Source organism: Caballeronia sp. AZ1_KS37, from assembly GCF_023631165.1.
In the GTDB taxonomy this organism is placed as follows: Bacteria; Pseudomonadota; Gammaproteobacteria; order Burkholderiales; family Burkholderiaceae; genus Caballeronia; species Caballeronia zhejiangensis.
On the sequence record NZ_JALQDP010000030.1, the window covers coordinates 398225 to 509930 of the forward strand.

At 63.4% G+C, this 111706-nt stretch carries 115 protein-coding genes, 1 pseudogene and 3 riboswitches (2 of these 119 cut by a window edge); of the genes and pseudogenes, 55 read left to right on the forward strand and 61 right to left on the reverse strand.

Features of this window, described 5'->3' with window-relative positions; translation table 11 throughout:
• The 3 genes from NCS00_RS18095 to ypfJ all read right to left on the reverse strand — a co-directional run.
• Window positions 1-580, reverse strand: partial view of a flagellar brake protein gene (locus NCS00_RS18095; protein WP_008353144.1) — the 5' portion only. Its footprint begins 323 nt before the window's first position; the window shows 580 of its 903 coding nt (coding positions 1-580); its start codon is at window positions 578-580; the stop codon falls past the left edge of the window.
• A 176-nt stretch (window positions 581-756) separates the two neighbouring features.
• Complete coding sequence (waaC, locus tag NCS00_RS18100) at window positions 757-1770, reverse strand: lipopolysaccharide heptosyltransferase I (protein ID WP_008353143.1); 1014 nt, start codon at window positions 1768-1770, stop codon at window positions 757-759.
• A gap of 195 nt (window positions 1771-1965) precedes the next feature.
• A complete protein-coding gene (gene ypfJ / locus NCS00_RS18105; RefSeq protein ID WP_175979423.1) occupies window positions 1966-2838 on the reverse strand; it encodes a KPN_02809 family neutral zinc metallopeptidase in 873 nt (290 codons plus the stop codon).
• Between the two features lie 403 nt (window positions 2839-3241).
• On the opposite strand from ypfJ, the gene NCS00_RS18110 reads away from it, so the two are divergent.
• From NCS00_RS18110 to NCS00_RS18120, 3 genes are read left to right on the forward strand one after another with little or no spacing between them, the layout of a single operon-like run.
• Window positions 3242-4639, forward strand: coding sequence for a cytochrome ubiquinol oxidase subunit I (locus NCS00_RS18110; protein WP_175979424.1), 1398 nt, complete (start codon window positions 3242-3244; stop codon window positions 4637-4639).
• Between the two features lie 4 nt (window positions 4640-4643).
• The gene (gene cydB / locus NCS00_RS18115) at window positions 4644-5645 is read left to right on the forward strand and encodes a cytochrome d ubiquinol oxidase subunit II (RefSeq protein ID WP_008353140.1); all 1002 of its coding nucleotides are present in this window, start codon (window positions 4644-4646) and stop codon (window positions 5643-5645) included.
• Window positions 5623-5760: a hypothetical protein gene (locus NCS00_RS18120; protein ID WP_167357759.1), complete on the forward strand. Its 138-nt coding sequence runs from the start codon at window positions 5623-5625 to the stop codon at window positions 5758-5760. Before cydB ends, NCS00_RS18120 begins: the two co-directional genes overlap by 23 nt.
• Before the next feature lie 14 nt (window positions 5761-5774).
• Here the strand turns inward: NCS00_RS18120 and NCS00_RS18125 are convergent, their stop codons facing one another.
• Both NCS00_RS18125 and mnmH read right to left on the reverse strand, forming a co-directional pair.
• Entirely contained in the window at window positions 5775-6824 is a 1050-nt protein-coding gene (locus NCS00_RS18125; RefSeq protein WP_008353139.1) for a permease, read from the reverse strand.
• A 29-nt stretch (window positions 6825-6853) separates the two neighbouring features.
• Entirely contained in the window at window positions 6854-7918 is a 1065-nt protein-coding gene (gene mnmH / locus NCS00_RS18130; protein WP_008353138.1) for a tRNA 2-selenouridine(34) synthase MnmH, read from the reverse strand.
• Window positions 7919-8063: 145 nt separating this feature from the next.
• Here mnmH and NCS00_RS18135 point away from each other — a divergent pair, with 145 nt between their 5' ends.
• Both NCS00_RS18135 and eutC read left to right on the forward strand, forming a co-directional pair.
• Window positions 8064-9440: an ethanolamine ammonia-lyase subunit EutB gene (locus tag NCS00_RS18135; protein ID WP_250440660.1), complete on the forward strand. Its 1377-nt coding sequence runs from the start codon at window positions 8064-8066 to the stop codon at window positions 9438-9440.
• Window positions 9437-10195, forward strand: a complete 759-nt coding sequence (eutC, locus tag NCS00_RS18140; protein WP_250440661.1) for an ethanolamine ammonia-lyase subunit EutC — start codon at window positions 9437-9439, stop codon at window positions 10193-10195. Before NCS00_RS18135 ends, eutC begins: the two co-directional genes overlap by 4 nt.
• Here eutC and NCS00_RS18145 read toward each other — a convergent pair.
• From NCS00_RS18145 to NCS00_RS18155, 3 genes are all read right to left on the reverse strand, one after another.
• Window positions 10192-12054: a sigma-54-dependent Fis family transcriptional regulator gene (locus NCS00_RS18145; protein ID WP_250440662.1), complete on the reverse strand. Its 1863-nt coding sequence runs from the start codon at window positions 12052-12054 to the stop codon at window positions 10192-10194. The genes eutC and NCS00_RS18145 overlap by 4 nt on opposite strands.
• Before the next feature lie 116 nt (window positions 12055-12170).
• Complete coding sequence (locus NCS00_RS18150) at window positions 12171-12344, reverse strand: DUF1328 domain-containing protein (RefSeq protein WP_008353131.1); 174 nt, start codon at window positions 12342-12344, stop codon at window positions 12171-12173.
• 161 nt (window positions 12345-12505) lie between these two features.
• On the reverse strand, window positions 12506-13663 hold the full coding sequence (locus NCS00_RS18155; protein WP_175979428.1) for an OpgC domain-containing protein: 1158 nt from the start codon (window positions 13661-13663) through the stop codon (window positions 12506-12508).
• Window positions 13664-13931: 268 nt separating this feature from the next.
• Here NCS00_RS18155 and NCS00_RS18160 point away from each other — a divergent pair, with 268 nt between their 5' ends.
• Together NCS00_RS18160 and NCS00_RS18165 are read left to right on the forward strand one after the other, a co-directional pair.
• Window positions 13932-14672: a TerC family protein gene (locus NCS00_RS18160; protein ID WP_008353127.1), complete on the forward strand. Its 741-nt coding sequence runs from the start codon at window positions 13932-13934 to the stop codon at window positions 14670-14672.
• A 56-nt stretch (window positions 14673-14728) separates the two neighbouring features.
• Complete coding sequence (locus NCS00_RS18165; protein ID WP_008353125.1) at window positions 14729-15937, forward strand: glycosyltransferase family 87 protein; 1209 nt, start codon at window positions 14729-14731, stop codon at window positions 15935-15937.
• 6 nt (window positions 15938-15943) lie between these two features.
• On the opposite strand, the gene NCS00_RS18170 is transcribed toward NCS00_RS18165, so the two are convergent.
• From NCS00_RS18170 to cbiE, 5 genes are read right to left on the reverse strand one after another with little or no spacing between them, the layout of a single operon-like run.
• Complete coding sequence (locus NCS00_RS18170) at window positions 15944-16351, reverse strand: DUF4186 domain-containing protein (protein ID WP_008353123.1); 408 nt, start codon at window positions 16349-16351, stop codon at window positions 15944-15946.
• A 4-nt stretch (window positions 16352-16355) separates the two neighbouring features.
• Complete coding sequence (cobM, locus tag NCS00_RS18175; RefSeq protein WP_175979431.1) at window positions 16356-17084, reverse strand: precorrin-4 C(11)-methyltransferase; 729 nt, start codon at window positions 17082-17084, stop codon at window positions 16356-16358.
• A complete protein-coding gene (locus tag NCS00_RS18180) occupies window positions 17081-17812 on the reverse strand; it encodes a cobalt-precorrin-6A reductase (RefSeq protein WP_250440663.1) in 732 nt (243 codons plus the stop codon). Before NCS00_RS18180 ends, cobM begins: the two co-directional genes overlap by 4 nt.
• Window positions 17809-18906: a cobalt-precorrin-5B (C(1))-methyltransferase gene (locus tag NCS00_RS18185; RefSeq protein ID WP_175979433.1), complete on the reverse strand. Its 1098-nt coding sequence runs from the start codon at window positions 18904-18906 to the stop codon at window positions 17809-17811. The genes NCS00_RS18180 and NCS00_RS18185 overlap by 4 nt, the downstream gene beginning before the upstream one ends.
• Before the next feature lie 6 nt (window positions 18907-18912).
• Window positions 18913-20124, reverse strand: coding sequence for a precorrin-6y C5,15-methyltransferase (decarboxylating) subunit CbiE (cbiE, locus tag NCS00_RS18190; RefSeq protein ID WP_175979434.1), 1212 nt, complete (start codon window positions 20122-20124; stop codon window positions 18913-18915).
• A gap of 76 nt (window positions 20125-20200) precedes the next feature.
• Window positions 20201-20389, forward strand: a riboswitch (cobalamin riboswitch).
• A gap of 64 nt (window positions 20390-20453) precedes the next feature.
• Here cbiE and cobG point away from each other — a divergent pair.
• Genes cobG through cobJ form a run of 4 tightly spaced genes read left to right on the forward strand, consistent with a single transcriptional unit; the run spans window position 20454 to window position 24706 of the window.
• Window positions 20454-21722, forward strand: a complete 1269-nt coding sequence (gene cobG, locus NCS00_RS18195) for a precorrin-3B synthase (protein ID WP_250440664.1) — start codon at window positions 20454-20456, stop codon at window positions 21720-21722.
• Entirely contained in the window at window positions 21715-22341 is a 627-nt protein-coding gene (locus tag NCS00_RS18200) for a precorrin-8X methylmutase (RefSeq protein WP_008353117.1), read from the forward strand. The genes cobG and NCS00_RS18200 overlap by 8 nt, the downstream gene beginning before the upstream one ends.
• A complete protein-coding gene (locus NCS00_RS18205) occupies window positions 22338-23066 on the forward strand; it encodes a precorrin-2 C(20)-methyltransferase (RefSeq protein ID WP_033537056.1) in 729 nt (242 codons plus the stop codon). Before NCS00_RS18200 ends, NCS00_RS18205 begins: the two co-directional genes overlap by 4 nt.
• Entirely contained in the window at window positions 23054-24706 is a 1653-nt protein-coding gene (cobJ, locus tag NCS00_RS18210) for a precorrin-3B C(17)-methyltransferase (RefSeq protein WP_250440665.1), read from the forward strand. Before NCS00_RS18205 ends, cobJ begins: the two co-directional genes overlap by 13 nt.
• A 14-nt stretch (window positions 24707-24720) precedes the next feature.
• On the opposite strand, the gene NCS00_RS18215 is transcribed toward cobJ, so the two are convergent.
• From NCS00_RS18215 to cobW, 6 genes are all read right to left on the reverse strand, one after another.
• A complete protein-coding gene (locus tag NCS00_RS18215) occupies window positions 24721-25176 on the reverse strand; it encodes a type VI secretion system amidase immunity protein Tai4 (RefSeq protein WP_250440666.1) in 456 nt (151 codons plus the stop codon).
• Window positions 25173-25673, reverse strand: a complete 501-nt coding sequence (locus NCS00_RS18220; protein WP_250440667.1) for a type VI secretion system amidase effector protein Tae4 — start codon at window positions 25671-25673, stop codon at window positions 25173-25175. Before NCS00_RS18220 ends, NCS00_RS18215 begins: the two co-directional genes overlap by 4 nt.
• Window positions 25674-25818: 145 nt before the next feature.
• Complete coding sequence (locus tag NCS00_RS18225; protein ID WP_250435925.1) at window positions 25819-26388, reverse strand: vWA domain-containing protein; 570 nt, start codon at window positions 26386-26388, stop codon at window positions 25819-25821.
• 119 nt (window positions 26389-26507) lie between these two features.
• Window positions 26508-27515: a magnesium chelatase ATPase subunit I gene (locus NCS00_RS18230; protein WP_250440668.1), complete on the reverse strand. Its 1008-nt coding sequence runs from the start codon at window positions 27513-27515 to the stop codon at window positions 26508-26510.
• Window positions 27512-31288: a cobaltochelatase subunit CobN gene (cobN, locus tag NCS00_RS18235; protein WP_250440669.1), complete on the reverse strand. Its 3777-nt coding sequence runs from the start codon at window positions 31286-31288 to the stop codon at window positions 27512-27514. The genes NCS00_RS18230 and cobN overlap by 4 nt, the downstream gene beginning before the upstream one ends.
• A 5-nt stretch (window positions 31289-31293) precedes the next feature.
• Entirely contained in the window at window positions 31294-32379 is a 1086-nt protein-coding gene (cobW, locus tag NCS00_RS18240; RefSeq protein WP_250440670.1) for a cobalamin biosynthesis protein CobW, read from the reverse strand.
• Window positions 32380-32500: 121 nt separating this feature from the next.
• A riboswitch (cobalamin riboswitch) is annotated at window positions 32501-32758 on the reverse strand.
• Window positions 32759-32804: 46 nt separating this feature from the next.
• On the opposite strand from cobW, the gene NCS00_RS18245 reads away from it, so the two are divergent.
• The 4 genes from NCS00_RS18245 to NCS00_RS18260 all read left to right on the forward strand — a co-directional run bounded on the left by NCS00_RS18245 (window position 32805) and on the right by NCS00_RS18260 (window position 35626).
• Window positions 32805-33230: a cobalamin biosynthesis protein gene (locus tag NCS00_RS18245; protein WP_250435932.1), complete on the forward strand. Its 426-nt coding sequence runs from the start codon at window positions 32805-32807 to the stop codon at window positions 33228-33230.
• 249 nt (window positions 33231-33479) lie between these two features.
• Complete coding sequence (cobO, locus tag NCS00_RS18250; RefSeq protein ID WP_175979443.1) at window positions 33480-34082, forward strand: cob(I)yrinic acid a,c-diamide adenosyltransferase; 603 nt, start codon at window positions 33480-33482, stop codon at window positions 34080-34082.
• A 3-nt stretch (window positions 34083-34085) separates the two neighbouring features.
• The gene (locus NCS00_RS18255; protein WP_250440671.1) at window positions 34086-35384 is read left to right on the forward strand and encodes a cobyrinic acid a,c-diamide synthase CobB; all 1299 of its coding nucleotides are present in this window, start codon (window positions 34086-34088) and stop codon (window positions 35382-35384) included.
• Complete coding sequence (locus tag NCS00_RS18260; RefSeq protein WP_008353096.1) at window positions 35381-35626, forward strand: DUF1289 domain-containing protein; 246 nt, start codon at window positions 35381-35383, stop codon at window positions 35624-35626. The genes NCS00_RS18255 and NCS00_RS18260 overlap by 4 nt, the downstream gene beginning before the upstream one ends.
• 34 nt (window positions 35627-35660) lie before the next feature.
• Here the strand turns inward: NCS00_RS18260 and NCS00_RS18265 are convergent, their stop codons facing one another.
• Complete coding sequence (locus NCS00_RS18265; protein WP_250440672.1) at window positions 35661-36443, reverse strand: CbtA family protein; 783 nt, start codon at window positions 36441-36443, stop codon at window positions 35661-35663.
• 9 nt (window positions 36444-36452) lie between these two features.
• Window positions 36453-36686, reverse strand: a complete 234-nt coding sequence (locus NCS00_RS18270; protein ID WP_034471940.1) for a CbtB domain-containing protein — start codon at window positions 36684-36686, stop codon at window positions 36453-36455.
• Window positions 36687-36715: 29 nt separating this feature from the next.
• A riboswitch (cobalamin riboswitch) is annotated at window positions 36716-36842 on the reverse strand.
• A gap of 48 nt (window positions 36843-36890) precedes the next feature.
• On the opposite strand from NCS00_RS18270, the gene NCS00_RS18275 reads away from it, so the two are divergent.
• The 3 genes from NCS00_RS18275 to hmuQ are packed head-to-tail and all read left to right on the forward strand — an operon-like array spanning window position 36891 to window position 38253.
• The gene (locus NCS00_RS18275; protein WP_250440673.1) at window positions 36891-37457 is read left to right on the forward strand and encodes a histidine phosphatase family protein; all 567 of its coding nucleotides are present in this window, start codon (window positions 36891-36893) and stop codon (window positions 37455-37457) included.
• A gap of 59 nt (window positions 37458-37516) precedes the next feature.
• Window positions 37517-37888 carry a DUF1428 domain-containing protein gene (locus tag NCS00_RS18280; protein WP_250440674.1) on the forward strand — a complete coding sequence of 124 codons (372 nt, stop codon included), beginning with the start codon at window positions 37517-37519 and terminating at the stop codon, window positions 37886-37888.
• 50 nt (window positions 37889-37938) lie between these two features.
• Complete coding sequence (hmuQ, locus tag NCS00_RS18285; RefSeq protein WP_008353090.1) at window positions 37939-38253, forward strand: heme-degrading protein HmuQ; 315 nt, start codon at window positions 37939-37941, stop codon at window positions 38251-38253.
• Between the two features lie 106 nt (window positions 38254-38359).
• Here hmuQ and NCS00_RS18290 read toward each other — a convergent pair whose 3' ends face one another.
• On the reverse strand, window positions 38360-38683 hold the full coding sequence (locus tag NCS00_RS18290; protein ID WP_008353089.1) for a hypothetical protein: 324 nt from the start codon (window positions 38681-38683) through the stop codon (window positions 38360-38362).
• A 129-nt stretch (window positions 38684-38812) separates the two neighbouring features.
• Complete coding sequence (lhpI, locus tag NCS00_RS18295) at window positions 38813-39754, reverse strand: bifunctional Delta(1)-pyrroline-2-carboxylate/Delta(1)-piperideine-2-carboxylate reductase (RefSeq protein WP_250440675.1); 942 nt, start codon at window positions 39752-39754, stop codon at window positions 38813-38815.
• A 231-nt stretch (window positions 39755-39985) separates the two neighbouring features.
• On the opposite strand from lhpI, the gene ppk2 reads away from it, so the two are divergent.
• A complete protein-coding gene (gene ppk2, locus NCS00_RS18300; RefSeq protein ID WP_008353084.1) occupies window positions 39986-40882 on the forward strand; it encodes a polyphosphate kinase 2 in 897 nt (298 codons plus the stop codon).
• 20 nt (window positions 40883-40902) lie between these two features.
• Here ppk2 and NCS00_RS18305 read toward each other — a convergent pair whose 3' ends face one another.
• The 5 genes from NCS00_RS18305 to NCS00_RS18325 form a co-directional block, all read right to left on the reverse strand.
• The gene (locus tag NCS00_RS18305; RefSeq protein WP_063828790.1) at window positions 40903-41127 is read right to left on the reverse strand and encodes a hypothetical protein; all 225 of its coding nucleotides are present in this window, start codon (window positions 41125-41127) and stop codon (window positions 40903-40905) included.
• A 161-nt stretch (window positions 41128-41288) separates the two neighbouring features.
• Window positions 41289-42788, reverse strand: coding sequence for an efflux transporter outer membrane subunit (locus NCS00_RS18310; protein ID WP_033537058.1), 1500 nt, complete (start codon window positions 42786-42788; stop codon window positions 41289-41291).
• A 5-nt stretch (window positions 42789-42793) separates the two neighbouring features.
• Window positions 42794-45994 (reverse strand): efflux RND transporter permease subunit, encoded by a 3201-nt coding sequence (locus NCS00_RS18315; RefSeq protein ID WP_008353078.1) that lies wholly within the window; start codon window positions 45992-45994, stop codon window positions 42794-42796.
• Between the two features lie 31 nt (window positions 45995-46025).
• Window positions 46026-47222: an efflux RND transporter periplasmic adaptor subunit gene (locus NCS00_RS18320; RefSeq protein ID WP_175979449.1), complete on the reverse strand. Its 1197-nt coding sequence runs from the start codon at window positions 47220-47222 to the stop codon at window positions 46026-46028.
• Between the two features lie 81 nt (window positions 47223-47303).
• Window positions 47304-48122, reverse strand: a complete 819-nt coding sequence (locus NCS00_RS18325; protein ID WP_008353075.1) for an alpha/beta hydrolase — start codon at window positions 48120-48122, stop codon at window positions 47304-47306.
• 217 nt (window positions 48123-48339) lie between these two features.
• On the opposite strand from NCS00_RS18325, the gene NCS00_RS18330 reads away from it, so the two are divergent.
• The 4 genes and pseudogenes from NCS00_RS18330 to NCS00_RS18345 all read left to right on the forward strand — a co-directional run bounded on the left by NCS00_RS18330 (window position 48340) and on the right by NCS00_RS18345 (window position 50662).
• Complete coding sequence (locus NCS00_RS18330; protein WP_250440676.1) at window positions 48340-49350, forward strand: LysR family transcriptional regulator; 1011 nt, start codon at window positions 48340-48342, stop codon at window positions 49348-49350.
• Window positions 49351-49388: 38 nt separating this feature from the next.
• Window positions 49389-49918, forward strand: a pseudogene (locus tag NCS00_RS18335) (GNAT family N-acetyltransferase).
• Between the two features lie 189 nt (window positions 49919-50107).
• Window positions 50108-50479 carry a DUF4148 domain-containing protein gene (locus NCS00_RS18340; RefSeq protein ID WP_008353071.1) on the forward strand — a complete coding sequence of 124 codons (372 nt, stop codon included), beginning with the start codon at window positions 50108-50110 and terminating at the stop codon, window positions 50477-50479.
• Between the two features lie 33 nt (window positions 50480-50512).
• Complete coding sequence (locus NCS00_RS18345) at window positions 50513-50662, forward strand: hypothetical protein (protein WP_239294398.1); 150 nt, start codon at window positions 50513-50515, stop codon at window positions 50660-50662.
• Window positions 50663-50707: 45 nt separating this feature from the next.
• Here NCS00_RS18345 and NCS00_RS18350 read toward each other — a convergent pair whose 3' ends face one another.
• Window positions 50708-53230 carry an adenosylcobalamin-dependent ribonucleoside-diphosphate reductase gene (locus NCS00_RS18350; RefSeq protein ID WP_250440677.1) on the reverse strand — a complete coding sequence of 841 codons (2523 nt, stop codon included), beginning with the start codon at window positions 53228-53230 and terminating at the stop codon, window positions 50708-50710.
• Window positions 53231-53411: 181 nt separating this feature from the next.
• On the opposite strand from NCS00_RS18350, the gene mobB reads away from it, so the two are divergent.
• The gene (mobB, locus tag NCS00_RS18355) at window positions 53412-53936 is read left to right on the forward strand and encodes a molybdopterin-guanine dinucleotide biosynthesis protein B (RefSeq protein ID WP_008353068.1); all 525 of its coding nucleotides are present in this window, start codon (window positions 53412-53414) and stop codon (window positions 53934-53936) included.
• Here mobB and NCS00_RS18360 read toward each other — a convergent pair.
• The 4 genes from NCS00_RS18360 to NCS00_RS18375 form a co-directional block, all read right to left on the reverse strand.
• Window positions 53933-54133 (reverse strand): DUF2783 domain-containing protein, encoded by a 201-nt coding sequence (locus tag NCS00_RS18360; RefSeq protein WP_033537076.1) that lies wholly within the window; start codon window positions 54131-54133, stop codon window positions 53933-53935. The two genes, mobB and NCS00_RS18360, sit on opposite strands and share 4 nt — an antisense overlap.
• An 8-nt stretch (window positions 54134-54141) precedes the next feature.
• Window positions 54142-55821 carry an FAD-dependent oxidoreductase gene (locus NCS00_RS18365; RefSeq protein ID WP_250440678.1) on the reverse strand — a complete coding sequence of 560 codons (1680 nt, stop codon included), beginning with the start codon at window positions 55819-55821 and terminating at the stop codon, window positions 54142-54144.
• 288 nt (window positions 55822-56109) lie between these two features.
• Window positions 56110-56892 carry an IclR family transcriptional regulator gene (locus NCS00_RS18370; protein WP_250435944.1) on the reverse strand — a complete coding sequence of 261 codons (783 nt, stop codon included), beginning with the start codon at window positions 56890-56892 and terminating at the stop codon, window positions 56110-56112.
• Window positions 56893-56953: 61 nt separating this feature from the next.
• Window positions 56954-57463 carry a cupin domain-containing protein gene (locus NCS00_RS18375; protein WP_250440679.1) on the reverse strand — a complete coding sequence of 170 codons (510 nt, stop codon included), beginning with the start codon at window positions 57461-57463 and terminating at the stop codon, window positions 56954-56956.
• Between the two features lie 88 nt (window positions 57464-57551).
• Here NCS00_RS18375 and NCS00_RS18380 point away from each other — a divergent pair, with 88 nt between their 5' ends.
• Together NCS00_RS18380 and NCS00_RS18385 are read left to right on the forward strand one after the other, a co-directional pair.
• Window positions 57552-58283, forward strand: a complete 732-nt coding sequence (locus NCS00_RS18380; RefSeq protein WP_250440680.1) for an ABC transporter substrate-binding protein — start codon at window positions 57552-57554, stop codon at window positions 58281-58283.
• Window positions 58284-58297: 14 nt separating this feature from the next.
• On the forward strand, window positions 58298-58720 hold the full coding sequence (locus NCS00_RS18385; RefSeq protein WP_008353060.1) for a GNAT family N-acetyltransferase: 423 nt from the start codon (window positions 58298-58300) through the stop codon (window positions 58718-58720).
• Window positions 58721-58770: 50 nt separating this feature from the next.
• On the opposite strand, the gene NCS00_RS18390 is transcribed toward NCS00_RS18385, so the two are convergent.
• On the reverse strand, window positions 58771-59460 hold the full coding sequence (locus tag NCS00_RS18390) for a DJ-1/PfpI family protein (protein WP_250440681.1): 690 nt from the start codon (window positions 59458-59460) through the stop codon (window positions 58771-58773).
• A 120-nt stretch (window positions 59461-59580) separates the two neighbouring features.
• Between NCS00_RS18390 and NCS00_RS18395 the strand changes: the two genes are divergently transcribed.
• The gene (locus NCS00_RS18395) at window positions 59581-60567 is read left to right on the forward strand and encodes a GlxA family transcriptional regulator (RefSeq protein ID WP_008353055.1); all 987 of its coding nucleotides are present in this window, start codon (window positions 59581-59583) and stop codon (window positions 60565-60567) included.
• Between the two features lie 176 nt (window positions 60568-60743).
• Window positions 60744-63665 carry a bifunctional diguanylate cyclase/phosphodiesterase gene (locus tag NCS00_RS18400; RefSeq protein WP_175979458.1) on the forward strand — a complete coding sequence of 974 codons (2922 nt, stop codon included), beginning with the start codon at window positions 60744-60746 and terminating at the stop codon, window positions 63663-63665.
• A gap of 9 nt (window positions 63666-63674) precedes the next feature.
• Here the strand turns inward: NCS00_RS18400 and NCS00_RS18405 are convergent, their stop codons facing one another.
• On the reverse strand, window positions 63675-63911 hold the full coding sequence (locus tag NCS00_RS18405) for a hypothetical protein (protein ID WP_250435947.1): 237 nt from the start codon (window positions 63909-63911) through the stop codon (window positions 63675-63677).
• Window positions 63912-64032: 121 nt separating this feature from the next.
• Here NCS00_RS18405 and NCS00_RS18410 point away from each other — a divergent pair, with 121 nt between their 5' ends.
• Window positions 64033-64266, forward strand: a complete 234-nt coding sequence (locus NCS00_RS18410) for a DUF2795 domain-containing protein (protein WP_008353051.1) — start codon at window positions 64033-64035, stop codon at window positions 64264-64266.
• Between the two features lie 468 nt (window positions 64267-64734).
• Window positions 64735-64809 carry a pyrroloquinoline quinone precursor peptide PqqA gene (gene pqqA / locus NCS00_RS18415; protein ID WP_008353049.1) on the forward strand — a complete coding sequence of 25 codons (75 nt, stop codon included), beginning with the start codon at window positions 64735-64737 and terminating at the stop codon, window positions 64807-64809.
• 64 nt (window positions 64810-64873) lie between these two features.
• On the opposite strand, the gene NCS00_RS18420 is transcribed toward pqqA, so the two are convergent.
• The 9 genes from NCS00_RS18420 to ehuR form a co-directional block, all read right to left on the reverse strand.
• On the reverse strand, window positions 64874-65107 hold the full coding sequence (locus NCS00_RS18420; protein ID WP_008353048.1) for a hypothetical protein: 234 nt from the start codon (window positions 65105-65107) through the stop codon (window positions 64874-64876).
• A 129-nt stretch (window positions 65108-65236) separates the two neighbouring features.
• Window positions 65237-66655, reverse strand: a complete 1419-nt coding sequence (locus tag NCS00_RS18425; RefSeq protein WP_008353047.1) for an aspartate aminotransferase family protein — start codon at window positions 66653-66655, stop codon at window positions 65237-65239.
• A 47-nt stretch (window positions 66656-66702) separates the two neighbouring features.
• On the reverse strand, window positions 66703-68181 hold the full coding sequence (locus NCS00_RS18430) for an NAD-dependent succinate-semialdehyde dehydrogenase (protein ID WP_250440682.1): 1479 nt from the start codon (window positions 68179-68181) through the stop codon (window positions 66703-66705).
• Between the two features lie 194 nt (window positions 68182-68375).
• Window positions 68376-68855, reverse strand: coding sequence for an Lrp/AsnC family transcriptional regulator (locus NCS00_RS18435; RefSeq protein WP_250440708.1), 480 nt, complete (start codon window positions 68853-68855; stop codon window positions 68376-68378).
• A gap of 4 nt (window positions 68856-68859) precedes the next feature.
• Window positions 68860-69882, reverse strand: a complete 1023-nt coding sequence (doeB, locus tag NCS00_RS18440; RefSeq protein WP_008353039.1) for a N(2)-acetyl-L-2,4-diaminobutanoate deacetylase DoeB — start codon at window positions 69880-69882, stop codon at window positions 68860-68862.
• Between the two features lie 4 nt (window positions 69883-69886).
• Window positions 69887-71113: an ectoine hydrolase DoeA gene (gene doeA, locus NCS00_RS18445; protein ID WP_250440683.1), complete on the reverse strand. Its 1227-nt coding sequence runs from the start codon at window positions 71111-71113 to the stop codon at window positions 69887-69889.
• Window positions 71114-71124: 11 nt separating this feature from the next.
• Entirely contained in the window at window positions 71125-72129 is a 1005-nt protein-coding gene (locus NCS00_RS18450) for a cyclodeaminase (protein WP_175979463.1), read from the reverse strand.
• Window positions 72130-72133: 4 nt separating this feature from the next.
• Window positions 72134-73099 (reverse strand): hydroxyectoine utilization dehydratase EutB, encoded by a 966-nt coding sequence (eutB, locus tag NCS00_RS18455; RefSeq protein WP_250440684.1) that lies wholly within the window; start codon window positions 73097-73099, stop codon window positions 72134-72136.
• 80 nt (window positions 73100-73179) lie between these two features.
• Entirely contained in the window at window positions 73180-74577 is a 1398-nt protein-coding gene (gene ehuR / locus NCS00_RS18460) for a MocR-like ectoine utilization transcription factor EhuR (RefSeq protein WP_008353032.1), read from the reverse strand.
• 226 nt (window positions 74578-74803) lie between these two features.
• On the opposite strand from ehuR, the gene ehuB reads away from it, so the two are divergent.
• From ehuB to ehuA, 4 genes are read left to right on the forward strand one after another with little or no spacing between them, the layout of a single operon-like run.
• Window positions 74804-75658 (forward strand): ectoine/hydroxyectoine ABC transporter substrate-binding protein EhuB, encoded by an 855-nt coding sequence (gene ehuB / locus NCS00_RS18465; RefSeq protein ID WP_175979466.1) that lies wholly within the window; start codon window positions 74804-74806, stop codon window positions 75656-75658.
• Between the two features lie 49 nt (window positions 75659-75707).
• Window positions 75708-76400: an ectoine/hydroxyectoine ABC transporter permease subunit EhuC gene (gene ehuC / locus NCS00_RS18470; protein WP_250440685.1), complete on the forward strand. Its 693-nt coding sequence runs from the start codon at window positions 75708-75710 to the stop codon at window positions 76398-76400.
• A gap of 5 nt (window positions 76401-76405) precedes the next feature.
• Window positions 76406-77065, forward strand: a complete 660-nt coding sequence (ehuD, locus tag NCS00_RS18475; RefSeq protein WP_208456975.1) for an ectoine/hydroxyectoine ABC transporter permease subunit EhuD — start codon at window positions 76406-76408, stop codon at window positions 77063-77065.
• Window positions 77062-77916: an ectoine/hydroxyectoine ABC transporter ATP-binding protein EhuA gene (gene ehuA / locus NCS00_RS18480; protein WP_425129919.1), complete on the forward strand. Its 855-nt coding sequence runs from the start codon at window positions 77062-77064 to the stop codon at window positions 77914-77916. Before ehuD ends, ehuA begins: the two co-directional genes overlap by 4 nt.
• Before the next feature lie 29 nt (window positions 77917-77945).
• Here ehuA and NCS00_RS18485 read toward each other — a convergent pair whose 3' ends face one another.
• Complete coding sequence (locus NCS00_RS18485; RefSeq protein WP_175979468.1) at window positions 77946-79352, reverse strand: cytochrome c peroxidase; 1407 nt, start codon at window positions 79350-79352, stop codon at window positions 77946-77948.
• A 201-nt stretch (window positions 79353-79553) separates the two neighbouring features.
• Between NCS00_RS18485 and NCS00_RS18490 the strand changes: the two genes are divergently transcribed.
• The 3 genes from NCS00_RS18490 to NCS00_RS18500 are packed head-to-tail and all read left to right on the forward strand — an operon-like array spanning window position 79554 to window position 82141.
• Complete coding sequence (locus NCS00_RS18490; protein ID WP_250440686.1) at window positions 79554-81116, forward strand: FAD-dependent oxidoreductase; 1563 nt, start codon at window positions 79554-79556, stop codon at window positions 81114-81116.
• A 10-nt stretch (window positions 81117-81126) separates the two neighbouring features.
• Window positions 81127-81744: a UdgX family uracil-DNA binding protein gene (locus NCS00_RS18495; RefSeq protein ID WP_250440687.1), complete on the forward strand. Its 618-nt coding sequence runs from the start codon at window positions 81127-81129 to the stop codon at window positions 81742-81744.
• A 16-nt stretch (window positions 81745-81760) separates the two neighbouring features.
• The gene (locus NCS00_RS18500) at window positions 81761-82141 is read left to right on the forward strand and encodes a DUF3175 domain-containing protein (protein ID WP_008353024.1); all 381 of its coding nucleotides are present in this window, start codon (window positions 81761-81763) and stop codon (window positions 82139-82141) included.
• Between the two features lie 66 nt (window positions 82142-82207).
• On the opposite strand, the gene NCS00_RS18505 is transcribed toward NCS00_RS18500, so the two are convergent.
• On the reverse strand, window positions 82208-82369 hold the full coding sequence (locus tag NCS00_RS18505) for a hypothetical protein (protein WP_167561849.1): 162 nt from the start codon (window positions 82367-82369) through the stop codon (window positions 82208-82210).
• 177 nt (window positions 82370-82546) lie between these two features.
• Here NCS00_RS18505 and NCS00_RS18510 point away from each other — a divergent pair, with 177 nt between their 5' ends.
• Genes NCS00_RS18510 through NCS00_RS18520 form a run of 3 tightly spaced genes read left to right on the forward strand, consistent with a single transcriptional unit; the run spans window position 82547 to window position 84524 of the window.
• Complete coding sequence (locus tag NCS00_RS18510; protein WP_175979471.1) at window positions 82547-82714, forward strand: hypothetical protein; 168 nt, start codon at window positions 82547-82549, stop codon at window positions 82712-82714.
• A gap of 22 nt (window positions 82715-82736) precedes the next feature.
• Window positions 82737-84056 (forward strand): PQQ-dependent sugar dehydrogenase, encoded by a 1320-nt coding sequence (locus NCS00_RS18515; protein WP_502801587.1) that lies wholly within the window; start codon window positions 82737-82739, stop codon window positions 84054-84056.
• Entirely contained in the window at window positions 84057-84524 is a 468-nt protein-coding gene (locus NCS00_RS18520; protein WP_175979473.1) for a hypothetical protein, read from the forward strand.
• Window positions 84525-84551: 27 nt separating this feature from the next.
• On the opposite strand, the gene NCS00_RS18525 is transcribed toward NCS00_RS18520, so the two are convergent.
• Window positions 84552-86747 (reverse strand): hybrid sensor histidine kinase/response regulator family protein, encoded by a 2196-nt coding sequence (locus NCS00_RS18525; protein ID WP_250435963.1) that lies wholly within the window; start codon window positions 86745-86747, stop codon window positions 84552-84554.
• Window positions 86748-86944: 197 nt separating this feature from the next.
• Window positions 86945-88147: an ammonium transporter gene (locus NCS00_RS18530; RefSeq protein WP_175979474.1), complete on the reverse strand. Its 1203-nt coding sequence runs from the start codon at window positions 88145-88147 to the stop codon at window positions 86945-86947.
• 314 nt (window positions 88148-88461) lie between these two features.
• On the opposite strand from NCS00_RS18530, the gene NCS00_RS18535 reads away from it, so the two are divergent.
• Window positions 88462-89256, forward strand: coding sequence for a crotonase/enoyl-CoA hydratase family protein (locus NCS00_RS18535; RefSeq protein ID WP_250440688.1), 795 nt, complete (start codon window positions 88462-88464; stop codon window positions 89254-89256).
• 13 nt (window positions 89257-89269) lie between these two features.
• Window positions 89270-89920: a phosphoribosyltransferase gene (locus NCS00_RS18540; RefSeq protein WP_034471932.1), complete on the forward strand. Its 651-nt coding sequence runs from the start codon at window positions 89270-89272 to the stop codon at window positions 89918-89920.
• On the opposite strand, the gene mdeB is transcribed toward NCS00_RS18540, so the two are convergent.
• Window positions 89917-92625, reverse strand: a complete 2709-nt coding sequence (mdeB, locus tag NCS00_RS18545) for an alpha-ketoglutarate dehydrogenase (RefSeq protein ID WP_250440689.1) — start codon at window positions 92623-92625, stop codon at window positions 89917-89919. The two genes, NCS00_RS18540 and mdeB, sit on opposite strands and share 4 nt — an antisense overlap.
• A gap of 139 nt (window positions 92626-92764) precedes the next feature.
• On the opposite strand from mdeB, the gene NCS00_RS18550 reads away from it, so the two are divergent.
• The 3 genes from NCS00_RS18550 to NCS00_RS18560 all read left to right on the forward strand — a co-directional run bounded on the left by NCS00_RS18550 (window position 92765) and on the right by NCS00_RS18560 (window position 94513).
• The gene (locus tag NCS00_RS18550) at window positions 92765-93295 is read left to right on the forward strand and encodes an Lrp/AsnC family transcriptional regulator (protein ID WP_008353006.1); all 531 of its coding nucleotides are present in this window, start codon (window positions 92765-92767) and stop codon (window positions 93293-93295) included.
• A gap of 158 nt (window positions 93296-93453) precedes the next feature.
• Complete coding sequence (locus NCS00_RS18555) at window positions 93454-94266, forward strand: mechanosensitive ion channel family protein (protein ID WP_250440690.1); 813 nt, start codon at window positions 93454-93456, stop codon at window positions 94264-94266.
• Between the two features lie 82 nt (window positions 94267-94348).
• Window positions 94349-94513, forward strand: coding sequence for an FmdB family zinc ribbon protein (locus NCS00_RS18560; RefSeq protein ID WP_008353004.1), 165 nt, complete (start codon window positions 94349-94351; stop codon window positions 94511-94513).
• A gap of 3 nt (window positions 94514-94516) precedes the next feature.
• Here the strand turns inward: NCS00_RS18560 and NCS00_RS18565 are convergent, their stop codons facing one another.
• The 3 genes from NCS00_RS18565 to NCS00_RS18575 form a co-directional block, all read right to left on the reverse strand.
• Entirely contained in the window at window positions 94517-95419 is a 903-nt protein-coding gene (locus tag NCS00_RS18565; RefSeq protein WP_350029725.1) for a LysR family transcriptional regulator, read from the reverse strand.
• Window positions 95420-95617: 198 nt separating this feature from the next.
• Window positions 95618-96382: a ParA family protein gene (locus tag NCS00_RS18570; protein ID WP_250435974.1), complete on the reverse strand. Its 765-nt coding sequence runs from the start codon at window positions 96380-96382 to the stop codon at window positions 95618-95620.
• Window positions 96383-96614: 232 nt separating this feature from the next.
• Window positions 96615-97124: a DUF1269 domain-containing protein gene (locus tag NCS00_RS18575; RefSeq protein ID WP_175979480.1), complete on the reverse strand. Its 510-nt coding sequence runs from the start codon at window positions 97122-97124 to the stop codon at window positions 96615-96617.
• A 173-nt stretch (window positions 97125-97297) separates the two neighbouring features.
• Between NCS00_RS18575 and NCS00_RS18580 the strand changes: the two genes are divergently transcribed.
• Together NCS00_RS18580 and NCS00_RS18585 are read left to right on the forward strand one after the other, a co-directional pair.
• Entirely contained in the window at window positions 97298-98173 is an 876-nt protein-coding gene (locus NCS00_RS18580) for an ATP adenylyltransferase family protein (protein WP_250440692.1), read from the forward strand.
• Between the two features lie 54 nt (window positions 98174-98227).
• The gene (locus NCS00_RS18585) at window positions 98228-99274 is read left to right on the forward strand and encodes a S1C family serine protease (protein ID WP_250440693.1); all 1047 of its coding nucleotides are present in this window, start codon (window positions 98228-98230) and stop codon (window positions 99272-99274) included.
• 53 nt (window positions 99275-99327) lie between these two features.
• Here the strand turns inward: NCS00_RS18585 and NCS00_RS18590 are convergent, their stop codons facing one another.
• On the reverse strand, window positions 99328-99618 hold the full coding sequence (locus tag NCS00_RS18590; protein WP_008352995.1) for a hypothetical protein: 291 nt from the start codon (window positions 99616-99618) through the stop codon (window positions 99328-99330).
• 282 nt (window positions 99619-99900) lie between these two features.
• On the opposite strand from NCS00_RS18590, the gene NCS00_RS18595 reads away from it, so the two are divergent.
• On the forward strand, window positions 99901-100074 hold the full coding sequence (locus NCS00_RS18595; RefSeq protein ID WP_160172894.1) for a hypothetical protein: 174 nt from the start codon (window positions 99901-99903) through the stop codon (window positions 100072-100074).
• 63 nt (window positions 100075-100137) lie between these two features.
• Here the strand turns inward: NCS00_RS18595 and NCS00_RS18600 are convergent, their stop codons facing one another.
• Window positions 100138-100512 carry a hypothetical protein gene (locus NCS00_RS18600; RefSeq protein ID WP_175979482.1) on the reverse strand — a complete coding sequence of 125 codons (375 nt, stop codon included), beginning with the start codon at window positions 100510-100512 and terminating at the stop codon, window positions 100138-100140.
• A gap of 255 nt (window positions 100513-100767) precedes the next feature.
• On the opposite strand from NCS00_RS18600, the gene NCS00_RS18605 reads away from it, so the two are divergent.
• On the forward strand, window positions 100768-101202 hold the full coding sequence (locus NCS00_RS18605; RefSeq protein ID WP_008352992.1) for a hypothetical protein: 435 nt from the start codon (window positions 100768-100770) through the stop codon (window positions 101200-101202).
• An 11-nt stretch (window positions 101203-101213) separates the two neighbouring features.
• On the opposite strand, the gene NCS00_RS18610 is transcribed toward NCS00_RS18605, so the two are convergent.
• Together NCS00_RS18610 and NCS00_RS18615 are read right to left on the reverse strand one after the other, a co-directional pair.
• Window positions 101214-101420, reverse strand: a complete 207-nt coding sequence (locus tag NCS00_RS18610) for a hypothetical protein (RefSeq protein ID WP_008352990.1) — start codon at window positions 101418-101420, stop codon at window positions 101214-101216.
• Between the two features lie 232 nt (window positions 101421-101652).
• On the reverse strand, window positions 101653-101799 hold the full coding sequence (locus tag NCS00_RS18615) for a hypothetical protein (RefSeq protein ID WP_160172893.1): 147 nt from the start codon (window positions 101797-101799) through the stop codon (window positions 101653-101655).
• Window positions 101800-102095: 296 nt separating this feature from the next.
• On the opposite strand from NCS00_RS18615, the gene NCS00_RS18620 reads away from it, so the two are divergent.
• Complete coding sequence (locus tag NCS00_RS18620; RefSeq protein ID WP_008352989.1) at window positions 102096-103034, forward strand: DMT family transporter; 939 nt, start codon at window positions 102096-102098, stop codon at window positions 103032-103034.
• A gap of 14 nt (window positions 103035-103048) precedes the next feature.
• On the opposite strand, the gene NCS00_RS18625 is transcribed toward NCS00_RS18620, so the two are convergent.
• Window positions 103049-103333, reverse strand: coding sequence for a helix-turn-helix domain-containing protein (locus NCS00_RS18625; protein ID WP_033537060.1), 285 nt, complete (start codon window positions 103331-103333; stop codon window positions 103049-103051).
• 520 nt (window positions 103334-103853) lie between these two features.
• On the opposite strand from NCS00_RS18625, the gene phaP reads away from it, so the two are divergent.
• On the forward strand, window positions 103854-104420 hold the full coding sequence (gene phaP / locus NCS00_RS18630) for a TIGR01841 family phasin (RefSeq protein WP_250435994.1): 567 nt from the start codon (window positions 103854-103856) through the stop codon (window positions 104418-104420).
• 49 nt (window positions 104421-104469) lie between these two features.
• On the opposite strand, the gene NCS00_RS18635 is transcribed toward phaP, so the two are convergent.
• From NCS00_RS18635 to NCS00_RS33365, 4 genes are read right to left on the reverse strand one after another with little or no spacing between them, the layout of a single operon-like run.
• Window positions 104470-104838, reverse strand: a complete 369-nt coding sequence (locus NCS00_RS18635) for a DOPA 4,5-dioxygenase family protein (RefSeq protein WP_033537083.1) — start codon at window positions 104836-104838, stop codon at window positions 104470-104472.
• Window positions 104839-104892: 54 nt separating this feature from the next.
• Window positions 104893-105240 (reverse strand): hypothetical protein, encoded by a 348-nt coding sequence (locus NCS00_RS18640; protein WP_175979484.1) that lies wholly within the window; start codon window positions 105238-105240, stop codon window positions 104893-104895.
• Window positions 105237-106748, reverse strand: a complete 1512-nt coding sequence (locus NCS00_RS18645; protein ID WP_250440694.1) for an FAD-binding oxidoreductase — start codon at window positions 106746-106748, stop codon at window positions 105237-105239. Before NCS00_RS18645 ends, NCS00_RS18640 begins: the two co-directional genes overlap by 4 nt.
• Window positions 106748-106876, reverse strand: a complete 129-nt coding sequence (locus tag NCS00_RS33365) for a hypothetical protein (protein ID WP_268811676.1) — start codon at window positions 106874-106876, stop codon at window positions 106748-106750. Before NCS00_RS33365 ends, NCS00_RS18645 begins: the two co-directional genes overlap by 1 nt.
• Window positions 106877-107006: 130 nt before the next feature.
• Here NCS00_RS33365 and NCS00_RS18650 point away from each other — a divergent pair, with 130 nt between their 5' ends.
• The 4 genes from NCS00_RS18650 to NCS00_RS18665 form a co-directional block, all read left to right on the forward strand.
• Window positions 107007-108410 (forward strand): aminotransferase-like domain-containing protein, encoded by a 1404-nt coding sequence (locus tag NCS00_RS18650; RefSeq protein ID WP_175979486.1) that lies wholly within the window; start codon window positions 107007-107009, stop codon window positions 108408-108410.
• A gap of 24 nt (window positions 108411-108434) precedes the next feature.
• The gene (locus NCS00_RS18655; protein ID WP_250440695.1) at window positions 108435-110768 is read left to right on the forward strand and encodes an ATP-dependent DNA helicase; all 2334 of its coding nucleotides are present in this window, start codon (window positions 108435-108437) and stop codon (window positions 110766-110768) included.
• Window positions 110769-110887: 119 nt separating this feature from the next.
• Entirely contained in the window at window positions 110888-111382 is a 495-nt protein-coding gene (locus NCS00_RS18660; RefSeq protein WP_250440696.1) for a hemerythrin domain-containing protein, read from the forward strand.
• A gap of 82 nt (window positions 111383-111464) precedes the next feature.
• Window positions 111465-111706: the 5' portion of a 2OG-Fe(II) oxygenase gene (locus NCS00_RS18665; RefSeq protein WP_033537062.1), read on the forward strand. 493 nt of this gene lie beyond the right edge of the window; only the first 242 of its 735 coding nucleotides appear in the window; it begins with the start codon at window positions 111465-111467; its stop codon lies off the right edge, out of view.

Below are 111706 nucleotides of genomic sequence, written 5' to 3' on the forward strand. Positions count from 1 at the left end.
GCGCGAACTTGCGCGTGCGCAATCGGCGGATCGCGCCCGGCGCCGATAGCACCGCGTAATTGAACGGCTCGCGGCAGGTGGCATCGACGGTGCAGGCGAAGCGGAACACGCCCCGCCCCGTCAGCGCGACCAGATCGACCTGCTCGCCCAGCGTCAGAACGAGCGGATCGAATCCCGCCATCAAAGGCTGCGTCACGAAGAGCGAACGCTCGCCATTGCGGCGCGGCGTCGAAAAGCCGATCACGCGGCTCGCGTACATGGCAGAACCCGTGCCGCCCGTGCCGCGCAAGCCGACCCGCGCGCCGATCGTGAGACCGATGTCCTCCAGCGTCAGCGGCCCGTCCTTCGCGAACTCTTCCTCGGGCGCGCTCGGCGCTGCCGCCTGAATCGCACGATTCGGCTCGAAGTGCCGGAACATGAATTCGAGCGCCGCGCCGTCCGGCACGACGGCGCCGGCGTCGAACAACATCGCGCCATCTGCGGCGACGATCGGCCATTCGAGCGGCGTGCCAAGCGGAATCTCGGACGGTTCGAGACGCGCCAGCGACTGGCGCGCATCTGCGACGGTTTCTTCGGTCATCTTATCGGACGATTCTTAGGTGTTTTCCGCAATCGTCGTGCTTGCCGGGGTTGCCGTCAAGTGCTGTATGGCAAGTTTTACGTTAGCGTACTGATATTTTTACCGCGCGATGGATTTTCTACCGGGCCAAGCGTCGGCATGAGTTTATGCGCACAAAGTTTCGCTGCGACTCATGTTCAGCGAACCGTAGCGCCCGATTCGGCCGAATGAGGAACGGGTTTTTGCGGCGAATTCGTCACGCTTTCGATGGCAGCCAGCACTTGCGGCACGTCGGGAGGTGCGCCCTCTTCGCCGATCGACACCGACCGTCCGGGATCATTCACGCCGAAATGCTCTCGCGAGGTCGCGGCAAACAACATCACGGTGCGGCGCTGCAAGGCGTGCGCGAGATGCACGAGCCCGGTATCCGCGCCGACAACGAGTTCAGACGCCTGAATCCAGTGGGCGCATTCCACGACCGACAGCTTCGGCAGCACGGTCGCACCCGGCACGAGCGCGGCGATGGCTCGCGCCTCGTCCTGCTCGCGCTCCGTTCCCCACGGCAGCGCGATCGAATAACCGCGCGCGGTCAGCCAGCGGCCGACTTCGCCCCAATGCGACTGCGGCCACTTCTTCACGTCCGCCGACGTCGCATGAAACAGCATCGCGATGCGCGCGTCGCGCGGAATGTTCAGCTCGCGGGTGGGCGCGGGCAGGCGGATGTTGAAGTCGGGCGGGTCTTCCAGACGATAGCCGAGCGCATCCGCGACGCTCACGCGCATGCCGCGCCAGGCATCGGTGAGCGGACGCGGACCGAAGCGCGCGTTGTACGCGAAAGCCGCGCCGCGCTCGCCGAGATCCTGATTCAGATACCCGTAACGCCGCCGTCCGCGCGCGATGAACGCGATGATCGCGCTCTTGTAGACACCGTGAATATCGACGATCACGTCGTATTTTTCGGCGCGCAACTCACCGATCGACGCGCCGATCTCCTTCAGATCGTTCCAGCTGCGCGCCTTCTTGAACTTGCGCAAGGGCGCGCTCAGCACGCGATCGACGCCGGGATTCCAGCGGATGATATCGGCGAAGGCGGCGTCCGCGGCCCAGTCGATTTTGGCGGAAGGAAACGCGCGCCGCAGATCGGCAACGACGGGTAGCGTCTCGACGATATCGCCGAGAGACGTGACTTTGACGATCAGAATTCGCTTCATGAACGGGACGAGAATGTTCCGGTGCGAGTCGCGGCCAGCGGCAATGCTGGGCCGAACCCGGAAAACCAGCGATTCTAATGAATTTGAGACGAACGCGATGTCAGCGTTTGTAAGGACTATCCGGAAACGGACGCTGCGACGGCTTCAGAATAGACCAATTCGCACCGTCCGGTTGCCGCGACGCGCGCCCGTCGATCAGAGCGAACGCGTCGAGAACGTGTCGCACTGGGCGACATCGCCCGATGACATGCCGCGCCGCAGCCAGCGTTGGCGTTGCGCGCTCGTCCCGTGCGTGAACGCCTCGGGCACGACGCGACCTTGCGATTGCTGTTGCAGACGGTCATCGCCGATCGCGGCCGCCGCGTTCAAGCCTTGCTCGAAATCGCCCGGCTCGATCAGCTTCGCGTTCTCGCGCTGCGCGACCGCGGCCCAGACGCCCGCGAAGCAATCCGCCTGCAACTCGACGCGCACCGACAGCGCGTTCGCCTGCTCGCGCGACATTTGCGAGCGCGCCTGATCGACCTTGTTCATGATGCCGAGCACGTTCTGAACGTGATGCCCGACTTCATGCGCGATCACATACGCCTGCGCGAAATCGCCGCTCGCGCCGAAGCGGTCGCGCAACTCGCGATAGAACGAAAGATCGATGTACACCTTGCGGTCGTTCGGGCAATAGAACGGGCCCATGGCTGCCTGCCCGGTGCCGCACGCGGTTTGCGTGGCGCCGGAAAACATCACGAGCCGCGGCGCCGGATAGTCCTGATTGAACTGCGCGCGAAAGATGTGCTGCCACGTCTGTTCCGTGTTGCCGAGCACGCGGCGCACGAACACGGCGCCGGGATCGTTGGCCGGTTGCGCATTGGACGGTGCGGCCTGCTGTTGCGGCGCGTTGCCATGCAGAACTTGCGCGCCGTTGATGATCGTCATCGGATTGATGCCGAAGAAATACGACGCCGCGAGCGCCACGACGATCGTCCCGATGCCGATCGATCCGCCGCCCATTCGAAAACCGCCCCCGCCGCGCCGGTCCTCTACATTCTGACTTTCCTGCTGGTCATCGAGGCGCATGATGCTTCTCCTTCCTACGCGCACGTCGCGCGTGTCAAAAGCGATTATGGTAACCGCGCCTGTCGCACGTCCCGTGCCGCGACAACGTAAAAGTTCTTTCTGAACCGATCAGAACCGGCGCCTCTTGCGCGCGGCGATTCCAGTGCGGTCGATTGTCGCGAAAACGTGTGCGCGATCTTGCGGCGGCGCACTATATCTCCATCTCGAAATCATCGAGAAATCAATCCGATAGCGGTGCTAAACCCTTGAAACTGCGGCATTTGCGCGCAATGACAATTCACTGACGCAGCGCAACACCCGTCTCGAAACAGAGCTAAGCTCCGGCCCGTCGCACGTCTCGATCAGCACAGGACACAACCGCTCCCGACTGCGGGCGCGCGTGAATTTCAAGGCACAAGTCATCATGCATTCGACTCCCGAAGCACTCGATCTGGCGCGCATCCAGTTCGCGTTCACCGTCTCGTTCCACATCATCTTTCCGGCGCTTTCCATCGGGCTCGCGAGTTTCATCGCCGTGCTCGAAGGCGCGTGGCTCAAAACCGGCAAGCCGGTCTACAAGGAGCTGTGTCTCTTCTGGTCGAAAGTCTTTGCCGTCGCGTTCGGCATGGGCGTCGTGTCGGGCGTCGTCATGGCGTACGAATTCGGCACCAACTGGGGCGGCTTTTCGAGCTTCGCCGGTCCGATCACCGGGCCGCTGCTCACCTATGAAGTGATGACCGCGTTCTTCCTCGAAGCGGGCTTCCTCGGCATCATGCTGTTCGGCTGGAACAAGGTCGGCCCGAAGGCGCACTTCGGCGCAACGCTGATGGTCGCCATCGGCACGCTCATCTCCACCTTCTGGATTCTCGCCTCGAATAGCTGGATGCAGACGCCGCAGGGCTTTCGCATCGAAGGCGACCATGTCGTGCCGGTCGACTGGTGGGCGATCATCTTCAATCCGTCGTTTCCGTACCGGCTCGCGCATATGGCGATTGCGGCGTTCATCGTGGCGGCGCTCGTCGTGGCCGCGACCGGCGCGTGGCATCTGCTGAAAGGCCGGCGCGATCCGGCCATCAAGAAGATGTTTTCGATGTCGCTCTGGCTGCTGCTCGCCCTGACGCCGATTCAGGCGCTCGTCGGCGACGCGCACGGCCTCAACACGCGCGAACATCAGCCGGCGAAGATCGCGGCGATCGAAGGCATCTGGGAAACGGAGAAAGGCGGCACCGCGCTCAATCTCTTCGGCATTCCCGACATGGAAGCCGAAACGACGAAATACGCCGTGCAGATTCCGCATCTCGGCAGCCTGATCCTCACGCATAGCTGGGACGGCGAGATTCGCGGCCTGAAGGAATTCCCGAAGGAAGATCGTCCGAACTCGACGCTCGTGTTCTGGAGCTTCCGCGTGATGGCCGGACTCGGCGTGCTGATGATCGTGATGTCGTTCGCGGCGTGGTGGCTGCATCGCAGGCGCAAGCTGTTCGAGGCGCGCTGGTTCCATCGCTTTGCGCTTGCGATGGGTCCGAGCGGATTCATCACGCTGCTCGCGGGCTGGGTCACGACCGAAGCCGGACGCCAGCCTTGGGTCGTGTACGGCGTGATGCGTACTGCCGATGCCGTCTCGCCGGTCACGGCGCAGCAAGTCGGCGTGTCGCTGCTCGCGTTCGTGATCGTCTACACGATCGTCTTCGGCACGGGCATCTACTACTTGCTGAAGCTGCTGCGTCACGGCCCCGCGTTGCCGGGCGCGTCGACGCAGCCGTCGGACGGCAGCGCGCGGCGTCCGCTCAGCCTTCCGAATCAGTCCATCGAAGGAGCTTAAGAACATGGACCTCACACTCGCCTGGGCCGCGATCATCGCGTTCGGCCTGTTCCTTTACGTCGTGCTCGACGGCTTCGACCTCGGCATCGGCATTCTCTTCCCGTTCTTTCCGGATCAGCACGATCGCGACGTGATGATGAACACCGTCGCGCCCGTCTGGGACGGCAACGAAACGTGGCTCGTGCTCGGCGGCGCGGGATTGTTCGCCGCGTTCCCGATGGTTTATTCGACCGTGCTGTCCGCGCTGTATCTGCCGCTCGTGCTGATGCTCGTGTGCCTGATTTTCCGCGGCGTGTCGTTTGAAATCCGCGCGAAGGCGCAGCGCACGAAGCATATGTGGGATCTGGCGTTCATCGGCGGATCGGCGGGCGCGACGTTCTTTCAGGGCGTGGCGCTCGGCGCGTTTCTCGACGGCATTCCGGTCGCCGACGGCCGTTTTTCCGGCGATGCCTTCGGCTGGTTCACGCCCTTCTCGATCTTCACGGGCGGCGCGCTGGTCGTCACTTATGCGCTGCTCGGCGCGTGCTGGCTGATCGCGAAAACGGAAGGCGATCTGCAGCGGCGGATGTATCGCGTCGTGTGGCCGCTGACCGTTCTGCAACTCGCGACGATCGCGGTCGTCAGCATCTGGACGCCGTTGCAAGACGCGGGCATCGCGTCGCGCTGGTTCGATTCGCCGTGGTTCTATCGCATGTTGCCGGTGCCCGTGCTCGTCGCGGTTTGCGCGTGGGCGATGCGCCGCTCGATCGCATCGCGTCACGAGAAACGGCCGTTTGCCGTCGCGCTCGGCTTCGTGTTTCTCGGCTACTCGGGTCTGGTGCTGAGCGTGTCGCCGCACGAGATTTTCCCCGGCGTTTCGATCTGGGATGCGGCCGCGCCCCGTTCGAGCCAGCTCTTCACGATCGTCGGCGCGGCGGTGATTCTGCCTGTGATCGTCGCTTACACGACGCTAGGCTATTGGGTCTTCAGAGGAAAGGTGCGTCATGGCGAACATCACTACCATTGAGCGCGCGCGCAAGGTGTTCTGGTTCGTCGCATTGTGGATGGCGGGCGTCGGCGGCGCGATGCTGCTCGCGCTGCCGTTCAAGTTGCTGATCAAGGCGGGCGCGGCGATTCATTGAGGCGCCGCGCGCGTTCAGAACACCGCCGCCGCAATCACCCCGCCAACGATCCCGAACACCACGACCGACGCGGCCACGAACGCGAGCACGCGCGGCGGAAACGACCGCGCGAGCATCGCGAGCGACGGCACGCTGACGGGCGGCAAGGTCATCAAGAGCGCGCCGGCCGGTCCCGTCGCCATGCCGAGCGAAAGCATCGCCTGAATGATGGGCACTTCGCCGGCGGTCGGAATCACGAAGAGCGTGCCCGCGACGGCAAACGCCGCGATCCACCACATGCCGTTGCCGATATCCGGACCGATGTGCGGAAACAGCCAGGCGCGCGCCGCGCCAAGCAGCAGCACGAGCACGATGTATTCGGGCACGAGCCGCAACGTCATGCGTCCGAGAATTTTGATCCAGCGCGAAAACGCCGTGCCCGGCTCGTCCTCTTCGATCAGCTTGGCAAGCGCCTGACGCGACGACGCCGCCTGCGCCGGCGTCACCATCCGGTTGATCGCGTAGCCGAGGCCGAACACCATCAGCACGCCGAGCACGAGCCGCAAACCGGTCCACTGCCAGCCGAGCACGAAGCCCATGAAAACCAGCGCCGCCGGATTGAGCACGGTATTGCCGAGCCAGAACGCGACGGCCGCGCCCGGCGCCGCTTCGCGCGCACGCAGCCCCGCGACGACGGGCGCGGCGCAACACGTGCACATCATGCCGGGCAAGGACATCAACCCGCCGTTCACGACGCTGCCGAAGTTGTGCTCGCCCAGCGCCCGCGCGACCCAGCGCGGCGGAATCAGCGCCTGCACCGCGGAGCCGAGCAGAAGGCCGAGCACCATCGCCTGCCAGATAGCCTTGCCGTAGGCGATCGCGTAGTCGAGCGCGGCTTGCCACGACGGCTCCGGCGCGCTCGCCGACGTGCCCATCAGAATGGATTTGCCGATCGAATGCTGGCTCGCCGCGACGAACGCGCGGTTGTAGTACGGAAACCATTTCACGTAGAACAGGCCCACGACGGCGATCAGCAGGAATACCAGCCAGCCGCGTGCGACGCGAGGTTGTGAAAACGTGGTCATATCTTTTTCTTTCGAGTGATGAAATTGAATCAGAGCGCGGGCGTCGTCTCGGCGAGCCGGGCGAGCAAGGCTTTCGCCTGATCGACGCTGTCCGCGTCGTTCGGACGGAACAGCACGTGCGCCGCATGCGGCAGCTTCGTATAGAGCGCCTGGCTGCTGCGTCCATACGCCGGATCGTAATGACGGTCGATCAGTTCGGCGAAAAGCTCCGCGCGCGCGTTGTCATCGATCAGCCGATGCCAGTGCGCGACGCGCTCCCGGCTATGCAGCGCGACGAGCTTCGACAATTGCGCCTTGAAAAACGCGGGATCGTCGAAAAGATGCGCGTAATCCTGCAGCAAGAACGCGATGCGGTCCTCGCGCCGCGCCTCGACTTCCACGCACGACGCCGCGTGCAGATTGTCGAGGATGGCGTCGGGCATCGTGATCGATCCGATGCGCCGCCCTTCCGCTTCGACAAAAACCGGTTTCGCCGGATCGAAGCCCGAAAGCGTCTTCAGGAGCGCCGAATCGAACGCTTTTTGCGTCGGCTGCGGGCGTCCCGGCAGCGCGCCGAGCAAGGAACCGCGATGCGCGGCGAGTCCTTCGAGATCGAGCGTCTGCGCGCCCGCCGCGTCGAGCGCCTTCAGCAGCCGCGTCTTGCCGCTGCCCGTATGGCCGATCAGCGCGACATAGCGAAAACGTCCGGGCAGCGTGCCGAGCCGCTCGATCACGTCGCGCCGATAGCTCTTGTAGCCGCCGTCGAGTTGCCGGGCCTGCCAGCCGATCATGTTGAGCCACGTCGTCATCGAGCCGGAGCGCTTGCCGCCGCGCCAGCAATAGACGAGCGGACGCCAGTTGCGCGGCTTGTCGGCGAAGATCGTGTCGAGATGCATCGCGATATTGCGCGCGACCATCGCCGCGCCGACGCGCGTCGCCTCGAACGGCGAGACCTGCTTGTACATCGTCCCGACGATCACGCGCTCTTCGTTGCTGAGCACGGGCGCGTTGATCGCGCCGGGAATGTGATCCTCGGCGAATTCGAGCGGTGTGCGGACGTCGACGATTTCATCGAACTCGCTCAGGCGATCGATGGGAACGAGCAGGTTTTTCACGGGCTTGCGGGCGGGTTTTGGCTGAATCGAGCGAAAAATTATCGCATGCGGGCGGATTTCGGCCCGGACGCGCTTTTTTTGACCGACGCGCGATGCCCGCGAAAGCGGCTAAAGTGCATGAATCGATGCTTCCGAGAGGAAAGCGATGAGCTTTCACGAGACGATTGGCGCGCGCCGCTACCGCTTCGACGATCTGAAGACGCTGCTCGCGCGCGCCAGCCCGCGGCGCTCCGGCGACGAACTCGCGGGCATCGCGGCCGCCACCGAGGAAGAACGCGTGGCCGCGAAAATCGCGCTCGCGCAGTTGCCGCTCGCCGCGTTTCTCGACGAGCCGCTCATTCCCTACGAGGACGACGAAGTCACGCGCCTCATCGTCGATACGCATTCGCGCGAAGCGTTCGCGCCGATCGCGCACCTGACGGTCGGCGAATTCCGCGAGTGGCTGCTCGCCGATACCACCGACACCGCCGCGCTCGAACGCATCACGATGGGCGTGACGCCGGAGATGGCCGCCGCCGTTTCCAAGCTGATGCGCAATCAGGATCTGATCCTCGCTGCCAGAAAACGCCCGGTCGTCACGCGCTTTCGCACGACGATCGGCCTGCCGGGGCATCTCTCGGTGCGCCTGCAGCCGAATCATCCGACCGACGATCCGAAGGGCATCGCCGCATCGATGCTCGACGGCCTGTTGTACGGCTGCGGCGATGCCGTCATCGGCGTGAATCCCGCATCGGATTCGCCCGCCGCCATCGGCAAGCTGCTTGCGATGATGGACGATTTCCGCCAGCGCTACGACGTGCCGATGCAGTCGTGCATCCTCACGCACGTCACCAACACGCTCGCCGCCATCGAGCAAGGCGCGCCCGTCGATCTCGTGTTCCAGTCCGTCGCGGGCACGGAGCGCGCGAACGCGAGCTTCGGCGTGTCGCTCGCGTTGCTGGAGGAAGCGCGCGACGCGGCGCTCTCGCTCAAACGCGGGACCGTCGGCGATAACGTCATGTACTTCGAGACGGGGCAAGGCAGCGCGCTGTCGGCAAACGCGCATCACGGCGTCGATCAGCAGACCTGCGAAGCGCGCGCGTACGCGGTCGCGCGCCGCTTCCAACCGCTTCTGACGAACACGGTGGTCGGCTTCATCGGCCCGGAATATCTCTATGACGGACGGCAGATCATCCGCGCGGGACTCGAAGACCACTTCTGCGGCAAGCTGCTCGGCGTGCCGATGGGCTGCGACATCTGCTACACGAATCACGCCGAAGCCGATCAGGACGACATGGACACGCTCCTCACGCTGCTCGGCGTGGCGAACGTCAACTTCATCATGGGCGTGCCGGGCGCGGACGACGTGATGCTCAACTATCAAAGCACGTCGTTTCATGACGCGCTCTATATCCGCCGCGCGCTGAACCTGAAACGCGCGCCGGAATTCGAAGCGTGGCTCGCGAAGATGCGCGTCACCGATGGCCGCGGCAATCTGCTCGCCGCGCCCACGCAACCTTTGCTCGACTGGATCGACTCATGACGAACGCCGATGCCTGGGACGCGCTGCGGCGCTTCACCAACGCGCGCATCGCGCTCGGCCGCGCGGGCAGCAGCCTGCCGACCGCGCCCTTGCTCGCATTCGAACTCGCGCATGCGCAGGCGCGCGACGCGGTGCATCAGCCGCTCGATACGGCCGCGTTGCGCGAAGCCGTTCGCGCCGCCGGCTTCGATACGCTCGATGCGCAAAGCGCCGCGCCGGATCGCGATCGCTATCTGCGTCGGCCGGATCTGGGCCGCGTGCTGAACGATGAAAGCGCGCAACGGCTTGCAGCGCACGCATCCGAAAGCGATATCGTTTTCGTCGCCGCCGATGGCTTGTCGGCCTTCGCCGCGCAACGTCACGTCGCGCCCTTGCTCGCGACATTGCGTGCGCGGCTCGACGGCTGGAACGTCGGTCCCGTCGTGATCGCGACGCAGGCGCGCGTCGCCCTCGGCGATCGCATCGGTGAGCTTTTGCGGGCGCAGATCGTCGTCGTAATGATCGGCGAACGGCCGGGGCTCAGTTCGCCCGACAGCCTCGGTCTTTACGTGACCTACGCGCCGCGCGCCGGACGCAACGACGCCGAGCGCAACTGCATATCGAATGTGCGGCCCGAAGGACTCGACTACGAAATCGCCGCATTCAAGCTGATGTGGCTGCTGAACGAAGCGCGCCGCCTGAAGCTCACCGGCGTCGGGCTGAAGGATCACAGCGGCGCGTTGCCCGCGTCCGACGCGAAATTGCCAGCCGATTAAACGCGCAACTTCCGATACAGCGTCGTGCGCGATATGCCGAGCGCGCGCGCCGTCGCGGATACATTGCCGCCGTGCGCCTTGAGCGCGGCGCTCACCGCGCTCGCTTCGATGTCGACAAGACGCGCGCCGTTCGCGGGCGGCGTTGCGTTATCGAATGTGGGCTGTTCGCCGAGTTCATCGACGAAATCGTGCGGAAGATGTTCGATGCGGATATGCGTGTCGTGATCGTCGAGCATCGCGGACGCCGTGCGCAGGACGTTGCTCAACTGCCGTATGTTGCCCGGCCACGGATGACGCGCGAAGAGCGCGAGCACGTCGTCGTCGACGTACACGACGCGCCCGGCGAAACGCTCGTGCCGCAGAATCTTGTCGACGACCGCGCGCAGGTCGGAGCGCGCGGCAAGCGGCGGCAGCGTCACCGAAAGACCGTTGATCCGGTAATACAAATCTTCGCGGAATTCGCCCTGCGCGACGCGCTCGCGCAGCTTGCGATTGCTCGCGCAGACGAGCATGAAATCGACCGGCACCGCGCGCGCGGCGCCGAGCGGCTCGACGACGCGTTCCTGCAGCACGCGCAGCAGACGGCTTTGCATCGCGAGCGGCATGTCGCCGATTTCATCGAGAAAGAGCGTGCCGCCGTTCGCCTGCACGATCTTGCCGATCGCGCCGCGCTTCGCCGCGCCCGTGAACGCGCCCTGCGCATAGCCGAAAAGCTCCGATTCGATCAGCGTCTCCGGCAGCGATGCGCAGTTCACCGCAACGAACGGCCCCGCGCGGCGCGGCCAATCGTCGTGGATCGCGCGCGCGAGCATTTCCTTGCCCGCGCCCGTTTCACCGCCGATCAGAATCGGTATGTTCTTGCCGATGACCTTGCGCACGCGCGCGACGATGTCGTTCATCTGCGCATCGCCGGTACAGAGATCGGCGAGGCTCGAACCGGCGCGCTCGCGTGCGGGGATCGTGCTCGTCGTGCTCGGGACGCTCGACATGTTCCGCGCGTGAAAATCGACGCTCGCGAACACCGCGACGCCGCTATGCAGTTCGAGCCGGCAAGGCGCATCGCCCGCGCGCGCGATGAGTTCATCGACGCGCTCGCCGAACAGCGCATCGAGCGTCTGCGAACGCAAAGCGCCGAGTTCGAGACCGAGCTGAAACTGCGCGCTGCGGTTCGCGCAGAGCAGGCGCCCGTCGAGATCGAATACGGCGATGCCTTCCATCAACGTGCCGATGAACTCGGGCCGGCTATGGAAACGGATGCGCAGGCCGTCGCTGAAGCCGCTCGCGATCAGGCGGTTCTCGATCATCTGCGCGGACATTTTCACGAGCGCCATCGTGTGCTGGTGATAGCCGCGTCGGTCGCCGGTGACATCGAGCACGCCGGAGAGATTGCCGTGCGGATCGAGGATCGGCACGCTGGAACACGTCAGAAAGTGATTGGCGCGCAGGTAGTGCTGATCGCCGTGCACGGTGACGGCCGTGCGCTCGGCGATCGTCGTGCCGATCGCGTTCGTGCCCTGATGCTCCTCGCTCCACAGCGCGCCCGCGCGCAGCGCGACTTTTTCGGCGCGTGCGAGGAAGTCGTCGTCGCCGAGTGAATGCAGGATCAATCCGCTCGCGTCGGTGAGCGCGATCATGCTGTGCGTATTGGCGATCTGCGCGTACAGCGTTTCCATCACCGGCAGCGCGTGAGCGAAGAGCGCACGGCTTTCATCGAGCTTGACGGCGAACTCCGTGCCCGACAGCACGGCGTAATCCGGGCGCATCGTCTCGCACAGCCCGAACGTGGCCGAGCGCTCGTGCGAATGACGGATGACGTCGCGTTGCGCCGGCTGCAAGGCCGCGCCGATGGCATGCTGCATCGCCTCCTCCTTTTCGATTCACGGTCGCGTGAACGTCTTCTCGGGGCAATGTAACACCGTCGCCGCACGCGGGTCGATGCGAGGAACCACGCGGTACGGCCCGGCGCTTTCCCGCGCTACAGCACGAGCGAGCCCGCCGAAATCGCGACGACGAGGAATATGACGAACAGAATCAGGAAGATGAAGAAGCAGATCTTCGCGATGCCCGCCGCACCCGACGATACGCGCGTAAAGCCGAAGAATCCGGCGACGACAGAAATGATCGCGAACAGAATGGCGAGCTTGAGCATGGCAGGTCCGATTTTTGTGTTGTGTTCGGTGACTGCTTGCAAGACCTGTGCCTCGGTTCTTCGCGGGCGGTGCTTATCGAAGTCGGCGGCAAAATCAGACCGTTAGTTGCAATGAAAGCGCGATAAAAAAGCGGCCAGTTCGACTGCCCGCTTCGAAGAGATCAGCGTATGCCCCGCGCCCGATTGTCGGCTGCGGCGACCGTCGCGGGTGCGGCGGCGGCCGTTGCCGGGACCGGCTGACGGGTGCCGAGCCAGTTCGAGATCCGCTGATGCACATGCGGCACGGCAAGCAGCGCGCCGATCGCGATGGCGTCGGCGGCGAGTCCGGCAGGCACGTTGATGAGGCCATCGGTCAACGTGAACAGGATCGAATCGACGACGAGCGAAATCACCGTTCCCGCCACGAATGACACCATGCCCGCGCGTCCCAATGCGCCGACCCACGGCAGGCGCGTCGCCACCGCCTTGACGACGCCGTAGCGCGCCAGATTCGCCGCGATCCACGCGATGGCGAGGAAATTCACGACGCGCGGACCAGCAAGGTCGCGCTTGAAGGCGCTGTCCAGCACCGGCGGCAGCACGAGCAGCTTGTAGTACGCCATGCCGGCGATCAGCGCCACGGCGCCCGCGCTCACGATCCAGCCGAAGCGGTTCGCGCTCACGCGTTGATAGATCGGCTGGCAGCGCGCCAGCACGCCGAGCACGAACATCAACTGCCAGGCGGCGGGATTGAAGTCCCACAGATTGTCGTCGACGGACGGCATGAATTCGCCGATCTGCGCCGCGAACGCCCACAACGCGAGGCTTAGACCGAGCAGCAGCCAAGGCTTGCTGCGCGCGAGCGGCAGCATGAGCGGCACGGCGAGTGCGAAGAGCGCGTACATCGGCAGGACGGCCGAGAGATAAGGCTGGCGCTCGAATGTGAGAATTTCCGCGATCGAGGAAACCGGCTGCGACATCAGCGTGTCCAGATCATGCAGCGCGAGATTCGGCGCGTGGCCAAAAAAAGGCCGCAGCAGGAACGATGCGACGAGCATCAGCGCCGCCGTGACGAGAAACGCGCGATAAAGCTCGAACGCGCGTTTCACGAAGCGCCTGCGCGCCGCGCTTTCGGAGCGGCGCTCCGCGAGCGACGCGTAGGCCGTCGCCGTGGCGAAGCCGCCGAGGAACACGAAGACTTCGGCGGCGTCATTGAGCGCGAAGGCATGCAGCGTGAAACGCGACACCATGCTGCCGCCGATATGATCGACGACGATGATCAGCAGTACCAGTCCCCGGAAGAAGTCCAGCTCGACGAGACGTTTTGATTTTTGCTGCATGCGGCTTGCTCAGTGTCCTTGCGGCGACAGTTAAACACGGCCGCGAACACGCGGCGCGAAAGCATTGGAGTTTACCCGTATTTGCGGCAGTGCATCACGCGAACAAATGCAAATAAGCGTTTCAAATCCGATATTTGTCGGTTTGAACAACAGCTCGCGTCGGGGGTTGCCACCGGCTGGTTTCGATCAGGCGCAAGCTTTCAAGTTCATTTCATTTTTCCCGCCGAACAGGCTAATATCTCGCCCTCATCTCGAACGCTCCCGAACCATGGACTATCTCGTTGCCCTTCTCGCCGATCCCGCCGCCTGGGCCGCACTCGCGACGCTCGTCGTCATGGAAGTCGTGCTCGGCATCGACAACCTGATCTTCATTTCGATCCTGACCAACAAGCTGCCCGCGGCGCACCGCGAACGCACGCAGCGCATCGGCATCGCGCTCGCGCTCGTGATGCGGCTCGGCCTGCTCGGCACGGTCGCGCTGATCGTCCGCCTCACCACGCCGATCTTCGAAGCGTTCGGGCACGGCTTTTCCTGGCGCGACCTGATTCTCATCGCGGGCGGCGTGTTTCTCGTCTGGAAGGCGACGACGGAAATCCGCCATCACGTCACGCACGACGCCGACGAACACGCCGGCCCCGCGTCGGGCAAGAGCCTGACGCCGCTGTCGGCGATCGGCCAGATCCTGCTGCTCGATCTCGTGTTTTCCATCGACAGCATCGTGACGGCGGTCGGCATGACCGAGCACATTCCGATCATGTTCGTCGCGGTGATCGCCGCCGTCACCGTGATGCTGTTCGCGGCCGGTCCGCTGTCGCGCTTCATCGAGCGCAATCCGACGATCGTCATGCTCGCGCTCGGCTTCCTGCTCGTGATCGGGATGACGCTGATCGCCGAAGGCTTCGGAACACACGTGCCGAAGGGCTACATCTATGCGGCGATGGCGTTCTCGGCGCTGGTCGAGGGCCTGAACATGCTCGCGCGGCGCGCCAAGGGACGCGTTCGCGAGTAGCGCGCGCGGGCGGACGTTCGCTAAAGTTTCGGCGCCATCCGGCCGATATCGGACGGATGAGCACCCAACCCGCTTCCATCGAACGCGCGCCCGGTCGGCGCTGGCTCAACGGCTCGCGCGTGAGCGCTTATTGCGCGACGATCCTCGTCGTGCTCCAGTGTTACGGGCTCGTTCTCGCCGTGCGCAGTGCCGTGGCGGAGAAAGGTCATCCGGCCGGCTGGGACTTTCTGACGTTCTGGTCGGCTGCGCGCCTCGCGCTCGCGGGGCATCCGCTCGACGCCTATTCGGCGGACGCGATCAAGCACGTCGCGCAGCAACTGGGGCCGCACATCATCCTGCCGGGGCCGTGGTTCTATCCGCCGAACTTTCTGCTGCTGGTGCAGCCGTTCGGCTTCCTGTCGGCGCCGCTTGCCTACGCGCTGTTCGCTTCGATTTCGTCGGTCGTCTTCGTGCTGCTGGCCCGCCGCGCGCTGCCGATCCCCGACATGATCATGTGGATCGTCGCGTTTCCCGGCATCTGGCTCAACGCGGCCCAGGGACAGAATGCCGCGCTCACCGCGAGTCTCGCGCTCGCCGCATTTCTCTCGATGCCAAAACGGCCGATGCTCGCGGGCGTCTTCATCGGCCTGCTTTCGATCAAGCCGCATCTGGCCATCCTGTTTCCGCTCGCGCTGGCGTGCGCGGGCATGTGGACGACCTTCATCGCCGCCGCGCTGACGACGATCCTGTTCACCACGGTTTCGGTCGCCGTCTTCGGCCTCGACATCCTGCCGGTCTTTCTCCACGGACTGCACGATGCCAACGGTTTCACCGCGAGCGGCAGTCTTCCTTGGTTCCAGATGGCGAGCCTCTTCGCGAGCCTGCGCATGGCGCACGTCGCGACCGGTCCCGCCTATGTCGCGCAGGCGTGTCAGGCGACCGTGGCGATCTGCGCCGTCGCGTGGGTATGGCGCAATGCGAAAGGACTGGAAGTTCGCGCGACGGCGCTCGTCGCCGCGACGTTCATGATCAGCCCCTACATCTATAACTACGACGGCGTGTGGCTCGGCATCCCGCTGGCACTCATCGCCGCGCGCGCGCTGCGCGACGGATGGCTGCGCGGCGAGCCCGCGATCCTGTTTTTCGCGTGGATCTATCCGCAGTTGGGAAATCAGTTGGCCAAGGACTGCGGCGTAGGTGTAGGACCGCTGGTTTTCGCGTTGCTGATTTTCGTGGCGGTGCGGCGCGCGCGTCTCGAAGCCGCGGGCGCTGATCCGTCGCGTTAAAGCGCGTCAGAAAGGCAGTTCGCGCTGCGGATTGTCGGGCGCGGGCTGGTTCGACGCCGCCGGCAGCGGTTGCGCGCGCAGCCAGCGTTCGATGGCATCGACGACATGTTGGCGCTCGGCGTCGTCGAGCGCTTTTCCCGCCGCGATGCCGTGCCATTTCGCGAGACACGAGCGGCAGCACGTCGCCGTCGCGTGCTGCGCGATGAAGACAGGATGCCCGCGAAACGGTGTCTGCTTGCCGTCGTTCAGCGGCGCTTGCGGCGCAAGCCGCTTGCCGATCAGCTCATGCGCCTGCGCGACGACCGTGTCGACGCCCTTCTCCCTTAAAACTTTCCCCTCACGCACGCCGAGCGCGAAACGGCGCCGGAATGCCGATTTCGCGAGCGCATCGAAGACGGCGTCGAGGTCGCGCATCGCGTCATCGATCCTTCGCGTAGAGCGTGGACTCCGCGAAGCCGTCGGCGGCCAGCACGCGTCCGACGAGAATCATCGCCGTGCGTTCCATGCCCGCCTCGCGCACTTTCGGCGCGATGTTCGCGAGCGTCCCTTCGACGCGCGTCTCGTCCGGCCAGCTCGCGCGAAACACGACCGCGACGGGACAATCCGCGCCGTAATGCGGCACGAGCTCCGCGACGATGCGCTCGATATGCCGCACGCCCAGATGAATCGCGAGCGTCGCGCGATGACGCGCGAGATCGGCGAGGCTCTCCCCTTCGGGCATCGACGTCTTCGTCGCGTAGCGCGTGAAGATCACGGTCTGCGAGATGCCGGGCAGCGTCAGTTCGCGCTTCAGCGCCGCCGCCGATGCCGCCGTCGCCGTGACACCCGGCACCACTTCGTAGGGAATCGCGAGCGCGTCGAGCCGGCGAATCTGCTCGCCGATCGCGCCGTACAGCGACGGATCGCCCGAATGCACGCGCGCCACGTCGTGCCCGTTCGCGTGCGCTTCCTGCAGGAGCGCGACGATCGCGTCGAGATCGAGCTCGGCCGTGTCGATGCATTTCAGCGCGCGATGTCCGTCGAGGACTTGCGTCGGCACGAGCGAGCCGGCGTAGAGAATCACGGGACATGCGCGGATCAGCCGCTGCCCCTTTACTGTGATGAGTTCGGGATCGCCCGGTCCGGCGCCGATGAAATAAACGGTCATGGTCTGGTGAGCCAGTGTTGAAGCGCGTCGCGGGCGCTGGCGGCGTCGTCGAAAATACGGTCGGCGTCGGGAAGCGCGGGCCGCGTGAGCATGACGACGGCGATACCGCGTTCCCGCGCGACCGCGAGCTTCGCCTCGGTCGCCCGCCCGCCGCTGTTCTTGCTGACGACGACATCGATACGCGCCGCGTCGAACAAGGCGCGCTCGCCGGCGAGATCGAACGGACCGCGCGCATCGACAATGCTCGCGCGCGCGTTGCCCGGATGCGCGTCGAGACAGCGAATCGTCCAGTGCTGCGACGCGGGAATGTCGTGAAGATGCGCGAGCGACTCGCGCCCGAGCGTGAAAAGCGGCCGATGAAACGGCGCGATGCATTCGACGATCTCGCGCCAGTCCGACGCCTCGCGCCAGTCGTCGCCCGCCTGCGGCTGCCATGCGGGACGGCGCACCGCCCAGAGCGGCACGTCGGCGAGCGCGCAGGCATCGAACGCGTGGCGGCTCATTTGCGCGGCATAGGGATGCGTCGCATCGACGACGAGCGTGATGTGCTCGTCGCGCAGATATCGCACGAGCCCGTCGATGCCGCCGAAACCGCCGACGCGCACCGTGCACGCCAGATCGCCCGGCACGCGCCCGAGGCCCGCGAGACTGTAGACGTGCGTCGCAGGAAGCGCACGCGCGATCGCGAGCGCATCGCCGGTGCCGCCGAGCAGCAGCACGCGCGTCATGCCGCGCTCCCGACGATATTGCCCTGCCGGTCGATCGCGAAGGTCTCGACTTCGATGCCCGGCGGCAGCGCGTCGAGCGCGACATCGCGCGCGCGTCGGCAGACGATATCGCCGAGCGCGATGCCTTCGGCGCGTGCGAGCTTGAGCGCTTCCTGACTCGTGTTGGCCGCGCGCATCGACGCCAGCAGTTCGGCGTTCGCGCCTGCATCGGCGGCCCAGACGGCGAGCAGCGGCAAGTCGATGCTCGAACTGCGGCTGTGCAGATCCATATGCCCCGCCGCGAGCTTGGACAGCTTGCCGAAGCCGCCGCACAGGCTCAGCTTGTCGACGCTCGCGCGGCGCAAATGCTTGAGCACCGCGCCCACGAAATCGCCCATTTCGATCAATGCGATGTCGGGCAGGCCGTAGCGCGCGCGCATCGCGTCCTCGCTCTGGTTGCCGGTGCACGCGGCGATATGCCGATACCCGTTCGCCCGCGCCACATCGATGCCCTGATGAATCGACGCGATGTACGCCGAGCACGAAAACGGTCTGACGATGCCGGTCGTGCCGAGTATCGACAATCCGCCGACGATGCCGAGGCGCGGATTCATCGTCTTCTGCGCGAGCGCTTCGCCGTTCTCCACGCCGATGGTCACGTCGAAACCGCCGCGATAGCCGACGCTTTTTGCGAGCGCGTCGAGATGCTCGGTCATCATCTTGCGCGGCATCGGATTGATCGCCGGTTCGCCGACGGCGAGCGCGAGGCCCGCGCGCGTCACCGTGCCGACGCCCGCGCCCGCATGAAAGCGCACGCCCGGTTCCTCCGACAGTCGCACGCGCGCGAACACGAGCGCACCGTGCGTGACGTCGGGATCGTCGCCCGCATCCTTGATGACGCCGGCTTCGGCGGCGGCGCTTTCATCGGGTAAACGGCGGCAGAACGAAAGCATCATCGTCACGCGCTGGCCCTTCGGCAGGACGATCTCCGCGCGCTCGCTCGTCTCGCCGAGCAGCAAGAGGCGCGCGGCCGCGAGACTCGTCGCGGTCGCGCAGCTTCCTGTCGTGTAGCCGCTGCGCAGCGGCGCGGCTTTCTCCGGCGTCTCTTCACGCATGACGCATCACGGTTTGCTCGCGTGCAGGACGGTGATCGGCAGCGCCTGACGCCACGTGTCGAAGCTGCCGAGCGGTTCCGCCTGCGCGACGCCGATGCGCGTCAGCTCGCCGCCGTGCCGCGCGCGCCATTCGACGAGCGCCGCCTCGCTTTGCAGCGTCACCGCATTGGCGACGAGCCGCCCCCCCTGACGCAGACGCGCCCAGCACGCATCGAGCAGGCCCGGCACCGTCAATCCACCGCCGATGAACACCGCGTCCGGCGCGGGAAGGCCGTCGAGCGCGGCGGGCGCTTCGCCTCTGACGAGTTGCAGCGCGGGCACGCCGAGCGCATCGCGGTTGTATTCGATGAGACGCTGACGGCTCTCGTTCGCTTCGATCGCGATCGCCCGACACGCGCCATGCGCGCGCATCCATTCGATGCCGATCGAGCCGCAGCCCGCGCCGACGTCCCACAGCAGTTCGCCGGGCTGCGGCGCGAGGCGCGCGAGCGTCACGGCGCGCACGTCGCGCTTCGTCAACTGGCCGTCGTGGCGGTAGGCGTCGTCGGCGAGACCGGGCGTGAGCGGCGGCCCGGCGTGGCCGGCGTGCGTCCGGCACTCGATCGCGATGAGATTGAGCGCGGCAACGACGGGCTCGCGCCAGTCGTCGGCACGCTCGTCGATGCGGCGTTCGTCGCTGCCGCCGAGATGCTCGAAGACGGTCATGCGGCTCGCGCCGAAACCATGCGCGGTCAGAAGCGTGGCGACGGCGGCGGGCGTCGTGCCGTCCGCGCTCAGCACGATGAGGCGCACGCCGCGATGCAGATTCGCGAGCAGCGACGCCGCCGGCCGCCCGACGAGCGATACGCAGACGGCGTCTTGGAGCGCCCAGCACAGGCGCGCCGCCGCGAGCGACAGCGACGACGGCGCGGGAATGACGCGCATTTCGCCGTTGGCGACTTCGCGCGCGAGCGTCGCGCCGACGCCGAAGCACATCGGATCGCCGCTCGCGAGCACGCAGATGCGCGTCTTGCCGTCGCCGCGGTCGGCGAGCACGGCATCGAGCGAAAAGGGTTTCGGCCACGGCATGCGGCGCGCGGCGATGCGATCCGGCAGCAACGCGAGATGACGTTCGCCGCCGTGAATCGACTGGGCGTCGAGAAGCGCGCGACGCGCGGCGCGGGAAAGTCCGTGCCAGCCGTCTTCGCCGATGCCCACCACGGTCAGCCAGTTCGACATGCGCGGTCTCCTTGCTGCGATTCCGATCGCGTTCCCGGATACATGCCGGAAGCGCTCGGAGGGTCGATAAAAGCGGGCATAATACAGGTCCGTCGGCGCCCGGGGTCGTGAGACCGAGGGCTTAAAAGGGAACACAGCAAAACTGTGGCTGCCCCCGCAATTGTACGCAGCGAGTCCGCGCTCCACTGCCACTGGTTTTTACCGGGAAGGCCGGCGCGAATGTCGACCTGCCAGCCAAGAGACCTGCCGACCCAACGCATTCGCGCGACGCCGACCGGGCGGGGTGTACCGGTTCGCTCATCACGCGCGAAGCCCAACGGGTCACGCTTTTGAATTCTTTCGACCGCTCATCGCTCAACGCAACGCCGCGTGCTTCCGCATGCCCGGGCCTGATGCGCATCGTGCCCGCGCGCGATGGCGGCCTTGCGCGTCTGCGTCTCGCGGGCGGCGTGTTGAGCACGCGGGCGGCGCGGGCCGTCGCGCGCGCGGCTCGCGAGTGCGGCTCGGGCGTGATCGAAGTGACCAATCGCGCGAATCTGCAACTGCGCGGCATTCGCGACGATGCCCACGCCGCGCTCGTCGACATCGCCCTCGACGCGGGCCTCGGCCCGTCGACGGCGGGCGCAGACGACATCCGCAACGTAATGCTGAGCCCGCTCGCGGACGACGGCACGCGCGCGCTCGCCGCGCGGATCGTCGATGCGATGCAGGCCGATGCGTCGCTGCATGCGCTGTCGCCGAAATTCGCGCTCCAGCTCGACGCCGGCGAGCGCCTCGCGATGCTCGATCATCCGCACGATGTTTGGCTTTCCGCCATCGACGATGGCGCGCGCTTCGCATTCGGCCTCGCCGGAACGATGCGCGATCCGGCGCTCGGCGCGATCTCGCGCGACGATCTCGTGATGTTCGTCCTGAACGTGTTGCGCAGCTTTCTCGCGCTGGCGACGCCTGAAGAACATCGCATGCGCGATCTGCTTGCGCGTATCGGCGTTGCGCGCTTTCTCGACGCCTTGCGTTTCGACGCCGATATCGCGACATGGACACGCGCACCCGCCGATGCATCGCTGCGTCTCGGCGCGCACGAGGAGCCGCATCGCGCGACGTGGTACGCGGGTGCGCAAACGCCGCTGGGCCGTCTCGATGCGACGACGCTCGAAGCGCTCGCCAATCTCGCCGACGCACACGGCGCAAGCCGCCTGACGATGACGCCGTGGCAAAGCGTGCTGATTCCCGGCCTCGCGGCGCATTCAGCGCATGACATGCTGCAACGGCTGCACGCGCTCGGCCTTGCAACCGGCGCGCACGAACCGCTCGCGCGCCTCATCGCGTGCGCGGGTTCGGAAGGCTGCGCAAAGAGCCGTGCCGATACCAAAGCCGATGCTCACCGGCTCGCCGCGCTCCTGCCTTCGGATGACGGGACGCAGGTGCATCTGAGCGGCTGCGAGCGTTCGTGCGCGGCGGCGCATCCGGTTCCGGTCACGCTCTACGCAGTCGCGCCCGGACGATACGACTTACATCGCGACGCACGAGCCGTCGCGCGCAATCTGACCATCGAAGAGGCGGCCGAACGGCTCGCCCGGAGCCATGCCGATGCTTGACTACATCCGCGACGGCGCGGAGATTTATCGTCAGTCCTTTGCGACGATCCGCGCCGAAGCCGACCTCGCCGCCATTCCCGCCGATCTGGAGAAGCTCGCCGTGCGACTGATCCATGCGTGCGGCATGGTGGATATCGTGAGCGATCTGCGCTTCTCGCCCGGCGCGGGCAGCATCGGAAGAAAGGCGCTTGCAGCAGGCGCGCCGATCCTGTGCGATGCGCGCATGGTCGCCGAGGGCATCACCCGCGCGCGCTTGCCCGCCGACAACCGCGTGATCTGCACCTTGAGCGATCCCTCGATTCCCGAGCGCGCCCGCGCGATGCGCAACACGCGCTCGGCCGCCGCGCTCGAACTATGGCGTGCGCAACTCGAAGGCGCGATCGTCGCGATAGGCAACGCGCCCACCGCGCTCTTCCATCTGCTCGACATGATCGATGCCGGCGCGCCGAAGCCCGCGCTCATTCTCGGCTTTCCGGTCGGTTTCATCGGCGCGGCGGAATCGAAAGCGATGCTTGCCGCCGATAGCCGCGGCGTGCCCTTCGTCGCGCTGCTCGGCCGGCGCGGGGGCAGCGCGATGGCAGCGGCCGCAGTGAACGCACTTGCTTCGGAGGCCGAATGATGCGTGGACGTCTCTTTGGATTAGGCGTCGGTCCGGGCGATCCGGAGCTGATCACCGTGAAGGCGCTGCGGCTTTTGAAGGCCGCGCCGGTGGTCGCGTATTTCGTCGCAAAGGGCAAGAAGGGTAATGCGTTCGGCATCATCGAATCGCATCTCGACGATACGCAGATGCGCCTGCCGCTCGTCTATCCGGTGACGACCGAAGCGCTCGAACCGCCGCTCTGCTACGAGACGATCATCAGCGCGTTCTACGACGAAGCCGCGCTCACGATATCCGGTCATCTCGAATCCGGACGCGATGTCGCCGTGATCTGCGAGGGCGATCCGTTTTTCTACGGCTCATACATGTATCTGCACGATCGTCTCGCAGCACGCTTCGATGCAGAGGTCGTGCCGGGCGTGTGCTCGATGCTCGGCGGCGTGGCCGTGCTCGGCGTGCCGCTCGTGTATCGCAATCAGAGTCTGTCGGTGCTGTCGGGCGTGCTGCCTGAAGACGATCTGAAGCGCCGTCTCGAAGGAGCCGATGCGGCCGTCATCATGAAGCTCGGCCGCAACTTCGAGAAAGTGCGGCGCGTGCTGGGCGAACTCGGCCTCGACGATCGCGCGTTGTATGTCGAGCGCGCGACGATGGCCAACCAGCGCATCGTGCCGCTCGATGAAGTCGATCCGATGGCATCGCCGTATTTCTCGCTGCTCGTCGTGCCGGGGAAAAAATGGCGCGCATGAAGGCTTCCATGCCGATGGCGATCGTCGTGCTCGGCGCGGGCGCGCTCGATACCGCGCGTCGCATTCAGGCGCGCTTTCCGCAATCGCGCGTGCATGGACTGGCGAGCCGCGTGAGCGCGGACATCGCGTATGACGACTTCGGCGCGCACGTGCGTGGTCTGTATGCGTCGGGCGCGGCGATCGTCGCGCTGTGTTCCGCGGGCATCGTGATTCGCGCGCTTGCATCCTGTCTCGGCGACAAAGGCAACGAACCGCCCGTGCTCGCCATCGCGCAGGATGGCAGCGCCATCGTGCCGCTGCTGGGCGGCATGAGCGGCGTGAATGTGCTTGCGCGCGAGATCGGCGACGCCTTGCAAGTCGCACCCGCGATCACGACGAGCGGCGAATTGCGCTTCGGGAAATGTCTGCTGGCGCCGCCCGAAGGTTATGCACTTGCGGATATCGAGCAAGGCAAGCGTTTCGTGTCCGACCTGCTGGCGGGCGCGACGACGCGCATCGAAGGCCACGCGCCCTGGCTCGACGATGCCGCGCTGCCTCGCAACGACGATGCGCGTCTTGCCGTTCGCATCACGCCGCTTGCCACGCGCGATGAAAACAGCCTCGTGATTCATCCGCGTTGCGTGCTTGCGTGGATCGAAGATATTTCACACGACGATGACGTCGCCGAACGCGTGCGAGCTGCCTTGAACGAACGTGGTCTCGCACCGCTTGCGCTCGCGGCGTTGACTGCGCCCGCTCGCTACATGGCTTCGCGTCCGCTCGAAGATGCGGCGCGTGCGCTCGATGTGTCGTTGCGCTTCTGCGATGCCCCGCCATTCGCTCGCAACGATGCGCGAGGCGTTGCGCTGCACGTCAGCGATACGCCGATCGATGCGGGATCGATCGGCCATGCGCGCGGCACGCTGACGGTGATCGGCCTTGGTCCCGGCAAGGCGGAACTGATGACGCCCGCCGCAAGAAGCGCGCTTCACGACGCACAAGACGTGCTCGGTTACGAGACGTATGTGCGTATGGCGGGACCGTTTCGCGACGACCAGCGCGTGCACATCACCGACAATCGCGAGGAACTGCAGCGCGCGCGACACGCGTTCGAACTCGCGAGTGAAGGCCGACGCGTGATCGTGGTGTCATCGGGCGATCCCGGCGTGTTCGCGATGGCCGCAGCGGTGCTCGAAGCACTCGACGAAGGACGCGCCACGCATCCCGAATGGAATGCGGTGAAGCTTCAGATCGTGCCGGGCGTGTCGGCCTCGCTCGCGACGGCCGCGCGCGCGGGTGCGCCGCTCGGCCATGACTTCTGCGTGTTGTCGTTGTCGGATAACTTGAAGCCGTGGAGCGTGATCGAGAAGCGCATCGCGCATGCAGGCGAAGCGGATCTCGTGATGGCCTTCTATAACCCGCTGTCGAAGGCGCGGCCGTGGCAGTTCGATCGCGCGATCGACGTCGTGAAGCGATATCGGGACTCGGACACGCCGGTCGTGCTGGGAAGAGATATCGGACGTCCGGCGGAGGCTTTGCGCGTCATTGAGCTCGGTGAACTGAAGAGCGAGCTCGTCGACATGAGGACGATGGTCATCGTCGGATCATCGATGACGCGTGTCGTCGGGGATTGGGTTTATACGCCGCGGTGGTATGACTGAGGATGCGTCGAGAGTCAACGCTTGCCCGCTTTTGAACGCGAACGTACCGTCCAGTCAGGGTGCGCTACCCGTCGTTTGACCAGCCGCTCCAATTCCTTGCTGTGGTACAGGTCGAGGCACTTGAGAAAATCGAAGCGAATGTCCGCTCCCTTCGCTTCGGCCTCGACAAGCGGATTATAGTAATCGCGCCGTAGATACTTGCGCACTAGCGCCTCCACTTCCGCGGGACTTTTATCGAGGTCGTAATAAGTCCAGTCTCTCAGTGCGCTCGCGCTACTTCCGGCATCGACGGCTGCGTCGTTACTGCCTTTGTACGCTGTGGCGACGCATATGGCCAAGACCATGTCCTTGTAATTCTGGGCGTAGGTGCGCGATGGCGCTTCCGGAGAGTTTTCGTTGGGGGGAATGGTCTGTCCGCTTGCCGTAGCGCACGCCAGCGCGAGAATCACCAGGCTGGTCCATCGCTTCATGACAGGCTCCAAAAATACGCCTGGTCGGTCCTGTATCGAACCCCAGGTTCGTTGAAGTAACAACTGTCGTAGCAAACGATACCGTTGTACAAGGTGGCATGGCCTTGTGCGTCTCGCCATCCCGACGTTTCAAAGAGAATCACACCTTTTTTGCCTGCGAGCCTGCCGCCTCCCGAGGGCGGATATTCAATCGTTTCCGGCTTGCCCCAACGCTGTTTGAGAAATTCGATGAGGTCCACCACGCGAAAGAAGTAGCGTCGACGATCAGCGCCTGAAACCGTCTTCCCATCGATGGCTGGAATGGTCACGCCCGAGTGATTCAAGATATAGCTCATGCGAACCGCGCATGTGTTCTTCCACCTCGCTTCCGCACCCACCTCGTTGATGTTGGCGGCTACCTTCCCACCAATTACCGTCGCGACCTTCCCCTCGGGATTCGATGGATCGAAGATTTCCATGGATGCCGACCACGCGGCCGCAAAGCTTGGTCTGTACATTTGTTATCCTAATTATTCATAGCCAAACAACTCCGAAACATGCAGGCGATTATAAAGTCGATATGGCTCGCTGAATCGGCTGCAAGCCTGATCGCGCAAAATTCGGACAATCACCGTGGCAGTCGGCAATATTCGAATCGATTGCTCAACAATCCGAGATTCTTATCAGCGCATCCGCAAGCACATATCTCGCGCTCCACTCGCGCGCGAGCGCCTCGCCGCGCCCGACCCGAATCGCACCTTCCTCGAAATCGACGACGACGATCTCATCCGCTGCGTGAGGTGCTTGCGGTTGCTCGTTCGTTCGCCCGTCGGTGAGCACCCACAAGCAGCGCCGTTGCACTGGTCTGCGCCGAGCCGCTCTCTCAAGCACCGTTCCCGCGCTCGCCAGCCCAAGCGCGAGCGGCGTGCCGCCACCGCCGCCGATCGGCGCGACCCACCGCTCATTGAACCAATGCGCCGCACCCGGCTGACGACGCACTTCCGCGCGTGCACCGCCGAAACATATCAGCGCAATCTCCGCCCGCTCACGATAAGCGCGATCGAACAGCGCGACGAGCATGCCCTTCGCGCGCGCAAGGCGCTCGCCGGCGAGCATCGAGCCGGAGCAATCGAGCAGAAAACAATGCAGCACCGCACCGTCGCCCTGCGTGCGCCGGTATCGCAAATGCTCCGTAGCAAAGCGCGCGGAACGCTTTGCGCGCAATGTCGCCATCCAGTCGATCGACGCGCTGACTTCGCCCTCGCGCGTCGCGCTGCGGCCTTTCGCGAACGCTTCGTTCCATCGAAGACGATGCCTTGTGTCGAAGGCATTCGCGTCGCGCCTTCGATGGTTCAGGCTTTTTTTGCGGCGAGCGGCCTCACTTGCTTGACCTTCGCGGTTCCCGTCGGCTCCGGCGGCATGTAGCCCCAATCCGCTTGGTTCGAGCCTGCATCGGGCGACGTCGACTCGCGGCCTGCCGGTTCGCGTGAAGGCGCTTCCCCTTCTCTTCGCCGATGCTTAAGCACCGCATCGGCGACGCGTTCGACGTGCGTGACGTTCACGCCCGCTGCTTCCTCCAACGCAGCCAGCGCACGCGCCGCGCGCAGCATGACGATGTCCGCACGCAAGCCGTCGACATGCGCCTCGATGCAAAGCTCGCTCACGCGCGCATGAACCGCATCATCGAAATCGAATGACGACAATGCCGCGCGCGCCGCGTGAATGCGCGATTCCAGCGAAGCCTGCTCGTCGCGATGCCGCGCGCGAAACGCATCAGGATCGGCATCGAATGCAAGACGCGCTTTGACGATGCGTTGCCGCACGAGCGCATCGAAGCAATTGTTCATCTCCACGGCAAGACCGAAACGATCGAGCAATTGCGGCCGCAACTCGCCCTCTTCCGGATTCATCGTGCCGATCAGCACGAAGCGCGCGTCGTGCCGATGCGAAATGCCATCGCGCTCGACGATGTTCACGCCGCTCGCCGCGACATCGAGCAACTGATCGACGAGCGGATTCGGCAGGAGATTCACTTCATCGACATACAGCACGCCCCGATGCGCCTTCGCAAGCAGGCCCGGAGAAAACTTCACACCACCGTCGCGCAATGCGCTTTGGATGTCGAGCGTGCCGATCAACTGTTCCTCGCTCGCGCCGAGCGGCAAGGTCACGAGCCTCCCTTCGGGCAGCAACTCCGCGAGTGCGCGCGTCGCGGTGGATTTCGCGGTGCCGCGCGGCCCGCTCACGAGCACGCCGCCGATCGAAGGATCGACGGCCGCGAGCAAAAGCGCCTGCTGCAAGGGCGCTTGTGCGACGAGCGCCGAAAAAGGAAACACGGCAGATGTGATGGATTCGTTCAAGAATGTCGGCCTTCGATGTGCTGTTCGACATCGAGCAGATGCCGTTCGACCTGCTCGCGATAGCCAGCGGGTTGCTGCCACAGACCGCGTTGCATCGCTTCGAGCAGACGCTCGCAGATCGATTGCAACGCGTGCGGATTGTGCTGCGCAATGAACTCGCGCGTGTCGGCATCGTTCACATAGGCATCGGTGACCAGCGCGTACTGATGATCCGACACGACGCGCGCGGTGGCGTCGTAGCCGAACAGGTAGTCGACGGTCGCCGCGAGTTCGGACGCGCCCTTGTAACCGTGCCGCTTCACGCCATCGATCCACTTCGGATTGACCACGCGTGAACGCACCACGCGCGCAATCTCTTCGTTCAGCGTGCGAACGCGCGGCGCAGCGGGATTGCTGTGATCGGCGTTATACGTCTGCGGCTGCACGCCCGACAGATAGCGCACGGCCGCGACCATGCCGCCCTGGAACTGGTGATAGTCGTTCGAATCGAGCAGATCGTGTTCGCGATTGTCCTGGTTCTGCACGACGACATCGAGCGTCGATAGCCGCGCGCCGAAGCTCGCGCGTGCTTCGACGCCATCGCCCGATTGCGAATACGCGTAGCCGCCCGCGCTTTGATACGCGGCGGAAAGATCCGCATCGGTCTGCCATTGCTTTGCGTCGATCAGTTCCTGCAGACCCGCGCCGTATGCGCCCGGCTTCGTGCTGAACACGCGCCAGCCCGCTCGACGCCGCGCGTCCTTCGTCTCGATGCCGCGCGCGATCAGCTCGTCGCGCTCACGAAGGATGCGCGCGCGGATCGGGTTGACATCGGCGGGCTCGTCGTCCAATTCGGCGACGGCCTGCACCGCCGCATCGAAGAGATGAATGAGATTCGCGAACGCATCGCGGAAGAAGCCCGATACGCGCAATGTCACATCGATGCGCGGCCGGTTGAAGATCGAGATCGGCAGAATCTCGAAGTCGGTCACGCGATGACTGCCCGCCGCCCACTTGGGCCGCACGCCGATCAACGCGAACGCCTGCGCGATATCGTCGCCGCCGGTCCGCATCGTCGCCGTGCCCCACACCGACAAGCCGATTGCCCGCGGAAAATCGCCGTGATCCTGCACATGGCGTTCGACCAAGGCGTTCGCCGACTTTACGCCGAGCGACCATGCGGCTTGCGTCGGCAATGCGCGCGTATCGACGGAATAGAAGTTGCGGCCGGTGGGCAGCACGTCCGGTCTGCCGCGCGAAGGCGAGCCGCTCGGACCCGGCGGCACGAAACGGCCTTCGAGACCTCGCTTCAGTTGCGTCAGCTCTTGCGGGCCGCACGCATCGAGCCGCGCGAGCACATCGCCACGCAGACGTTCGAGCACGAGCGATGCACGCGGTCCGGGCGCGGCTGCGTCAGCATCGGACAATAGTTGCATCGCTAACGATTCGAGGCGCTCGCGCGTATCGCCTTGATGACGCCACGGCGCTTCGCTCACATCGGCAAGTGCTTGCGGACGCGGGCCGGTCCACGGCGCGGCCCAATCCGCATCGAGCGGATCGAAGATATCGGGCAATTGCAGATCCCGTGCGATCGCGACGATCAGGCTCGCGTTCGCGCCCTGCCCGTCGCCGATCGGAAAGCGGCCGAGCGCGAGCAGCGTGTCGCGTCGTTGCACGCCTTGCGGCGAGACACCGAATACATGCAGGCCGTCGCGAATCTGCGCTTCCTTCAGTTCGCAGAGATAGGCATCGGCGCGCGTGAGCAACGCGTCTTCACCCACGGTATCGCGTGGCGCATCCAGCCCGAGTTCCTCGTGCAGCCGGTTCTCGACGATGTTCGCGAGAATCGTCTTGCGCAGCAGCTTCGCGCGGCGCACATCGACCATCAACGCTTCGTAGTATTCGTCGACCTGACGCTCGAGATCCTGCAATGGCCCATAGTTCTCGGCGCGCGTGAGCGGCGGCATCAGATGATCGATGATCACGGCCTGCGCGCGGCGCTTCGCCTGACTGCCTTCGCCCGGATCGTTGACGATGAACGGATAGAGATGCGGCATCGGTCCGAGAATCGCATCCGGCCAGCACGATGACGACAACGCGACGCTCTTTCCCGGCAGCCATTCGAGATTGCCGTGCTTGCCGACATGCACGAGCGCATCCGCCTGAAAGCGCAGACGCAGCCAGAAGTAGAACGCGAGATAGGAATGCGGCGGCACGAGTTCGGCATCGTGATAGCTCGCGTAATCGTTGCGCTGCCGCGAACGCGAAGGCTGAATGCCGATGAACACTTCCCCGCAGCGATAGCCCGCGATCATGAAACGGCCGCGTCTGATCGTCGGGTCGTCTTCGGGTGCGCCCCAGGTTTTTTCGAGCGCGGCGCGCGCATCGGCGGGCAGTGTGCGATACGCGTCGAGATAGTCATCGAGCGAAAGACTCTGCAACGCAGGGCGCATATCGCGGACGACGGGATCGTTGGTCACGCCTTCCGTCAACGCGGCGATGAGCGCATCGCCGTTCGGCGGCATCGTGCCGACGCGATAGCCTTCTCGCGCGAGCATCGACAGAATGTTGATCGCGGATGCAGGCGTATCGAGTCCCACGCCATTGCCGATGCGCCCTTCGCTCGCCGGGTAGTTCGCCAGCACGAGCGCGATGCGCTTCTGCGCGTTCGGCGTATGACGCAGCTTGGACCAACGCCGGCTCAGTTCGGCGACGAAGCGCACGCGCTCCGCGTCGGCCTGATAGCGCACGACATCCACCTGCGTATGCTTGCAGTGATATGCGAGCCCCTTGAAACTCACGGCGCGCGTGATGATGCGGCCATCGACTTCGGGAAGCGCGACATGCATGGCGACGTCGCGCGAATTCAGGCCGTGATTGTCCTTCTGCCAGTCATCGCGATTGCCGCCGCTCAGGATGACTTGCAGCACGGGCGCATCGCCCGCGACTTCGAATGCTTCGTCCTCGCCGATCACGCTCGCCGCAAAAGCCGTCGTGTTCAATACGAGCGATGCGCGATGCTGCGCGCACAAACGCTCGACCACTTCGCGGCTCACGCTTTCCTTGAGCGACGAAATCGCGATCGGCAACGGATTCATGCCTTCTTTTTCGAGCGCTTCGATGAGCGCATCGAACACGGCCGTATTGCCCGATTGCAAATGCGCGCGGTAAAACAGAATCGCGGCGACGCTCGCGCCTTCGGTCCAGCGCGCCTGCCAGTCGTCGATGACCGCGATATCGCGCTCGGGATGATAGATCGCGACGGCGGGCAGCGGACTCGGCGGCTGCGGCTCGCGCCCGAAGCCGAACGCGCGATGCGCGATCGCGCGTAGAAACTCCTCGGCATTGCGCGCGCCGCCTTCGCGCAGATAGCGCGACAGCTCGCGGCAAAACGCTGCATCGGCCGTGCTCTTGCCGATAAGATTCGGGTCCTCGGTGAGATCGCCCGAAAACATCGCGAGCATCTGCTTGCGCTCTTTCGCGAGCGCGACGAGCCGCTCGATGCCGTACGGCCAGTACGATTCGCCGCCGAGATGATCGACGATCACGACCTTCGCGTGACGCAATACATCGTCGACATAGAAATCGACCGATGCGGGCTGACGCAGAAACGATTGATTCGCGAGCCGCACGTCGGGAAAGCCGGGCTCGAGACGCGGAAACGCGCTCGCGAGCAACGCGAGCGTCGTATCGGCGGAGCTGAGCACGACGATCGGCGCGCTCGTCTGATCGATACGCATGACGCCCTGCGCGTCGTCGACGAAGCCTCCCGGCGTCGTGCGGAGCAGATGCATCGCGGTTACGCCTGCACGGGCGCGCTCGCGAGCGCGGCGTCGAACGCGCGTTGCAGCGTCGCGCGTTCGAGGTCTTCGCCGATCAGCACGAAGCGGCTTTGGGTCTTCGCTTCGCCCGCTTCCCAGCGGCGGTCGAAGTAACTGTCGAAGCGTCGTCCGACGCCTTGCACGACGAGCCGCATCGCCGCGCCCGGCAACGCAGCGAAACCCTTCACGCGATAGATCGTGTGCTGCTCGACGAGCGCATGCAGCGCGGCCAGCGCCTGCTCGCGCGATTCGACGTTGCCATGCACGACGACCGAATCGAACTCGTCATGATGATGATCGGCGTGGCCTGCTTCATCGGGCGAACCGTGATGATCGTGCCGCAAATGAATCGTCTCTTCCGATGCGGATTCGAGACCGAGCAATGTATGCACATCGAGCCTGCCCATCTGCGCGGGCACGATCTTCACTTCGGGCGGAATCTCGGGCCGCACGAGCGCTTCGACCTTTCGCAGCGCTTCATCATCCATGAGATCGGTCTTGTTGACGATGACGAGATCGGCAGACGAAAGCTGGTCCTCGAACAATTCATGCAGCGGCGATTCGTGATCGAGATTGGGATCGGCCTTGCGTTGCGCATCGACGGCGACGGGATTCGCCGCGAACTGACCGCTCGCGGCAGCGGGTCCATCGACCACGGTCACGACGGCATCGACGGTGAATGCGTTCTTGATCGACGGCCAGTTGAACGCCTGCACGAGCGGCTTCGGCAAAGCGAGACCGGACGTTTCGATCAGCACGTGATCGATGCTCTCGCGCCGCTCGACGAGTTGTTCCATGAGCGGATAGAACTCTTCCTGCACGGTGCAGCAGAGACAACCGTTCGCGAGCTCGTACAGATTGCGGTCTTTCGAGCCGGCTTCATCCTCGCAACCGATGCCGCAACCCTTCAAGATCTCCCCGTCGATGCCGAGCTCGCCGAACTCGTTGACGATCACCGCGATGCGCTTGCCTTGCGCATTGGAGAGGATATGCCGCATCAGTGTGGTCTTGCCGCTGCCGAGAAAGCCGGTCACGACCGTGACGGGAATCTTGCGGGTTTGCATCGTCGCTCCGTGGCTTCGGTTGCATGCGCTTCATGTCGCGCGATGCCTGGCAACGCGGCTGGATGAAAGAGAAACGCACGCTTTTATGGATCATGGGCCGCGCCGCATCCCCGCGACAGCAAGCCCCGCTCAAAGTCTGGCCGGTATCCGGGCTGACGACGACGCCGCTTCGCCTTCCCGCGCGTTTCTCACGCGCAGTGGCCTCGAAGCCGGCTTCCCGTACACGCGATGAAAATGCCGTGCGCGGTGAATCGCTTACCGTTGCGGGGGCAGCGCAGGTTGACGTGCGTTCGACGAATCGAAAGGAACGCGCCCTGCTTCCCGTTTAACTGCGCACGAGAGAATCCGCGCGCGAGCACCAAAACTGCGTGAAAGTCTAGGCCCGGCGGGCGCGAGCGTCAAGAAAGGTGGTAAGGTCGGCGCACATGGAATTCGTCATCGCCCACATGAATCAGCCCGCTGTCACGCGTCTTGCCGTGGGGATCGGCTGCACGCGGGGCGCGAGCGCCGACGCAATCGAGCACGCCGTGCGCGGCGCTTTGGGCACGCTTGCGTTCGGCGACATCGCCATCATCGCGAGCATCGACGCGAAACGGCACGAGGCGGGACTGCTCGCGTTCTGCGAGCGTCATCGTCTGACATTGCGCTTCTACGGCGCCGATGAAATCGCGCAAGCGCCGCGCACGGCGATATCGCATCATGCAATGGCGCATATGAACGTCGATGGCGTATGCGAGCCTTGCGCGCTGCTCGCGGGCAACGCGCGAACGCTCATCGTGCCAAAGACGATCGATTGTGGCGTAACCGTCGCGATCGCAGCGATGCATGCGCCCCGCGCGAACGGAACATGAATACCGGTCTTGCGGTCGTGCGCGGACGCGGCGTTTCGGCGAGCGGCTTCGCCACGACCGGTTTGAACTTGTCGCGGCAAAGCCAGACGAGAACGCCAAGCGCGACGAGTTCCAGATAGAGATAGAGCGCGTCCATTTGCTTGCTCCTCAAGTCGGTGATTACGTTGATTGCATGATGCCTGCCGTCTGTTAGCGCAGAATTAAGCCGCCGCCTGTTGTACGATACGGCCGTCTTTCTCTGGAGCTCCCGTGAAAACCGATACCGAATCGCATCTGCGCATGACCCAGCGCCGCAAGGAAGGCCACGAGAAAAAGCAGGCCGCCGCCGATCACGAGAAAGGCCTTTTGATCGTGAATACCGGCAACGGCAAGGGCAAGACAACGGCCGCGTTCGGCATGGCGGTGCGCGTGCTCGGACACGGCATGAAGCTCGGCGTCGTGCAGTTCATCAAGGGCGCGCTGCATACATCGGAGCGCGATTTCCTCGGCGCAATCGCGCATTGCGATTTCGTCACCATGGGAGATGGCTACACCTGGAACACGCAGAATCGCGAAGCCGACATGGCCACCGCGCGCAAGGGCTGGAACGAAGCGCGCCGCATGATCGAGAGCGGCGAATATCAGATGGTCGTGCTCGACGAACTCAACACCGTGCTCAAGTACGAGTATCTGCCGCTCGATGAAGTGCTCGACGTGCTGAAGGCGCGGCCCGCGATGCTGCATGTCGTCGTGACCGGTCGCCACGCGCCCGATGCGTTGATCGAACTTGCCGATCTCGTCACGGAAATGCGGCTCGTGAAGCATCCGTATCGCGAGCAAGGCGTGAAAGCGCAACGCGGCGTCGAGTTCTGAGCGATGCCCGACTGCCCCGCTCTCTTCATCGGCGCGAGTGCGTCGCATCAAGGCAAGACCACGGTGACGGCGGCGCTTGCGCGTCATCACGCGCGCCGAGGCCTGACGGTACGCGTGTTCAAGACCGGCCCGGATTTTCTCGATCCGATGATTCTCGAACGCGCATGCGGCGCGCCCGTTTATTCGCTGCATCTGTCGATGGTCGGGCTCGATGCGTGCCGCGCGTTGCTCGCCAAGGCCGCGCGCGAGGCCGATCTCATTCTCATCGAAGGCGTGATGGGTCTCTTCGACGGCACGCCGAGCAGCGCCGATCTGGCCGCCACGTTCAACGTACCGGTGCTCGCGGTGATCGGCGCGCACGGCATGGCGCAGACGTTCGGCGCCATCGCGTTCGGGCTCGCGCGTTATCGCGAAGATGTGCCCTTTCATGGCGTGCTCGCGAATCGCGTTGCATCGGCGCGTCATGCGCAGATGTTGTCGGAGACTATCCCCGTCGACTTGCGTTATTGCGGCCATCTGTCGAATGCGGACGATATCGCCTTGCCCGAGCGTCATCTCGGTCTCACGCAGCCCGATGAAATCGCGGGCCTCGACGCACGGCTCGACCGCGCCGCCGATGCAATCGCGCAAACGACGCTCGCCGATCTTCCGCCGCCCGTTCATTTCGACGATGCGACGCTGCCCGCGCCGCCGCGTCTGCTCGACGGCGCGCATATCGCCATCGCTCGCGATGCGGCGTTCTCGTTCGTGTATCCGGCGAATGTCGATGTGCTCATCGCCATGGGCGCGCGCATCAGCACGTTTTCTCCGCTCGCCGACGAACCCGCGCCGCACGATGCCGACGCGCTCTATCTTCCCGGCGGCTATCCCGAGCTGCATGCCGCGGCGCTCGCTTCGAACGAACGCGCGCGTGCATCGGTCGTTGCGCACGTCGAGCGAGCGAAGCCCGTGGTCGCGGAATGCGGCGGCATGCTGTATCTGCTCGACACGCTGACCGACATCGAAGGCACGCGGCATGCGATGCTCGGCATCCTTCCCGGCGACGCGGCGATGCAACGCAAGCTGTCGCGCCTCGCGATGCAGCGCATCGACACGACGCATGGCGCGATGACCGGTCACACATTCCACTACTCGACGCTCGACACGCCAATGCAGCCGGCACTCAAGGCCGCTCATGCCACGACCGGCACCGAAGGCGAAGCGCTCTATCGGCATGGTTCGGTGTCGGCCACTTACATGCACGCTTACTGGCCGTCGAATCCGGCCGCGGCCGCTGCGCTCTTTCGCGGCGAATCACTATGACAACGACGCAAGACGATCTCGCTTTCACCATCGAACGCGCGAAAGCGCAGGAACCCATCGGCTCGCCATGCACCGATGTCTGCAAGCTCGATCAGGAAACGGGCCTGTGCCTCGGCTGCTTCCGAAGCCGCGAGGAAATCAAGACCTTCAGATCGATGGACGATGCCGCGAAGCTCGATCTGTTCGATGAATTGCTCAAGCGTCGTGCGGCGAAAGAGCAAACGAAAAGCCCGCGTTCCTGACGAAGCGCGGGCTTCATGAGCGACGCCGAACCGCTTACGCCGCAGCCATTCTTCTCACCGCCGGCCGCTCGAGTTCACGCGCTGCGAGCGCACCGAACACGAGACCGAGCGTCGTCCATAACAGCGCCTGCATGCCGATAGCGGCCACGCGGAAATTCCACAGCAGCGAAGCGGAGAAATCCGCGGGCACTTCATCGACGGACGGCAGCGCGACCTGCGCCGCCACGATCACGACGATATACGCAGCCGCCGCGATGAGCGTCGCGTTCCACCCGCCATGCCGCGCCACCATGCGCCGCTGCAAGCGCACGGCGAAGACGGCAGCCGCGATGGAAATCGCCACCATGCCGAAGAAAAGCGCCGTGCGCGGCCCGATGGTCTCGGCATTGCCGACAGCGGGCGGATTGGGCGGGTACTTGAGGAACGGCACGATGGCGACGCTCACGAAGCCGAACAGCGCGAGCAATGCCGACGTGCCGCGCGCGCGCAACGCGCCGAGCCGTCCATAAGCAAACGCGAACACGAGCGAGAAGAGACCGCCGAGCGCGGTGCCGAACACGGCGACGCCGGTCAGAAGGCCGAGGCCCGCTTGCGTATCGCGAGACACGAGCGCTTCGTCGCCGTGATCGTGCGAATGCGCTTGCGTGGCAGCCGCATCGGCATGACCGTGCTCATGTTCGTGTTCATGCTCGTGCTGTTCCTCGAACGCGATGGCGCGTGCCACCGACGGTTCACCGAACGCACGCGCGAAGCCGAAGCCGATCAGGCCCGCGACCAGTCCCGCGATCATGCCGCGTATCAGCAAAGTGCGAATCATGATGCTTCCTCAGTGGCACGGAAAGCCGAGCAAATGCCGGCCGTCATGCACGAATTCGTGGACGTACGTGCCCGAGAAAATCGACGTCGCGCCCTGTTCGGCGCCGACGAAATAGATTGCGATCAGCAGAATGAGGCCGATGAAGACGGCCCACGGCAACACTTCACGCACCGGAATGGGCACGGGTGCATCGAGTGACGGGGAAACCGGAGCGGAAAAGACCGGCGCGTTGGAAGCATTCATGGTGGTTCTCCAGGGAAAAGCGCGTCCCGATTGACGAAGAGCATGCAGCGGGGTCTGACTCGCGGCGCCGCGCTTTCGCGTTGACGTACCGCACACAGTGGCGCGACCGTGCCGGGTTTGCACCGGCTTCCTCGCACTGCAAGCTTGCCATTCTATGATGATCCGCTGCAAAGTAAAACGATTCCGATTCGACCGCCACCTGCCTTGGAACTCATTCTTCTCTGTCACGCCGCCACGCGCGCGATGAAAACCGGGCACTTTCCCACCGGCGACGAACCTCCCGAGCGCAATGCGCGCGCGCAGCTCGCGTCATTGCACGCCTTGCCCGACACGCGCGTGATTGCGAGTCCCGCGCGCGTCGCGCGTGAAACGGCGGCGTGGATCGCGGATGCATTCGAGATCGTTCCCGCGTTCGACGACATCGACTATGGCCGCTGGCGCGGGCATTCGATACGCGAAACGGGCGAGCGCGAACCGGAACATGTCGCTGCATGGCTCGCGGATCCCGATGCGCGTTCGCACGGCGGCGAAAGCGTCGCCATGCTCGCCGCGCGCGTCGCCGAGGGCTTCGCTTCGATCGACCGGCTCGACGCGGGGCGCTGCATCGTCGTCACGCATGCGATCGTCGTGAAAGTGGCGCTCGCGCATGCGCTTCGCCTGCCGCTCGCATCGATCTATGGGATGAACTTCGCGCCGCTCTCGTCCACGGTGCTGGAACGCGCGTCGCCCGCCGATACGTGGACCGCCCTGAACTTCGCTGCATACGAATAGCTCAAAGCAGACAGCGCATCGCGTGCGCGGTGCGCGTTCGACTCAACCAGGAGACTCAGATGGCGCATTACGTGGATGGATTCGTCGTACCCGTACCGATCGACAAGGTCGACGCTTATCGCCGCATGGCCGAAGCCGCCGGCAAGATCTGGCTGGAACACGGCGCACTGAAGTTCGTGGAAACCATCGCCGATGACGTGAAGCCCGGCAAGCTCACATCGTTTCCACAGAGCGTGCAGATGAAGGAAGGCGAGACCGTCGCGTTCTCGTATATCGTCTACGAATCGCGCGAGCAGCGCGATAGCGTCAACGCCAAAGTGATGGAAGACCCGCGCCTCAAAACGATGATGGAATCCGGCGAGACGCCGTTCGATCCTCAACGCATGTTCTTCGGCGGCTTCACGACCATCGTCGAACTCGGGCGCGACTGATCGTTCTTATCCGCTCAATCGAGTCACTACTTCGAAGGAACCGCATCGACATGTATATCGCCATGAACCGCTTCAAGATCGTGCCCGGCGCCGAAGCCGACTTCGAACGTCTGTGGACGAGCCGCGATACGCATCTGAAGGATGTGCCCGGGTTCGTCGAGTTTCATCTGCTCAAAGGGCCGGTGAAAGACGATCACGTTCTGTATTCGAGCCATACGATATGGGCGAATCAGGCAGCCTTCGAAGACTGGACGCGTTCGGACGCGTTTCGCGCCGCGCATCGCAATGCCGGCGGCGAGACGCGCCAGCTTTATCTCGGTCATCCGGAATTCGAGGGCTTCGAAGTCATTCAGACCGTCAAATAGAGCGGTCAAGGCGCAACCGAACGTTCGCGCACTTTTCGGCGAGCACGCGCGTTTTACACACGTGTGAAAAAACGCGCTTCGCCGAAGCTGTCTTTTCAGACGTGTTCTAGGCCTTTGCGCCGCGCGCCATGCGCTGCAGCGTCGATGAATCGATCGCCGCCGCGCAGATTCGCACCGCTTCCTTCAGCGTGCGCGGACGCCCCGCACCGAATTGCGATTCCAGCATCGCGACGGCGCGCAGACGCTCGTCATTGCCGAGTTTCTCGCCCGTCGCAAGCTCAAGAACCGAGATGAAATAAGCCGCAGGCGGCGCCGCGCTCGCATGCGGAGTCGTCTGGCGTTCCCCGTCCGCCGCGCCACCCGCGCCCTCACGTCCGTCGTCGCGCGCCGGAATCCACGGGTGCCACTTGCTGTCGTATCGACTTTTCATGGGTTAGTTCGCTGGCTCGATTGCTGTGGCGCACCTTGGCGCCGTTTGTCATGTGACGCTTATGGCGTCTCTGTCATTAAAGAGACTTACAGCAAGTACCGTTCCAAGCTGGCGTTCCCCTTGCACGGCCTAGCGCGCCGCGACGCTTTCCTCCGACAAAACCGCACGCGCGACGCGACATGCCGCAAGATCCCAAGCCGCGCAGCCGACCGATTTGAACATCACCGGTTGCAATGCATCAACGGCTTTGGACGGCGCCGCGAGCGCGAGCGCCAATGCGTGCACATCGTTCCATTCGACGCTCGCGAGAATGAAATCGCCTGCTTCGTGACGCGCGCCCGCAGGGTCGTCGACGTAAAGCGCGCTTGCATGCACGGTCGCGGCGGCGATCTCGGCGGCATCGGCGGTGAATGCGCCCACGCCGATCACGAGGCGGCCCGCGCGCGCGGGCAACGTATAGACCGGCGTCTTGCTCGTGGTCGCGGCGATGACGACATCGATCGAATCGGGAATCGTAGTCTCGTCGAGCGCGGCAAGCTGCTTCGAAAGCGATGCATGCGCCGCACAGAACTCGCGCGCGCGCCCGGGACGCGAGCCTTGCACGACGATGCGCGCATCGGGATAAATAGCGGCGAGCGCCTCGACGTGATACGCAGCCTGCTTGCCCGTACCGATGACGAGCACCTCGCGCGGCGCGGCATCGTGAAGCGCGCGGATCGCGAGCATCGATACCGCCGCCGTGCGCCGGCCCGTCACCGTCGGGCCATCGAGCATGAATTGCGGCACGCCCGTCATGGCATCGTAGGCGGTCACCTGACCGTGGATCGTCGGCAGGCCGAGCGCGCCGTTGCCCGCGCAAACGTTCACGAGCTTGTGCATCGCGAGATCGGCGGCGCTCGCGGGCATCGACAACATCACGCCGCCTTCGATCGGCACCACCATGCGCTCTGGACTCACGATGCGTCCCGCCGCGTAATCGAGCATCGTCGCGGCGAGGGTGTCGACGAGCCGGTCATACGGCACGAGGCGCGCGGTTTGAGCTTCGTCGAAACTATGGATCGTTCCGGTCATCGCGTTCGCTCGCTTGATATGGGGAAGATGAAATCGAACTTCAAAATGCCATCGAAGTGCCGGAACATTCTAACGGCGCGCGACGCCGCGTCATAAAGCAGCGAATCGCTCGCTAGAATGAACGAATCAGCCGCTGTCATGTGACTGCCATCGAATGTCGTCACAATCGGCCGTCCCGCGCCGCGACCGTCATCGCGACGGCGGCAGCCCAAGAACGCCACGGAGCCCCTCATGAACACGACGGAAAAGCAGCGCCGTTTCCACGCCGACATCATCGACAGCTACGACGAAGAGTTCGAGATGGAGATCGACGATCGCTTCCTGGACGGCGAATCGACTTTCTCCGATGAAGAGCGTCAGTTACGCAAGACCTATTTTCGCGAGCTGTTTCGCTTGCAAGGCGAACTCGTGAAGCTGCAGGACTGGGTCGTGCACGAGGGGCATCGACTCGTGGTGCTGTTCGAGGGACGCGATGCGGCGGGCAAAGGCGGCGCGATCAAGCGCATCACGCAACGGCTGAATCCGCGCGTGTGCCGCGTGGCCGCCCTGCCCGCGCCGAACAATCGCGAGCGCACGCAATGGTATTTCCAGCGCTACGTGTCGCATTTGCCGGCGGCGGGCGAGATCGTGCTCTTCGATCGAAGCTGGTATAACCGCGCGGGCGTCGAGCGCGTGATGAACTTCTGCACGGACGAAGAGTATGAGGAATTCTTCCGCTCGGTTCCCGAGTTCGAGAAGATGCTCGTGCGAAGCGGCATTCAGATCGTGAAGTACTGGTTCTCGATCACCGACGACGAACAGGAAGTGCGCTTCCAGGCGCGTATCGAAGATCCTTTGAAGCAGTGGAAACTGAGCCCGATGGACCTGGAGAGCCGCCGCCGATGGGAGGCCTACACGGCGGCCAAGGAAGTGATGCTTCAGCGCACGCACATTCCCGAAGCGCCGTGGTGGGTCGTGCATGCCGTCGACAAGAAACGTGCGCGCCTGAACTGCATTCATCACTTGCTGAGTCAGGTGCCGTATCACGATGTCGAGCATCCGCCGATCGAACTGCCCGACCGCGTGTTCAATCCCGATTATTTGCGCCAGCCCGTGCCGGATGAGATGTACGTTCCCGAAGTGTATTGAGGTCGATAGCGCGGCGCGCGTCAGCAGCAGTTGTTGCAGGGCAGATGCTTCACGCTCGCGCCATTGCGCTGACGCGAAACCGCATGACGCAGCGCGAACTGATATGCGTGCTGCGAACCTCTCAATACCATTACGAACATGACTTGCGCGAGATTGAAGTCGAGCGTGACCATCAGGCGCGTCAACAGTAGCAGTGGCAACACCACCGCCGGCTGATACAGTTGTTTTGCGATCAAGTCTTTCATCATCGGCTCCCTATCCCATGATTGAAATTCTATGGATTCGAGCCGTGCGGATAAACGCCCCGCAGGTGAAGACATATGTTCCGGGAGGCGAACAATCGAGCTGTCATCGATGCGCGCCCCGAGAAAAAAATGGCCCTGCGCGATGCAGGGCCATCTTCATGCTACTTCTGCGCGAGACTCGGCTCGGGCACCGGCGTGGGCTTCGCATCGCCCCAGCCGCCGCCCAGTGCGCGGATCAAATTCACCGTCGATACCGCCTGCGTGCCCCGCAACTGCACCGAGGCGCGCTGCGTCTGCAATACGGTGCGCTCCGCATCGATCACGTCGAGGTAATTCACCGCGCCTTCGGTGTACTGCGTGCGCGACAACTGCGCGGCACGCACCGACGCCTTCACTGCATCGTCCTGCGTCGCGGTCTGATCTTCGAGGATGCGCAGATCCGACAGATTGTCCTCGACCTCGCGGAACGCAACGAGCACCTGCTGACGATAGTTCGCCGAATCCTCTTCATATATCGCGCGCGCATTCGCGAGATTGCCCTTGCGACGGCCGCCATCGAAGATCGGGATATTCAGCGCCGTACCCGCGAACGGCCCGAGCAGGAACGTGCGGCTCGACCACTTGAAGAGATCGCCGAGCGTCGCGGATTCGAAGCCGCCCGAGCCCGTCAACGTGAGCGACGGGAAGAACGCCGCCTTCGCCACGCCGATACGCGCATTGGCCGCAGCCATCGCGCGTTCCGCCGCCGCGACATCGGGACGGCGCTCGAGCAGCGCCGAAGGCAAACCGGGCGGCACGCGCACCGTTACCGGCTTGAGCGGATTCGCGGCCATCGTGAATTCGGCGGGCGACTTGCCGAGCAATACCGCGAGACTATGTTCCGATGCCGCGCGCAGACGTTGCACCGTCATCGCATCCGAACGCGCTGTCGCGAGCTCGGACTTCGCGCGGGCCACGTCGAGTTCGCTGATATCGCCTTCGGTGTAGCGGCGTTGCACGAGCTTCAACGCTTCCTCGCGTAGCTGCACGGTGCGCGTGAAGACATCGCTTTCCGCATCGAGCTCGCGCAGATTGAAGTAGTTCTGCGCGACGTCAGCCTGCAATGCCAACTGCACCGAACGGAACAACGCCTCGCTTTGCTGCGTGTCCGCGTTCGCGGCTTGCACCGAGTTCGACACGCGGCCGAACAGATCGACTTCATACGACACGCTCGCCTGCGCGCGCCACAGCGTTTGCGCAGGCACGTTGCCATCGGCGGGCAGGAACTGCGATGCCGGCGAGAACTTCTCGCGCGTCGGGCCGAAGCCCGCATCGAGCGTCGGGAACAAGCCCGCCCGCGCCGTCTGGTTGATCGCGCGCGCTTCCTTCACGCGCGCGGCCGCCGCCTTCAGGTTCTGGTTCGCGTCCTGCGCCTGCTTTTCCAGATCGTTGAGCGTGGCGTCGTCGAAGATCGTCCACCATTCGCCGCGCATCATCTCTTCGGACGGCTGCGCGGTCTTCCACGTACCCGCTTCCGATGCATCGAGCGTCTTTTGCGGCGTTTCCTTGTAGGCGGACGGCGCATTGACGTCGGGCTTCTCGTAGGTCGGCGCGAGCGAGCAGCCCGCGACCAGCAACAACGACGCCATCAGACTCGATAAAACATGCAGCTTATTCATCATTCCCCTCACTGCGCTTCGACCGAAGCACCAATACCGCGCATCTGCGGATGCGTGCCGTGCTTGTCCGTTACGTGCTCGGTGCGCGAGAGCTTGCGCAGGATCACGTAGAACACCGGCGTCAGCATCAGGCCGAAGAGCGTCACGCCCAACATGCCGAAGAACACCGCCACGCCCATTGCATGACGCATTTCCGAACCCGCGCCCGTCGACAGCACGAGCGGCACCACACCCATGATGAACGCGATGGACGTCATCAGAATCGGGCGCAAACGCAGGCGGCTCGCTTCTATCGCGGCCTGCACGATCGTGCGTCCTTGCATCTCCAGTTCGCGTGCGAACTCGACGATCAGAATCGCGTTCTTCGCCGACAAGCCCACGAGCACCATCAAACCGATCTGCGTGAAGATGTTGTTGTCGCCATCGGTGAGCCATACGCCGACCAGCGCGGACAAAATACTCATCGGCACGATCAGAATGACCGCGAGCGGCAGCGTCAGGCTTTCATACAACGCGGCGAGCACGAGGAACACGAGCAGCACGCTGATCGGGAAGACCCACAGCGCAGCGTTGCCCGCGAGGATCTGCTGATACGTGAGATCGGTCCATTCGAACTTGATCCCGCGCGGCAGCACTTCGGCCGCGATGCGTTCCGCCGCCGCCTGCGCCTGGCCCGATGAATAGCCGGGCGCAGGACCGCCGTTGATATCGGCGGCGGTATAGCCGTTGTAGCGCACGACCATCTCCGGACCATACGTCGGCGTCACCTTCACGAGCGACGACAAGGGCACCATGTCGCCATTCGCGTTACGCGTCTTCAGCAAGCCGATGTCTTCCGGATTCGCGCGGAACGGCGCATCCGCCTGCACGCGCACCTGATACACGCGTCCGAAGCGATTGAAGTCGTTCACGTAGAGCGAGCCGAGATACACCTGCATCGTGTCGAAGACGTCCGTCACCGAGACGCCCAGCTGCTTCGCCTTCACGCGATCCAGATCGACGTTCAACTGCGGCACGTTGATCTGATAGCTCGAGAACGTCGGTCCAAGCTCGGGCGTTTGCGATGCGCGCTTGATGAACGCCTGGGTCGCATCGGCGAGTGCCGCATAGCCGAGCGCGCCGCGATCCTCGAGCTGCATCTTGAAGCCGCCGAGCGTGCCGAGACCGAGCACCGGCGGCGGCGGGAACACGGCGATGAACGAGCCCTTGATGCCCGCGTACTTCTGATTCAGCGCGCCGGCAATCGCGCCTGCGGACAGCGCCTTGTCATGCACGCGCTCCTTGAAGGGCTTCAGCGTGACGAACACGATGCCCGCGCTCGACGAGTTCGTGAAACCATTCACCGACAAGCCCGGAAATTCCACCGCGCTTTCCACGCCCGGCTGCTTCAGCGCGATATCCGACATCTGACGGATCACGCCTTCCGTGCGATCGAGCGATGCGCCGTTCGGCAACTGCGCGAAGCTGATGAGGTACTCCTTGTCCTGCGCGGGCACGAAGCCGCCCGGCACGATCTTGCCCATCAGCACCGCGCCGCCGAGCAGCACGGCATACACGACCATCATCAATGCCTTGCGGTTGATGACGCTCTTCACGCCCTTGCCGTACGCATCCGAACCGCGATGAAAGACCTTGTTGAAGCCGCGGAAGAAGCCGCCGAACACGCGGTCCATGCCTCGCGTGAGCCAGTCCTTCGGCTCGTCGTGGCCTTTCAGCAGCAGCGCGGCGAGCGCCGGCGACAGCGTCAGCGAGTTGAAGGCCGAGATCACCGTCGAGATGGCGATGGTCATCGCGAACTGCTTGTAGAACTGGCCCGTGAGACCCGACATGAACGCGAGCGGCACGAACACGGCAACGAGCGTCAATGCAATCGCGATGATCGGCCCGCTCACTTCGCGCATCGCCTGATACGTCGCTTCTCTCGCCGATAACCCCGCTTCGATGTTGCGCTCGACGTTCTCGACGACCACGATCGCATCGTCGACGACGATACCGATCGCAAGCACCATCCCGAACAATGACAACGCGTTGATCGAGAATCCGAATGCAAGCAGCAGCGAGAATGTGCCGACGATCGACACCGGCACCGCGAGCAGCGGGATGATCGACGCGCGCCACGTTTGCAGGAACACGATCACGACGAGCACCACCAGCGCGATCGCTTCAGCGAGCGTATGAATCACGGCTTCGATACTGGAGCGCACGAACTGTGTCGGGTCATAGACGATCTCGTATTCGAGACCCGCGGGCATGTCCGCCTTCAGTTCCTTCATCGTCTTGCGGACTTCGTCGGAAATCTGCAGCGAGTTCGCGCCCGGTTGCTGATTGATTGCGATTGCAACTGCCGACTTGTTGTCGAGCAACGAACGCAGACCATATTCCGATGCAGCCAGCTCGACGCGCGCGACATCGGAGAGATGCGTGACCGCGCCATCGGGCGACGTCTTCAGCACGATGTCGCGAAACTCCGACTCGTTCTGCAAGCGGCCGCGCGCATTCACGTTCAGTTGCAGCGGCACGTTCGGCAGCGTCGGCGATCCGCCGATCACGCCCGCCGCGACCTGCACGTTCTGCTCGCGGATCGCGTTGACGACATCGGTCGCGGTCATGCCGCGCTGCGCGACCTTTTGCGGATCGAGCCACACGCGCATCGAGTAATCGCCCGAGCCCCACAGCTGCACTTCGCCCACGCCCGCGATGCGTTCGAGCCGGTCCTTCACGTTGATCAGCGCGTAATTGCGCAGATACGTCATGTCGTAACGGCCGTTGGGCGAATTGAGGTGAACGACCATCGTCAGCGTCGGCGACGATTTGATCGTCGTCACGCCGAGACGCTGCACGTCCTGCGGCAGACGCGGCAATGCCTGGTTCACGCGGTTCTGCACGAGCTGCGTGTTCTTGTCCGGATCGGTGCCGAGCTTGAACGTTACGGTCGTCGTGAGATTGCCGTCGCTGTTCGCTTGCGACTGCATGTAGAGCATGTCCTCGACGCCGTTGATCTGCTCTTCGAGCGGCGAGGCCACGGTCTCCGCGATCACCTTCGGGTTTGCGCCGGGATACTGCGCATGCACGACGACCGAAGGCGGCACGACTTCCGGATATTCGGAGATCGGCAGCTTGAACATCGCGATGACGCCCGCCAGCAGCACGACCACCGATAGCACGCCCGCAAAGATCGGGCGATCGATGAAAAATTTGGATATGTTCATGACGAGTTCTGTCTGTTGCGGATGACGCGCATCACTGTGCGGATGCCGTCTTCACGGCGGGCGCTTTGTCGTCGTCATTCATCGCGACGTTGTTGGCCTTGATCACATCGTTGGGACGCACGCGCTGCAGGCCGTTGACGACGATGCGCTCGCCCGGCTGCAAACCCTTCGAGATCACGCGCAGGCCTTCATGCGTCTGACCCAGCGTGACTTCGCGATACTGCACGCGGTTGTCCTTGTCGACGACCATCACGTACTTCTTGTCCTGATCGGTGCCGATCGCTTCGTCTTCCACGAGCACGGCCGGATGCGGCGAGCCGCCGCCGACCTTCACGCGTGCATAGAGCCCGGGCACGAGCGTGCCGTCGGGATTGTTGAAGCGGGCACGCACGCGGATGGTGCCGGACGTCGTATCGAGCCGGTTATCGACGGAATCGACGACGCCTTCGCGCGAATAGCCATCTTCGTTCGCGAGACCGAGCGACACCGGCACCGTGCTGCCCGCATCGCGGCCGAGATAGCGCAGATACGTTTGTTCATCGACATCGAAGGATGCGTAGATCGGCGATACGGAAACAAGCGTCGTGAGCAAAGGCGCATTCGCCCCCGTCGACACGATGTTGCCCACAGTAAGTTCCGCGCGCGACACGCGGCCCGACACCGGCGCGACGATATGCGTGTACGCGAGATTGATCTTCGCGGCTTCGAGCGCAGCCTGCGCGGCCTTCAGGTTGGCGACGGCCTCGCGCGCAGCGTTCTGTTTCTCGTCGTAGTCGCGCTTGGCGATCGCGTTGTCGGCGAGCAGGCGTTCGGCGCGCGCTGCATCCGTCGACGTATAACCATTGCGCGCCTGCGCCGCCGCGAGCTGCGCCTGAGCGCGGTCCACTTCGGCTTCGTAAGGACGCGGATCGATCGTAAAGAGCGCATCGCCCTTCTTCACGAGCTGGCCGTCCTTGAAATGCACCGCGACGATCGTGCCGGGAACGAGCGGACGAATGTCGACGTGATCGACCGCTTCGAGCCTGCCCGAATAGCTTTGCCAGTCGGTGATGGTCTTCGACACGACCGCTGCGACGTCCACTTCCGTTGCAGTCGGGCTGTGCGCGGCGGCTTTGGCTTCGTTGATCGCCGAATCGCCGTGGCCGCGCAAGGCGGTATAACCGCCCGCGCCGGCGACGATCAGCACCGCGCCTAGCGCGGCGTAGATGCGTTTGCGAGTGAATGACATGGTGAAGGCTCCGGTTAGCGTTGAGATTGTTGTTGTGTGATGCGTGGCTGGCGTGCCGAATCTTGCGGTTATCTTTCGCGCTTACTTCGCGCGTGCGAGGCGCTTCCTGAAGAACGCGACGACATCCGCGAGCGCTTCGGGATGCGCGGCGAGCGCCTGATGCGAGGTCTTGCAATGACGCGTGACTTCGGTCGGCACACCCGCTGCGATCAATTCGCCCGCGTATTTCTCGGCCTCGATATGCAGCAGATCGTGCTCGGCGCTCGCGATCATCGCGGGCGGCAATCCGCCCAGACGTCGCGATTCGAGCGGCGCGGCGTACGGATGCAGACGTTGCGACGGATTCGGCAGATACGCGCGATACCACTGCGCGCATTCGCATGCTTCGAAATCGGGGCACAGCACTTTGCGTTCGTCGGCGAGGCGCGTCATGCTCGGGTCGAGCAACGGCGCGAGCAGCGCTTGCGCGGACATGCGAATATCGCCGCGATCGCGCGCGATGGCCGCGACGCAGGTCGCGAGATTGCCGCCCGCGTCATGGCCCACGACGCCGATGCGCTGCGGGTCCGCGCGCTGCGAACGCGCATGCGCGACGGCCCATTGCGCGGCGCGATAGCCGTCTTCGGGCGCGGCGGGAAACGGAAACTTCGGCGCGAGCGAATAGCCGACGGACACGACCCACGCGGGCGTATCGCGCGCGATCGTCGCTGCTGCGATATCCGCGTCGTCGAGTCCGCCGCGAATGAATCCGCCGCCGTGGAAGTAAAGAACGATGGGCAGGATCGTGCCGTCCGATGCGGGACGATAGCTGCGCAGCGTGATCGGCTGCGCGTGTCCCGTGATGTGCACATCTTCGATGCACAAGCGCGGACTCGACTCCAGATCCAACAGTGTTGCCATGGTTATTCTCGGTGCGAGGCCCATGCTGCAAGGCCTTCACGCATAAGTTGCGATGCTGCGAATTCTGGAGGCCGCGCCTTTTTTAATAAATGCCTATAATCCGGCAACACAATTCGGTCGCACCGAACAATCGTGGTTATCCCTCGCGATTGTTCTTCCGTCATTCTTTAGCGCGCGCTTAAATAGTTGCATCGCTAAGTAAAGAAGGTGAGAGAACATGGATCGGCTTCAGGCAATGCAGGTCTTCACTCGCGTCGTCGACACCAACAGCTTTTCCCGCGCAGCGGACACGCTCAATCTGCCGCGCGCCTCGGTCACGACGATCATCCAGAATCTGGAAGCGCATCTGAACGTGCGGCTGCTTCAGCGCACGACGCGCAGGCTCAATCTCACGCCGGACGGCGCAGCGTATTACGAGCGCTGCGTACGCATCCTCGCGGACATCGAAGAAGCGGAAGGCTCGTTTTCGAACAACGGGAAAGGCCCGCACGGCAAGTTGCGCGTGGACATGCCCGGCGCGATCGGGCGGCTCATCGTGATGCCGCAGCTATGCGATTTCCACACGCGCTATCCGGAAGTCGAACTGATGATGGGCTTCGGCGACAAGCCGGTCGATCTGATTCAGGAAGGCGTCGATTGCGTGATTCGCGTGGGCACGCTGCAGGATTCGAGTCTCGTCGCGCGCCGCATCGGCGTGTTTCAGGGCGTGACGGTGGCCGCGCCCCAATATCTGGAACGCAACGGCACGCCGAAAACCATCGACGATTTGCAGAATCACACGGCGGTGAATTATTTTTCGAGCCGCACGGGCCGCATCATGGACATGGATTTCGTCGTCAACGATGAAACCATCGAAGTGAAGATGCGCGGCATGATCGCGGTGAACGACGCCGAAGCGTATCTGAGCTGCGGCCTGAAGGGCGTCGGCATCATCCAGGTGCCGCGCTTCATGGCGCTGCCGCATCTGCGCGCGGGCGAGCTCATCGAAGTGCTGCCGCAATGGAATCCGCTGCCGATGCCTATTTCCGCGGTGTATCCGCATAACCGGCATCTGTCGCCGAAGGTGCGCGTGTTCGTCGACTGGGCCGCGGAGTTGTTCGAGCGCTGCCCGTTGCTGCAAGGTCAGAAGGATGCAGAGGAACGCTGCCTGCCGACGAGCACGCCGTCGCCGACCATCGTGCGGCATGGCACGCCGGAAGTCGCGGGCACCGAGGACATAGTTGCATAGCTAAGCATCTGCCGAGAGGCGGCCACGGAAAACAAATCATGAACAATGAGATTACCGTGCGCCGCCTCGGCGCGAATGAAGTCACGCGGTATATCGAAGCGCTGGCGGACGTGCTCATCGATTGCGTCGAAGGCGGTGCGTCGGTCAGTTTCATGTTGCCTATTTCGCGCGCGACCGCCGTCGAATTCTGGACGCGCGTCGCCAATGGCGTCGTGCGCAACGAACGCATCCTGCTCGTTGCAGAGAGCGCGGACGGGCATGTGCTCGGCACGGTGCAGGTCGTCATCGATCAGCCGGAAAATCAGCCGCATCGCGCCGATATCGCGAAGATGCTCGTCGCGCGCCGCGCGCGACGCCGTGGCATTGCACAGCATCTGATGAGCGCCGCCGACGATGCCGCGCGTGCAGCCGGCAAGTCCGTTCTCGTGCTCGATACCGTCACGGCGGCGATGCAGAACGTCTCTACCAACGCGCCGGATGGCAGCGTGTCGGCGTCGTGCCGAACTACGCCTTGATGCCCGACGGCACGCTCTGCGGGACTACGTTCTTCCATAAGCAGCTTGCCTAGCGCGCCCTGCAAACGCCCACGCATCAAGCCTCTGCGCGATTATTCGCCGAAATCGATAAATCTATTCGCTGATACGGCATTTATCCGCCGGTATCGCGCGGCTACATTCAATCCCAACGCAGCACGCTCAACGCCGAATGCAATCCGCATTTGCCCGCACGCTGCATCGGAATGAAAGGAGTCGCAAGCATGAAACAACTCATCACGGGGTTTTCTCTCGCAGCCATCTCCGCCGTCGTCACGACGACCGCTTTCGCGGAGAGCGGCCAGGGCATCGGCCACGCAGGCACGTATCAGGTTCAGACGCAAACTCAGGCCAATGCGAGCGATACGCCCAAGACACGAGCGCAAGTGCGTGCCGAACTCGCGGCCGCGTACTCGAACGGCTCGTTGCCGGCATTGAATCGCAACACGTATCCGGATCGCAGCATGTGGGGCGATGCCATCGCCGCGCAAAGCGATCAACGCGCACGCGATGCGGCGCAAGCGGAAGCGCGCAATCGCGGGATCGTCGAATACGCCAATGGCTCGGCGACGCAAGGCAACGTGATCGCGCGTTGATTGCGCGATCGGCAAAAGAATCAAGAGGTCATCATGTTCGAAAACACGTCGCTCGATCAGTTCTCGCTTCTCGACGAACTGCCAACACTCACGCCGGTGTGGCATCCGTTCACGCAGCACAGCGCGCATGAACCGGGCGTTGCACAAGATACGAAGCAGGACAGCACTGAACGCTCGCATTGAGCGTGACAGGAAGGCGCGGACGAATGCCCGCGCCTTTTTTTCAACTCAACCGCACGCGCCGATTTCGCCGCATGCCGTGCAGAAGTCGCAGCCGTCCTTGCGGATCACTGCATTGGCGCCGCATGTCGCACATTTACGGCCGTGCATCAGGGGCAGGCTATGTGGATCGATTTCGCCTTGCGCGGCACCTTCGGATATGTCATCGCGTTCATCGGCTACAACTACCGGATGCGGCGCGCGATCGGCGCCCTTGCGCGCAAGCACGCGCGACGGTACCTGGTTGCCTTCTGCATCGAGAAAACCGCGTCGATGAAGAATCTGCTGGATCGCATACGCTAGCGCGGCCACTTCCGAATCGTGCCAGCGCGGACTGCGATGTCCGTCGAGCCTTTCGACATCGCCGAGACGCACTTGTCCGCGATCCCACGACACTTTACGCATGTCCTGAAGCGTGCGCGCCGCGAAGCCGCCGCGCGCGGCCAGCGAGATCGAACGCATCGTCGCCGTGATCCATTGCTGTGATTCGTCGCGCTGCCCCGTGGGAATGAAGAACTCGATGGGCCGTTCGATCGTCACGTCCTCGCCGCCGATGCGCCCCGTCACTTCGATGAACGACACCGCCAGATAGAGCGACTTCTTGCCCGCCTGCGTCAGATACTCGACCTTCTCGATGATCGCAGGCAGCTCTCCTTTGGGCCGATGATCGATCGCGATGCGCAACGGATCGAGATCGAGCTCGGGGTCCGGCGAATCGCTCGGCGTTTCGGCAGGCGCGACGGACAGCACCGCGCCCAGCGTCTCGTTGGGCCGATACGTTGCAAGCCCTTTCAAGCCGCGCCGCCACGCTTCGAAATAGAGATCCTGAAACTTGTCGAACGGATAATCGGCGGGCACATTGACGGTCTTCGAGATCGACGTATCGACGAAAGGCTGCACCGCCGCCATCATTTCCATGTGATCGTGCGCGGACATGTCCAGCGCGCTCACGAAGTAGTCGGGCAACGCATTCACATCGCCGCCCATCTCGCGATACAGCCGGTATGCGTGATCTTCGACAGCGAAGGTCTGACGCGAACCGTCGCCCATGCGCTTCGTGCGCTGATACGTCCACGAGAACGCGGGCTCGATGCCATTCGATGCGTTGTCCGCGAACGCGAGGCTCACGGTGCCTGTCGGCGCGATCGAAAGCAGATGGCTGTTGCGAATGCCGTGCTCGCGAATCGCACGCTTGATGTCGTCCGGCAAGCGCGAGGCGAACGTGCCCTCTTGCAGATAATGCTTCGCATCGAAAAGCGGAAACTTGCCGCGCTCCTTCGCGAGCTCGACGGATGCGCGATATGCTTCGTCGCGCATCGTGCGTGCGACGCGCGTAGCGAAATCGCGGCCCTCCTGCGCGTCATAGCGCAAACCGAGCATCACGAGCGTATCGCCGAGGCCCGTAAAGCCCACGCCGATGCGCCGCTTCGCCGCCGCTTCGCGCGCCTGTTCTTCGAGCGGCCAGAGCGTGACGTCGAGCACGTCGTCGAGAAAACGCACTTGGGTGCGCGTCGTGCGCGCGAGGCCGTCCCAGTCGAACGACGGCGCGCCGCCACGCATCTGCGCAAACGGATCGTGCACGAAGCGCGTGAGATTGAGCGGGCCGAGATTGCAGCAACCGTATGCGGGCAGCGGCTGCTCGCCGCATGGATTGGTCGCGCGGATCGACTCGATCGCGCGCAGGTTGTTGTCATCGTTCATGCGCGACATGAACACGACCCCCGGCTCCGCGACATCGTAGGTCGAGCGCATGATCGTGTTCCACACTTCGCGCGCCTGCACTTCGCGATAGACCCACAAGCCATCATCGCGCTGATGCATGTCCGCGGCTGCGCGTTGCGCGGGCGATGGCTCGGCCTTGTGCACGAGCTGCCACGACGCGTCGTCGGCGACGGCCTGCATGAACTCGTCCGTCACCGCGATCGATACGTTGAAATTGTTCCAGCGTCCTTTCGTGTGCTTCGCCGCGATGAATTCGAGCAGATCGGGATGCGTGCAGTCGAGAATGCCCATTTGCGCACCGCGCCGCGCGCCGGCGCTTTCGACCGTGCGGCACGATGCATCGAATACATCCATGTAGCTGCATGGGCCTGACGCCGCCGATCCGGTCGAATGCACACGCGCGCCTCGCGGACGTATGGCGGAAAAGTTATAGCCGACGCCGCCGCCGCGACGCATCGTCTCGGCCGCTTGCAACAGCGCGACGTAGATGCCCGGCAAGCCGTTGCTATCGACGCCCTGTATCGCATCGCCGACCGGCTGCACGAAACAGTTGATGAGGGTCGCATCGATGCCCGCGCCCGCCGCGCTCATGATGCGCCCCGCGCCTAGCGCGCCGCGCTTGAAGTTATCGACGAACTCCGCTTCGATCTTCGCGCGCGTTTCTTCAGGCTCGGCCCGCGCGACACCGCGCGCCACGCGGCGATAAATATCGTCGACGCGAGTCTCGTCGCCCTTGGCGTATTTTTCGAGCATCACGTCGATGGAAAACTGCTGCGGTGCGATAGCGGTGCTGGGATTGTCTTCGGCCATGTCGGTTCCTTGAATCACTGAGGCGGCAGGCGTCGGGGTCGGAAACCCGCTATGCGCCGACGCGTTCCGCCGCAAAGGCAATGCCCGACGATAGCGCGATTTCTCCCCGCTCGCCATCGAGCCGTTAAACTCGCTTGATCGAAACCAGAACAATCAGCCGACCATTCGCATGAACTCGCGCATGAACTCGCGTCATCCGCCGCTCTTCGGCATCTCGGGCCGCTCGGGCCAAGGCAAGACCACGTTGATCGAAGCGCTTCTGCCGTGGCTGCGCGCACGCGGCGTCACCGTCAACGTCATCAAGCACAGTCATCATTCGATCGAGCTCGAACCGCCCGGCAAGGACAGCGCGCGCTTTCGTCGCGCGGGCGCGGGAGAAGTGTTGATCGCATCGCCGTACCGCTATGCGATCGTGCGCGAGTTGAATGGCGACGCAGAGCCGCCGCTGAGCGAACTGGCCGCGCGACTCAGTGACGCGGACCTCGTGATCGTCGAAGGATTCGCGCGCGAAACAATGCCGCGCCTCGAAGTCGTGCGGCCCTCGGCGGGCCGCGATCCGCTTTACAAGAGCGATGTGGAGATAGTTGCAATCGCAACCGATGATGCCGCCGCCCTCGATTCAAACTTGCCGAAGCTCGATCTGAACGACATCGCGAGCATCGGCGCGTTCATTTGCGAGCGCATGGGCATCGCGCTGAACGACTAGTTCGCGGCGAGGCCCTGACGCGCCATCGCGAGCGCTTCTTTCAACACTTCGTTATCGCCGATGTGATTCGCGAGCAGCAACACGAGCTTCGCGTTGAGCATGTGGCTGGCTTCGTCGGAGAGGCCGTTGTGCGTGTCGATGAGGCGCTCGTAGAACGCATCGTGATCGGCGATATTCAGTTCGAGATTGAGCTTCATACGATTCATCATCCGTTGCAGGTTGCACGCTTGACCGCAGCCGTCACCGATGCGGCATCGAAGGCACGCCAGCGCGCGCATACGTGCTGATCGGGACGCAGCAGATAGAACGTGCCGGGACGCGCGTCGAAGCGATGCGCGACCATGCCTTCCACATCTTCCACGACCGTCACGCCGGGCACGGTACACATCATGCCTCGCGGCACGACGACGAGCGCATGAACCGGAAGCCGCCCGTTCGACAAAGCAGCCAGGCTTTGCGCGCAGACTTCCGGGCCGTGTCCGAGCCCGCAGAAATAGATGCCCGTGAATGCGCTGCCGTGCGTCTGCGGCAACAGCCATGCGTCGCGGTCATCGACGCGCACGGGCGCATCGACGCACGGCGCGCCGGGAATCATCGCGCAATTGAAGGCGTCGCCTTCCTTGTCGGGCGTATTGAGTGTCGAGTCGCGCAGCACCGCGGGCACCGAGAGCCGTCCACTGTTCGCCATGCGTCTTGCGAACGCGCAGTCCCTCGCGAGATTGAGCGTCGCATCGCGAAAGAGCCTCGAAACGGCGCTCTTCGGCGTGATGAAGTCGGTGGCGCGCGTCGAGTTGAGGATGTTTTCGTCGGCGGCGTATTCGCGCTCGGATGCGTAGGTGTCGAGCAGCGTATGCGGCGCATCGCCGTTCACGACCAGCTTCAGTTTCCAAGCGAGATTGTCCGCATCCTGCACGCCGCTGTTCGCGCCGCGCGCACCGAACGGCGACACGCCATGCGCGGAATCGCCCGCGAAGATGATGCGTCCGTGCCTGAAGTCGTCCATACGCAAACAGGAGAACGTGTAGACGCTCACCCATTCGAGTTCGAATTCGGCGTCTTCGCCAAGCAACGCCTTCACGCGCGGAATCACACGCTCGGGCTCTTTTTCCGCGACCGGGTCCGCGTCCCAGCCGAGCTGAAAATCGATGCGCCATACATTGTCCGGCTGACGATGCAGCAGCACCGACTGATTGCGATGGAACGGCGGATCGAACCAGAACCAGCGTTCGGTCGGGAACGGCGCCTTCATCTTCACGTCGGCGATCAGGAAGCGGTCCTTGAACGTGCGGCCGTGGCTGTCCAGACCGAGAAGCTTGCGCATCGCGCTGCGAGAACCATCGGCGGCCACCACGTAGCGCGCCTTGACCGGATACGCGCCATCCGGCGTTTCGACTTGCAGTTCGACGTAATCCTCGTGCTGCGTCACGCCGGTCACGTTGCTCTTCCAGCGCAGTTGCAATGGCTCCAGTTGCATCGCGCGTTCGGCGAGAAAGCCTTCGACGTAGTACTGCTGCAGGTTGATGAACGCGGGTCGCGAATGGCCGGTTTCCGGCAGAAGATTGAACGTGTAGACAAGCTCATCCTGCAGAAATACCTTGCCGACATTCCAGCTCACGCCCTTCTCGATCATCCTGTCGCCGCACCCCAGGCGATCGAAGATTTCCAGCGTGCGCTTGGCGAAGCAGATCGCGCGCGAGCCGCTCGACACGGTGTCGTCGTTATCGAACAGCACGGTACGCACGCCCTGCTGCGCGAGATCGATGGCCGTGGCCAGTCCGACCGGACCTGCGCCGACTATCGCAACGGGATAAGGCGACGACGCGGGCGCATCGTGATCGGGCGCGCGTTCATATTCGAAGCGCAGAGAGGCGTAGTTCACGGACATTCGGTCGTCTCCATCGTCGAGTCGCTTTCGTCTGACAGGACTCGGTCGGCTCGGGCGCGAATCGCTTCGCTTTCGGTTAGTTGTTCATCATTGTACAAGCCATTTTACATTGTTGAATTTAGGTTTACCCGAATGCCACGGACGAGCGCTTGCATCCGCTTACGGTTTCTTCAAGGTACGCCCGTTCACGGGAATGCGGCGTGCAAACGCAGCAAAGCCCATATGGACTTCAGAGGATGAAAAGTGAATGCCGGGGCACTGGCGCCCCGTTTGATCGCGCGACTTCGATCAGACTGCGACGAAGCCGAGCATCTTCGATACGCGTTGCGCGCACGCGTGCAGCGCCGTCGCGATGTCGCCGTTCCACGCGCCGTCGAACGATCCGCTCGGACCGATCGCCGTGATCGCGAGCACGATATTGCGCGTGTGATCGAAGACCGGCGCGCTCATCGCGCTGATGCCCGCGACGGGCTCGTCGATCGCCCGCGCGATGCCGTGCTCGCGCACTTCGGCGAGCATCGCGTCGGTTTGCGCACGCGTGTAGTCGCGCCGTTGCGCGCCGACCTGCAACGCGCCCGCACGCTCGATGGCGACGAGCGCTTCGACGGTCATCGGCGGCAGATAAGCCGCGAATGCGCGGCCCGTCGCCGTCTGCAGCAACGACATCACCGTGCCCGTACGCATCGTGACGTGGATGGGCACGCTCGCCTGCTGGATGTGAACGATGGTCGGTCCATAGCTGCCCGCAGTCGCGAGCGCGACGGTATGCTCGATGCGGGGCGTCACGTTCGCTACTTCCGCAATCGCGAGGCGCACCGGATCGACGCGCTGCAGACTGATCAGACCCATTTGCAGCGCGAACGGCCCGAGTTCATAGCGGCCCGTCGCGGGATCCTGCTGAATCAGGCCGAGATTGCCGTAAGACACGAGATAAGGATGCGCCTTCGCCGACGGCATGCCGGCTTTCTTCGCGAGATCGCCGAGCAGCATCGGGCCGCCGTGGTCCACGAGCGCGCGCAAAAGCGCTCCGCCTACTTCTATCGATTGAATCCCGCGGCGCACTGCGCTCATGCCTGACCTTGTGTTGTTGTCCACGATGCGCGCGATGATAACCGCACTCGCGTGCGTATCGTCATACTTCGGGGTTCAGGCGCTCTATCAATTCGCGATGTTGCGGATAGCGCGCCTCCAGCGTGCCCGGCACGGCCAGTTCGAACTCGCTGAACTCGAAACCCGGCGCCACCGTGCAGCCGACGAGCGATACGCCTTCTCTATCGTGACATTCCGCCGCGAACCAGTCGCCCGCTTCGACGACGGTCTGAAACACGGCATCGGCACGATCGAGCGCATTGCCGAGCCGATGCGTGACTAGCGTTCCGTTCGCTTTGAGCACATGCACGTCGATCGGATCGCCTGCGTAGAAGTGCCAGACTTCATCGGAGCGAATGCGATGCCATGCCGAATGCGCGCCATCGCAAAGCAAAAAGTAGATCGCGGTGGACGCCGAACGCGTTTCGCGTTCGTTCTCGCGCACGACGTTGCCGCTCGCGCGATACGTCTCGCGAAAGAAGCCGCCTTCGGGATGCGGCTCGAGCTTCAGACGCCGAATGATTTCGCTGCTGTCGATGCGTTCGCGTTGCATGTCGTTCCTTTGGCAGAGCGGTTGCGGTTCGCGTATTCTGCATCGGATTGCTCGTATCGCCATGCTCTTCAACTCATCGCCCAACACCATGACTCTTTCTTCTTCCTTGCTCAACGCTTTCGCGCCGACCGGCACGCTGCGCGCGTCGATCAATCTCGGCAATCCGATCCTCGCGCATCGCACCGACAGCGGCGAGCCGGGCGGCGTATCGGTGGACATCGCGCGAGAGCTGGCGTCGCGGCTCGGCGTGCCTGTCGCCTTCACGTCGTTCGACCGGGCCGCCGAATCGGTCGAAGCCGTCACGAACGAAAGCGCGGACGTCGGCTTCTTCGCGATCGATCCGCTGCGCGGTGCGGGCATCGCGTTCACCGCGCCGTACGTGCTGATCGAAGGCTGTTATCTCGTGCGCGAGGCATCGCCGCTCACGCGCAATGAAGATGTGGATCGCGAAGGCAATCGCATCATGGTCGGCAAGGGCAGCGCGTATGACCTCTTTCTCACGCGCGAGATCAAGCATGCGCAGATCGTACGCACGGCGTCGTCGCAGGCCGTCGTCGAAGCCTTCCTGCGTGACGGCCTTGAAATTGCGGCGGGCGTGAAGCAGCAACTCGAAGCCGACGCTTCACGCACGCCCGGACTGCGCCTGCTCGACGGACGCTTCATGGTGATCCAGCAGGCGATGGGCTTGCCGAAGCGCCGCGGCGACGAAGCCGCGCTTTATCTGCGCGACTTCGTGGAGGATGTGAAGCGCTCGGGCTTCGTCGCCGATGCGCTCGCACGGCACGGTATCAAGGGGGCATCGGTTGCCCCGGCAGCGTAATCGCTCACGCGTCGATGAACGCCGGCGTCACGCTCGCCATCACCGACTGGATCGACGCGACGTTCGAGCGCGACGTCGCGGGCGGGCTTGCCGCGTTCAATCGCGCGCAACTCGGGCCGAGCCATCAACGCGATCTGGCGGTGTCGCTCTATCGCGATGACGACTTTCTGGGCGGGCTCGCAGGCTACACGGCGTGGGACTGGCTCTTCGTGAAATGGCTGTGGATACGCGAGGACGCGCGCGGCGCCGGACTCGGCGCACGCGCGCTCGAAGCCGCCGAAAGCGAAGCAAAAAAACGAGGATGCCGCGCCGCGTGGCTCGATACGGTCAACCCCGCAGCGCGCGCCCTCTACGCGCGCTGTGGTTACGAGCTTTTCGGCGAACTCGCGGATTTTCACGCCGGTCAGCCGCGCTACTTCATGCAAAAGCGCTTCTAGTAATTTGGCGTTTTGCATTTCGCATGCATGAGACCAAAGCGCATTTTGAATTAAGCATGCGATTTCAGCCGTTCCGCGACACGCGCCGTGATCGCACTGCGCGCGGCCAGCGACGGCGCGCAACGCTCGCGCACATCGTTCGCGACCGCGGCGGGCGCGCGCGCCGGATCGCCCGAGTCGAACGGCGGCGCCGGCGCGTATTCCATCTGCAATTGAATCGCCTGCGCTTCGTGCTCGCCGACGAGTTCGGCCGCGAGCGTCAGCGCGAAATCGATGCCCGCCGTGATGCCGCCGCCCGTGAACAGGTTGCCGTCGCGCACGACGCGCTCGTGCACCGGAATCGCGCCCAAATCCGGGAGCAGATCGTGATACGCCCAGTGCGTCGTCGCACGCTTGCCGCGCAAAAGCCCCGCCGCGCCGAGCACGAGCGAGCCGGTGCAAACCGAGGTCACGTAGCGCGCGCCCGCCGCCTGTTCGCGGAGGAAGGCGAGCGTTTCCTCGTCTTCCATCAGATCGCCGACGCCTGAACCGCCCGGCACGCACAGCACATCGAGCGCGGGGCAATCCGCGTAGGTCACGTCGGGCGTCAGGATCATGCCGGCGCTCGACCGGACGGGCTCGCGCGTCTTCCAAACGAGATGCACCTTCGTGTCGGCCATGTGCGCGAACACGTCGTAGGGGCCGGTCATGTCGAGTTGCTGCACGCGAGGAAACAGCAACAGGCCGATATGTAGCGTCATCGTTTTCTCCTTGATCGAGCGTGTTTTTCGTGTGGACGAACCGATGCTACGCCGCTACGCTATGGCGAATTCGACACATAACCCACGTTTTACGCCAACTTGTCTTTCGTGGAAAACGCCATGCGAACCATCGACGTGCTCGCCTTCCCCAATGTGCAATTGCTCGACGTCGCGGGCCCGTTGCAGGTGTTCGCGTCCGCCAACGACCTGGCGGTCGCGGCGGGCTTGCAGCGGCCGTATCAGCCGCGCGTGGTTGCGCGGGGCGGCACGGTGAACGCGTCGGCGGGACTGGGGCTCGTCGGCGAGGCATTGCCCGACGCGAGCGAAGCGTGCGACACGCTGATCGTCGCGGGCGGCTGGGGCGTGCACGAAGCGGTGCACGACCGTGAACTGGTCGATTGGGTGCGCGCGCGTTCGGCGCACGCGCGGCGCACGGCGTCCGTTTGCACGGGCGCGTTTCTGCTTGCCGCCGCCGGCCTTCTCGACGAACGCCGCGCCGTGACGCACTGGACGCGCTGCGGGGAACTCGCCACGCGCTTCCCGGCGATCCACGTCGAGCCCGATCCGATCTTCATCCGCGACGGCGACGTATGGACATCCGCGGGCGTCACGGCGGGCATCGACCTGTCGCTTGCGCTCGTCGAAGACGATCTCGGCCGCGCGCTCGCGCTCGACGTCGCGCGCCATCTCGTCGTGTTCCTCAAGCGCCCCGGCGGGCAGGCGCAGTTCAGCGCGGCGCTGTCGTTGCAGAAGTCGGGCGAACGTTTCGGCGAGCTGCATGCGTGGATCGCTGAAAATCTCGCGGCGGATCTTTCGGTCGGCGTGCTTGCCGCGCGTGTCGGCATGAGCGAGCGCAGCTTCGTGCGCCATTACCGCGCGCAAACCGGCATGACGCCCGCGCGCTCGATCGAACGCATGCGCCTCGAAGCCGCGCGCCGCCTGCTCGGCGATACGGCGCTTCCCGTAAAGCGCATCGCCGCGCGCTGCGGATTCGGCACCGAGGAAACGATGCGGCGCGGTTTTCTGCGTTCGCTGGGCGTGTCGCCGCAGGCGTATCGCGAGAGATTTACCGGGCACGATCGCGTCGAAACCGCGCATCCGGCATGAATGCCCGTATGCATTGCGGCACGAGCGGCTTTTTTTGAACCGCATGCTCAAGGCTGTATGCTCCGTGCCGTTACCCATATAGAGCCTGTGCTTGTGACGCGCGCCCGGAGCAGCGTGCGAGCGCAGTCGCTGAACGAGACCCGCCCAACGTGGCGGCAATATGGCCTGGAGCGCCGATGAGTGTGTTTCCCGCGTACGACGCGCAGGTTGCCCGCGCAACCGCGGTCGAGCCTGCAACCGTGGCGGCGACCGATGAAAAGATTTTCGCGAGCGTGGCGTCATCGATCGACGCATTGCTGCGCGAGGCCGCCGCGATGGGCTGCCCGCAGCAATGGGCGTGGTATCGCGCGGGCGAGCAGTTGCATCTCGAGCGGCGCGGCGATGCAGCGCTTCCCGATGCGCAGGAATGGCCGCATGGCATCGCCGAGGAACGCCTGACGGAGGTGTGCATCGATAACGGCTGGCACTGCTGGCCGACCGGACGCGGCGAGAGCGTGCTCGGCTGGCTGCTCGCGCCGGTCACGCATCGCGACGACGCGCATCTCGCCGAACTCGCGCGCACGCTCGGCGAGCGCGTGCAGGCCGATGCCCTCGCACGCGCGCAACTCACGCAGCGCGTGCTTTATGAAATCGCCTATCTGGCGAGTTCCGTGCCCGAGCGCGCCGATTTTCTGCGCGGCGTGCATGAACGGCTCGGCACGCTCATCGACGCGGAGAACTTCTATCTCGCACTCTACGATCGCAAGACGGGCAAGATCACGTATCCGTATTATGTCGACGTCATCGATACCGACGTCGTCGCGGCCGAAAACTACGACATCCTGAATCCGGAACGTCTTTCGATGACGGGTCGCGTGCTCACGAGCGCGCAGCCACTTTTCATCACCGCCGCGGATATTTGCGCGGCGGAGCGCGCGGGCCATTTCTATTGCATCGGCGACCGCCCCGAGTTCTGGATGGGCGCGCCGCTCAAGAATGCGAGCGACGAAGTATTCGGCATGCTCGCGATGCAGGTCTATGACGTATCGCGCATTTATACCGTCGAGGACCGCGCGCTCTTTCTGGTCGTCGCACGACATGTGGCGATGGCGCTCGACCGCATCCTGCATCGCGCCGATCTCGAAGAGCAGGTCGCGCACCGCACGTCCGAACTGTCGAAGCTCAACGCGGCGCTGCGTCACGGCATCGCCGAGCGCGAACGATCCGAGCATCTGCAAGCTGCGCTCTACCAGATCGCAGAATTGTCGAGCCGTCCCGGCGACATGATGGAGTTCTTGCGCAGCCTGCATGGGATCGTCGGCGAATTGCTTTACGCGCGCAATTTTTATATCGCACTCATCGAACCGGAAACGGACGAAGTGTCGTTCCCGTATTACGTCGATGAAATCGTGCAGGAGCGCCCCGCGCCGCGACGCGGACAACGCGGCCTCACCGAATATGTGATCCGCGAGCGGCGCGCGCGGCTGATCGATCATGCGGAGGCGCTGCGTCTCATCGAAGAAGGCGCGTTCGAGATCGAGCATAGCGAAGTGCGTCTGCGATCGTGGCTCGGCATTCCGCTCTTCGATGGCGATGTCGTGCGCGGCGTGCTCGCCGTGCAAAGCTATTCGCCGCTCGTGCGCTATTCGCTGCGCGATCAGGAACTGCTCACCTTCGTGTCGCGGCATATCGATACGGCGCTTTCGCGTCGGCGCGATGCCGAAGCGCTGCATGCCGCGAACCTCGAACTCGAAGCGCGGGTCCAGGCGCGCACGCGCGAACTCGACGATGTCAACGCACGCCTGCTTTATGAGAACTCGCACGATTCATTGACGGGCTTGCCGAATCGAAGCCATCTGATGCACAAGCTGCGCTGCGCATGGCAGGACTATCAGACGCGCGGCGACCAACTCTCGGTGATGTTCATCGACCTCGACCGATTCAAGGTCGTGAACGACAGCCTCGGCCATCACTTCGGCGACATGCTGCTGGTTCAGGCCGCGGCGCGCTTGCGCGATTGCCTGCGTTCGACGGATCTGCTCGCGCGCCTCGGCGGGGACGAATTCGCCGTGCTCTCCCCGGATGCACACGTTCGCGATGCGGTATCGATCGCCAAGCGTATTCTGGCCGCGTTCGATCTGCCGTTTCACATCGAAGAGCATGTCGTGTTTTCGTCGTGCAGCATTGGCATCGTGAGCGCGGACAGCCAGTTCCATACCGAGCCCGCCGACCTGTTGCGCGACGCCGATACCGCGATGTATCGCGTGAAAAATGCGGGACGCGACAGCTTCGTCGTGTTCAATCAGGAACTGCGACGTCAGGTGTCGGACCAGGTGGAACGTGAGGGCGCATTGCGCAATGCGATCAAGCGCGATGACGAACTGCTGCCTTATTTCCAGCCTATCGTCGACGTAAAGAGCGGTGAGATCGTCGCGCTCGAAGCGTTGATCCGCTGGCATCAACCCGATGGCCATATCGTCGGGCCGGGTGAATTTCTTCCTTCGGTCGAAGGCTTGAGGCTCATCGGCAGACTCGATCTATACATGCTCGAACGCGTTGCCGCGATTCTCTCGAATGCGCGCTTCGCGCACTGGCCGCCGGTGCATGTGAACTGCTCCAGCTATAGCATGACGCGCCCCGAATTCGCCGATGACGTTCTGGCGCTATTGCGTCGCTATCGCGTCTCGCCGTCGCGCGTGTGCCTCGAGCTTACCGAAGGCGCGCTCGTGGCCGAGCCCGATCTCGCGCGGCGCACCATGCAGCGACTGGCCGACAACGGCATGTCTGTCGTGCTCGACGATTTCGGCGCGGGTTTTTCGTCGCTCAGTTATGTGCATCAATACCAGTTCACCGGCCTCAAGATCGACAAGTCGTTCATTCTCGAACTGACCGAAAGCCCGCGCAGCCGTGCGATCGTGCGCGCGATCGTGCGCATGGCGGAATCGCTCGATCTGACGCTCGTCGCGGAAGGCGTCGAAGATGCGGCGACGCTCGCCGTGTTGCGCGACATGGGCGCGGCGCAGGCGCAGGGCTATTTCTTCGACAAGCCGCTGCCGCTCGACGCGCTCACACGCACCGCGCTCGCTCCGCGCGCGACGACGGCAAGCGCGGCACTGTAGCCGCGTGCATCAAGGCATGCCGCCCAGCGACGGTGAAATGATGCTGCCCGGCTCGCCCTTCGGCGCACCGCTCTCATCGGCCACGGCGCGTGTCGACACCGGCGCGTGGTTCTTCGCGCAGGTCTCGACCGAGTCGCTGCCGAGGCATTGCTGAAAGCCATCGGCAGTTACCTTGGTGTCGAAGCTATAGATGATCTCGCCGACCTTGACTTCGGTGTCGGAGATGCGGTCTGCTGCAATAGCCATGTTATGTCTCGCCTCGATTTCGGTTGGAACGTATCGACAATTCAGCATCAACCGATCCCGGTGACGGGTACGCGCGTTGCTGAATCGTCAGGGTTATCGTCGAATCGAAAAGGAGGCGGAAATGGCACAGCATCCCGCGCATTCGCAGAATCACCGGCATCCGGATGAGCCGCGCCCGGAAGAAATCGCGCGCGTGCTGAAGGGCGCCGACTATCCGATGGGCAAGGAAAAACTTCTGACGCTCGCGAAAAGCAATGGCGCGGACGGCGAGGTCTTGGCCGTGCTCAACAAAATGACCGATCGCAATTTCGACAGCGAAGATGCGGTGCTGCGCGAAGCCACGCGCGTCGAGTAACAGCGACATAACTTTCGCTTATTCCGCAATGCGGCATTCAATCCTGCCGCCCCACGCTTTCGATCTTTGCGCAAGGCACGTGTTTGACGAGGAAAATGTAATGGCCGAAAAACCCGCAGCTCCCGATACGCACGACAAGCCGCGTGCGCCCGGAGGCAATAATCTGAGCAATATCGACCCTGCCGAAGCAGACCGGGTAATCCCTCGGCCGGGAGAGGCAATGGAACCCGACCCGGTCCATGATCCTGACAAGATCGGCACGACACCTGACGATTCGGGCAATCGCCCGAGACCGCTATAAAAAATTTAAATGAACGCCGGTGCAATTTCCAATCGTGTCATACCTGTTCTCGCGCTAGCATCTAAAGTGCGTCGATTTGGGATGCGCGGCTTTGCACGGCGCCTGCAGCAGAAGAACCGCGCAATGGCCCGGCATCCGTCTGGCCAATCATTGCACAAGGAGGCTCTATGAAGTGGGAAACCCCGAGTTTCACGGATATGCGCTTCGGCTTTGAAATCACGATGTATATCGCGACGCGCTAATCGGAAATGACAAAACGGCCACCTGAGTGGCCGTTTTGTTTTATGGGCGCGTCGAATCGATGCGTCAATCTTTGCCCGGCGTCCTGGATTGTTCGTTCGCGGGATCGGGAAGATCTGCGTTCTGTGCGTCAAGCCCGCCCTTTCCTGCAATTTCCGGCTCATTGCCCGATCCATAAGGCACTTCCGCCGTCTGATGCGGATGCTGATCGAGCCGACGGTTCTCCGGTTCGATCTCCGCTGCATTCGGGTGAGGCGCGGAATGCGGTTGCTGATGGCGTTTCTCTTCGCTCTCGCTCATCGTGAATCTCCTTTCGATGGGGCACCGAAGATTACTCAGCAACGCACGTTCCTTCAGACTCGCAAAAAGGGCCCGCAATGCTTCGCGAGCCTCTGGCAACACAACTACCCATACCGCTACTCAAGAGAATCAGATCGCTTGCGTAGCGAGTGCCGAGCCGATAACTTCGTTCGCCACCGCATCCACGGCCTGCTTCACGATGCCGACGATTTCGTCCGCTTCTTCACGCGTCGTGACGAGCGGCGGCGCGAAGCCGAGGATATCGCCATGCGGCATGGCGCGCGCGATCACGCCGCGTTCGAGTGCTGCCGCCGATACCTTCGGGCCGACCTTCAGCGCGGCGTCGAACGGCGTGCGCGCGTCCTTGTCGGCCATGAATTCGAGCGCCGCGAGCATGCCCGCGCCGCGCACTTCGCCGACGAGCGGATGCGAATCGAAAGCCGTGTGCAATTGCTGCTGGAAATACGCGCCGACATCGGCGGCATTCTGCGTCAGGTTTTCGCGCTCGAGAATATCGAGGTTCGCGATAGCAGCAGCCGCGCAAATGGGATGCCCCGAATACGTCCAGCCGTGTCCCATCGGACCATGTTCCCGCGAGCCCTTCTCGATCACGTCCCACACCTTCTCGCCGACGATCACGCCCGACAGCGGCGCATAGGCGCTCGTCAGGCCCTTCGCGACCGTGATGAGATCGGGCTTGATGCCGAAGTGCTGCGCGCCCATTTTCGAGCCGAGACGGCCGAAGCCGCACACGACTTCATCGGAGATCAAAAGAATGTCGTGCTTCCGCAGAACATCCTGGATAGCTTCCCAATAACCTTGCGGCGGCGCGATGATACCGCCCGTGCCCATGACCGGTTCGGCGATGAATGCAGCGATCGTATCCGCGCCTTCTTTCGCAATCAGCTTTTCGAGTTCATCGACGCAATACGCGGTGAATTGCGCTTCGCTCATGCCGGCGGGCGCCTTGCGATACCAGTGCGGACAAACCGTGTGCTTCACGCGGTCGATCGGCAGATCGAAGTTCTGATGAAAGCTCGGCAGACCCGTGAGACTGCCCGTCACGATGCCCGATCCGTGATAACCGCGCTCGCGCGAGATGATCTTCTTCTTGTTCGGACGGCCGAGAACATTGTTGTAATACCAGACGATCTTGATCTGCGTTTCGTTCGCATCCGATCCCGACATGCCGTAATACACCTTCTTCATGCCCTCGGGCGACCAGTCTATGATGCGCGACGACAGCTCGATGATCGTATCGGTCGAGTGACCGACATACGTGTGGTAATACGCGAGCTTCTTCGCCTGCTCATAGATTGCGTCGGCTACTTCGGTGCGGCCATAGCCGATGTTCACGCAATAGAGGCCCGCGAATGCGTCGATATAACTTTTACCTTGATGATCCTGAATGCGGATGCCCTTCGCGCCCGTGACGATCTTGCCGGGCAGCGCGCCGCTCGCGTGATCGTGTGCATGCGTGGACGGATGCATGAAGTGCGCGCGGTCTTCGGCGAACAGTTGCTCGAGCGATTGATTCTGCTGGGTCATGTGCTTCTCCTTGATATGCGGTACTGCGTGTCTCTGAGGATAGGTCTTCAGGCCGCGCTCGTGAGCGGCAGGCCGAGATTGCCGAGGCAAAAGTATTTCGTTTCGACGAAGGGCTCGAAGCCTTCCGCGCCGCCTTCGCGTCCGAGGCCCGATGCCTTCATGCCGCCGAACGGGATCGGCGCGCCGGTGAACTTCACGCCGTTGACCGACACCATCGCGAAATCGAGTCGGCGCACGAGCTGGAAGATCGTGTCGATGCGCGTCGCACAGACGTAGGCGGCGAGGCCGTATTCGGTGTCGTTGGCGCGCGCGACGGCTTCGTCGAGCGTATCGAACGGCGAGATCGCGGAGATCGGCGCGAAGTTCTCTTCGTCGTAGATACGCATGCCCGGTCTGGCATCGGCGACGACGGTCGGTTCATAAAACCAGCCACCGAGCGCATGAGCTTTGCCGCCGACGGTGATGCGCGCGCCTTGCGCCTTTGCATCCTCGACACGAGCGACGGTCGCATCGAATGCGGCCTGATGCATGAGCGGACCGACATCGACATTTGCTTCGAAGGCCGTCCCTACTTTCAGCGCTTTCACCGCTTCCGTGTAGCGTTCGACGAACCGTTCATAAAGCGGACGCGCGACGAGAATGCGGTTCGCAGCGCAGCAATCCTGCCCCGAGGTTTGAAACTTCGCGCCCACTGCAACGCGCACGGCCTGTTCCAGGTCCGCGTCTTCCGTCACGATGAAAGGCGCGTTGCCGCCCAGTTCCAATGCGAGCTTCTTGATGCCCGCCTGCGCTGCCGTCTTCGCAACGAGACCGCCGACGCGCGTCGACCCCGTGAAGCTCACGGCGCGCACGTGCGTATCGCTGACGAGCGTTTCCATCGCCATTTGTGGCTCGCCGATCACGACGTTGAACACGCCCGGCGGAAAGCCTGCTTCTTCGGCGAGTTGTGCGAGTGCGATCGCGGAGAACGGCGTTTCGTGCGCGGGCTTCACGACGACGGTGCAGCCCGCGGCAATCGCGGCGGCGGCCTTGCGCGTGATCATCGCGACGGGGAAATTCCACGGCGTGATCAATGCCGCGACGCCGACCGGTTCCATCACGGTGCCGAGATGCGCGCCATCGATATGCGTCGGAATGGTGCGGCCCGCCAGGCGTTTCGCTTCGTTCGCGAACCATTCGACGAAGCTCGCCGCATAGGCGATTTCGCCTTTGGATTCCGCGAGCGGCTTGCCTTGCTCGAGCGACAAAATGCCGGCAAGGTCCGATTGATGACGCATGATGAGTTCATGCCAGCGCAGGAGCAGCGCACTGCGCTTTTGCTGCGGCATCCAGCGCCATGACTGGAATGCGCGATCGGCGGCATCGATGGTGGCGACGATTTGCGCCTGATCGAGCATCGGGACATGGCCGATGACGTTCTGATCGGCGGGATTGGTTACTGCAATCGATGCGGCGCTGTCGCTGTGAATCCAGCGGCCGTCGACATAACAGAGGGATTTGAATAGAACGGGATGGCCCAGCAGCATGTTCGTCTCCTTGCTCAAAGCGTGCTTGATTTGCATGGTTCGATGGGTCCACTTTAAGGGCGTTGCCGCGATGGAGTTTTTTGTTATTGCCCTCGGGCGGTGGGTGTTTTTTCTGTTTTTTCTGTGCTTCTTTTTGCGTTTTTTTGGGCTTCCCCGAGCCGACACAAATACGGGATCCGGCAACCAAAAAATAACTAAGCCACATCGTCAACCCAATCCGGCGGCCCTTCCGTACTATTCTTCACGACTTTCGTAACGATATAAGTGAAGTACCGCTCGATACCCAACTCTTCGACAAGCAAAGAATCGATGAACCGCTGATAGTGATCGATATCCCGCGACACGACGTGCAGCACGTAATCCACGCCGCCGCCGGTGGCATAACACTGCACGATCTCGGAAGCCGCCGCGACGCGCTCCTCGAAGCGCCGCATATCTTGCGCGGTATGACGCGAAAGCGTCACCTCAACGACAATTCGGCTGCCCTTGGAAGCAGCCGTCCAGTCGATATCCGCGCGATAGCCCTTGATAAGCCCGCTGTCTTCGAGTTTCTTCACACGCTCCCACGCGGGCGAGATCGACAAATTGACCTCTTCCGAAAGGCGCGATTTCGTTATGCGGCCATCCCGCGCAAGAATGCGCAGAATGGCCAGATCGTAGCGGTCGAGCTTGATCAACTTACACGCTCACGGCAATGTTGCGTTCGACGATATCCGCGACCACGGCCACGGTGTCGCCCATCTGCACGAGGCCCGGAAAATGCCGCGCCGCAAGCAGTCCGTCACGCTTCGCGCGATATTCAACCGGCGTCGCGCCCGTGCGCGTAACGTCATATACGCGCGCAAGCACATCGCCCGCTCTCACCATGTCGCCGAGATCGCGGCACATTTCGAGCAGGCCCGTATGCTCGCTCGTCGTGTAGCAGGAACCATCCGGCATGTCGAGCAACGTCGTCGTGCGCGCTTCGCCGCGAACCACCTCCTTCTCGATGATGCCCGCATACGCGAGAAAGCCGTACACGCCGCGCTCCGCCACCGCGACGCTCTTCGCCGTCGACGAACCGCCACCGCCCAGTTCCGTCGAGACGAACACCTTGCCCGCTTCCTCGGCCGCGCTGTCATACAGACCGATGCTGTCGAGTTCGAGCATCCGCATCGAATACGGCGCGCCGAATGCACGCATCGCGGCTTCGCAACGCGACTGCTGCGTCCCGTCGTTCAATACATGAATGGCCGCAAACGGCAGAAAATCGAGCGTGCGGCCGCCCGCGTGGATATCGAGCACGTAATCGGCGAGCGGCAACAGATGACGCTGAAAGTAATCCGCGATCTTTTCCGTCACCGTGCCGTCGGGCTTGCCCGGAAAGCTGCGATTCAGATTGCCCGCGTCGATCGGCGAAGTGCGCGAACCCGCGCGAAACGCCGGATAGTTCATGAACGGCACGATGATCACGCGGCCGTTCACGTCGCTTGCCTTCAACGTCGATGCGAGCTTCGCCAGCGCGATCGGCCCTTCGTATTCGTCGCCGTGATTGCCGCCCGTGAGCAGCGCGGTCGGTCCGTCGCCGCGCTTGATCACGGTGACGGGAATCATCACGGCGCCCCACGCGGAATCGTTGCGCGAATACGGCAGCTTCAGAAAGCCGTGCTGTTCGCCCTCTGCATCGAAGTCGACGGTCGGGCTGATCGGTGACGCGCGCATCGTGCTACTCCTTCACGAACAATTTGCGAGGCGTGTTGCAGAAGGTCTCGACGCCGGTGTCCGTAATCAGGATGCTCTCCGTGATTTCGAGGCCCCAGTCGTCGAGCCACAGCCCCGGCATGAAGTGGAACGTCATGCCGGGTTCGAGGACGGTCTGGTCCCCGGGACGCAGGCTCATCGTGCGCTCGCCCCAGTCCGGCGGATAGCTCGCGCCGATCGGATAACCGCAACGGCTATCCTTCTCGATGCCGAACTTGCGCAACACCGCGAAGAAAGCATTGGCGATGTCCTCGGTCTTGTTGCCCGGCTTCGCCATCGCGAGACCCGCCTCGATGCCTTCGACGACCGCCTTCTCGCCTTCGATGAAATGCTGCGGCGGGCGGCCGAGATACACCGTGCGCGAGAGCGGGCAGTGATAGCGCTTGAAGCATCCGGCGATTTCGAAGAACGTGCCCGCATTCGCCGTGAACGTCGAGTCGTCCCATGTGAGATGCGGCGCGGCGGCGTCGGAACCCGTCGGCAATAGCGGCACGATCGCGGGATAGTCGCCGCCATAACCTTCGACGCCCGTGATGCCCGCTTCGTAAATCTGCGCGACGAGATCGCTCTTCTTCATGCCCGGCTCGACCGTGTCGAGAATGCGCGCATGCATCTTCTCGACGATGCGCGCCGCGACGCGCATGTACTCGATCTCGCGCTTCGACTTCACTGCGCGCTGCCAGTTGACGAGCGCGGTCGCATCGACGAACTTCGCGTTCGGCAGATGCTGCGTCAGCGACGCATACGCCTTCGCGCTGAAGTAATAGTTGTCCATCTCCACGCCGATGCGCAACGTGTCCCAGCCACGCGCGGCAATTACTTCGGATGACAGATAATCCATCGGATGGCGCACCTGCGACTGCACATAGTGATCCGGGTAGCCGACGATATCGTCGTGCGACATGAACACCGTGCGCTTCGCGCCGTTCGCGTCCTGGCCGCGGCCGTACCAGACCGGATCGCCGTGCATCGCGAGCAGCACGCATTGATGCACGTAGAACGACCAGCCGTCGTAACCGGTGAGCCACGCCATGTTGGTCGGGTCGGTCACGATCATCAGATCGATGCCCGCTTTCTCCATCGCGCGCCGTGTCTTCGCGATTCGCGCGTCGTACTCGCTGCGTTCGAACGGCAGGCGTACCACGGGCGCCCCTCGTTCATCCGGCTTCTTCTGTTGCGTGATTTCGGACATCGTCCCCTCTATCAAGCGGTCACATCGTTGTGGAAAATGGTTCCTGCCTGTGCCGCGCGCGCTCGCTGAATGGCGAGCGTCGCGATCGCGGTGTCTTGCGCGCCGGTGCCGGTCAGATCGCAGACGGTGATCTCGTCATCGCTCATACGGCCTTGAGCCTGTTGCGCGATGACTTCGCCAAGCTCGGCAAAAGATGCATCAGCATCCGTCACCCCCGCTTCGATCGCATGATGCAGCTCGCCGAGCACGCGCACTTGCTGAAGGCGGTCGCACACATAGCGCGCTTTGGCGAACACGTCCGGAGCGATTTCATTCTTGTGCTCCGCATCCGAACCCATCGCGGTGATATGCAAGCCCGGATGCAGATCGCGTGCGTGTATCAGTGGCTCACGGCTCGGCGTCGTCGTGATGGCGATATCGGCGTGCTTCAACGCCTGGTTCACGCTGTCGGCGACATCGCACGGCAAGTCTTCGCAGTCACGCGCGAACTGCTGCGCGCTCTTCGGATCGCGCGCCCATACGGTCACATGCCCGATGTCGCGCACGAGCCGCAACGCCTTCAATTGCAGACGCGCCTGCTCGCCCGCGCCGATAATCGCGACGCGCTTCGCATCCTTGCGCGCGAGCCAGCGCGAGGCAACCGCGCCCGCCGCAGCGGTACGCACGGCGGTGAGATAACCGTTGTCGAGCAACACGGCTTCCGTGAGACCGGTGCGCGCGGACAGCACGAGCATCAGGCCATTGAGGCTCGGAAGTCCGAGCGACGGATTGTTGAAGAAGCCAGGGCTCACCTTGATCGCGAAGCTCGGAAAGCGCGGCAAATAAGCGGTTTTCACGTCGACTTCGCCGGCGTGCTCGGGAATGTCGAGACGCAGGATCGGCGGCATTGCGACGGCTTCGGTCGCGAGCGACTTGAACGCGGCTTCGACTTGCTCGATCGCGTCGAGGTCGAGCGGCACGAGCTTGCGCAATTGCGCCTGCCCGAGCAGCACGGTGGAGGTATCGATGTTGGACATGGGTTCAGGCCGCTCCGATGAGTCGACGATGCGTTGCGATATCGATGTTGCTGCCGCTCACGACGATGACGATCGGTCCGTTCGCGGCTCCAATCGCGCCGTCGAGCAAAGCCGCGATGCCGACCGCCGCCGCGCCTTCTACAACGAGCCGCTCTTCGCGATACGCGTGCACGATGCCGCGCGCGATCGACACTTCATCGAGCAGCACGACATCGTCGATGAGATCGCGCGTCATCGCGAACGTATGTCTGTTATCGAGGCCGATGCCGCCGCCGAGCGAATCGGCGAGTGTTTCGAGTTCATCGACGAACACCGGCTTGCCTGCCGCGAGACTCGCATGCATCGCAGCGCCGCGTTCCATCGACACGCCGATCATCTTCACGTCGGCACGAATGCTTTTCGCCGCGAACGCGACGCCGCTGAATAGCCCGCCGCCCGACAAGGGCACGACGATGCTCGCCGCATCGGGCAGCGCTTCGAGAATTTCAAGGCCAATGGTGGCTTGCCCCGCGATCACGCGTTCGTCGTCGAAGGGCGGCACGAATGCATAGCCTTCTTCGCGCACGAGACGTTGCGCTTCGACCTGTGCATCGTCCTGACTCTTGCCGACGATGACGACACGCGCGCCGAGCGCGGCCACCGCATCGACCTTGTTCTTCGGCACGAGCGACGACATGCACACTGCAGCTTCGATGCCGAGCGCGCGTGCCGCGTGTGCAACCGCGCGGCCATGATTGCCCGTCGATGCGGTGACGACACGCTTGCAGCCTTGCGCCGCGATCTGTGCGAGCGCATTGGTCGCGCCGCGCAGTTTGAAGCTGCCCGTAGGTTGCAGCGTTTCGAGCTTCAGATGAACGGGCACGCCCGCGATGCGCGAGAGCGACAGCGAATGAACCAGCGGCGTGACGAGCGCGCGGCCTTCGATGCGCTGGCGGGCGCGGTAGACATCGGCGAGCGTGAGTGCGGACATGTGCGGCTGAATTGCGTTTGAGCTAACCATGCAACTCAGTCTAATGTCCTAAAAAATCGTTTTCGATTGTCCTAGTTCATTTAGTTGAAGTCATGCACATGCGGGTACTGACCGAAAACTTCGCGCATCGTTTCGACCGCGCTGCGAAACGTGCTTTCGCCGACTTCCGCGCCCACGCATAGCCGCACCGCATTGGGCCGGTCCGCGCCGCGCACGAGAAACGGATCCGGCGACGTCACGGCGATATTGCGATTGCGCAATTCACGCGTGATGCGCTCCGCTTCCCATTCGTCGGGCACACGCAGCCATACCGAAAGCGCGTTCGGATGACTGCCGAGCACGTATTCGCCGAGCACTTCGCGCACGACGCCCTGGCGTGCCGCGAGCCGCTCGCGCTGAATCTCCACGAGACGTTGCGCCGTGCCATCCGTGATCCAGCGCGCGGTGACTTCCGCGATGGGCGACGTCGCCATCCAGCAACTGACGCGCAGCACGCTTTCCGCACGCAACGCAAGACGCCGCGGCACCGTCATGAAGCCCGTGCGCAAGCCGCTCAATACGGACTTGGTCATGCTCGTGCAGTAGAAAGCGAGTTCCGGAATGAGGCTCGCGATAGGCGTCTGCGTTTTCGCGGGCAACGCGCCATAGACATCGTCCTCGATCACATAGACGCCATAGCGTTCCGCGATACGCGCAATCGCGCGGCGGCGGGAGTCGGGCATCATCGCGACCGTGGGATTGTTGAGCGTCGGCGTGCAGACGAGCGCGCTCACGCGTTCGCTGTCGCAGACTTCCTCGAAGTGCTCGGGGCGAATGCCGTGCTCGTCGATCTCGAGACCTTTGAGCGTAAACCCCAACACGTTCGCCGATCCGATTACGCCGTGATCGGTGAGGCTTTCGCACAGCACCGTATCGCCCGGCCCGACGATGCTCGCCAGCGCAAGGAAGATGCTATGCGCGACGCCGTTGGTGACGAGCAGCGTCTCGACCTTCGCGGGCATGTTGAGCGAAGCGAGCCACTCCACGCCCGCCTGTCGATGACTGTCGAAGCCCGCAATCGGCCGGAACGCACGTATCCACGGCTGATCGTCGATGGTCGAAAGCGTCGCGCAGACCTTGCGCCACATCGCGTCATGCTCGGGCGTATGGACGATGCGCGCGATCGAAAAATCGACGACCGAGCGCTCGGCGGTGTCGAGCATGTAATTGGACATCGTTTCGGTCACGCGCGCGCTGACGAAGCTCCCGCGTCCGACCTCGCATCGAATCAGCCCTTGCCGTTCGAGTTCCTTGTAGGCATTGGTGACGGTCTGCACGCTGATCGCGAGATCGGCGGCGACTTCGCGTTGCGGCGGCAACCGTTCGCCCGATGCGAGCGCGCCGCTTTCTATATCGGCGGCCATCGCCTTGACGAGCCGCTTGTACTTCGACTGCACGCCCTGCACGGTACGCACGGCGTCGCGCCATCTTTCATTCACTTGCTGTTCCTCGCATGCCTGGTTCCATGCGCAATAGTGGCCCAAAAGCGCGCGCGAAAATAATTGTCCTAGAGCAATCGGAACAAATATATGGCTTTGTATTCTGCGTCGGTGGCTATGCGGCGAGTGACTCCAAAGCCCCTTGGAGTAAGGGTTTTCCTCGGTCTCTCACATGCAGCGCCGCCCCACTCGACCACGCTTGAAGAACCATTACTACGGGAACGATATGAACACGAAGCGACTGTCTGGAATGCTGGCGGCGGCGTGCGTCGCGGCAGCGAGTCTTGCCGCCTATGCCACGAGCGCGAACGCGGAAACCACGTTGCAGCGCATCCAGCGCACCGGCGAGGTGCGTATCGGCTATGCGAACGAAACGCCCTTCGCCTACACGACGCCCGATGGCACCGTAACCGGCGAATCGCCCGAGATCGCGAAGAAGGTGTTCGCCAAGCTCGGCGTGAAGAAGGTCGATGCGGTGCTGACCGAATGGGGCGCATTGATTCCGGGCCTCAAAGCCGGCCGCTTCGACGTGATTGCAGCGGGCATGTACATCACGCCCGAGCGTTGCAAGCAAGTGGCGTTCGCCGATCCGCAATATCAGATTCCCGACACGCTGCTGACGATGAAGGGCAATCCGAAGAACCTGCACAGCTATGCCGATGTCGCGAAGCAGCCGGACACGAAGCTTGCTGTGATGGCAGGTACGGCGGAACTCGGTTATGCGCGCGCGGCGGGCATCAAGGACGACCAGATTCTTCAGGTTCCGGACACGACCGCGCAATTGCAGGCCGTGCGCGCGCGTCGCGCCGACGCGGCTGTCGGCACCGCATTGACGATGAAGGGCCTCGCCGAAAAAGGCGGCTCGTCGGTCGAGGCGATCAAGCAGTTCAACGACGATCCGAAGCACACAGGCTATGGCGCGCTCGCGTTCCGACCCGAAGACACGGATCTGCGCGACGCCGTCAACAAGGAGCTGCATCAGTGGCTCGGCACCGACGATCATCTGAAGACGGTCGCGCCCTTCGGCTTCGACAAGTCCAACGTGACAGCGAAGAAAGCGCCGGAACTGTGTGCCGGTTGAGCATCGATGCATCGCGACGCGCAGCTTCATCTACTAGCGAGGAACCGTCATGAGTGACCTCCGTGAGCTTCTGCCCTTGATGATGAAGGGCACACTTGTCACGATCCAGATCGCCTTCATCAGCATCCTGCTTGCGATCGTCATGGCGGGCGTCGCGACGGCGTTGCGCGCCGCGCCACACCGTGTCGTGCGATTGATCGGCAACGTGTATGTCGAAGTGTTTCGCGGCACTTCGCTGCTCGTGCAGTTGTTCTGGCTCTTCTTCGTGCTGCCGCTGCCGCCGTTCAACGTGCAACTGACGCCCTTCACGGTCGCCATCGTCGGGCTCGGGTTGCACTACGGCGCGTATGGCTCCGAGATTCTGCGCGGCGCGCTGCGTTCGGTGCCGGGCGGACAGTACGAAGCGGCGCTCGCGCTGAACATGCCGGCCACGGCGCGGCTGCGTCGCATCGTGCTTCCGCAGGCGATGATCAACGCGCTGCCGCCCGCGACGAATCTGATGATCGAACTGTTGAAGGGCACATCGCTCGTCTCGCTGATCACGCTGTCGGATCTCACGTTCCGCGCGCGCCAGCTCGACGAAGCGACCTTCAAGACAGCGGAAATCTTCGGGCTCACGCTGCTCATCTACTTCGTGCTCGCGCAGGTGATCGTCGCCGTGATGCGGGTGTTCGAGCGGCGCGTGAGCAGTCATGTCGCGATCCGTCGCGCGAGCCGCACCTTACCGGGGGCCGCATCATGACGTCGCTGGGTCAACTCTTCGATGTGAAATACGCGCTGCATATCCTGCCGGAACTCGCGCGCGCGGCGACTTATACGATCGGCATCACGCTCGTCGGGTTCGCCATCGCGCTCGTGCTCGGCCTCGTTCTCGCCATCATGCGGCGCAGCGATTTCGCCCCGCTCGCGAAGACGACTGCGTTCTTCATCGAGTTCATACGCAGCACGCCGCTGTTGATTCAGGTGTACGTGCTCTTCTATGTCGCGCCGCTTTACGGCTTCACGATGTCGGCGTTGACGGCGGGCACGCTCGGCATCGCGGTCCATTACGCATGCTATGTGTCCGAGGTGTATCGCGCGGGACTCAACGGCGTTGCACGCGGACAATGGGAAGCATCGTGCGCGCTGTCGCTCAGGCCGTGGCGCACCTATACCGGCGTGATTCTGCCGCAAGCGATCCGCCCGGTCATTCCCGCGCTCGGCAACTACCTTGTTGCGATGTTCAAGGACACGCCGGTGCTCTCCGCGATCACCGTCGTCGAACTGATGCAGCAGGCGAAGAACATCGGCTCCGAGACCTTTCGCTATCTCGAACCCATCACGATGACCGGAATCTTCTTTCTCATCATCAGCGTGACGTTCGCTTCGGGCGTGCGTCATATCGAACGGCGCGTGAGGCTGCCATGACCGCGACTCAATACCAGGAGCAGCAGATGAAACGGGATTTCGACCCCGCGCTCGGCCGCGCAGCCGACGCCAGCGCGAACACGCCGATGGTGCGCTTTCGCAACGTCACCAAACGCTACGGCGCGCTGACCGTGCTCGACGGCCTCGATCTCGATGTCGCGCCGAACGAGAAGGTGGCGATCATCGGCCCGAGCGGCTCGGGCAAGTCCACGCTATTGCGCGTACTGATGACGCTCGATCCGCTGACCGATGGCGTCATCGAAGTGGACGGGCAGCCGCTCACGCACGAAATGCGCGGCGGCAAGCTCGTGCCCGCATCGCCGCGGCATGTTCGTCAGGTTCGCAGCAAGATCGGCATGGTGTTTCAGAGCTTCAATCTCTTTCCACACATGACCGCGCTCGCGAATACGATCGAAGCGCCAATGAGCGTGCTCGGATTGTCGAAGAAGGAAGCGACCGAGCGCGCGCGCGAACTGCTGTCGCTCGTCGGCCTCGCGGAGAAGTGCGAGCATTACCCGTCGCAATTGTCGGGGGGACAGCAGCAGCGCGTCGCGATTGCGCGAGCGCTCGCCATGCGGCCGAAGATCATGCTGTTCGACGAAGTGACATCCGCGCTCGATCCCGAACTATGCGGCGAAGTGCTCAACGTGATTCGCCGTCTCGGCGAAGAACACAACCTGACGATGCTGATGGTCACGCACCAGATGGGCTTCGCGAAAGAGTTCGCCGATCGCGTGTGTTTCTTCTCGCAAGGCAAGATCATCGAACAGGCGCCGCCGCAGCAGTTCTTCAGCGCACCGCAGCATGAGCGCACGCGGCAGTTCCTGCGTGCGGTGACCGAGGCGCTTTGATTCGTTGCTGCGCGCGGCGCGGGTGCGGCTTACTGCGTGCTCGCCGCCAGCGGCGTATAGGTTCCCGTGAGTGCCTTGAGGAACGCGACGATCGACTCGACATCCGCTTCCGATAGCTTCGTTCCCACTTCGTACTTCGCCATGTCGCGAACGGCCTGATGCAGGTCGTTCACGTTGCCGTCGTGGAAATACGGCGCGGTCAGCGCGACGTTGCGCAGTCCCGGCACCTTGAAGCGATGCAGATCGCCCGGATCGCGTGTCACGTTCGCTCGGCCTTTGTCCGCATCCGTCAATGCAACGCCGCGCGCCGCGAAGTAATCGCCGGCAAGTCCCATCCGTTCATACGACTGGCCGCCGAGATTCGCGCCGACGTGACAGGTCGCGCAACGGTTCGCCTTGAATAGCTGATAGCCGCGCAATTCCTGCTCGTTGAGTGCGGTCTTGTCGCCGCGAAGATAAGCGTCGAAACGGCTCGGCGTCAGCAAGGTCTTTTCGAATTCGGCGATGGCGTCCGTGATGTCGTCGCCCGACCAGCCGCGTTCATACACACTCGTGAAGGCGCGCGTGAACTCCGCATCCTTGTTCAGCTTCCCGATGATCTGATCCCACGAAACCGAAGCCATCTCGACCGGATTCAGCGGCGGCCCGCCCGCCTGATCCTGCAGCGTCGCGGCACGTCCGTCCCAGAACTGCGCGTGATTCAGCGCCGCGTTGAATACGGTCGGCGCGTTCACGCCGCCGAGTTGACCGCCCACGCCGAGCGATAGCTTGCGGTTGTCGACGCCACCGGTTCCGAGGCCATGACAGCTCGCACACGAGATCGAATTGTCAGACGACAGGCGCGGATCGTGGAACAGGCGCATGCCGAGCGCGACCTTGCGCGCATCGACGGGCAGCGATGCCGGCAATGGCTGCACCGGCTCGTTCGCGAATTCGTCGCTTACGCCGTGCGTCGCATAGTTCGCTTTGCGGACATCGGCGATCCATTCGAGCAGCATGTCGCGATCATCCTGCGTCAGGCCCGTGCTCCAGTGCACGGCGCGGAACGCAGCGGGCGGCATCGTGCCGTCTTTCACGACTGTTTCGAGCTTGGCGATATCGGCTTCAGGCGCGGGCGTGCCGTCTTCGAGAGCGTTGTAGAGCGCGTCGATACGGAAATGACGCAGCCCTTTCTCGACGTCATGCTTCGATAACTGCGCGATGCCAGGCCATGTCGAATACGACGGCAATTCGGCCTTCGTCGAATGGCAGTAATAGCATGCGTTGCGGTTCAGCACGTTGCGAATGGAACCCGCTTGCGCCGACGACACCGGCCCTTCTGCGGCCTTGCTCGCATACGCCGTGTCGTGCAGATACGCATAACCCGACATGCCCAGATATCCTGCAATGACGACCCCCGCGACCGCTAACAACGACTTCTTCAACATGTTTGACATCGACTGGCTCTAGCTTTCGAATTAGTTGGCTAGCGATGCTAACGAACGCGGCCGGAATCGTGGTTGAGAGCCGTCAACGTTCTTTCCCGGACAACTTGTCGCGCCTGATGCGTGGCGTCGAATGCCGTGCGCCATGGCGTCGCATGAGCGTCGAGGACCGTTTATTGCTTCCCGCTCATTCGATGACCACCGGAGAGTGCGATGCCCCCCACCCTGCATAAAGTCGCGCGTTTCGCGGATCTGTCCGCCGGGCGCGGCACGCGCGTGTGCGTCAAGAGCGAAGACAAGGACGCGAAGGACATTCCGATCCTCCTCGTGCGCGACGGAGAGAATGTGCGCGCGTACACCGCCAAATGCCCGCATGCGGGCGGGCCGCTCGACGAAGGCGCGATTTGCAACGGGCGCATCGTGTGTCCGTGGCACAAAGGCACGTTCGATGTCGGCGACGGCAGTCTCGTCGAGCCGCCGCCTTTGAAGGCGTTGACGCGCTATGAAGCGATGCTCAAGGACGGCGATGTGTATGTGTCCGCGCAACCCATGGAGAGCGGCGACGTATCGCAGAAACAGACCAACGATAGCCGGACCATGCTCATCGTGGGCGCGGGCGCGGCGGGCTCGGCCGCTTGTTCGGCGTTGCGCGAAGCCGGTTTCGGCGGACGCATCGTGTTGGTCGGCGGCGACGCGCGCGAGCCGTACGATCGCACCTCGCTCAGCAAGTTCACGCTCGCGGGCGACATGCCACCCGACGACGTTCCGCCCCTGCTCGACGACGATTTCTTCGCGAAGCACGACATCGAACGCAACGAATCGCCTGCCGTTCATCTCGACGCGAAGAACCGGCGCGTCGAACTCGCAAACGGACACAAAATCGATTACGACGCCGCGCTCGTCTGCACCGGCGGCGTGCCGAAGCCGCTCACGACGCCCGGCGCAAACCTCGCGCATGTACATCTGCTGCGCACTCGCGACGATGCGCGTGCGATCCTCGGATCGCTCGAACAGCACAAGCGCGCGGTGATCGTCGGTGCGAGTTTCATCGGGCTCGAGGCGGCTTCATGTCTGAGGAAGCGAAACGTCGACGTGACCATCGTCGCGCCGGGCAAGGTGCCGTTCGCGAAGCAGTTCGGCGAGCGCATCGGCGAGATGTTCAGAAAGCTGCACGAGAAGAACGGCGTGACGTTTCATATGAATGCACGCGTAAGCACATTGAGGGGCGGCAACGCGGTAAGCGAAGTGATCCTCGATTCCGGCGAGAAGATCGCAGCCGATGTCGTGCTCGCGGGCACGGGCGTCGATCCCGCCACGTCGTTTCTTGCGGATGTCGAGCTCGCGGACGATGGCGGCATCGATGTGGACACGTCCATGCTCGCCGCGCCCGCGCTCTATGCCGCCGGCGATATCGCGCGCTTTCCGTTGCCGTGCTCGGACCAGCGCGTGCGCATCGAGCATTGGCGTGTCGCGCAGCAACATGCGCGCGTCGCCGCGTACAACATGGCGGGCAGCGCACGCACGTATGTCGGCGTTCCTTACTTCTGGACCTATCACTACGAGAAGACCTTCGACTATCTTGGACATGTCAGCGAGCCCGACAGCATCGAAATAGACGGCGATCTCGAAGCGCAGCATTTCATCGCGTATCTGATGAAGGATGGACGCGTGGGCGCGGTGGTCGCGTGCGAACACGACGCCGCCGTGTGCCGTCTCGCCGAAGCGATGCGCGAGCCGCTCACGCTCGAAGACGCACGTCGCATCGCCAACGCCTGAGCGCGCGAACATGGCCACGAAACGCGCCGATATCAACCCGCAACAGACGCCCGCATCGCTCGACGAATGCCGGCGTTGCGCGCTCTGGGAACACGCGACGCAAGCGGTGCCGGGCAACGGTCCGCGTCATGCGCCGATCATGATCGTCGGCGAGCAGCCGGGCGATCAGGAAGACTTGCAGGGCAAGCCGTTCGTCGGGCCTGCCGGCGCGATGCTCGATCGCGCGCTCGAAGAAGCGGGCGTCGCGCGCAAGGAGGTGTATGTAACGAACGCGGTCAAGCACTTCAAGTGGGAACCGCGCGGCAAGCGGCGTCTGCACAAGACGCCTGCGCAGCGCGAGATCGATGCCTGCCATTACTGGCTCGATCGCGAGACAGGCGATGTTGCGCCGCAAGTGATCGTCGCGCTCGGCTCGACTGCGCTCAAGTCCGTGTTGCGCGATTCGAAGGCGACCCTGCAGGCCTCGATGGGGCACGCGCTCGAACACGAGGGACATGCGATCGTCGCGACCTATCATCCTTCGTTCGCGTTGCGCGCGCCCGATCCGGAGACACGCGAGCGTGCATACAAGGCAATCGTCGAAGCGTTGCGCGATGCACATCGGCTCGTCGCGCGTCATCGGAAATAGCGTTGAGGGAATGACTATGACAACGAGCGCAAAGACAGCAGCGAAAAAGAAGAATAGCGGCAAGCGGCCCAGCACGCGCCAGCGGCATTCGCTTGCGAGCGTCCGCAAGAAGCCGGAGCGCACGACGCATCGCTGGTCGCATCATGTGATGGAAACGAGCGATGCAATGGATATTCAGCGCGACATCTTCAAGACCGGCAACGCGCAGGAGATCGCCGATTCGCTCAAGCGCTCGTCGACGCGCAGCACCCGCCGCAAGGGCTCGCCGTTTCAATCGGCAATGTCGATGCTGAACTTCTACATCAATCGCGCGGGGCGCAATCTGCCGAAGTCGCGCAAGAGCACGCTGGAACGCGCGAAAAAACGCTTGCGCGAAGCGTTCGGACGCAAGCCCTGAAACGTCCGCGCGGCCTCGTCGGAACGAGGCCGCGCGCGTTGCGTGGCTACCGCTTCTCCATGAAGATCAGGGTTGCCGCTGACCGCCCTGATGCTGTGGCAACGGCTGATTCTGCTGCTGCTGACCGCTCTGCTGATCCTGTTGCGGTTGCCCCGGCGACCGGTCTTGCTGGCCGTGCTGCTTGGGCGTCGATGGCTGATTGCCCGTTTGCTTTTGATTTCCGCTCATGAAGCCCTCCTGGCTAAGTCATCGCGTAGGTTAAAAGCCGCGGCTTGCGCCGCACGATAGTGCGAGCATCGCGCGTACCAGAACGGACGTCCGCATGATGCGGGCGCTTCGCAACGTCACGAGGAACGTCTCTTGCTTCCGCTAAAAGACGATTCGACCCGCTCAAAGGAGACAGCAATGGCACAAGAACCTCCTCTCAATCCCGGCGATGAAGCCGAGCCCGGCGCGCCCGGTACCGGCGAAGACATCTGTCCGGACTGCAACGGCTCGGGCAAGCTCGAAGGCGCCGACTGCAAGACGTGCGGCGGAACGGGCAAGGTGACGCAAGGCATCGGCGGCGGTTGAATCGACGTTTCAGGAGTCACGTTTGAAAACGCATCCGAGCCATCTGGCAGGCACGGTCGCGCTCGCGTTGTTGCTCGCGAGCGGCGCGGCCATCGCCGACGATTACGCGAACGACTTTGGCCCGAACCCGACGCTGCCCGCACCGCGCAGAGCGATGATGCCGACGGTGAACATCGCGCCTGCCGAACCTTGGGCGCAGGGACAAAAACCCATCGCGCCCGAGGGTTTCGATGTGACCGCGTTCGGCACGGGGCTCGAACATCCGCGCTGGCTCGCGACGCTGCCCAACGGCGACGTGCTCGTCGCCGAAAGCAATGCGCCCGCGAAGCACGACGAAAACGCCGGCATTAAAGGCTTCGTCATGAAGAAGGTGATGAAGCGCGCGGGCGCGGCCGTTCCAAGCCCGGACCGCATCATGCTGCTGCGCGATGCCGATGGCGACGGAATCGCTGAAACGCGCAGCGTGTTCATCGACAAGCTGCATTCGCCGTTCGGCATGGCGCTCGTCGGCGACGATCTCTACGTCGCGGATACCGACGCGATCCTGCGCTTCAAGTACGAAAACGGCACGACGCAAATCACGACGCCGGGCGAGAAGTTCATCGACTTGCCTGCCGGCGATATCAACCATCACTGGACGAAGAACATCATCGCGAGCCGCGACGGAAGGAAGCTCTACGTGACGGTCGGCTCGAACAGCAATGTGGCGGAGAACGGCATCGACGCGGAGAACGGCCGCGCGGCGATCATGGAAGTCGATATCGAATCGAAGCAGTCGCGCCTCTTCGCGACGGGCTTGCGCAATCCGAACGGCATGGCGTGGCAGCCGCAGAGCGGCGCGCTCTGGACCGTGGTCAACGAGCGCGACGAACTCGGCAACGACCTCGTGCCGGACTATCTGACCTCCGTGAAAGACGGCGCTTTCTATGGCTGGCCATACAGCTATTACGGCCAGCATGTCGATGATCGCGTGAAGCCGCAACGCGCGGATCTCGTGCAATCGGCGATCGCGCCGGACTATGCGATCGGCGCGCACACCGCTTCGCTCGGTCTCGCGTTTTATGACGGCACCGCATTTGCGCAACGCTATCGAAATGGCGCGCTCATCGGTCAGCATGGTTCGTGGAATCGCAAGCCGAGAAGTGGCTACAAGGTGATCTTCGTGCCCTTCGACAATGGCAAGCCTTCAGGACCGCCCGAAGATATTCTGACGGGCTTTCTGTCGTCGGATGGTCATGCGCTCGGCCGTCCTGTCGGCGTGGCGATCGATGGCAAAGGCGCATTGCTCGTCGCCGACGATATCGGCAATACGGTGTGGCGGGTCGCGCCCGCCGCGAAATAAATGGCCGCGCGAAAGTCGGCACGCGGCGCGCCGGGTCTCTTCGCGCTCGCGGAAAAGCAGATCGTCGGGCTTTACGATGCGGGCGTGATGTCGCCTGCGGTGCTGCATCACGTCGTCGCGGCTTACGCGAATAGCAGCATCGACTGGAACGAAGATGGCACGCTGCAAACCGTCGATGGCCATACGGTGCACGAAGCCGTCGTGCTCGTGATGATGCCGGGACGTGCGTTGAAGAACGCACGCAAGGACTTCATCTCCGTGGTCGAGCATCTCGCGGGCGGCGCGCGCGAGATGCAACAGGACGAAGCGCAAGCCGAGGACGACGAAGATCTCCTGACTCAACTGGGCGGCGACCCGTCACCGCCGCGCGCGAAGGCGCGCGCCGCGAAGAAGAACACGGAAGAAGAAGCCGAGCCGAAGCGCGCGGCGTTCAATCCGCTCGTCGGCGCGCGTGCCGTGCGCAAGTAGCGGCATCACGGCACGCGCCTGTCGCGATCAATGCGGCACGCCCGGCGCGATGAGATCGAGCAGATCGTCCATGTCGAATGGCTTCGCGAGAATGGGCACGCCGAGATGCTTCGCGCGTTCGAGTTCATCGGCATAACCCGTCATCAGCACGAGCTTCTGCGATGGCAAACGCGACATGATCTGCTCGGCCAGATCGATGCCGTTCATGCGGCCCGGCATCTGCACATCCGACAACACGAGATCGAATCCATAACCTTCGCCCAATAGCGCGAACGCGGCATCGGCGCTTTCTTCGTGATGCACCGCGCAGCCGAGCACTTCGAGCACCGCCGTCACGCCCGCCGCGACATCCGCGTTGTCTTCCACGAGCAGCACCGACGTGCCGCGCAACGGCTCGTCTTCTTCATCTGATACGGGCACGATCGGCGGCGTCTCGACATCGGGCGGCACATAGGCCTTCGATTCCTTCGGTGCCGGACCATGATGGCGCGGCAAATAGAGGCGCACGGTCGTGCCCGATCCCGCCACGCTCGTGATGCGCGCCGTGCCGCCCGCCTGCTCGCACGCGGCGAGCACCTGCGTGAGGCCGAGGCCCGTGCCCGCGCCGCGCTGCTTCGTCGTGAAGAGCGGCTCGAACGCGCGGCGCTGCACTTGCTCGGTCATGCCTTCGCCGTTGTCGGTGATCGAGACGAGCACGTATTCGCCATCGGGAATATCCGTTTCCGCGCCGCGCACGCGCGCGTTCTGGCAACGGATCAGCACACGCCCGCCGTGCGGCATCGCATCGCTCGCATTCACCGCGACGTTCACGAGCGCGATCTCCAGTTCGACCCGATCGGCCATGACGCGCCACAGATCGGGCGATAACTCCAGCGTCACCGCGACGGACGGATGCACCGATTTCTTCACGAGATCGAGCACGCTTCGCAGCCAGTCGGCGGGATCGACGAGCTCGCGTTTCAGCGGCTGCTTGCGCGCGACGCTCATCAGCCGCCGCGCGAGCGATTCGGCCCCGGCCGTGGCACGTTCCACCGCGAGCACTTCGCTTTCGACGTCGTTGAAGCGCTTGTGTCGGGCAAGCTCCATGTTCGAGCCGACGACCATCAGCAGATTGTTGAAGTCGTGCGCGACGTTCGCGACGAGATTGCCGAGCGCGCCCATGCGCCGCAATTGCCGGCTCGACGCCTCGACGGAAAGGCGCGTCGCGACTTCGGCCTGCCAGCGTTCCCATGCGGCCTGCTCGGCATTGAGCCGGCGGATCGAGAACAGGATCAGCAGCCACACCGCGATGCACGGCACGAGCGCGATCGTCGCGACGAGCGCAAGGTGATTGCGCCAGCGAGCGAGAACAGCGGAGGCCGCATAGCCCGTCGACACATAGAGCGGATAGTCGCCCACGCGTCTGAACGCGAGCAAGCGATCGACGTGATCGACGGTCGAACGAAGACGCATGCTGCCGTAAAGCTCGTTGTTGCGAAACGCGGCGGTAAAGGGCGTATTGGTCGCGGGTTGCCTGCTCTCCATGGCGGCCGGAAAGCGCGCGAGGATATTGCCGTCGCGCCGATAAAGCCCGATGACGACCGCCTTGTCGCCCGCCGCGAGTTCGCGATAAAAATCGGTGAGGTAGTCGCGCTTCAACGCAATCGACACGACGCCCAGAAACTTCCCGTTTCGGCCGATGCGTCCCATCGTCGTCGTGAAGACATCCGAGCGCGCCACCTTGCCGCGCAAGGGCAACGAAAAGTACGTGACGGGCGCCACCGCACGCGCGGACTGAAAATCGTCGCGATCCTCGATCGATATCGCGGGCGCGGGATACCACCGGCTATTGGCGAGCAGCGCGCCTTTCTCGCCGAACACGGAGATCGCCGCGATTTGCGCGAGCGTGCCGCTCATGTCGTCGAGCGTGCGATGCAGCTCCGCTTCGCGGCTCTTGATGAGCGCGTCGTCGCTATCGCCGAGCAGATCGACGATGCGCGTCTCCAGTTGCTGATTGAGGTCGATCACTTTCAGCGCGTGCTCGTCGGCGACGCGCGTGAGGCGTTCCGTGAGTTCCCGCGCATCGGCGAAGCGGCGCTGATGATCGTAGTAGCCGTAGATGCAAAGGCACGCGACCGGAATGACGATGGATGCGCCCAATACGAGCAGCAGCACCTTGCGCATCGATGCGAAATGGCGGGCAGGCAGCGGCAGATCGAATGTCGCGGTCTCTGTGGAGTCCAAGCGTTGCGTCTCCGAGGAAGTCGACCGGCATATCGTAACCGGCGAGGAGTCGGAGCGGTATGAAGAATGAAGAAAACGCCGGCATTCTCTTTAAACGCGGCGAGCGCATCGGTCGCCGGCGGCCTTTCTTCTCATTTAGCCAGGCGCATGCCTGGCCACTCGTCGCAGGGCTTGTGGACCCGGCGCGAGCGTCGGCTTCAGCCGGCCAATTCGCGATCGGGCGTCGCGGATATGCGATGAATCGCGAGATCGGCGCCATTGAACTCTTCTTCGCGATCGAGCCGCAGGCCCACTGTCATCTTGATGGCGCCATACACGAGCGCACCGCCCGCGAGCGCGAGCACGACGGCGCCCGCCGTGCCGATGAGCTGCGACCCGATCGATACACCGCCGATGCCGCCGAACGCCTTCTGCCCGAACACGCCCGCCGCGATGCCACCCCACGCGCCGCACATGCCGTGCAGCGGCCACACGCCGAGCACGTCGTCGATGCGCCAGCGGTTCTGCACGCAGGTGAACATCTGTACGAAAAGCACGCCCGCGACCGCGCCGACGATCAGCGCGCCGAGCGGATGCATGAGGTCCGAGCCCGCGCATACCGCGACGAGACCCGCGAGCGGCCCGTTATACGTGAAGCCCGGATCGTTGCGGCCCGCGAACCATGCGGCGAGCGTGCCGCCGACCATCGCCATCAGCGAGTTGACGGCGACGAGGCCGCTGATCTTGTCGACGGTCTGCGCGCTCATCACATTGAAGCCGAACCAGCCGACCGCCAGCACCCACGCGCCGAGCGCGAGAAACGGAATGCTCGACGGCGGATGCGCGGCGATGCGCCCGTCCTTGTGATAACGCCCGTGACGCGGCCCGAGCAGCAGCACGGCGGGCAACGCGACCCAGCCGCCGAACGCATGCACGACGACCGAGCCGGCGAAATCATGAAACGGCGCGCCGAACGTGTGCGTGAGCCACGCCTGAATGCCGAAACGCTCGTTCCACGCGACGCCTTCCAGTAAGGGATAAATGAAGCCGACGATCACGCAGGTCGCGAACAGTTGCGGATTGAACTTGGAGCGCTCCGCAATGCCGCCCGACACGATCGCCGGAATCGCCGCGGCGAAGGTCAGCAGAAAGAAGAAGCGCACGAGCGCATAGCCGTTGTGCTGCGCGAGGATATCGGCGCTGTGCATGAACTGCACGCCGTACGCGATGTTGTAGCCGATGAAGAAGTACGCAAGCGTCGACACGGCGAAGTCCACGAGGATCTTCACGAGCGCATTCACTTGATTCTCGCGGCGCACGGTGCCGAGTTCGAGAAAGGCGAAACCTGCGTGCATCGCAAGCACCATCGCGGCGCCTAACAGCAAAAAAAGAGTGTCGGTTCCGGATTGGAGTGCCTGCATGATTCGAGCGATTGGTCTGGAAGAGGCGCACGTTTTTGCAAGTTCCGGGCCAACTTGGCGCAGACGGCATCCAAACGGTGCAGACGCTTTGCGCAGCGCGGATTGGCATGGTGCAACGGGCCGCGACGCTAACTTTTTCGGTGCGCCCGATCTTGGTGCAGTGCCCCGTTGCATGGCATTGAATGCACCGAGCAAGAGCCAAATATTTCGATGCGAAGGGACGTCGTAGGCTTATCGCAAGCATGCGATGCGATGCACGTTCGCGTTGCGCGGCGAGTATTCTGAAGACTGGTCGCGTGCAAAACGGAGTGGCCATGACCTCACGCATCGAACGATTGGGCGAGCACGTACGCATGGAATTGCATGAGCGCGATGCGCGTGTCGCCACGGTCGTGCTCGATCGGCCCGCGCGTCGCAATGCCGTCGATCGTTCCATGGCCGACGCATTGCGAGAGGCGTTCGAGCGCTTCGATGCCGACGATGCGTTATCCGTCGCCGTGCTATGGGGCGCGGGCGGCACGTTCTGCGCGGGCGCTGATCTGTCCGCACTCAACGATGACGCGCGCCGCAACGAGATCCATGCCGACGGCAGCGGCCCCGGCCCGATGGGACCGACGCGGCTCACGCTGCACAAACCCGTGATCGCCGCCATCGCCGGTCATGCGGTCGCGGGCGGACTCGAGCTTGCCGCGTGGTGCGACCTGCGCGTCGTCGAGGAACACGCGGTGCTGGGCGTGTTCTGCAGACGCGTCGGCGTGCCGCTCATCGATGGCGGCACGATACGGCTGCCGCGTCTCATCGGCATGTCGCGCGCGCTCGATCTGATCCTCACTGGCCGCGCCGTCGATTCTGACGAAGCGCTCGCTATCGGCCTTGCGAATCGCATTGCGCCGGCGGGCGAAGCGCGCAATGTCGCCGAAGCGCTCGCATGCGAACTGGCCGCGCTGCCGCAGGCCGCGTTGCGCGCCGACTTATGCTCCGCGCACGACAACGCATTCGATGCCGACCTGGGCCGCGCCTTGCAGCGCGAAGGCGCGAGCGGATATCGCGCGGTGTTCGATGAAGGTCTCGAAGGCGCGACGCGTTTCATCGCAAGACATCGGGACTGAAAGGACGAGCGACATGAACTCAGTGTTCGAGAACCGTAGGGAAGCGGGCCGCGAGCTCGCGCAGCATCTCGGCGCGTATGCGGACCGTGACGACGTCACCGTGCTCGCATTGCCGCGCGGCGGCGTGCCCGTGGCATACGAAGTCGCACGTGCATTGCGCGCACGGCTCGATGTGCTCGTCGTGCGCAAGCTCGGCGTGCCGGTGCAGCCGGAACTCGCGATGGGCGCGATCGCATCCGGCGATGCGTTCTTTCTCGACGAGCGCATCGTGGAATATGCAGGCGTCGGGAAAGACGAACTCGATCGCGTGATCGCGATGGAGCGCGCCGAGCTCGAGCGGCGCGAGGCGCTGTATCGCGGCGACATGCCGCCGCTCGATATGAACGGACGCGTGGCGATCGTCGTCGATGACGGCATGGCGACCGGCGCAACGATGAAGGCCGCGGCGATGTCCTTGCGTCATGCGCGCCCGTCGAAGATCGTCGCGGCGCTGCCCGTTGCGCCGCTCGATTCGGAAGCGCGCGTGGAAGATATCGTCGATGAATTCGTCTGCGTGATGCGGCCGCATCGATACTTCGGCGTCGGGCAGTTCTACATCGACTTCGATCAGACGAGCGACGACGAAGTGCGCGAGTTGCTCGATGCGGCCCGCAAGGATGTTTAGCGCAGCCAGGGCGCGTCGCGCGATTCCTGCGTCTTGCCGTATTTTTCACGCGCGGCCTTCAACGACTGCTTCTCGATGACGCCTTCGTCCACGAGCGATTTCAGCGCGGCGATGACGATCGATACGCGATCCACTTCGAAGAACTCACGCAACGATTGACGCGTATCGCTGCGGCCGAAGCCATCGGTGCCGAGCGTGACGTAACGGCGCGGCACATACGCGCGAATCAGTTCGGGCACCGCGCGCACATAGTCCGTCGCCGCGATCACCGGCCCGCGCGATGATTCGAGCGCGCGCGTGACGAAGGGCACGCTCGCATCGTCGTCGGAGAGGCGCGCCGCGCGCTCGCATGACGCGCCATCGCGATGAAGCTCCGTGAAGCTCGTCACGCTCCACACGGCGGCGTCGATGTTCCAGTCGTCTTTGAGCATCATGCGCGCGGCGATCGCTTCGTTGAGGATCGCGCCCGAGCCGAGCAATTGCACTTGCGCATTGGCATCGCCGCCGATGCGATAGATGCCGCGCAAAATGCCTTCGCGCGTGGACGCATTCAGCGCACTGCCGGGCGCGGAAGGCTGCGCGTAGTTTTCATTCGTCACCGTGATGTAATAGAACACGTCGTTCTGGCGTTCCATCATCTCCTGCATGCCTTCATCGACGATAGCCGCGACTTCGTACGCGAACGCGGGATCGTAAGCGCGGCAGTTCGGAACCGTCGATGCAGAGAGATGGCTCGTGCCGTCCTGATGCTGCAAGCCTTCGCCGCCGAGCGTCGTGCGGCCCGCCGTCGCGCCGATGAGAAAACCACGCGAACGCTGATCCGCGGCCGCGAAAATCAGATCGCCGATGCGCTGAAAACCGAACATCGAGTAATAGATGTAGAACGGCAGCATCGGCAGATCGTGCACGCTGTATGAAGTCGCCGCCGCGATCCACGACGACACCGCGCCCGCCTCCGAAATGCCTTCTTCGAGAATCTGCCCGCGCGTGTCCTCGCGGTAATAGAGCATCGAGCCCATGTCTTCCGGCTCGTATAACTGGCCGAGCGGCGAATAGATGCCCACTTGCCTGAAGAGATTCGCCATGCCGAACGTGCGCGCCTCGTCCGCGACCACAGGGACGACGCGCGGTCCGAGGGTCTTGTCCTTCAGCAAGCTGCCGAGCATGCGGACGAAAGCCATCGTCGTGGACATTTCCTTCGCTGATGTGTCGAGCGCGAACTGGCCCCACGTAGCGAGCGCGGGCGGCGTGATGCCAAGCGAAGCCTTCGCGCGACGTCGCGGCAGATAACCGCCCAACGCCGCACGACGCTCGTGCAGATAGCGCATTTCGGGCGCGTCATCCGCGGGCTTGTAGAACTTGAGCTGCTCGACATCGTTATCGGAGAGCGGCAGGCGGAAACGATCGCGGAACTGCTTGAGATCGTCGAGATCGAGCTTCTTCTGTTGATGCGTCGTCATGCGGCCCTGCCCCACCGCGCCCATGCCGAAGCCCTTCATCGTCTTCGCGAGAATCACCGTCGGCTGGCCCTTGTGCGAAAGCGCCTTCGCATAAGCGGCGTGGAGCTTGCGCACGTCGTGACCGCCACGGCGCAAACGGTCGATATCTTCATCCGACATATGCGCGACGAGCGCCGCGAGTTCCGGATTCTGCCCGAAGAAGCGCTCGCGGTTATAGCGGCCGTCATTCGCCGAGAAAGTCTGGAATTGGCCGTCGACGGTATGCGCAAATGCGCGCAGCAATGCATTGGAGCGATCGCGCGCGAACAGCGCGTCCCAGTCCGAGCCCCACAAGACCTTGATGACGTTCCAGCCCGCGCCGGTGAATTGCGCTTCGAGTTCATCGACGATGCGCCCGTTGCTGCGCACAGGGCCATCGAGCCGCTGCAGATTGCAGTTGATGACGAACACGAGGTTATCGAGCTGCTCGCGCGCTGCGAGCGACAGCGCGCCGATCGATTCCGGCTCGTCCATTTCGCCATCGCCGAAGAAGCCCCAGACCTTGCGGCCTTCCGTGTTCTTGAGATTGCGGTTCTGCAAATAGCGCATGAAGCGCGCTTGATAAATGGAATTGATAGGACCGATGCCCATCGACCCAGTGGGGAACTGCCAGAAATCCGGCATCAGCCAGGGATGCGGATAAGAGCACAAGCCCGGTCCCGCGATCTCGCGCCGATAATGCTTCAGATGTTCTTCGCCGAGAAAGCCTTCGAGGAACGCGCGCGCATAGACGCCCGGCGACGAATGCGGCTGAAAGTAGACGATATCGCCGCCATGCGTTTCATTCGCGGCTTTAAAGAAGTGATTGAAGCCGACCTCGAAAAGATCTGCCGCCGATGCATAACTTGCGATATGGCCGCCGAGTTCGCCATAAGCCCGATTCGCGCGCACGACCATCGCGAGTGCATTCCAGCGCAACACCGCGGCGAGCTTTTCCTCGATGTCGAGATTGCCGGGATAAGGCTGTTGCTGCGCCACGGGAATCGTATTCGCATAAGGCGTCGCGCGCGCCCGCGCCGATTCGACGCCCACCGACAGCGCGTGCTCCGCGAGCCGGTCGAAAAGATACTGCGCGCGATCCTTGCCTACGTGTTCGACGACCGCATCGAGCGCCTCCAGCCATTCGGCGGTCTCGCCGGGATCGATGTCCTCGCGTCCCTTGGCAATGGAAAGAAGCTGGGTGGTACCGCTCGACAAGTCCGTCATGGCGCGACTCCGCGTTGGCTAGAGAATACGCTCAAGCATATCCATTTATGCGCAGAATGTGCGTCTCATTTGGCTGCCTTCTCGCTTTGCTGTAGTGTGTTTATTCTTCGGAAACGCCAAAAACCGGAATCTTTCGACTATGACAGCACACTCGAAGCAGCGCCTCGACCGCATCGACATTGGCATATTGAATGAGCTACAGCAAAACGCGCGCATCACCAATTCGGAACTCGCCCGCGCCGTCAATCTTTCGCCGACGCCCTGCTTCAACCGCGTGCGCGCGCTGGAGAAGGCGGGCCTTTTCAAGCAGCACGTCACCTTGCTGAATCCGGAAGCGCTCGGGCTTTCCATCAACGTCTTCATTCAGGTCAGTCTGGAAAAGCAGATCAAGGATGCGCTTGCCCGTTTCGAGCAAGCGATCAGCGAGCGGCCCGAAGTGATGGAGTGTTATCTGATGACGGGCGATGCCGATTACCTGTTGCGCGTCGTATTGCCCGACGTCGCCGCGCTGGAGCGCTTCATCCTGGAACGGCTCACGAAGATGCCAGGCGTTTCCAACATTCGTTCGAGCTTTGCGCTCAAACAGGTGCGCTATAAAACCGCGCTGCCGTTGCCCGCGTCGGGATTGACCCTGCCCGATCAGAATGCCGACGAGGCAGAATGGACCTGAGGGATAGTGCAACGAGCGGTCGATCCTTCCGACAGCACTAAACATTCCTGTAATTCTTGCGATGACGCGGTGCATCGCCTATAACTCGTGTGGCCTGTGCGGCATGTTTTCCCGGCTTGACGTGTTCTCTGACGAATTACCACGCACGCCAGAAAGACATGAACATCGAAACCGTACGTGTATTCATCATGACGCGCGGCGTCGATTTCGCGATCATGGTGATCGGCGCGATCGCGCTGTGGATCATCGGGCGCTGGCTGATCGGTCTCGTCACGAGCACGATGCGCAAGCTTCTTTCGCGCAACGGCCGCGTCGATCCCACGCTCGCGCATTATCTCGGCTCCATCGTCGGCGTCATTCTCAATCTGCTGCTCGTACTCGCGATTCTGCAGATTTTTGGCGTGCAGACGACGTCTTTCGCGGCGCTGCTCGCGGGTCTCGGTCTCGCTATCGGCACGGCATGGGGCGGGCTGCTCGCGCACTTCGCGGCAGGCGTGTTCATGCAGGTGTTGCGGCCCTTCAAAGTGGGCGATTTCGTGACCGCGGGCGGCGTGACCGGCACCGTCACTGAGCTTGGTCTTTTCGGCACGACCATCACGACGCCCGACAACGTCGCGGCCATCATCGGCAACAACAAGATCTTCTCCGACACGATCTGGAATTTCAGCTTGCTGCCGCATCGGCGCGTCGAACTGAGCGCGAAGATCGCGAATGGCGTCGATCCGCTCGATGCCATCGCGCGTCTGAAGGAAGCCGTCGCGAAGATACCGAACGTGGCGACCACGCCGCCGCCCGATGTCGAAGTGCTGTCGTTCACGCCGGAAGGACCGCTTCTGTGCGTGCGGCCTTACACCAATACCAACGACTATTGGCAGGTCTATTTCGACACCAATCGCGCGATCATCGAAACGTTCAGGCAAGCCGGCTTTCCGACGCCGGAAACGCCGCTCGTGCGCCGCGTCGTCAACTGATTTTCACGCGCGAATGCTTAACTAGAATGAGTGGAACCGGCGTGCCTTGCGCCGGATCACCGGTCGCGCGCGGGAGGATGCCATGCCGACTTATCAATACCGTTGTCAGGATTGCGGTGAGACCTTCGAGCACGCGGAGCACATCGTCGAGCATGCAACGGTGCAACTCAAATGCCCGAAGTGCGGCAGCGAGAAAGTCGCGCACGCACCGGCGCCGTTCGTCGCGAAGACCACGAAGAAAAGCTGAACTTCAAGCCGCGCGAAACCGCACTTCGTGCGACGGCAGGCCGCCCAGACGTTGCGCGACGTGATCGATGAACGCGCGCAAGCGCGGCGCTTCGTGACGGCTCGGCGGCCATAGAATCTGAAACACGCCTTCCGTACGCATGTGTGCGCCGAGCACCGCGCGCAGCATGCCGCCGTCCATCGCGCTCTTCGCGACGAAATCCGGCACGCACGCGAGCCCCAATCCGGAGATGCAGGCTGCGAGCACGGCTTCCATGTCGTTGAACGTGAGCGTCGCGTGCGGATCGATTGCGAACGTGTGATCTTCACGCGCGAAACGCCAGGGCTCGGGACGGCCGCTCGCCGGAGAACGGAAGCGGATGCACGCATGGCCATCGAGATCGCCGGGCGTCGCGGGCTCGCCATGACCCGCGAAGTATGCGGGCGAGCCAATCACGACCGGACCGTATTGCGTGAGCGGGCGCGCGAGCAATTGCGAATCGGCGAGACGCCCTGTGCGGATCACCGCGTCATACCCTTCCTGCGTGACATCGACTACGCGATCGCTGAATTCGATATCCAGTTCGATGTCCGGATAGCGCCGCCTGAAGTCCGGCACGAGCGGCATCAATAGCCGCGTGCCGAGCGACGGCGCGCTGATGCGCAGGCGTCCGCGCGGCGACGACGTCGAATGGAACAGCTCGTTCTCTGCTTCTTCGAGATCGGCGAGCATGCGTTTGCAGCGCGCGAAGAAACGTGCGCCTTCGTGCGTGAGGCCGATCCTGCGCGTCGTGCGATTGAGCAGTTGCACGCCGAGCTTCGCTTCGAGCCGCATCACGCTCTTGCCTACTGCCGAAGCCGACAATCCGAGCGCGCGCCCTGCCGCGACGAAGCTGCCCGACTCGGCGGCGCGCACGAACGCGACCATGCCGGAAAGACTTTCTGTCGATGGAGGCGCCCCGGACGAAGTCGCCGTGAGAGACCCGTGCGAAGCCTGCGATGGAACGGTGGTCATATTCATGTTCTGGCGAAAAAGAAGCGCGACGGATTGCGCCTGTCTTCTGCAAGAACGTGCGTGATGCCGATTTATTCCCGACTTACCCGCGCTCTCGTGTAGTGCGGCGCGTCAGCCGTTCAGTTCCTCGTGCAGCGCGACGTATTCCTGCGCGAGCTTGTGACGCGGTTCGAGATAGATCATCGGCCGCGCGTGCTGATGGCTCTCGCGGATTTTCACGGAGAGCGACAGATGCGAATTGAGCACAGGCAAATCTTCGCCGCGTAGTTCGTCGACGAGTTGCTGGGGCAGGCTTGCGCGCGGCTGGAACTGATTGATGACGATGCCTTCGACGCTCAGATCCGGATTGTGATCGTGGCGGATCTCCTGCACGTTATCGAGCACCGAATAGAGCGCGCGGCGCGAGAAGTCGTCGCAATCGAATGGAATCAGACAGCGCTCCACGGCGATCAATGCGGAGCGCGTGAAGAAGTTGAGCGCGGGCGGCGTGTCGATATAGACGGCGTCGTAGTGTTGCAGTCCCTTCAATGCGTCGCGCAGCTTATAGATCTTGTAGCGCGATTCGAGCTTGCTTTGCAGCGCTTCGAGATTCGGATGCGACGGCACGATGTCGAGATTCTCGAATGGCGTTGTATGAATGAAGGACTCGAACGCCGGTTCGCGAAAGCTATAGCTCAATGCGGATTCGAAGAAGCTTGCGAGATTCGGCTGTGCATCGCGGGCTTGTTCGCCTAGCAGGTACTGGCTTGCATTGCCCTGCGGATCGAGGTCGATGACGAGTGTGCGCAGGCCCCGGGAAGCGCTGATCGCGGCGAGATTGCAGACGATGGTGGACTTGCCTACGCCACCCTTTTGATTGAAGACCACACGGCGCATCGGGTTTTTCTTCCTGGGTTTGTGAACGCTCGTTTCTTTGTGCGTTCTGGCTGGGGTTGAGCGGTTCCAGGGATGTGATCTTATCGCATCAATATGGTTGCGGTTTTTGGCTTTGGGTTTTTGTTCGTTTGTTCGGGAGGTGTCGCTGGATCCCGTCTTCGTGTCGGTCTATTAGCACTGCCCCCGTGCTAATAGACCACTAATAAAACGGGATCCGGCGAAAGCGAAAAAATCAAGGAAAAGCCGGAATCGTAGGATCGGCCCCTTCGACATCGGCCTCCGGATGATGACTCTTCACCAGCGCCTCGATCTCCTCGACACGATCCTTCGGCACATCGACCATCATCAGCAATTCGCCATCGTCGATCGCCTGCTCGAACCGCCGCAAGCGCGTATTGGGAATGCCCACGCCGATCATCGTCGCGGCCCATGCGCCGAAGCCCATGCTCGCGAGCGTCATGCAAACGACCGCGCCGCCGGCAATCGTCAAACCCGCAGGCGGAAATGCCATCGCAACAAGTCCGGCGAGCGCGCCCGTCACGCCTCCTGCAGCCGTTCCGCGAGCAAGCGCAGGCAAGAGATCGGTGCGTTGAACGAGTGTCGCTTGAGGCAAATCCTCCAGCGGTTCATGAGGCCGCGCAAGCACATGGATATGCCGCCATTCGATTCGCTTCAGCAGCAATTCGTCGATGATCCCCTTCGCGCTCGCCACACTCGGCAGCAGAAAATAGATGCGCCTCATCTCGCACCTCCATATCGGAGCGTCATGAATCCAATATAGACGACGCGCACAGGAACGCTTTTCAACACGCACGAGGCAATTCACCGTGCTTGGGTATCACCATGCAGGCAGCGCACGCTTATGCGAGTATCTCCGGATTCGTTCGAACGATTCGCATTCGGAAAAGGAGCAGCATGACGCACATGAACACCCCTTCGTGGCAGGACGTAATCATGCAAACCGAACGCGCACTCGCATGCGGCGCACTGCGTTCGTTCGATACCGCGCAAAGCATGATCGAAGATGGCGGCGTGCGCTTTCTCGTACGACAGGCCGCTAATATCGCGCGCAAGGAGCAGGCATCGAAACTCGCGGCAAAGTCCGCCGCCGATGCCGCGAGCGCATGGCGCGATCCATTCTCGCCATGCGAGGAAGCGCTGCGTGTCGGCGATATCGGCGAGCGGCATTTTCTGTTGCTCAACAAGTTCAACGTGCTCGCGCATCATCTGCTGATCGTGACGACGGACTTCGAGCCGCAAGAGACGCTCATCAGCGAGGACGACTTCGCCGCGCTCTTTGCCTGCCTCGATCGTTTCGATGCACTCGGCTTCTATAACGGCGGCAGCATCGCCGGATCGAGCCAGCCGCACAAGCATCTGCAGATGGTGCCGCTGCCGCTCGATGGTCAGGCATTGCCGATCGAAGCGGCCATCGAAGCGGCGCGCACGAGCGGCATCTTTCGCGTGCCGCAACTCGCGTTCGCGCACGCAGCCGCATGGCTCGACGATGACAGCATCGCCAACGTGCACGCAACCTATCTGCAACTGCTGAACGCGATCGGCGTGCAACCGCTCGATGTCATGGGCGTCGAACATCAAAGCGCGCCTTATAACCTGCTCGTCACGCGTCGATGGATGCTCGCGGTGCCGCGCAGCGTATCGCATGTCGAGGGCGTCGCGGTGAATGCGCTCGGATTCGCCGGCTCGCTCTTCGTTCGCGACGACGCACAGCGCGAGGTCGTCGAAACGCTGGGTCCGATGAAACTACTTGCAAACGCAACTATCTCTTGAAATCGGCTCCGGCGACCCGCATGTCCGCATCCAGACATCGGGAGTTCAAGGAACATGGGAAGCCGGCCTCAATTCATCGACGATCTTGCGCGCGGGGCGCAGGACGCCGCGCCCTCCACCCCGCTCGACCCCATCGACGCTATCGACGATGGGGCCCTGCTCGACGCCTATTCGCGCACCGTCATCGGCGCGCTGGAGCGCGTGCAGCAAGCAGTCGTGTTCATTTCCGTCGAACGTCAACTGGCCGACGCGCGCGGCGCGCGACGCAGTGTCGGCGGCACGGGCTCGGGATTCATCTTCACGCCCGACGGCTATCTGCTGACCAATAGTCACGTCGTGCACGGCGCGACGCATATCGTCGTCACGCTCGCCGATGGCACGCGCTTCGACGCCGATCTCGTCGGCGACGATCCCGCAAGCGATCTCGCGGTGCTGCGCATCGGCTCGCCGGAGCCGCTGGCGCATGTCGAACTGGGCGACTCGGGCCGCCTTCGCGTAGGACAGATCGCGATCGCGGTAGGCAATCCGCTCGGGCTCGCGCAGACCGTCACGACGGGCGTCGTCTCCGCGCTCGGCCGAACGCTGCGCTCGACTTCGGGCCGCATGATCTATGACGTCATCCAGACCGATGCCGCGCTCAATCCCGGCAACTCGGGCGGGCCGCTCATCAATTCGGCAGGCCAGGTGATCGGCGTGAACACCGCGATCATCGCCGGCGCGCAGGCCATCTCGTTCGCGACCGCGATCGATACGGCGAAGTGGGTCATCATGCAGATCTTCGCGTACGGGCGCGTGCGGCGCGCGTATATCGGCGTGGCGGGTACGACGACGCCGATCTCGCGGCGCGTGCAGCGCTTTTTCGCGCTTCCGTCGGCAAGCGGCGTGCATGTGATGGAGATCGTCAAAGGCAGTCCGGCCGCGCTCGGCGGCCTGCGCACAGGCGATCGGATCGTCGCGGTGGATGACGTCGCCATCGATAGCGTCGACAGTTTGCAGCGCACGCTGGACGCATCGCGCATCGACAGGCCGGTGAAGATCGCGGTGCTGCGCGGCACGCAGAAGCTCGATATAGACGTGACGCCCGTCGAGCAGACGGGCTGACGCGGCGGCGGCGCGTGCCTCGATGCACACGCGCCGCCTCCCAACGCTTCGCTTCACTTCCTGCTGCCGGTCTCTCGCGCCGCTTGTCCCGCGTACCCCGTGTTTCGTGCGCGCGCATCGGCGAAAACATCGGCCAGACGCTCGCGCAGCGCGTCGGCGTCGCGGCGCAACGGCGCGTTCGCCGACGCATCGATCAACGCATCGATACGCCGTTGCCAGTACGCCTGCTGCATGACGGCATGCCGCATCGGCTCCCCGCGTGCTTTCGCCGCCACGCGCTCAAGCTCCGCGATCATCCGGCCGATGTGCGCGAGTTCCTCCTGCGCGAGCTGATCGACGCTCACAGGCTCCTCCTCGTTCCGCGTCTGTCATGGAGCGCGGTTCCATGAATGCTAAACGTCGCAACCGAAGGCTTTATTCCACCGGCGCAAGGAAACGAAGCGATTCCGCACCCTGGCCCGCGCTTTGCGCTGTTTGCAATGTCTCGACGGCTATGTGCGCTAACGACCGGTCGCGCGTGCGCGGCTCCGGCCTAATGTGGAAGCAGCAGACAGTGTTCGCGCGCACGGGCCGCCCCGTTCGAACGAGCCTGCCCTGTCGGGGAAGGTCCTAGAAAAAGGATTGCCATGACCACGCACAAGAAAAACCAGACGGCGATGCGCCGCGAAGCGTTCCGTTGCACTGGCGCACAACTCGACGCCATCCTGCGATTCGGCGAGGAACGCAAGCTGGAGAATCAGCCGTTGCATATCGTCGTCGCTGAATACTGGCGCTATCAGGCGCACGCGAAAGCCGCCTGATCGTTCGTACTTCTCGCCGGTTTCGAAGCATCGCCCTGCGGGCCGCGCGGCGCTATGTACCCGCTATTGTCCCGACAGCACCCGCTGCTTCAGCACCCAGATTGCCGTGGGCACTGCGTAGTAAGCGCTGACATTGCCCGTGACGAGCTTGCCCGTCAGTTGAATGCGTGCGTTCTCCGTGGGCGTCGCATCGATGATCTGCACCGCCGACACATTCGTCTGCTGGCGACCGCCTTGTCCTGTGCTCGCGCTCATCACGCACACCGGACGCGACAGCGATAGCACCCACGCGGGCTTGGGGGACGCATCGCCTTCGCGTGCGGCCTGGCGCGTCGCCGTGCCTTCGAGCGTGACGACATCGCCATCGTTATAGCAAGGCGCCGCCGCTGCGGAGCCTGCCATCAGCACGAGCACCCAAGCACAGGCTTTCGCAATCATTCGAACCTCGCGAAGAGCGCGTCGCGTGACGCGCGGATCCGGGAAAGAAGCTCAGTTACTTTAGGTGATCGGCGTTGGGGTCGCAACCTGCGGACGAATGGTCATCCTCGGCGCTCCTTTCAAAACCTTCATTCGGGAACGCGTGTTGCTGCACTTCATCTGACGAATCGAAAGAGCGCGGATCATGACTGCGAAAGGCCGCGCATGAAGACATTGCCGGTCCGCGACTCATTCGGACTGACAGAGGGGGCGACGATGAATCAGGTCATAGTTGGTGTGTTCGGATCCTATCGGGACGGACACGACGCGCTTCGCGCATTGCAGCTCGCGGGTTTGCGACGCGACGACGCGCATCTTTATCGGGCAGGACGTGGCGAGAGCGATATCGATGCTCTGCTGCCGCCCGCGCACGACGAGGACGATGCGGAGTACGTCGCTCATGGCGAGCACCAAGGCGTGATCTGCGCGCGCAATCGGTTCGTGCCGCACGAGCCGGTCTCGCCGCGCCCGCCCGCGTCTCATGCCGCCGACGACGCCACGCCACAGCGCACGCTGCTCGTCATCCGCATCAACGATGACATCAAGCCGGGCGCGATCGGCGAAATGCTGCACGAGCACGGCGCGATCGCGGTCAAGGACGCGAGCGGCCACTGGCGCTTCTCCCCGTTCAGGAATCCGGCGGGCGTCTGAGCGCAGCGTTTTCAGTGCATGCCCGGATGAGGCTTGCGAACGACGGAGGGCGCTTCGGACTCGGCGCGCTCATCGTCTTCCGATGGGTCGTCGGACGAAGGCTCGTTGGCGAGATCGCGCGCTTCCTGCGCCGCCGCCGCCGCACGCAACGTCCGACAGCGCGCCGAGTGGCGGAACGTCGCGAGCAGGCGAACGACTTCGCGTGTTCTCGTTCTCATTGTTGCCTCCTTCGAAGCAGTTGAGAAACTACTTTAAGTGTAGGCGGCAAATGCTCAGGCGCAAGGCGTTCCATCGAAATAATGTGCGTCGGCGCATGCGCGTTGCATGCGTTTCGGACGCGCATGAAAAAGCCGGACGGATGCTTGCGCACACGTCCGGCTCTTTTCTCACTTTCACGTCACGTTTTACTGCTGCTGCGGATACTGCCTTGCTTCTACTGCTTCTACTGCTTCACTGCTGAAACACCTGTACCTGCTCCGGGGCCGCACGAGCGATCGGGAACGTATCGGCGGCGCTGTAACTGTTACTCATCGACATGAATGCGATAAGGCTCATCGACATCATGGCGGCCGCAAGGATGATGCGCTTCTTTTGCATGGCTGCTATTCGTTCTCTCGTTTGGCGTGCAACGAATAGTAGAGCGTCGAAGATAGGAAAGCGCTAATCCGCGTCTTAATTCAAGGCACAAAAAACTAGGAGCGAAAAGCACGACCGCCAGCAATCGGCATGAGCGCAGCATGCGATTGTTCGAACCGTCTAGTACATTTCCCGCGTCGTGCCCTGTGCGCAACACGGCGGAAAAGAACTTTACTGTTGCCTTGCCAGCGTCCTGCGATGCCGGGAGAATTGAAGCAACGGCCTAAAAACCGTTCCTTCACTACCACGAGAGTTCGATGGCAACCTTAGAGGGCAAGGCGCAATACCGCATTGATACCGATAACACGGCAGCCGGTATCGCCATCATGATCCTGACGACCGCGACCTTCGCGGCAAGCGATTCCACCGTCAAGCTGATCGGCACCGCCGTCCCTCTGCTGGCTTTGCTCTGGGTTCGCTATCTTTTCCAGATGATCGTCATGGGCGCGTGGCAGATACGCCGCCGCGCGTTCGGCCTCTTTCGCACGGGCAGCGTCAAGCTGCAGATCGTGCGCGCGGTGCTGCTGCTGACCAATTCCGCGTGCACGTTCGCAGGGCTGCGGCATCTTCCGTTGCCCGTCAGCACGTCCCTCGCGATGCTCGCGCCACTCATCTCCACACTGCTCGCCGCGCTCGTGCTGAAAGACGACGTGCCGCGCAGCAAGTGGGCGCTGGTCGCGATCGGTTTCGTCGGCATGCTGCTGGTGGTGCGGCCGGGCGGCAGCTCGTTTAGCTGGACGGTGATCTATCCGATAGGCGCGGCGACGACGTTCGCGTGTTTCCAGGTGGTGTCGAGCCATCTTTCGCGCGTCGACGACGCGATCACGACCAACTTCCTCACGGCGCTCGTCGCGACGCTCATGCTGTGCGTGCTCGTGTGGATGGATCAAGCCGAAATGCTGCCCGCGCTCGCGCAGGTACGATTCGAAAGCTGGCTGCTCGTCGTCTTCATGGCGACGATGGCGACCACCGGCCACGGACTCATGCTTCAGGCGCTAAAGCGCGCGCCGCTCTCCGTGCTGACGCCGCTCGGCTACGGTCAGCTCGCGTTCGCCGCCCTTTTCAGCTGGTTGCTGTTCGGACAAGTGCCCGACTTCTGGATGGCGATCGGCATGTGCGTGATCGCGGCGAGCGGCATCGGCACCGTGCTCCTGCATGGACGCAAGGCGGCGCCGGCCGTATCGGCGGATGTCTGACGATAACGAAACGCTCAGTTGGCGGCGTGCGCGCGCTCGGCCTGGCCCGTGCAGAGCCAATGCGGATCGATGTCCAGCGCCTTCGCGATGCGATTGAATGCCGCGAACGGCGGAACCGTGATGCCGCGCCGCCAGAATTGCACGTCGTGCTCGCTCACGTCGAGCCAGCCAGCGGCTTTTGCGGAACTGATGTTTGCCTTCTGCAAGGCCCGGTCGAGTCGTGCGGCCATGGCGCGCCGCAAGGCGTTGTCTTCGTGACTGCGTTCAAGGTGGCCAAGGGTTTGGGAATGTCGCCCCATTTTCTTCAAGTCTCTCGATTTATATCTTTATGCCGTTCAGCGCCGGCTCATTAGCGCGAGGTGAATCCTACTGATTCACGATGACGCGGCAGTGACAGAAATACCGAAATATCGTCCGTCCTACCGAAAGCCCGTCGCGCATGTTGCAGTGCGAGATTCTTCCAATTAACGCATCAATGCGTCAAGTGGGGAAACAACGCATTCGGGAACTTTTGTCTTAGGGGTTTACGACAGGCCGCGCCTGGACGCCTGCAGCAAGCGTTTAATGAACGCACGTTCGCAGGCCGACTGGTCGGGATTATTTCTTTTCTACCTGCATTCGTGTGATGTGTGATGAGTCCTTAATCGCTCCGCTTATTTACTTTGCGCTCACTGTTATTTTTGAATAAACGGCTGAGTGGTTTAAAGTCAAGCCGGGAAAACGTAATTGACACACCACACGCTTGCCTTAAAATAAGTCGTTCGCTGCATTGCACAAATACATCGGCAATCAATTGGCAATTTCCATATGGAGTCGAGCATGAGCAGTCTTGCGCCCGAAAATGTAATCGCGTCACAAAAGGCGGGGGTCGACACCACGTTCGGTGTCGCCGCACAAGCCGTCGAAGGCTTCGAAAAGCTGATCGATCTGAACGTGCGTACGGTCAGGACGGCGCTCGACGAGCATCAGGCGCTCATCGCCAGAACGCTCTCCGTGCGCGATCCGCAGGCGTTCTTCGCGCTTCAGAACCAGCACCTGCAAGACAGCGCCCAGCGCGTTCAGGCCTATTGGCTCGGCGTCTATGAGATCGCGTCGGGCGTGCGCGGCGGCTATCTGGAAGCCGCGCAGGACCAGATCGCGAAGTCTCAGCGCAATGTGCAAGCGTTCGTCGAGAGTCTCGCGAGCAATGCGCCGGTCGGCAGCGAAGCCGTCGTGACGGCGTGGCGCACGGCGATCGATGCCGCGACGGAATCGGCGAATTCCGCTTACGAAGCGGCGAAGAAGGCCGCGCAGCAAGTGGTGGAGGCCGCGCAAAACGACGCCTCGGTGGCTGGCCAGACGGCCGTGCGCGTGGTGTCGTCGAAGACGGCAAGCGCGAAGAAGTAACTCGCCGGCGATCCAGCAAAAGGCGGACGCGGTCCGCCTTTTTTACGTCTCAACCGCCCAGACTCTTCAGCGAGAGTTCGTGCGACCGGCCGATCCACACCGCCGAGTCGCGATGATCGACGAGCGCGTCGCCCGTATTCGGATGCATGAAGACATCGAGCGCGCCGTGATTCAGCGTGAGCCACGCGAGCATCGGCGCGAGCAGCGCATCGCCGAATCCCAACTGGAACGACCACATCGGATGCGGTCCGACCGGGCGCTCGTGAAAGCGGCCCAGACGCAGCGCGCCATCCTGCAATTCGGTCGCAAACCGCTGTTCGATCACGAGCCGAAGCTGCCACGCGGCGTCGCGGCTCGCGGCATCGAAATAGACATGCGCGTGCCAGTCGGCGATCGTGCGTGTGTCCGTGGCGTTCATCGTTTCGTCCGTGCGCGGCAATATTGAGATGCGTGTCATTTTAGCGAACCGCGTTCAGCAACGTTCGAGCGTCCAGAGCACGGCGCCGTCACCGAACGTTCGATGATGCGTCGCGCGCATGCCGACGCCTGCGCCGAGTTGAGACAACACGAACGCATCGGCGTAGCGCGTGATGCCGCCGATCGCATGCGACGACGACAGGCGTTCGATCCACAGCCAGCCCGCATCGCCCGACAGAGATGCGATCTGCGCGCCCGTCAGACGCGCGCGCCGCACGATGATGCCGCCTTGCGGCAAGTCCCCGTCGACGACCCACGTGCGCGCCGATGGCCGCGTCGCGCCGCCGAACGGCATCCACGGCACGACGCCCATCGCGATAAGAAACGCGCGCCGTGTCGTCATCGCCAGATGCCCTGCTTGCCGGGCGACAGAATCCCGTTCGGATCGAGCGACGCCTTGATCGTCTTCGAAAGCCGCATCAGCGCGTGATCGTTGAAATCGTATTGCGCGGCGGCGAGGTCCATGTACGACAGATGCGTGCGATATTGCCCGTAGCCCGCCGCGCCCGCATCGCGGATCAGCGTTTCGACGAGCGCGCCGGCATCGCGCGATTGTTTCGGATCGTCGCGATCGAAAATCGCCGCGAAGATGTGATGCATCGCGCGCTCGCCGGCCGTGAATCCGCCGTAATAATCGAAGCCGAATTGCGCGGCGCGCTCGCGCACCATGCGGACCTGCTTCACGGCATCGCGTCCGATGGGCGGACAGATCGGCGAGAAATCGATGTGCGCGCCCGAGCCGCCGCGCCAGTTGAGCAGATTGAACGCTTCGAGTCCCGGAATGCCGACTTGCGCGCGATCGCCGCCGCCTTCCGGCTCGACCGATGCATCGCGATACGGCATCTCGAAGAGCGTCGCGCCCGCGATCGGCCTGTAGCGCGCATGCACGATATCGCGCCGCGCCTCGACGAGCGCTCTCGGCCCATACAGGCAGAAGCGCAGGTTCCAGCGCCCGATGCCGATCTTGCGCGCCATGGCGTCGATGGCGTCGTCGGGCATCGCGCCGTCGCCGTCGAACCATTGCTTGCGCGTCGACACGCCTGCCGCCCAGCGCACCGCGCTTTCGATGACCGCGTTGCTCTGGATGGTGCCGTCCATCTTCAGCGGGCGCAGCGTATCGACGACGCGTTCGAGATCGTCCTCGCGCGCGAATGCGTAGCGGCAGATCATGTAGCCCTCGGGCGCGGGCATGAGCCAGACGCCGAGCTTCGTGACAACGCCGAAGTTCGATTGCATGAACATGCCGTCGTACGAAGGCCCGAAGCCGCTCTTGAATACCTGCCAGTCGCGGCTCGACGACATCGCGCCCATGCCGGTGCGTACGACATCGCCGTTCGCGAGCACGACTTCCATGCCGCACTGATTCGCCGCATGGTCGCCGTATGGCGTCGTGCCGTAACCGCGTTCGAGCGTGTTGCCGATCACGCTGCCCCATCCGGCCGCGGGCGGATCGAGCCAGAAGCGCCGCGGCGTGCCGAGCGCGCGATACAGGTCGTAATACGTCACGCCCGGTTCGACGAGCGCATAAGCCAGCGTTTCATCGATCTCGACGATGCGATTCATCCTCCGCAAATCGAGCACGACGCAACCAGGCATACGCGGCGCGGCGCCGCCGTAAGCGAAGTTGCGCCCCGTCGATACGGTCCAGAGCGGCACGCGATATCGATTCGCGACCGCCAATGCCGCACGCACGCCTTCGACGTCCTTCGGCAACACGACAGCAGATGGCGCGTGTGCGGATGCATCGCCGGGCGCGAACGGATCGAGATACGAAGCGATATCGTCCGCGAGCACCGCATCGTTGCCGAGCGCCGACTTGAACGCCGCGAGCGCCGCGGGCAAATACGGCATCAATATCCGCCGCTGCTGCCGCTGTTCGATGTCGTGCCCGACGCGCCCGAGCTGCCATCGGTCTGACATCCTGCGAGCAGGCCGGCGAGCAGCGCGAGCATGACTGTTGCGATTCTGGCGAGCTTCATGGAACCACCTCCGAAAGATTGAAAAGCGGGCACGGCGATTAAGCCGCTTATTCATTAAACGCGCGGCGGGGCGTCGATATTCCGTCGATAAAGCGTGAGACAATTTCGCGCCCTTTCACCGATACCCGCGATGAAGCGCTACCAAGCCCTTGCCGACACGATGGCCGCCGAGATACGCGCGGGCCGCCTGCCTGTCGGTGCACGGCTGCCTTCGGTGCGGCATTTGACGACGCAATACGGCGTCGGCCAGTCGACGGTCTTTCGCGCGTACTACCTGCTCGAAGAATGGGGCTTGATTCGCGCGCGCGAACGTTCCGGCTATTACGTCGCGCCGGGCGCCGCACTCGCGCCGAAAGAGAGCGCGACGCTGAAAGAACCCGCGCCAATCGACGTAAGCAGCCTCGTGTTCTCCGTGCTCGACGCCGTGAAGCGCCCGGACGTCGTGCCGCTCGGCTCCGCGTTTCCATCGCCGGCGCTCTTTCCGTTGCAGCGTCTTGCGAAGTCGCTCGCGCACGCGGCGCGGATGCTCGATCCGTGGAGCACCGTCGTCGACATGCCGCCGGGCAACGAGGCGTTGCGCGGACAGATCGCGCTGCGTTATATCGGCATGGGAATCGCGCAGCCGATGGACGAACTCATCGTCACGAACGGCGCGATGGAAGCGCTCACGCTTTGCCTCATGGCCGTCACGCAGCCGGGCGATGTCGTCGCGATCGAATCGCCGTGCTTCTATGCCGCGTTGCAGGCTATCGAGCATCTCGGCTTGCGCGCGGTGGAGATTCCGGTCGATCCGCAAGACGGTCTCGATCTCGACGTGCTCGCCGAAGCGCTCGACAAGCATCCGGTGCGCGCGTGCTGGTTCATGACGAACTTTCAGAATCCGACCGGCGCGACGCTTTCCGTCGAGAAAAAGCGCGCGCTCGTCGCATTGCTCGCGAAGCACGAGGTTCCGCTGATCGAAGACGATGTCTACGGCGAACTGCATTTCGCGCAGGATCGTCCGCCGCCTGCGAAAGCTTTCGATACGAACGGGCTCGTGATGCATTGCGCATCGCTGTCGAAGACGCTTGCGCCGGGGTATCGGCTCGGCTGGGTCGCGGCGGGCCGTTTCGCCGATGCGATCCGGCGTCTCAAGCTGATGACGAGCATTTCCACCAGCGTCCCGATTCAGGCGGGCATCGCCGATTATTTGCAGCACGGCGGCTTCGACAAGCATTTACGCAAGCTGCGCGGCGCGCTTCTCGCGCAACGCGATGCGATGGAGCACGCCATCGCGCGCTGGCTGCCGTCCGACGTCGCATATCGGCGGCCGGACGGCGGCTATTTCCTGTGGCTGCAACTGGCCGATCACGTCGACGCGATGCAGTTGCATCGGCGGGGACTCGAACACGGCATCAACGTGACGCCGGGGCCGATCTTCTCCGCGCGTCACGATTTCGGGAATCATGTGCGCGTCAATTTCGGTCATCCATGGTCGCCGCAAATCGACAACGCGATGAAAACGCTCGGAGAACTGCTGCGCGCGGCTTCGTGAAAGGCGCGTGCTAGACTCCTGTACATGCATACAGTATCCGAGCCCGCCTACACCGTCGCCGTGCGCGCGCTGTGCGAGTTCACGGCGAAACAGGGCGATCTCGATCTACGCTTTACGCCGACGCCGAGCGCGCAGGAAGGCGTCGCCGGCCATGTCACGGTGACGAACCGTCGGCCGGACGGATATCAAAAGGAAATTTCGCTTTCGGAAACCTACGGCCCGCTACTCGTGCGCGGCCGCGCCGATGGCTACGATCCCGCGCTCAACCGGCTCGAGGAAATCAAGACGCATCGCGGCAAGCTCGAATCGATGCCGGAGAATCATCGGCATCTGCATTGGGCGCAGGCGCGCGTCTACGGACATCTGATGTGCCGAAAGCTCGGGCTGGAAGCCATCGACATCGCGCTCGTCTATTTCGATATCGTCGATGAAACCGAAAGCGTGCTCGTCGAGACGCAAACGGCCGCAGCGCTCGCCGTGCATTTCGAGGCGCAGTGCGAACGCTTCATCGCGTGGGCGCGGCAGGAACTGGCGCACGGGGCGGCACGCGACGAAGCGCTGAAGACGCTCGCGTTCCCTCACGCCGATTTCCGCCCCGGCCAGCGCGCGCTCGCGGAAGCGGTGTATCGCTCGGCGGTGTCGAAGCGCTGTCTCGCCGCGCAAGCGCCGACGGGCATCGGCAAAACGGTCGGCACGCTCTTTCCGCTCCTGAAGGCGTGGCCCGGCCAGCAGCTCGACAAGATCTACTTTCTCACCGCGAAAAGCGCGGGACGGCAACTCGCGCTCGACGCGCTCACGACGCTCGCCGCGAAGCCGTTGCGCGTCGTCGAACTCGTCGCGCGCGACAAGGCTTGCGAATATCCCGATCGCGCGTGTCACGGCGAATCGTGTCCGCTCGCGCGCGGCTTCTACGATCGCCTCGCCGATGCGCGCGCCGCCGCGCTCCAATGCACGCAGCTCGATCGGGCGTCGGTCGCCGAGGTCGCGCGCCGGCATGACATCTGTCCGTACTATCTGAGCCAGGAATTGTCGCGCTGGAGCGATGTGATCGTCGGCGACTACAACTACTACTTCGACACGAGCGCGATGCTCTTCGCGCTCGCGGAGGCGAATCGCTGGCGCGTGGCGGTGCTCGTCGACGAAGCGCACAACCTCGTCGAACGCGCGCGCGGCATGTATTCCGCGACACTCGATCAGTCCGCCTTCAACGCGATGCGCCGCGGCGCGCCGGGCGTGCTCAAGAAGGCGCTCGGGCGCGTCGCGCGAAGCTGGAACGAGACGGCGAGCGAGCAGCAAGCGTCGGGCATCGAGTACGCGGCGCATACGGAGCCGCCCGCGCGCTTTTTGACCGCGCTCGGGCAAGCCGTTTCGCTGATGACAGAAACGCTCGGCGAACAGCCCGACGCCTTCACGCCCGACACGCTGCGCTTCTATTTCGATGCCGTGCATTTCACGCGCATCGCGGAGCGTTTCGGGTCGCATTCGATCTTCGACATCACGCTTTCCGGCGCGAACGCAAACGCGAGCGCAAACGCGAAGAAGCGCAATGCCACGCTCTGCCTGCGCAACGTGATTCCCGCGCCGCATCTCGCGCCGCGATTGGCGCGCGCGCACAGCGTCGCGCTCTTTTCGGCGACGCTCACGCCCGCGCACTTTTACGCCGATACGCTCGGCTTGCCGGCATCGAGCGTGCGGATCGACGTCGAATCGCCCTTCTCCGCCGATCAGCTCGACGTGCGCGCGATCGCCGATCTTTCGACGCGCTATCGGGATCGCGAGCGCTCGGTGGATCGCATTGCCGATCTCATCGCCGCGCAATACTTCCGCGCCGAGGGCAACTATCTGAGCTTCTTCAGCAGCTTCGACTATCTGACGCAAGTGGCGGCGGCGCTGGCGGCGCGTCATCCGTCGATTCCCTGCTGGCAGCAGTCCCGCGCGATGAGCGAGGCGGCGCAACGCGAGTTTCTCGCGCGCTTCGTCGCCGATGGACGCGGTATCGGATTCGCGGTGCTGGGCGGCGCGTTCGGCGAGGCGATCGATCTGCCGGGCACGCGTCTCATCGGTGCGTTCGTCGCGACGCTCGGGCTGCCGCAACTCAATCCCGTCAATCAGCAAATGAAAGCGCGCATGCACGAGGCGTTCGGCGAGGGCTATGCGTACACGTATCTTTTTCCCGGCTTGCAGAAAGTGGTGCAGGCGGCGGGACGCGTGATTCGCGGACCGCTCGATCGCGGCGTGCTTTATCTGATCGACGACCGCTTCGCGCGCGCCGAAGTGCGGCGGCTGCTGCCCGCGTGGTGGCAGGTGAAAGTGCTGCGCCAACGCGACTTGAGCGAATCGAGAAATACCACTATCTAGACGCGCGCACCGCCGCCGTTAACTGATCCATCGCGGGCATTCGTCTTGCTTTTTTACGGCACCTTGGGGACACGCAGATGTCGCTACCGGGCCGACAGAGCCCACTATTGGAGAACCCCATGTCCACCGCTCAAACCCCGCGACCCATCGATGCGCTCGACATGCTCGAAGCCGATCACCGCGCCATCGAACAATTGTTCGATGCCTTCGAACGCGCGGACCACGACGATTTCGAGCGCAAGAACTCGCTCGTACAGCGCGCGTGCGAACTGTTGACGATCCATACGATCGTCGAGGAAGAATTGTTGTATCCGGGCGCGCAGAACGCGCTCGAAGCGGACCGGCGCATCGACGTGGACGAAGCCTACGTCGAGCATTTTCTGGTGAAGACGCTGATCGAACGATTCGCGAACCTGCGCCCCGGCGAAGACGGTTTTGACGCGACGTTCAAGGTGCTGAAGGAAAACGCGGTGCATCACATCGAGGAAGAGGAAACCGTACTCTTCGCGGCCGTGCGCAAGACGCAGATGGATCTCGTCGCGATCGGCGCGAAGATGGCCGCGCGCAAGGCCGCGCTGTACGAACGCATCGCGGAGACTGCGGCCGCGCACTGAATTGCACAGCAAGAGCCGGAGTGCGTGCGTCGCGTCGCGGGCGCACACTTCATTCGAATTCACGCACATCCGGAGGAACGACATGAAGGTGCTCGAACGCGCGACGGCAGACGATATCGGCGATCGCATCGACGCGCTCGACTGGGCCGATCTCGAAGCGCAACTCGATAGCTTCGGCTGCGCGACGGCGTCGGCGCTTTTTTCGCGCGACGAATGCGAGGCGCTCGCGGCGCTTTACGATCGCGACGGCATTTTTCGCAGCCGCGTCGTGATGGAGCGCCACGGCTTCGGGCGCGGCGAATACAAATACTTCGCGTATCCGTT

Coding starts and splice junctions, on each gene's coding strand:
- NCS00_RS18185 (WP_175979433.1), bottom strand. CDS start 18,906: ATGCGTGAAGAGACGCCGGAGAAAGCCGCGCCGCTGCGCAGCGGCTAC.
- NCS00_RS18615 (WP_160172893.1), bottom strand. CDS start 101,799: ATGCAAAAGAAGCGCATCATCCTTGCGGCCGCCATGATGTCGATGAGC.
- NCS00_RS18570 (WP_250435974.1), bottom strand. CDS start 96,382: ATGCGCCGTGTGGTCTTCAATCAAAAGGGTGGCGTAGGCAAGTCCACC.
- mobB (WP_008353068.1), top strand. CDS start 53,412: ATGAACTCGCGTCATCCGCCGCTCTTCGGCATCTCGGGCCGCTCGGGC.
- eutB (WP_250440684.1), bottom strand. CDS start 73,099: ATGTCCGCACTCACGCTCGCCGATGTCTACCGCGCCCGCCAGCGCATC.
- NCS00_RS18425 (WP_008353047.1), bottom strand. CDS start 66,655: ATGACCCAGCAGAATCAATCGCTCGAGCAACTGTTCGCCGAAGACCGC.
- NCS00_RS18150 (WP_008353131.1), bottom strand. CDS start 12,344: ATGCTCAAGCTCGCCATTCTGTTCGCGATCATTTCTGTCGTCGCCGGA.
- NCS00_RS18245 (WP_250435932.1), top strand. CDS start 32,805: ATGGAATTCGTCATCGCCCACATGAATCAGCCCGCTGTCACGCGTCTT.
- NCS00_RS18540 (WP_034471932.1), top strand. CDS start 89,270: ATGAACTCAGTGTTCGAGAACCGTAGGGAAGCGGGCCGCGAGCTCGCG.
- NCS00_RS18490 (WP_250440686.1), top strand. CDS start 79,554: ATGCCCCCCACCCTGCATAAAGTCGCGCGTTTCGCGGATCTGTCCGCC.
- NCS00_RS33365 (WP_268811676.1), bottom strand. CDS start 106,876: ATGAAGCTCGCCAGAATCGCAACAGTCATGCTCGCGCTGCTCGCCGGC.
- NCS00_RS18370 (WP_250435944.1), bottom strand. CDS start 56,892: ATGAGCGCAGTGCGCCGCGGGATTCAATCGATAGAAGTAGGCGGAGCG.
- NCS00_RS18640 (WP_175979484.1), bottom strand. CDS start 105,240: ATGACGACACGGCGCGCGTTTCTTATCGCGATGGGCGTCGTGCCGTGG.
- NCS00_RS18430 (WP_250440682.1), bottom strand. CDS start 68,181: ATGCTGCTGGGCCATCCCGTTCTATTCAAATCCCTCTGTTATGTCGAC.
- NCS00_RS18200 (WP_008353117.1), top strand. CDS start 21,715: ATGCTTGACTACATCCGCGACGGCGCGGAGATTTATCGTCAGTCCTTT.
- NCS00_RS18325 (WP_008353075.1), bottom strand. CDS start 48,122: ATGGCAACACTGTTGGATCTGGAGTCGAGTCCGCGCTTGTGCATCGAA.
- NCS00_RS18180 (WP_250440663.1), bottom strand. CDS start 17,812: ATGACGCGCGTGCTGCTGCTCGGCGGCACCGGCGATGCGCTCGCGATC.
- NCS00_RS18565 (WP_350029725.1), bottom strand. CDS start 95,419: ATGGTCGCGTTCGTGCGCGCCGCCGAGTCGGGCAGCTTCGTCGCGGCA.
- NCS00_RS18405 (WP_250435947.1), bottom strand. CDS start 63,911: ATGGCTATTGCAGCAGACCGCATCTCCGACACCGAAGTCAAGGTCGGC.
- NCS00_RS18450 (WP_175979463.1), bottom strand. CDS start 72,129: ATGTCCAACATCGATACCTCCACCGTGCTGCTCGGGCAGGCGCAATTG.
- NCS00_RS18580 (WP_250440692.1), top strand. CDS start 97,298: ATGACGCACATGAACACCCCTTCGTGGCAGGACGTAATCATGCAAACC.
- eutC (WP_250440661.1), top strand. CDS start 9,437: ATGACGAACGCCGATGCCTGGGACGCGCTGCGGCGCTTCACCAACGCG.
- NCS00_RS18420 (WP_008353048.1), bottom strand. CDS start 65,107: ATGAGCGAGAGCGAAGAGAAACGCCATCAGCAACCGCATTCCGCGCCT.
- NCS00_RS18605 (WP_008352992.1), top strand. CDS start 100,768: ATGAATCAGGTCATAGTTGGTGTGTTCGGATCCTATCGGGACGGACAC.
- NCS00_RS18400 (WP_175979458.1), top strand. CDS start 60,744: ATGAGTGTGTTTCCCGCGTACGACGCGCAGGTTGCCCGCGCAACCGCG.
- cobM (WP_175979431.1), bottom strand. CDS start 17,084: ATGACCGTTTATTTCATCGGCGCCGGACCGGGCGATCCCGAACTCATC.
- mdeB (WP_250440689.1), bottom strand. CDS start 92,625: ATGACGGACTTGTCGAGCGGTACCACCCAGCTTCTTTCCATTGCCAAG.
- NCS00_RS18365 (WP_250440678.1), bottom strand. CDS start 55,821: ATGTCCGTGAACTACGCCTCTCTGCGCTTCGAATATGAACGCGCGCCC.
- NCS00_RS18320 (WP_175979449.1), bottom strand. CDS start 47,222: ATGTCATTCACTCGCAAACGCATCTACGCCGCGCTAGGCGCGGTGCTG.
- ypfJ (WP_175979423.1), bottom strand. CDS start 2,838: ATGCGCCTCGATGACCAGCAGGAAAGTCAGAATGTAGAGGACCGGCGC.
- NCS00_RS18575 (WP_175979480.1), bottom strand. CDS start 97,124: ATGAGGCGCATCTATTTTCTGCTGCCGAGTGTGGCGAGCGCGAAGGGG.
- NCS00_RS18495 (WP_250440687.1), top strand. CDS start 81,127: ATGGCCACGAAACGCGCCGATATCAACCCGCAACAGACGCCCGCATCG.
- NCS00_RS18550 (WP_008353006.1), top strand. CDS start 92,765: ATGACAGCACACTCGAAGCAGCGCCTCGACCGCATCGACATTGGCATA.
- NCS00_RS18155 (WP_175979428.1), bottom strand. CDS start 13,663: ATGCAGCAAAAATCAAAACGTCTCGTCGAGCTGGACTTCTTCCGGGGA.
- NCS00_RS18225 (WP_250435925.1), bottom strand. CDS start 26,388: ATGGCGACATTGCGCGCAAAGCGTTCCGCGCGCTTTGCTACGGAGCAT.
- NCS00_RS18395 (WP_008353055.1), top strand. CDS start 59,581: ATGCGAACCATCGACGTGCTCGCCTTCCCCAATGTGCAATTGCTCGAC.
- NCS00_RS18535 (WP_250440688.1), top strand. CDS start 88,462: ATGACCTCACGCATCGAACGATTGGGCGAGCACGTACGCATGGAATTG.
- NCS00_RS18390 (WP_250440681.1), bottom strand. CDS start 59,460: ATGACGCTACATATCGGCCTGTTGCTGTTTCCTCGCGTGCAGCAACTC.
- NCS00_RS18610 (WP_008352990.1), bottom strand. CDS start 101,420: ATGAGAACGAGAACACGCGAAGTCGTTCGCCTGCTCGCGACGTTCCGC.
- NCS00_RS18305 (WP_063828790.1), bottom strand. CDS start 41,127: ATGAAAGACTTGATCGCAAAACAACTGTATCAGCCGGCGGTGGTGTTG.
- NCS00_RS18125 (WP_008353139.1), bottom strand. CDS start 6,824: ATGACCACGTTTTCACAACCTCGCGTCGCACGCGGCTGGCTGGTATTC.
- NCS00_RS18330 (WP_250440676.1), top strand. CDS start 48,340: ATGGATCGGCTTCAGGCAATGCAGGTCTTCACTCGCGTCGTCGACACC.
- NCS00_RS18260 (WP_008353096.1), top strand. CDS start 35,381: ATGACAACGACGCAAGACGATCTCGCTTTCACCATCGAACGCGCGAAA.
- NCS00_RS18595 (WP_160172894.1), top strand. CDS start 99,901: ATGACCACGCACAAGAAAAACCAGACGGCGATGCGCCGCGAAGCGTTC.
- doeA (WP_250440683.1), bottom strand. CDS start 71,113: ATGTCCGAAATCACGCAACAGAAGAAGCCGGATGAACGAGGGGCGCCC.
- NCS00_RS18290 (WP_008353089.1), bottom strand. CDS start 38,683: ATGAAAAGTCGATACGACAGCAAGTGGCACCCGTGGATTCCGGCGCGC.
- NCS00_RS18485 (WP_175979468.1), bottom strand. CDS start 79,352: ATGTCAAACATGTTGAAGAAGTCGTTGTTAGCGGTCGCGGGGGTCGTC.
- NCS00_RS18165 (WP_008353125.1), top strand. CDS start 14,729: ATGAGCACCCAACCCGCTTCCATCGAACGCGCGCCCGGTCGGCGCTGG.
- NCS00_RS18265 (WP_250440672.1), bottom strand. CDS start 36,443: ATGATTCGCACTTTGCTGATACGCGGCATGATCGCGGGACTGGTCGCG.
- ppk2 (WP_008353084.1), top strand. CDS start 39,986: ATGAACACGACGGAAAAGCAGCGCCGTTTCCACGCCGACATCATCGAC.
- cbiE (WP_175979434.1), bottom strand. CDS start 20,124: ATGTCGAACTGGCTGACCGTGGTGGGCATCGGCGAAGACGGCTGGCAC.
- NCS00_RS18625 (WP_033537060.1), bottom strand. CDS start 103,333: ATGGGGCGACATTCCCAAACCCTTGGCCACCTTGAACGCAGTCACGAA.
- phaP (WP_250435994.1), top strand. CDS start 103,854: ATGAGCAGTCTTGCGCCCGAAAATGTAATCGCGTCACAAAAGGCGGGG.
- NCS00_RS18310 (WP_033537058.1), bottom strand. CDS start 42,788: ATGATGAATAAGCTGCATGTTTTATCGAGTCTGATGGCGTCGTTGTTG.
- NCS00_RS18360 (WP_033537076.1), bottom strand. CDS start 54,133: ATGAAGCTCAATCTCGAACTGAATATCGCCGATCACGATGCGTTCTAC.
- NCS00_RS18380 (WP_250440680.1), top strand. CDS start 57,552: ATGACTCTTTCTTCTTCCTTGCTCAACGCTTTCGCGCCGACCGGCACG.
- NCS00_RS18585 (WP_250440693.1), top strand. CDS start 98,228: ATGGGAAGCCGGCCTCAATTCATCGACGATCTTGCGCGCGGGGCGCAG.
- NCS00_RS18345 (WP_239294398.1), top strand. CDS start 50,513: ATGTTCGAAAACACGTCGCTCGATCAGTTCTCGCTTCTCGACGAACTG.
- NCS00_RS18645 (WP_250440694.1), bottom strand. CDS start 106,748: ATGCCGTATTTGCCCGCGGCGCTCGCGGCGTTCAAGTCGGCGCTCGGC.
- ehuA (WP_425129919.1), top strand. CDS start 77,062: ATGACCGCGACTCAATACCAGGAGCAGCAGATGAAACGGGATTTCGAC.
- NCS00_RS18385 (WP_008353060.1), top strand. CDS start 58,298: ATGAACGCCGGCGTCACGCTCGCCATCACCGACTGGATCGACGCGACG.
- NCS00_RS18160 (WP_008353127.1), top strand. CDS start 13,932: ATGGACTATCTCGTTGCCCTTCTCGCCGATCCCGCCGCCTGGGCCGCA.
- NCS00_RS18280 (WP_250440674.1), top strand. CDS start 37,517: ATGGCGCATTACGTGGATGGATTCGTCGTACCCGTACCGATCGACAAG.
- NCS00_RS18560 (WP_008353004.1), top strand. CDS start 94,349: ATGCCGACTTATCAATACCGTTGTCAGGATTGCGGTGAGACCTTCGAG.
- NCS00_RS18350 (WP_250440677.1), bottom strand. CDS start 53,230: ATGGCCGAAGACAATCCCAGCACCGCTATCGCACCGCAGCAGTTTTCC.
- NCS00_RS18170 (WP_008353123.1), bottom strand. CDS start 16,351: ATGCGCGACCTCGACGCCGTCTTCGATGCGCTCGCGAAATCGGCATTC.
- NCS00_RS18530 (WP_175979474.1), bottom strand. CDS start 88,147: ATGCAGGCACTCCAATCCGGAACCGACACTCTTTTTTTGCTGTTAGGC.
- doeB (WP_008353039.1), bottom strand. CDS start 69,882: ATGCGCGCGTCACCGATCAGCCCGACCGTCGACTTCGATGCAGAGGGC.
- NCS00_RS18635 (WP_033537083.1), bottom strand. CDS start 104,838: ATGAACGCCACGGACACACGCACGATCGCCGACTGGCACGCGCATGTC.
- NCS00_RS18505 (WP_167561849.1), bottom strand. CDS start 82,369: ATGAGCGGAAATCAAAAGCAAACGGGCAATCAGCCATCGACGCCCAAG.
- NCS00_RS18510 (WP_175979471.1), top strand. CDS start 82,547: ATGGCACAAGAACCTCCTCTCAATCCCGGCGATGAAGCCGAGCCCGGC.
- NCS00_RS18655 (WP_250440695.1), top strand. CDS start 108,435: ATGCATACAGTATCCGAGCCCGCCTACACCGTCGCCGTGCGCGCGCTG.
- NCS00_RS18340 (WP_008353071.1), top strand. CDS start 50,108: ATGAAACAACTCATCACGGGGTTTTCTCTCGCAGCCATCTCCGCCGTC.
- NCS00_RS18600 (WP_175979482.1), bottom strand. CDS start 100,512: ATGATTGCGAAAGCCTGTGCTTGGGTGCTCGTGCTGATGGCAGGCTCC.
- NCS00_RS18145 (WP_250440662.1), bottom strand. CDS start 12,054: ATGCAGCATGCCATCGGCGCGGCCTTGCAGCCGGCGCAACGCGACGTC.
- NCS00_RS18410 (WP_008353051.1), top strand. CDS start 64,033: ATGGCACAGCATCCCGCGCATTCGCAGAATCACCGGCATCCGGATGAG.
- NCS00_RS18555 (WP_250440690.1), top strand. CDS start 93,454: ATGAACATCGAAACCGTACGTGTATTCATCATGACGCGCGGCGTCGAT.
- NCS00_RS18110 (WP_175979424.1), top strand. CDS start 3,242: ATGCATTCGACTCCCGAAGCACTCGATCTGGCGCGCATCCAGTTCGCG.
- cobJ (WP_250440665.1), top strand. CDS start 23,054: ATGGCGCGCATGAAGGCTTCCATGCCGATGGCGATCGTCGTGCTCGGC.
- NCS00_RS18620 (WP_008352989.1), top strand. CDS start 102,096: ATGGCAACCTTAGAGGGCAAGGCGCAATACCGCATTGATACCGATAAC.
- NCS00_RS18120 (WP_167357759.1), top strand. CDS start 5,623: ATGGCGAACATCACTACCATTGAGCGCGCGCGCAAGGTGTTCTGGTTC.
- NCS00_RS18660 (WP_250440696.1), top strand. CDS start 110,888: ATGTCCACCGCTCAAACCCCGCGACCCATCGATGCGCTCGACATGCTC.
- waaC (WP_008353143.1), bottom strand. CDS start 1,770: ATGAAGCGAATTCTGATCGTCAAAGTCACGTCTCTCGGCGATATCGTC.
- NCS00_RS18255 (WP_250440671.1), top strand. CDS start 34,086: ATGCCCGACTGCCCCGCTCTCTTCATCGGCGCGAGTGCGTCGCATCAA.
- NCS00_RS18375 (WP_250440679.1), bottom strand. CDS start 57,463: ATGCAACGCGAACGCATCGACAGCAGCGAAATCATTCGGCGTCTGAAG.
- NCS00_RS18520 (WP_175979473.1), top strand. CDS start 84,057: ATGGCCGCGCGAAAGTCGGCACGCGGCGCGCCGGGTCTCTTCGCGCTC.
- cobN (WP_250440669.1), bottom strand. CDS start 31,288: ATGCATCTGCTCCGCACGACGCCGGGAGGCTTCGTCGACGACGCGCAG.
- NCS00_RS18500 (WP_008353024.1), top strand. CDS start 81,761: ATGACAACGAGCGCAAAGACAGCAGCGAAAAAGAAGAATAGCGGCAAG.
- NCS00_RS18270 (WP_034471940.1), bottom strand. CDS start 36,686: ATGAATGCTTCCAACGCGCCGGTCTTTTCCGCTCCGGTTTCCCCGTCA.
- NCS00_RS18650 (WP_175979486.1), top strand. CDS start 107,007: ATGAAGCGCTACCAAGCCCTTGCCGACACGATGGCCGCCGAGATACGC.
- ehuB (WP_175979466.1), top strand. CDS start 74,804: ATGAACACGAAGCGACTGTCTGGAATGCTGGCGGCGGCGTGCGTCGCG.
- NCS00_RS18205 (WP_033537056.1), top strand. CDS start 22,338: ATGATGCGTGGACGTCTCTTTGGATTAGGCGTCGGTCCGGGCGATCCG.
- cobW (WP_250440670.1), bottom strand. CDS start 32,379: ATGCAAACCCGCAAGATTCCCGTCACGGTCGTGACCGGCTTTCTCGGC.
- cydB (WP_008353140.1), top strand. CDS start 4,644: ATGGACCTCACACTCGCCTGGGCCGCGATCATCGCGTTCGGCCTGTTC.
- hmuQ (WP_008353090.1), top strand. CDS start 37,939: ATGTATATCGCCATGAACCGCTTCAAGATCGTGCCCGGCGCCGAAGCC.
- NCS00_RS18215 (WP_250440666.1), bottom strand. CDS start 25,176: ATGAAGCGATGGACCAGCCTGGTGATTCTCGCGCTGGCGTGCGCTACG.
- NCS00_RS18315 (WP_008353078.1), bottom strand. CDS start 45,994: ATGAACATATCCAAATTTTTCATCGATCGCCCGATCTTTGCGGGCGTG.
- lhpI (WP_250440675.1), bottom strand. CDS start 39,754: ATGACCGGAACGATCCATAGTTTCGACGAAGCTCAAACCGCGCGCCTC.
- NCS00_RS18135 (WP_250440660.1), top strand. CDS start 8,064: ATGAGCTTTCACGAGACGATTGGCGCGCGCCGCTACCGCTTCGACGAT.
- ehuC (WP_250440685.1), top strand. CDS start 75,708: ATGAGTGACCTCCGTGAGCTTCTGCCCTTGATGATGAAGGGCACACTT.
- NCS00_RS18220 (WP_250440667.1), bottom strand. CDS start 25,673: ATGTACAGACCAAGCTTTGCGGCCGCGTGGTCGGCATCCATGGAAATC.